This window comes from Streptomyces sp. NPDC094147 (assembly GCF_044764265.1).
In the GTDB taxonomy this organism is placed as follows: Bacteria; Actinomycetota; Actinomycetes; order Streptomycetales; family Streptomycetaceae; genus Streptomyces.
Genome location: NZ_JBIWHT010000008.1, coordinates 171221 through 270339 on the forward strand (window position 1 = coordinate 171221; position 99119 = coordinate 270339).

The 99119-nt window shown below is 70.9% G+C and carries 94 protein-coding genes, 1 tRNA gene and 6 pseudogenes (1 of these 101 cut by a window edge); 50 read left to right on the plus strand and 51 right to left on the minus strand.

What is annotated here, in order from left to right:
- From ACIQ8J_RS15475 to ACIQ8J_RS15485, 3 genes are all read left to right on the plus strand, one after another.
- Positions 1-481 carry the 3' portion of a TIGR03086 family metal-binding protein gene (locus tag ACIQ8J_RS15475; protein ID WP_403272219.1) on the plus strand. It extends 98 nt beyond the left edge of the window, so the window shows 481 of its 579 coding nt (coding positions 99-579); the start codon falls outside the window, past its left edge; the stop codon is at positions 479-481.
- A 148-nt stretch (positions 482-629) separates the two neighbouring features.
- Positions 630-1853 carry an aminotransferase class I/II-fold pyridoxal phosphate-dependent enzyme gene (locus ACIQ8J_RS15480; RefSeq protein WP_403272218.1) on the plus strand — a complete coding sequence of 408 codons (1224 nt, stop codon included), beginning with the start codon at positions 630-632 and terminating at the stop codon, positions 1851-1853.
- Positions 1854-1930: 77 nt separating this feature from the next.
- Positions 1931-2971 carry an MBL fold metallo-hydrolase gene (locus ACIQ8J_RS15485; RefSeq protein ID WP_403272217.1) on the plus strand — a complete coding sequence of 347 codons (1041 nt, stop codon included), beginning with the start codon at positions 1931-1933 and terminating at the stop codon, positions 2969-2971.
- Between the two features lie 28 nt (positions 2972-2999).
- Here ACIQ8J_RS15485 and ACIQ8J_RS15490 read toward each other — a convergent pair whose 3' ends face one another.
- Positions 3000-3137 carry a hypothetical protein gene (locus ACIQ8J_RS15490; protein WP_403272362.1) on the minus strand — a complete coding sequence of 46 codons (138 nt, stop codon included), beginning with the start codon at positions 3135-3137 and terminating at the stop codon, positions 3000-3002.
- Position 3138: 1 nt separating this feature from the next.
- Positions 3139-3234 (minus strand): annotated as a pseudogene (locus ACIQ8J_RS15495) (MBL fold metallo-hydrolase); the annotation flags it as partial.
- Between the two features lie 64 nt (positions 3235-3298).
- Here ACIQ8J_RS15495 and ACIQ8J_RS15500 point away from each other — a divergent pair.
- The 3 genes from ACIQ8J_RS15500 to ACIQ8J_RS15510 all read left to right on the plus strand — a co-directional run bounded on the left by ACIQ8J_RS15500 (position 3299) and on the right by ACIQ8J_RS15510 (position 5664).
- A complete protein-coding gene (locus ACIQ8J_RS15500; protein WP_403272216.1) occupies positions 3299-3403 on the plus strand; it encodes an NADH pyrophosphatase zinc ribbon domain-containing protein in 105 nt (34 codons plus the stop codon).
- A 46-nt stretch (positions 3404-3449) separates the two neighbouring features.
- Positions 3450-3854, plus strand: a complete 405-nt coding sequence (locus ACIQ8J_RS15505; RefSeq protein WP_403272215.1) for a hypothetical protein — start codon at positions 3450-3452, stop codon at positions 3852-3854.
- A 481-nt stretch (positions 3855-4335) separates the two neighbouring features.
- Positions 4336-5664, plus strand: a complete 1329-nt coding sequence (locus tag ACIQ8J_RS15510; RefSeq protein WP_403272214.1) for an amino acid permease — start codon at positions 4336-4338, stop codon at positions 5662-5664.
- A 60-nt stretch (positions 5665-5724) separates the two neighbouring features.
- Here the strand turns inward: ACIQ8J_RS15510 and ACIQ8J_RS15515 are convergent, their stop codons facing one another.
- A complete protein-coding gene (locus ACIQ8J_RS15515) occupies positions 5725-6624 on the minus strand; it encodes a glycoside hydrolase family 6 protein (protein WP_403272213.1) in 900 nt (299 codons plus the stop codon).
- Positions 6625-6858: 234 nt separating this feature from the next.
- Complete coding sequence (locus ACIQ8J_RS15520) at positions 6859-7512, minus strand: histone deacetylase (protein WP_403272212.1); 654 nt, start codon at positions 7510-7512, stop codon at positions 6859-6861.
- A gap of 133 nt (positions 7513-7645) precedes the next feature.
- On the opposite strand from ACIQ8J_RS15520, the gene ACIQ8J_RS15525 reads away from it, so the two are divergent.
- Complete coding sequence (locus tag ACIQ8J_RS15525; protein ID WP_403272211.1) at positions 7646-8023, plus strand: nuclear transport factor 2 family protein; 378 nt, start codon at positions 7646-7648, stop codon at positions 8021-8023.
- On the opposite strand, the gene ACIQ8J_RS15530 is transcribed toward ACIQ8J_RS15525, so the two are convergent.
- The 3 genes from ACIQ8J_RS15530 to ACIQ8J_RS15540 form a co-directional block, all read right to left on the minus strand.
- Positions 8013-8822, minus strand: coding sequence for a helix-turn-helix domain-containing protein (locus tag ACIQ8J_RS15530; protein ID WP_403272210.1), 810 nt, complete (start codon positions 8820-8822; stop codon positions 8013-8015). The two genes, ACIQ8J_RS15525 and ACIQ8J_RS15530, sit on opposite strands and share 11 nt — an antisense overlap.
- 3 nt (positions 8823-8825) lie before the next feature.
- Positions 8826-10241, minus strand: coding sequence for a glycosyltransferase 87 family protein (locus tag ACIQ8J_RS15535; RefSeq protein WP_403272209.1), 1416 nt, complete (start codon positions 10239-10241; stop codon positions 8826-8828).
- Positions 10242-10345: 104 nt separating this feature from the next.
- Positions 10346-10735: a VOC family protein gene (locus ACIQ8J_RS15540; RefSeq protein ID WP_403272208.1), complete on the minus strand. Its 390-nt coding sequence runs from the start codon at positions 10733-10735 to the stop codon at positions 10346-10348.
- Positions 10736-10949: 214 nt separating this feature from the next.
- Here ACIQ8J_RS15540 and ACIQ8J_RS15545 point away from each other — a divergent pair, with 214 nt between their 5' ends.
- Together ACIQ8J_RS15545 and ACIQ8J_RS15550 are read left to right on the plus strand one after the other, a co-directional pair.
- Positions 10950-12092: a molybdopterin-dependent oxidoreductase gene (locus ACIQ8J_RS15545; RefSeq protein WP_403272207.1), complete on the plus strand. Its 1143-nt coding sequence runs from the start codon at positions 10950-10952 to the stop codon at positions 12090-12092.
- A 35-nt stretch (positions 12093-12127) separates the two neighbouring features.
- Entirely contained in the window at positions 12128-12502 is a 375-nt protein-coding gene (locus tag ACIQ8J_RS15550) for a hypothetical protein (protein ID WP_403272206.1), read from the plus strand.
- A gap of 17 nt (positions 12503-12519) precedes the next feature.
- Here ACIQ8J_RS15550 and ACIQ8J_RS15555 read toward each other — a convergent pair whose 3' ends face one another.
- Positions 12520-13344 carry a TrmB family transcriptional regulator gene (locus ACIQ8J_RS15555; protein WP_403272205.1) on the minus strand — a complete coding sequence of 275 codons (825 nt, stop codon included), beginning with the start codon at positions 13342-13344 and terminating at the stop codon, positions 12520-12522.
- A gap of 581 nt (positions 13345-13925) precedes the next feature.
- Here ACIQ8J_RS15555 and ACIQ8J_RS15560 point away from each other — a divergent pair.
- A complete protein-coding gene (locus ACIQ8J_RS15560) occupies positions 13926-15920 on the plus strand; it encodes a putative Ig domain-containing protein (RefSeq protein WP_403272204.1) in 1995 nt (664 codons plus the stop codon).
- A gap of 82 nt (positions 15921-16002) precedes the next feature.
- Here ACIQ8J_RS15560 and ACIQ8J_RS15565 read toward each other — a convergent pair whose 3' ends face one another.
- Genes ACIQ8J_RS15565 through ACIQ8J_RS15575 form a run of 3 tightly spaced genes read right to left on the minus strand, consistent with a single transcriptional unit; the run spans position 16003 to position 18073 of the window.
- Entirely contained in the window at positions 16003-16665 is a 663-nt protein-coding gene (locus ACIQ8J_RS15565) for a class I SAM-dependent methyltransferase (RefSeq protein ID WP_403272203.1), read from the minus strand.
- On the minus strand, positions 16662-17360 hold the full coding sequence (locus ACIQ8J_RS15570) for a DUF2064 domain-containing protein (RefSeq protein WP_403272202.1): 699 nt from the start codon (positions 17358-17360) through the stop codon (positions 16662-16664). The genes ACIQ8J_RS15565 and ACIQ8J_RS15570 overlap by 4 nt, the downstream gene beginning before the upstream one ends.
- The gene (locus tag ACIQ8J_RS15575) at positions 17357-18073 is read right to left on the minus strand and encodes a glycosyltransferase family 2 protein (RefSeq protein WP_403272201.1); all 717 of its coding nucleotides are present in this window, start codon (positions 18071-18073) and stop codon (positions 17357-17359) included. The genes ACIQ8J_RS15570 and ACIQ8J_RS15575 overlap by 4 nt, the downstream gene beginning before the upstream one ends.
- Before the next feature lie 124 nt (positions 18074-18197).
- Between ACIQ8J_RS15575 and ACIQ8J_RS15580 the strand changes: the two genes are divergently transcribed.
- Together ACIQ8J_RS15580 and ACIQ8J_RS15585 are read left to right on the plus strand one after the other, a co-directional pair.
- Positions 18198-18974 (plus strand): response regulator transcription factor, encoded by a 777-nt coding sequence (locus ACIQ8J_RS15580; protein ID WP_403272200.1) that lies wholly within the window; start codon positions 18198-18200, stop codon positions 18972-18974.
- Complete coding sequence (locus tag ACIQ8J_RS15585; protein ID WP_403272199.1) at positions 18967-20079, plus strand: sensor histidine kinase; 1113 nt, start codon at positions 18967-18969, stop codon at positions 20077-20079. Before ACIQ8J_RS15580 ends, ACIQ8J_RS15585 begins: the two co-directional genes overlap by 8 nt.
- A 67-nt stretch (positions 20080-20146) precedes the next feature.
- On the opposite strand, the gene ACIQ8J_RS15590 is transcribed toward ACIQ8J_RS15585, so the two are convergent.
- Entirely contained in the window at positions 20147-21145 is a 999-nt protein-coding gene (locus tag ACIQ8J_RS15590; RefSeq protein ID WP_403272198.1) for an NAD-dependent epimerase/dehydratase family protein, read from the minus strand.
- A gap of 80 nt (positions 21146-21225) precedes the next feature.
- Between ACIQ8J_RS15590 and ACIQ8J_RS15595 the strand changes: the two genes are divergently transcribed.
- Complete coding sequence (locus tag ACIQ8J_RS15595) at positions 21226-21537, plus strand: 4a-hydroxytetrahydrobiopterin dehydratase (RefSeq protein WP_403272197.1); 312 nt, start codon at positions 21226-21228, stop codon at positions 21535-21537.
- A gap of 22 nt (positions 21538-21559) precedes the next feature.
- Complete coding sequence (locus tag ACIQ8J_RS15600) at positions 21560-22294, plus strand: class I SAM-dependent methyltransferase (RefSeq protein WP_403272196.1); 735 nt, start codon at positions 21560-21562, stop codon at positions 22292-22294.
- Positions 22295-22355: 61 nt separating this feature from the next.
- On the opposite strand, the gene ACIQ8J_RS15605 is transcribed toward ACIQ8J_RS15600, so the two are convergent.
- The gene (locus ACIQ8J_RS15605) at positions 22356-22949 is read right to left on the minus strand and encodes a TetR/AcrR family transcriptional regulator (RefSeq protein WP_403272195.1); all 594 of its coding nucleotides are present in this window, start codon (positions 22947-22949) and stop codon (positions 22356-22358) included.
- 155 nt (positions 22950-23104) lie between these two features.
- Between ACIQ8J_RS15605 and ACIQ8J_RS15610 the strand changes: the two genes are divergently transcribed.
- On the plus strand, positions 23105-24064 hold the full coding sequence (locus ACIQ8J_RS15610) for an alpha/beta hydrolase family protein (protein WP_403272194.1): 960 nt from the start codon (positions 23105-23107) through the stop codon (positions 24062-24064).
- A 232-nt stretch (positions 24065-24296) separates the two neighbouring features.
- On the opposite strand, the gene ACIQ8J_RS15615 is transcribed toward ACIQ8J_RS15610, so the two are convergent.
- On the minus strand, positions 24297-25187 hold the full coding sequence (locus tag ACIQ8J_RS15615) for an NmrA family transcriptional regulator (protein ID WP_403272193.1): 891 nt from the start codon (positions 25185-25187) through the stop codon (positions 24297-24299).
- Between the two features lie 106 nt (positions 25188-25293).
- Here ACIQ8J_RS15615 and ACIQ8J_RS15620 point away from each other — a divergent pair, with 106 nt between their 5' ends.
- The 3 genes from ACIQ8J_RS15620 (at position 25294) to ACIQ8J_RS15630 (ending at position 28570) form a co-directional block, all read left to right on the plus strand.
- Positions 25294-26238, plus strand: coding sequence for a cupin domain-containing protein (locus ACIQ8J_RS15620; protein WP_403272192.1), 945 nt, complete (start codon positions 25294-25296; stop codon positions 26236-26238).
- Between the two features lie 38 nt (positions 26239-26276).
- A complete protein-coding gene (locus tag ACIQ8J_RS15625) occupies positions 26277-27218 on the plus strand; it encodes a class I SAM-dependent methyltransferase (RefSeq protein WP_403272191.1) in 942 nt (313 codons plus the stop codon).
- A gap of 296 nt (positions 27219-27514) precedes the next feature.
- The gene (locus tag ACIQ8J_RS15630) at positions 27515-28570 is read left to right on the plus strand and encodes a S1 family peptidase (protein ID WP_403272190.1); all 1056 of its coding nucleotides are present in this window, start codon (positions 27515-27517) and stop codon (positions 28568-28570) included.
- A 100-nt stretch (positions 28571-28670) separates the two neighbouring features.
- Here the strand turns inward: ACIQ8J_RS15630 and ACIQ8J_RS15635 are convergent, their stop codons facing one another.
- The 3 genes from ACIQ8J_RS15635 to ACIQ8J_RS15645 form a co-directional block, all read right to left on the minus strand.
- Entirely contained in the window at positions 28671-29417 is a 747-nt protein-coding gene (locus ACIQ8J_RS15635; protein ID WP_403272189.1) for a hypothetical protein, read from the minus strand.
- Positions 29418-29584: 167 nt separating this feature from the next.
- Positions 29585-30967, minus strand: a complete 1383-nt coding sequence (locus tag ACIQ8J_RS15640; protein WP_403272188.1) for a S8 family serine peptidase — start codon at positions 30965-30967, stop codon at positions 29585-29587.
- 252 nt (positions 30968-31219) lie between these two features.
- The gene (locus tag ACIQ8J_RS15645; protein ID WP_403272187.1) at positions 31220-32056 is read right to left on the minus strand and encodes an aldo/keto reductase; all 837 of its coding nucleotides are present in this window, start codon (positions 32054-32056) and stop codon (positions 31220-31222) included.
- 338 nt (positions 32057-32394) lie between these two features.
- Here ACIQ8J_RS15645 and pqqA point away from each other — a divergent pair, with 338 nt between their 5' ends.
- The 7 genes and pseudogenes from pqqA to ACIQ8J_RS15680 all read left to right on the plus strand — a co-directional run bounded on the left by pqqA (position 32395) and on the right by ACIQ8J_RS15680 (position 38796).
- Positions 32395-32505, plus strand: coding sequence for a pyrroloquinoline quinone precursor peptide PqqA (gene pqqA / locus ACIQ8J_RS15650; protein WP_403272186.1), 111 nt, complete (start codon positions 32395-32397; stop codon positions 32503-32505).
- Between the two features lie 10 nt (positions 32506-32515).
- Positions 32516-33418 carry a pyrroloquinoline quinone biosynthesis protein PqqB gene (gene pqqB / locus ACIQ8J_RS15655; RefSeq protein WP_403272185.1) on the plus strand — a complete coding sequence of 301 codons (903 nt, stop codon included), beginning with the start codon at positions 32516-32518 and terminating at the stop codon, positions 33416-33418.
- Positions 33415-33942, plus strand: a pseudogene (locus ACIQ8J_RS15660) (pyrroloquinoline quinone biosynthesis protein C); the annotation flags it as partial. The gene pqqB and the pseudogene ACIQ8J_RS15660, both read left to right, overlap by 4 nt.
- A gap of 815 nt (positions 33943-34757) precedes the next feature.
- Entirely contained in the window at positions 34758-34910 is a 153-nt protein-coding gene (locus ACIQ8J_RS15665) for a hypothetical protein (RefSeq protein WP_403272184.1), read from the plus strand.
- 182 nt (positions 34911-35092) lie between these two features.
- Positions 35093-35554, plus strand: a pseudogene (locus tag ACIQ8J_RS15670) (hypothetical protein); the annotation flags it as partial.
- Positions 35555-35600: 46 nt separating this feature from the next.
- On the plus strand, positions 35601-37376 hold the full coding sequence (locus ACIQ8J_RS15675) for a PQQ-dependent sugar dehydrogenase (RefSeq protein ID WP_403272183.1): 1776 nt from the start codon (positions 35601-35603) through the stop codon (positions 37374-37376).
- Between the two features lie 238 nt (positions 37377-37614).
- Entirely contained in the window at positions 37615-38796 is a 1182-nt protein-coding gene (locus ACIQ8J_RS15680) for a serine hydrolase domain-containing protein (RefSeq protein WP_403272182.1), read from the plus strand.
- A 70-nt stretch (positions 38797-38866) separates the two neighbouring features.
- Here ACIQ8J_RS15680 and ACIQ8J_RS15685 read toward each other — a convergent pair whose 3' ends face one another.
- Positions 38867-40666, minus strand: a complete 1800-nt coding sequence (locus tag ACIQ8J_RS15685; protein WP_403272181.1) for an AMP-dependent synthetase/ligase — start codon at positions 40664-40666, stop codon at positions 38867-38869.
- Positions 40667-41138: 472 nt separating this feature from the next.
- Positions 41139-42014, minus strand: a complete 876-nt coding sequence (locus tag ACIQ8J_RS15690; protein WP_403272180.1) for a LysR substrate-binding domain-containing protein — start codon at positions 42012-42014, stop codon at positions 41139-41141.
- A gap of 182 nt (positions 42015-42196) precedes the next feature.
- On the opposite strand from ACIQ8J_RS15690, the gene ACIQ8J_RS15695 reads away from it, so the two are divergent.
- Positions 42197-43240, plus strand: coding sequence for a bile acid:sodium symporter family protein (locus ACIQ8J_RS15695; protein ID WP_403272179.1), 1044 nt, complete (start codon positions 42197-42199; stop codon positions 43238-43240).
- Positions 43241-43365: 125 nt separating this feature from the next.
- On the opposite strand, the gene ACIQ8J_RS15700 is transcribed toward ACIQ8J_RS15695, so the two are convergent.
- Positions 43366-44001 carry a PadR family transcriptional regulator gene (locus tag ACIQ8J_RS15700; RefSeq protein ID WP_403272178.1) on the minus strand — a complete coding sequence of 212 codons (636 nt, stop codon included), beginning with the start codon at positions 43999-44001 and terminating at the stop codon, positions 43366-43368.
- 131 nt (positions 44002-44132) lie between these two features.
- On the opposite strand from ACIQ8J_RS15700, the gene ACIQ8J_RS15705 reads away from it, so the two are divergent.
- Together ACIQ8J_RS15705 and ACIQ8J_RS15710 are read left to right on the plus strand one after the other, a co-directional pair.
- The gene (locus ACIQ8J_RS15705) at positions 44133-44621 is read left to right on the plus strand and encodes a hypothetical protein (RefSeq protein ID WP_403272177.1); all 489 of its coding nucleotides are present in this window, start codon (positions 44133-44135) and stop codon (positions 44619-44621) included.
- Complete coding sequence (locus ACIQ8J_RS15710) at positions 44618-45832, plus strand: FAD-dependent oxidoreductase (RefSeq protein WP_403272176.1); 1215 nt, start codon at positions 44618-44620, stop codon at positions 45830-45832. Before ACIQ8J_RS15705 ends, ACIQ8J_RS15710 begins: the two co-directional genes overlap by 4 nt.
- Positions 45833-45895: 63 nt before the next feature.
- Here the strand turns inward: ACIQ8J_RS15710 and ACIQ8J_RS15715 are convergent, their stop codons facing one another.
- The gene (locus tag ACIQ8J_RS15715) at positions 45896-46828 is read right to left on the minus strand and encodes a zinc-binding alcohol dehydrogenase family protein (RefSeq protein WP_403272175.1); all 933 of its coding nucleotides are present in this window, start codon (positions 46826-46828) and stop codon (positions 45896-45898) included.
- A gap of 105 nt (positions 46829-46933) precedes the next feature.
- Between ACIQ8J_RS15715 and ACIQ8J_RS15720 the strand changes: the two genes are divergently transcribed.
- From ACIQ8J_RS15720 to ACIQ8J_RS15730, 3 genes are all read left to right on the plus strand, one after another.
- A complete protein-coding gene (locus ACIQ8J_RS15720; protein ID WP_403272174.1) occupies positions 46934-47419 on the plus strand; it encodes a MarR family winged helix-turn-helix transcriptional regulator in 486 nt (161 codons plus the stop codon).
- A gap of 93 nt (positions 47420-47512) precedes the next feature.
- Complete coding sequence (locus tag ACIQ8J_RS15725) at positions 47513-48046, plus strand: isochorismatase family protein (RefSeq protein ID WP_403272173.1); 534 nt, start codon at positions 47513-47515, stop codon at positions 48044-48046.
- A gap of 4 nt (positions 48047-48050) precedes the next feature.
- Entirely contained in the window at positions 48051-48455 is a 405-nt protein-coding gene (locus ACIQ8J_RS15730; protein WP_403272172.1) for a (2Fe-2S) ferredoxin domain-containing protein, read from the plus strand.
- A 106-nt stretch (positions 48456-48561) separates the two neighbouring features.
- Here ACIQ8J_RS15730 and ACIQ8J_RS15735 read toward each other — a convergent pair whose 3' ends face one another.
- Together ACIQ8J_RS15735 and ACIQ8J_RS15740 are read right to left on the minus strand one after the other, a co-directional pair.
- Positions 48562-48909 carry a hypothetical protein gene (locus ACIQ8J_RS15735; protein WP_403272171.1) on the minus strand — a complete coding sequence of 116 codons (348 nt, stop codon included), beginning with the start codon at positions 48907-48909 and terminating at the stop codon, positions 48562-48564.
- Positions 48910-49118: 209 nt separating this feature from the next.
- Positions 49119-50306 carry a cytochrome P450 gene (locus ACIQ8J_RS15740; protein WP_403272170.1) on the minus strand — a complete coding sequence of 396 codons (1188 nt, stop codon included), beginning with the start codon at positions 50304-50306 and terminating at the stop codon, positions 49119-49121.
- 182 nt (positions 50307-50488) lie between these two features.
- Here ACIQ8J_RS15740 and ACIQ8J_RS15745 point away from each other — a divergent pair.
- Positions 50489-50602: pseudogene (locus tag ACIQ8J_RS15745) on the plus strand (helix-turn-helix domain-containing protein); the annotation flags it as partial.
- 174 nt (positions 50603-50776) lie between these two features.
- On the opposite strand, the gene ACIQ8J_RS15750 reads toward ACIQ8J_RS15745, so the two are convergent.
- From ACIQ8J_RS15750 to ACIQ8J_RS15765, 4 genes and pseudogenes are all read right to left on the minus strand, one after another.
- Entirely contained in the window at positions 50777-52198 is a 1422-nt protein-coding gene (locus tag ACIQ8J_RS15750; protein ID WP_403272169.1) for a CoA transferase, read from the minus strand.
- Between the two features lie 88 nt (positions 52199-52286).
- Positions 52287-53477 carry a PP2C family protein-serine/threonine phosphatase gene (locus tag ACIQ8J_RS15755; RefSeq protein WP_403272168.1) on the minus strand — a complete coding sequence of 397 codons (1191 nt, stop codon included), beginning with the start codon at positions 53475-53477 and terminating at the stop codon, positions 52287-52289.
- Positions 53478-53854: 377 nt separating this feature from the next.
- Complete coding sequence (gene fdhD / locus ACIQ8J_RS15760; protein WP_403272167.1) at positions 53855-54694, minus strand: formate dehydrogenase accessory sulfurtransferase FdhD; 840 nt, start codon at positions 54692-54694, stop codon at positions 53855-53857.
- Positions 54695-54698: 4 nt separating this feature from the next.
- Positions 54699-54849 (minus strand): annotated as a pseudogene (locus ACIQ8J_RS15765) (hypothetical protein); the annotation flags it as partial.
- A gap of 285 nt (positions 54850-55134) precedes the next feature.
- On the opposite strand from ACIQ8J_RS15765, the gene ACIQ8J_RS15770 reads away from it, so the two are divergent.
- Positions 55135-56073 (plus strand): beta-ketoacyl-ACP synthase III, encoded by a 939-nt coding sequence (locus ACIQ8J_RS15770; RefSeq protein ID WP_403272355.1) that lies wholly within the window; start codon positions 55135-55137, stop codon positions 56071-56073.
- A gap of 141 nt (positions 56074-56214) precedes the next feature.
- Here the strand turns inward: ACIQ8J_RS15770 and ACIQ8J_RS15775 are convergent, their stop codons facing one another.
- Positions 56215-57282, minus strand: coding sequence for a pentapeptide repeat-containing protein (locus tag ACIQ8J_RS15775; RefSeq protein WP_403607837.1), 1068 nt, complete (start codon positions 57280-57282; stop codon positions 56215-56217).
- Between the two features lie 424 nt (positions 57283-57706).
- Here ACIQ8J_RS15775 and ACIQ8J_RS15780 point away from each other — a divergent pair, with 424 nt between their 5' ends.
- Positions 57707-58405: a GntR family transcriptional regulator gene (locus ACIQ8J_RS15780; RefSeq protein ID WP_403272354.1), complete on the plus strand. Its 699-nt coding sequence runs from the start codon at positions 57707-57709 to the stop codon at positions 58403-58405.
- A 58-nt stretch (positions 58406-58463) separates the two neighbouring features.
- Here the strand turns inward: ACIQ8J_RS15780 and ACIQ8J_RS15785 are convergent, their stop codons facing one another.
- Both ACIQ8J_RS15785 and ACIQ8J_RS15790 read right to left on the minus strand, forming a co-directional pair.
- Positions 58464-59306, minus strand: coding sequence for an NAD(P)H-binding protein (locus ACIQ8J_RS15785; RefSeq protein ID WP_403272165.1), 843 nt, complete (start codon positions 59304-59306; stop codon positions 58464-58466).
- Entirely contained in the window at positions 59303-60499 is a 1197-nt protein-coding gene (locus ACIQ8J_RS15790) for a low temperature requirement protein A (RefSeq protein ID WP_403272164.1), read from the minus strand. The genes ACIQ8J_RS15785 and ACIQ8J_RS15790 overlap by 4 nt, the downstream gene beginning before the upstream one ends.
- A gap of 445 nt (positions 60500-60944) precedes the next feature.
- On the opposite strand from ACIQ8J_RS15790, the gene ACIQ8J_RS15795 reads away from it, so the two are divergent.
- Positions 60945-62495, plus strand: a complete 1551-nt coding sequence (locus ACIQ8J_RS15795) for an aldehyde dehydrogenase family protein (protein WP_403272163.1) — start codon at positions 60945-60947, stop codon at positions 62493-62495.
- Between the two features lie 129 nt (positions 62496-62624).
- Here the strand turns inward: ACIQ8J_RS15795 and ACIQ8J_RS15800 are convergent, their stop codons facing one another.
- Positions 62625-63935: a DUF2254 domain-containing protein gene (locus ACIQ8J_RS15800; RefSeq protein WP_403272162.1), complete on the minus strand. Its 1311-nt coding sequence runs from the start codon at positions 63933-63935 to the stop codon at positions 62625-62627.
- Between the two features lie 163 nt (positions 63936-64098).
- Here ACIQ8J_RS15800 and ACIQ8J_RS15805 point away from each other — a divergent pair, with 163 nt between their 5' ends.
- Positions 64099-64578: a hypothetical protein gene (locus ACIQ8J_RS15805; protein ID WP_403272161.1), complete on the plus strand. Its 480-nt coding sequence runs from the start codon at positions 64099-64101 to the stop codon at positions 64576-64578.
- Between the two features lie 99 nt (positions 64579-64677).
- Positions 64678-64762 (plus strand) — tRNA-Leu (locus ACIQ8J_RS15810).
- On the opposite strand, the gene ACIQ8J_RS15815 is transcribed toward ACIQ8J_RS15810, so the two are convergent.
- Positions 64727-65200 carry a hypothetical protein gene (locus tag ACIQ8J_RS15815; RefSeq protein WP_403272160.1) on the minus strand — a complete coding sequence of 158 codons (474 nt, stop codon included), beginning with the start codon at positions 65198-65200 and terminating at the stop codon, positions 64727-64729. The two genes, ACIQ8J_RS15810 and ACIQ8J_RS15815, sit on opposite strands and share 36 nt — an antisense overlap.
- 160 nt (positions 65201-65360) lie before the next feature.
- Between ACIQ8J_RS15815 and ACIQ8J_RS15820 the strand changes: the two are divergent.
- Positions 65361-66036, plus strand: a pseudogene (locus ACIQ8J_RS15820) (integrase core domain-containing protein); the annotation flags it as partial.
- A 242-nt stretch (positions 66037-66278) separates the two neighbouring features.
- Here ACIQ8J_RS15820 and ACIQ8J_RS15825 read toward each other — a convergent pair.
- The 13 genes from ACIQ8J_RS15825 to ACIQ8J_RS15885 all read right to left on the minus strand — a co-directional run bounded on the left by ACIQ8J_RS15825 (position 66279) and on the right by ACIQ8J_RS15885 (position 80437).
- On the minus strand, positions 66279-67238 hold the full coding sequence (locus tag ACIQ8J_RS15825; protein ID WP_403272159.1) for a 2-hydroxy-3-oxopropionate reductase: 960 nt from the start codon (positions 67236-67238) through the stop codon (positions 66279-66281).
- A 40-nt stretch (positions 67239-67278) separates the two neighbouring features.
- Positions 67279-68499, minus strand: a complete 1221-nt coding sequence (locus tag ACIQ8J_RS15830; RefSeq protein WP_403272158.1) for an NAD(P)/FAD-dependent oxidoreductase — start codon at positions 68497-68499, stop codon at positions 67279-67281.
- Entirely contained in the window at positions 68496-69896 is a 1401-nt protein-coding gene (locus ACIQ8J_RS15835) for an FAD-dependent oxidoreductase (RefSeq protein WP_403272157.1), read from the minus strand. The genes ACIQ8J_RS15830 and ACIQ8J_RS15835 overlap by 4 nt, the downstream gene beginning before the upstream one ends.
- Entirely contained in the window at positions 69893-71989 is a 2097-nt protein-coding gene (locus ACIQ8J_RS15840) for a molybdopterin oxidoreductase family protein (protein WP_403272156.1), read from the minus strand. The genes ACIQ8J_RS15835 and ACIQ8J_RS15840 overlap by 4 nt, the downstream gene beginning before the upstream one ends.
- Positions 71982-73361 carry an MFS transporter gene (locus ACIQ8J_RS15845; protein ID WP_403272155.1) on the minus strand — a complete coding sequence of 460 codons (1380 nt, stop codon included), beginning with the start codon at positions 73359-73361 and terminating at the stop codon, positions 71982-71984. Before ACIQ8J_RS15845 ends, ACIQ8J_RS15840 begins: the two co-directional genes overlap by 8 nt.
- Positions 73362-73469: 108 nt before the next feature.
- Complete coding sequence (locus ACIQ8J_RS15850) at positions 73470-74291, minus strand: PAS domain-containing protein (RefSeq protein ID WP_403272154.1); 822 nt, start codon at positions 74289-74291, stop codon at positions 73470-73472.
- A gap of 74 nt (positions 74292-74365) precedes the next feature.
- Positions 74366-75106, minus strand: coding sequence for an SDR family NAD(P)-dependent oxidoreductase (locus ACIQ8J_RS15855; RefSeq protein WP_403272153.1), 741 nt, complete (start codon positions 75104-75106; stop codon positions 74366-74368).
- Positions 75106-75342, minus strand: a complete 237-nt coding sequence (locus ACIQ8J_RS15860) for an acyl carrier protein (protein WP_403272152.1) — start codon at positions 75340-75342, stop codon at positions 75106-75108. The genes ACIQ8J_RS15855 and ACIQ8J_RS15860 overlap by 1 nt, the downstream gene beginning before the upstream one ends.
- A gap of 43 nt (positions 75343-75385) precedes the next feature.
- Entirely contained in the window at positions 75386-76477 is a 1092-nt protein-coding gene (locus ACIQ8J_RS15865) for a cytochrome P450 (RefSeq protein WP_403607827.1), read from the minus strand.
- A 74-nt stretch (positions 76478-76551) separates the two neighbouring features.
- Positions 76552-76983: a hypothetical protein gene (locus tag ACIQ8J_RS15870; RefSeq protein ID WP_403272150.1), complete on the minus strand. Its 432-nt coding sequence runs from the start codon at positions 76981-76983 to the stop codon at positions 76552-76554.
- Positions 76984-77073: 90 nt separating this feature from the next.
- The gene (locus ACIQ8J_RS15875) at positions 77074-78591 is read right to left on the minus strand and encodes an amino acid adenylation domain-containing protein (protein WP_403272149.1); all 1518 of its coding nucleotides are present in this window, start codon (positions 78589-78591) and stop codon (positions 77074-77076) included.
- Between the two features lie 61 nt (positions 78592-78652).
- Positions 78653-79021 carry a cupin domain-containing protein gene (locus tag ACIQ8J_RS15880; RefSeq protein ID WP_120719781.1) on the minus strand — a complete coding sequence of 123 codons (369 nt, stop codon included), beginning with the start codon at positions 79019-79021 and terminating at the stop codon, positions 78653-78655.
- 186 nt (positions 79022-79207) lie between these two features.
- Positions 79208-80437 carry an MFS transporter gene (locus tag ACIQ8J_RS15885; RefSeq protein ID WP_403272148.1) on the minus strand — a complete coding sequence of 410 codons (1230 nt, stop codon included), beginning with the start codon at positions 80435-80437 and terminating at the stop codon, positions 79208-79210.
- Positions 80438-80658: 221 nt separating this feature from the next.
- Between ACIQ8J_RS15885 and ACIQ8J_RS15890 the strand changes: the two genes are divergently transcribed.
- Positions 80659-81516 (plus strand): hypothetical protein, encoded by an 858-nt coding sequence (locus ACIQ8J_RS15890; RefSeq protein ID WP_403272147.1) that lies wholly within the window; start codon positions 80659-80661, stop codon positions 81514-81516.
- A 92-nt stretch (positions 81517-81608) separates the two neighbouring features.
- Here the strand turns inward: ACIQ8J_RS15890 and ACIQ8J_RS15895 are convergent, their stop codons facing one another.
- Entirely contained in the window at positions 81609-82385 is a 777-nt protein-coding gene (locus ACIQ8J_RS15895) for an ABC transporter ATP-binding protein (protein WP_403272146.1), read from the minus strand.
- A 38-nt stretch (positions 82386-82423) separates the two neighbouring features.
- Positions 82424-84220, minus strand: a complete 1797-nt coding sequence (gene leuA / locus ACIQ8J_RS15900) for a 2-isopropylmalate synthase (RefSeq protein WP_403272145.1) — start codon at positions 84218-84220, stop codon at positions 82424-82426.
- A gap of 189 nt (positions 84221-84409) precedes the next feature.
- Here leuA and ACIQ8J_RS15905 point away from each other — a divergent pair, with 189 nt between their 5' ends.
- The 4 genes from ACIQ8J_RS15905 to ACIQ8J_RS15920 all read left to right on the plus strand — a co-directional run bounded on the left by ACIQ8J_RS15905 (position 84410) and on the right by ACIQ8J_RS15920 (position 87286).
- Positions 84410-85099, plus strand: coding sequence for a FadR/GntR family transcriptional regulator (locus ACIQ8J_RS15905; RefSeq protein WP_403272144.1), 690 nt, complete (start codon positions 84410-84412; stop codon positions 85097-85099).
- Entirely contained in the window at positions 85089-85868 is a 780-nt protein-coding gene (locus ACIQ8J_RS15910; RefSeq protein WP_403272143.1) for a thioesterase II family protein, read from the plus strand. Before ACIQ8J_RS15905 ends, ACIQ8J_RS15910 begins: the two co-directional genes overlap by 11 nt.
- A gap of 378 nt (positions 85869-86246) precedes the next feature.
- Positions 86247-86969, plus strand: coding sequence for an AzlC family ABC transporter permease (locus tag ACIQ8J_RS15915; RefSeq protein ID WP_403272142.1), 723 nt, complete (start codon positions 86247-86249; stop codon positions 86967-86969).
- On the plus strand, positions 86966-87286 hold the full coding sequence (locus ACIQ8J_RS15920; RefSeq protein WP_403272141.1) for a branched-chain amino acid transporter permease: 321 nt from the start codon (positions 86966-86968) through the stop codon (positions 87284-87286). The genes ACIQ8J_RS15915 and ACIQ8J_RS15920 overlap by 4 nt, the downstream gene beginning before the upstream one ends.
- A gap of 59 nt (positions 87287-87345) precedes the next feature.
- Here the strand turns inward: ACIQ8J_RS15920 and ACIQ8J_RS15925 are convergent, their stop codons facing one another.
- On the minus strand, positions 87346-88092 hold the full coding sequence (locus ACIQ8J_RS15925; RefSeq protein WP_403272140.1) for a thioesterase II family protein: 747 nt from the start codon (positions 88090-88092) through the stop codon (positions 87346-87348).
- A gap of 281 nt (positions 88093-88373) precedes the next feature.
- On the opposite strand from ACIQ8J_RS15925, the gene ACIQ8J_RS15930 reads away from it, so the two are divergent.
- The 4 genes from ACIQ8J_RS15930 to pcaB all read left to right on the plus strand — a co-directional run bounded on the left by ACIQ8J_RS15930 (position 88374) and on the right by pcaB (position 94950).
- Complete coding sequence (locus tag ACIQ8J_RS15930; protein ID WP_403272139.1) at positions 88374-90143, plus strand: amino acid adenylation domain-containing protein; 1770 nt, start codon at positions 88374-88376, stop codon at positions 90141-90143.
- Positions 90140-91366 carry a cytochrome P450 gene (locus ACIQ8J_RS15935; RefSeq protein WP_403272138.1) on the plus strand — a complete coding sequence of 409 codons (1227 nt, stop codon included), beginning with the start codon at positions 90140-90142 and terminating at the stop codon, positions 91364-91366. The genes ACIQ8J_RS15930 and ACIQ8J_RS15935 overlap by 4 nt, the downstream gene beginning before the upstream one ends.
- 76 nt (positions 91367-91442) lie before the next feature.
- A complete protein-coding gene (locus tag ACIQ8J_RS15940; RefSeq protein ID WP_403272137.1) occupies positions 91443-93392 on the plus strand; it encodes an FAD/NAD(P)-binding protein in 1950 nt (649 codons plus the stop codon).
- A gap of 76 nt (positions 93393-93468) precedes the next feature.
- Positions 93469-94950, plus strand: coding sequence for a 3-carboxy-cis,cis-muconate cycloisomerase (gene pcaB, locus ACIQ8J_RS15945; protein WP_403272136.1), 1482 nt, complete (start codon positions 93469-93471; stop codon positions 94948-94950).
- Here pcaB and ACIQ8J_RS15950 read toward each other — a convergent pair.
- The gene (locus ACIQ8J_RS15950) at positions 94866-95549 is read right to left on the minus strand and encodes a zinc ribbon domain-containing protein (protein WP_403607829.1); all 684 of its coding nucleotides are present in this window, start codon (positions 95547-95549) and stop codon (positions 94866-94868) included. The two genes, pcaB and ACIQ8J_RS15950, sit on opposite strands and share 85 nt — an antisense overlap.
- A 134-nt stretch (positions 95550-95683) precedes the next feature.
- Here ACIQ8J_RS15950 and cutA point away from each other — a divergent pair, with 134 nt between their 5' ends.
- Positions 95684-96010 carry a divalent-cation tolerance protein CutA gene (gene cutA, locus ACIQ8J_RS15955; RefSeq protein ID WP_403272134.1) on the plus strand — a complete coding sequence of 109 codons (327 nt, stop codon included), beginning with the start codon at positions 95684-95686 and terminating at the stop codon, positions 96008-96010.
- A 79-nt stretch (positions 96011-96089) separates the two neighbouring features.
- Here cutA and ACIQ8J_RS15960 read toward each other — a convergent pair whose 3' ends face one another.
- A complete protein-coding gene (locus tag ACIQ8J_RS15960; RefSeq protein ID WP_403272133.1) occupies positions 96090-96446 on the minus strand; it encodes a hypothetical protein in 357 nt (118 codons plus the stop codon).
- Between the two features lie 881 nt (positions 96447-97327).
- On the opposite strand from ACIQ8J_RS15960, the gene ACIQ8J_RS15965 reads away from it, so the two are divergent.
- Positions 97328-97780, plus strand: coding sequence for a hypothetical protein (locus ACIQ8J_RS15965; protein ID WP_403272132.1), 453 nt, complete (start codon positions 97328-97330; stop codon positions 97778-97780).
- Positions 97781-97883: 103 nt separating this feature from the next.
- On the opposite strand, the gene ACIQ8J_RS15970 is transcribed toward ACIQ8J_RS15965, so the two are convergent.
- Entirely contained in the window at positions 97884-98036 is a 153-nt protein-coding gene (locus ACIQ8J_RS15970) for a hypothetical protein (RefSeq protein ID WP_403272131.1), read from the minus strand.
- Positions 98037-98820: 784 nt separating this feature from the next.
- Between ACIQ8J_RS15970 and ACIQ8J_RS15975 the strand changes: the two genes are divergently transcribed.
- A partial coding sequence (locus ACIQ8J_RS15975) for an aconitase family protein (protein ID WP_403607831.1) occupies positions 98821-99119 on the plus strand: 299 nt, incomplete at its 3' end.

Below are 99119 nucleotides of genomic sequence, written 5' to 3' on the forward strand. Positions count from 1 at the left end.
GACCCCCTGCACCGAGTGGAACGTACGGGATCTGGTCAACCACCTCGTGTCCGAGCAGCTCTGGGTGCCGCCGCTCGTCAGCGAGCAGCGCACCATCGCGGACGTCGGCGACACCTTCGACGGCGATGTGCTCGGTGAGGATCCTGTCGCCGCCTGGGACGTCGCCGCCGAAGGGGCCCGCGCGGCGTTCAAGGCGCGGGGCGCCATGGACCGTACGGTGCAGCTTTCCTACGGGCGCACGCACACAGCCGCGTACTGCGCCCAGATGATCACCGACGCCGTCGTGCACGCCTGGGACCTCTCGCGCGCGATCGGCGCCGACGAGCAACTCCCCGACGCCCTGGTCGACTTCGCGGCCCGCGAGGTCGCCCCGTACGCCGCGGGCCTCTCAAAGAGCGGCCTGTTCGCCGAGCCCGTCACCCCGCCGCCCGGCGCCGACGTACAGACGAAGCTGCTGGCCCTTCTGGGGCGGCGCGCCTGAAGCCGCCCGGTACGACCCGGAACCCGGGCGAACCGGGCGCCAGGGGCCTTCGCGGGCGGGCGCACAAGCGGCGGCACGGGCCAAACCTCCGTATAAAGGCTTGAAAGGCACGGCTCATGGTGCCGACAGGGCCCGAGGAGGGAACGGCATGCAGGGGACGGTCGCCGAAGGCCGCGGCCCGGTGCGCTACGGGCCGCCCGCACCCGGGCCCGGACTGCCCGTGCTCCCGGAACTCACCGCGCGGCTCACGGCCGGCGCGGGACGCACCGAGCCCGAGCCGCCCGGCGGCGGACCCGAACTGCGCGAGGCCGCGTGCGGCTACTGGCTGCGGCGCGGGCTGCCCACCGCACCGCAGCGGGTCGTCGCCGCCCCGGGCGCCCAGCCCCTCCTGATCGCCCTGCTCGGCGCGTACGGCGGCGACGTGCTGATGCCGCGCCCGTGCCCGGCCTGGTGGACCCCGCAGGCCCGGCTGCTCGGCCGGCCCGCCTACCACGTGCCGACCCCGGCCGAGTGCGGTGGCGTACCCGACCCGTACGCCCTGCTCGAAACCGTTCGCCGGGTACGCGCCGAGGGCGGCAGGCCCCGGCTCCTGCTGCTCTCCGTCGCCGACGACCCGACCGCGACCGTCGCGCCGCCCGAGACCGTACGCGAGGCCTGCGAGGCCGCCATCGGCGAAGGGCTGCACATCATCAGCGACGAGACCTGGCGGGACACCGTCCACCGCCCCCACGAGACGATGCTGCTCAGCCCCGCCGAGATGTGCCCCGACGACGTGACCGTCCTCGCCGACCTCGGTGGCGCGTTCACCCCGCCCGGCTGGCCCGCCGCCGTCGCCCGCTTTCCCGACACGGCGCCCAGCGCCACGCGCCGGGCGCGCACCCTGGACATCCTCACCGCGCTGGGCGCCGTCGTCGCCGCGCCGATCGCCGCGGCCGCCGCGCTCGCCCTCACCGAACCCCCGCCCGTCGCCGACCGGACCCGGCAGGCGGCGGCACTCCACGCGCGCGTCGCGGCCGCGGCCCACCACGCCGTACTCGACGCCGGGGTCATCGCCCGGCCCCCGCAGGCGGGCCGCCACCTGTACGCCGACCTCGGCCCGTTCCGCACCGGCCTCGCCGCCCGAGGCGTCACCGACTCCATGGAACTGGAGGACTACCTCACGGCCCGCCTCGCCGCCCCAGCCCCCGGCGGCCACCGCTTCGGCGACGAACTCGGCTCGCTCCGTGTCCGCCTCGCCACCGGCCCGCTGCTCGGCTCGACCCAGGAGCAGCGCCTGGAGTCCCTCGGCGCGACGGACCCGCTGCAACTGCCGCACGTACGCGAGGCGTTGAGCGCGCTCGCGGCCGCGCTGGCGGAACTGCGCGACCCGTGACGAGCGGTGAGCCGTACCGGAACGCGTCGCCCGCGCCGACACCGACCCGTGAGCCGCCACCGAACGGAGTTGCCTCGATGACGGAGCAGGTGGAACAGACGGAAGCGAGCGGCGGGGCCCTGCGTCCGCTCGCGCCGGCGCCGGACACGGTCCAGGCGCCGCGGCCGCTCGGTGAGCTCCGCCGCTGGCCCCGGTCCTTCGCCGACCGGCTCACCGCCCCGCTGCCCGGCGTGCGCGCCATGGCCCGGCTCGCCCGCGAGGGCGCCCTGCGGCCGGGGCCCGAGGGGCTGCGCGCCATCGCCGACCTCCCGTTCGCCCCGGGACCACTGCCCGCCGCCGGCCTCGACACGCTCGCCCTGACCTGGGCCGGACACGCCAGCTGGATCATCCGCATCGGCGGACTCACCGTCCTGACCGACCCCGTCTGGTCGCGGCGCATCCTCGGCACCCCGGCCCGCATCACGCCGGTCGGCGTGCGCTGGGAGGACCTGCCGCCCGTAGACGCCGTCGTCATCAGCCACAACCACTACGACCACCTCGACGCCCCCACCCTGAAACGACTCCCGCGCGACACTCCCTTCTTCGTCCCGGCCGGCCTCGGACGCTGGTTCCGGCGCCGCCGCTTCCACCACGTCACCGAGCTCGACTGGTGGGAGGCCGCGGAATACCGGGGCGTCCGCTTCGACTTCGTACCGGCCCACCACTGGTCCAAACGCCGGCTCACCGACACCTGCCGGTCCCTGTGGGGCGGCTGGATCCTGGGCGACCGCCGGCAGCGCAGGCTCTACTTCGCGGGGGACACCGGGTACGGCCACTGGTTCAAGGAGATCGGGCGCCGGTACGCCGGGATCGACCTGGCGCTGCTCCCCATCGGCGCGTACGCCCCGCGCTGGTGGCTCCAGGACGTGCACGCCGACCCCGAGGAAGCGGTGCAGGCCTTCTCGGACCTGGGCGCACGGCGGATGGCCCCGATGCACTGGGCGGCCTTCGTCCTGTCCGCCGAGCCCGTCCTGGAACCGCTCACCCGGGTCCGAGCCGCCTGGGAACGAGCCGGCTACCCGCGGGAAGACCTGTGGGACCTGCCGGTGGGGGCGTCGCAGGTGCTGGCGGAGGCCTGAGAGGGCCGGAGGGCGCGCGGGAGCGCTCTCACTGGTCCCAGCAGCCCGCTCGCCGCCCGCGCCGCATCCTGCGCAACTCCGTGGGCGCGCCGCTGATCAGCAGGGTCAGATGGTCCCGGCCCAGGCCGGGGCCCCAGCCGCCGACCGGGAGCAGCACCAGGTTCACCGGTCAGCAGCCGTACGCCGCGGTCCTCGATCGTGCGGGTGGCATGACCCCACCAGGTGATCTCCACCGGACACCGCGTAGATCGACGGGCGGAAATCTCGGCACGCGCAAAGCGCGGAAGCCGGGGTAGGCGTCCCGGCGCACCGGAAGGGAGGCGCCCCGTGACCACGCACTCGGAGCAGTGTCCGCGCTGCGGAGGAGTCCTGGCGGTGAGCCAGGACGGCTGGAAGATCTGCCACTCCTGCGGCTACTCCTCCCCGCCGTGAAGTCGGAGTAGGGTCGGCCCACGACGGCTCATACAGGGGGACGGCCATGGACGACGTACGGGTGGCGGCGATCGCCAGCCTGACCCCGCTCGAAGAACTCGATCTCGACCCCTTCCTGGTGGACACCCGCAGCCAGCACGAGATGTGCGCGCGCTGGGCCGCCGACCGGGGATACGTGGTCACCACACAGCTGCTCTTCTACGGTCTGCGTCCGGACCACGTCGGCCTCTGGACGGACGTCGACGCGGGCCTTGTCGATGTGTTCGTGGCGCCCAACGAGCGTGTCCTGGCACGGGCGTTGACGTCCGTGCCGGAGTTCTCCGCCGAGTGCGCGCGGCGCGGGGTGCGCCTGGAGACGGCCGGACTGGACGAGCCCGCCTACGACGCGACGCGCAAGGCGCACATCCACCGGCGCCTGTCGATGCCCACCGCCGGCTACGACGGCTGCTGACCCTCCGCACCACAACGCACCACCCGTGACCGTTTGCGCCCTTGTGGCAGGGTGTGGTTGCGGGGCGATGGCGGACGACGGGCAGGGCCCTGCTGCTGGTGATCGTGGTGTGGGCCGTCTCGACGCTCACCATGATGGTGCTCGCTGCGCCTGGTTGCGCTCCCGCTGATCCCCGGCGGTCGCGGCGCCGCCGAACCCGAGACCGCGGTGATCGCGGCCGCCGTGATGTCGGCGCCGAGCAGGTGCACCGGGTGGTGCGGCGCTGGCTGCGCGAAGGTCGGGGCCGCAGGTCACGGTGGGCGTGGCGGCCGGCCACGTCTCCCCGGCCGGCACGGAGAATTCCCTGTCAACACCCCAAGCGGAAGGACCTTTTCCGGTTTCTGGTGGCGCCGGACAGGACAAAACCAGCTGATTTGGTGGGGTGCCTCCCGTACCCGACCATGGTCAGGTTTGTCCCGTACGAGAGGCGCGCCACCCCACCATGACCACGCAAGAAACCCAGAGCAAGCACGCACGGCAATTCGGCCTGCCGATCGCGACCGCTCTGGTCATGGGAAACATCATCGGCGGCGGAATCTTCCTGCTCCCCGCCTCCGTCGCCCCCTTCGGGACGATCAGCCTGGTCGCGTTCGGCGTCCTCACCGCGGGCGCGATCGCGCTCGCCCTGGTCTTCGGCCGGCTCGCCGAGCGCCACCCGCAGACCGGCGGCCCCTACGTCTACGCCCGCGAGGCCTTCGGCGACTTCGCCGGGTTCCTCGCCGCCTGGTCGTACTGGATCACCACCTGGGTCTCGAACGCGGCCCTCGCGGTCGCCGCCGTCGGCTACCTCGACGTGCTCATACCCGTGCAGCACTCCAAGGCGGCGACCATCACCGCGGCCCTGCTGCTCCAGTGGCTCCCGGCCCTCGCCAACCTCGCGGGCACCCGGTACGTGGGCGTGGTCCAACTCGTCTCCACCGTGCTGAAGTTCGCCCCGCTGCTCCTGGTCGCCGTGGGCGGACTGTTCTTCTTCGACCCCGCCAACCTCGGCCCCTTCCAGACCGGCGGGCAGTCCGGGCTCGGCGCGATATCCGCCTCCGCCGCGATCCTGCTCTTCAGCTACCTCGGCGTCGAGTCCGCCGCCGTCAGCGCGGGCGAGGTCCGCGACCCGCGCCGCAACGTCGGCCGCGCCACGATCCTCGGCACCATGGGCGCCGCCGTGATCTACCTCCTGGGCACGCTCTCCGTGTTCGGTACGGTCCCGCACGACAAGCTCGTCGCCTCCACCGCCCCCTTCACCGACGCCGTGAACTCCATGTTCGGCGGCTCCTGGGGCGGTACCGCGGTCGCCCTCGCCGCCCTCGTCTCCATGGTCGGCGCCCTCAACGGCTGGACCCTGCTGAGCGCCCAGACCCCGTACGCCGCCGCCAAGGACGGCCTCTTCCCGAAGGTGTTCGCGCAGAAGAAGCGCGGCGTTCCGACGGTCGGCGTCCTGGTCACCGCGGCCCTCGCCTCGCTCCTGACCGTCTACAACTACATCGCGGGATCGAAGGGCGTCTTCGAGACCCTGGTCCTGGTGACGACCTTCACGGCGACCGTCCCCTACCTCCTGTCGACCGCCTCCCAGATCTACTTCCTGGTCTCCGGCCAGTCCGAGCGCGTGCACCGCTCCCGCCTCATCCGCGACTCGGTCCTGGCGGCAGGGGCCTTCGGCTTCTCGATGTGGCTCGTCGCGGGCTCCGGCTACGAGGCCGTCTACCAGGGCGTGCTGTTCCTCTTCGCGGGCGTCCTCGTCTACGCGTGGATGGCGGGCCGCAAGCAGCACGCGTAAGCGCGTGGCGGGCCCGGGAGCGCTCTCACGCGATGGTCGCGTGGAGCCCCGAGGGCGCTCTCACGCCTTCGCCGCGCGGGCCAGCTCCAGCGCGTACTCGGGCCACCACTCGCCCGCCGCCGGACCGCCGCGGCAGGTGCCGTCCGAAGATCCGGGGCGCTTGATCCACAGGTAGGCGTCGATCAGCGCGTCCCCGGTGCTCGCGGTGGGCGGGGTGCCGAGCGCCCGGCCGGGGGGATTGCACCAGGACTCACTGCCGGAGTAGGGGCCGTTGCCGTTGCGGCTGGTGTCCACGACGAAGTGCTTGCCGCCGAGCGCGGCCGACAGGCGGTGCCCGTACTCGGCGCTGGACGCATTCGTCTGGAACGCGGACACATTGAGCGAGAACCCGTCGGCCTCCCCGACGCCCGCCTGCCGCAGCGTTCGAGACAACTGCCCCGTGTCGGTGATCCACTCGGAGTTGCCCGCGTCCAGGTACACCTTCGTCGCGGGTCCGCGCTTCAACTGCCCGACGGCGTAGGCGAGTAGGGCCAGACGCTCGTCGGAGGGGGCCGCCGAGCAGCCGCCCAGGAGGTGTGCGATCGCGTCCGGCTCGACGATCACGACGGCCGGGCGCTCCCCGATGCCGCGCGCGAGAGACTTGACCCACTGCCGGTAGGCCGCCGCGTCCTCCGCGCCACCCTTCGAGTGGCTTCCGCAGTCGCGATGCGGAATGTTGTACGCGACGAGCACCGGTACGCGTCCGGCGAGGGAGGCGGCGTCGGTGAGGCCCCGCACCTCCTGCTCGACCCCGTCGGGGAGCAGCCACTGCGCCTGCGGCCGCAGCGAGATCCGCTCCATCAGCGCCGCGTCGGCGCTCCGTCCGGCCCGGCGCCACTGTGCGGCCTGTGCGGCGGCGGAGGTTGCGGGGTTCACCCAGTACGGGCCGGGGCCCACGTCGCCGGACAGAGACCGGGGCATGGCGCACCCGAGCGAGAGCGCGAAGGCGAGCGCCGCGACACAGCAGCGAAAACGGGGACGTGACCTGCCGGACATGGGACTCCAGGGATGCCGAACCCACCGATTCTGCGCAGATCTTGCCACCCGAGGCCTGCCGAGCGCCCGGATCAAGGGCCGTACGGGGGAACGGGCGCGCACGGGAGCCGCATGTCCCGTGCCCGGTGTCACCCCCGTACATATCGGCCCGCATCCGCGTCAGCTCTCCAGGAGGCGTGCGACGGCCCGCTCGGACCAGCGGCCCGCCGCACCCGGGCACGCCGCCAGATAGGCGGCCACCGCGGCGCCATCCCAAGTGCCCATGTCCAGCAGGCCAGTTGCCAGGTGCGTGAGATAGGCCTCCGAGGGCGCCGTCCAGACGACCTCGTGCATGCGCCAGGGGGCCGTGAAGGTGAGCAGGGGCAGACCGTCGAGCCAACCGGCCCGGACCAGGGTCTCGTACCGCCCCTCGCCGAGTACGGATCTTCCCGTGCTCAGCACCTCCCCGAGGTCGAGTTCGCCCCCGGGCTCCCGGTACATCTCCTGGGCCGCGATGTCGGAGAACTGGCCCGACGAGACGAGATGGGCGCGGGCCAGCACGCGGCCGTCCGCCAGCGGATCGTAGAAGGCCCTGCCGCCACCCCACACCGGGGAACTGGTCGCGAAGTAGAGCGCCCCGCGCAGCTCCACCGGAACGGACTCGGCGGGCAGGCGACGGTCCCGGCAGCCCGGGTACGTCCTGGCCGCCCCCGGTGGCCGCCCGCCCTCGATGTAGCAGGCGAGGCGGTCGAGGCGCATGTTGGAGCCGTAAGAGGCGTACCAGACCGGCTCGTTCGAGCCGCCCGAGCACACGGGCGGCAAGCTGTCGTCCATCGCATTACCTCCTGGGTAATCGACCCGTCTATCGCCGCCCGGCAAGGTTGAGGACATCGGGACCCGGGCGGCGCACTCCGGTCGGGTCCCGAGTTTCCGACCAGTTGCCACGTATCCCACGGAGGAGATCCTCATGTCCGAGAACCGCTACGAGACCGCCGTCGCCCGCTACTTCGAGGCCTGGAACGCCGGCTCGGCCGAGGAGATCGCCAAGGCTGTCGCCGCCGCGTGGACCGAGGACGGGTCCTACACCGACCCGCTCGCCCAGGTCGCCGGGCACGACGGCGTCGCCGCCGTGATCGCCGGGGCGCACGCCCAGTTCCCCGGCTTCGAGTTCCGCGCGGCCGGCCCTGCCGACGGGAACCACGACATCGCCCGGTTCGGCTGGGAACTGGTGTCGGTCGCCGACGGGTCGGCGCCGGTCGCCGGGTTCGACGTGATCACCCTCGCCGAGGACGGCCGGATCCGCTCCGTCGCCGGGTTCCTGGACCGCGTGCCGCCTATGGCATGAGCGACTGAAGGTACTTCGCCGTCTCCGGGTCGGCCGGCAGGAAGGTTTCGATGGCCAGCTCGGAGACGGTGACGTCCATCGGCGTGTTGAACGTGGCGATGGTCGATATGAAGGACAGCACAGTGCCGCCCACTTCGATGCGCAGCGGCAGTGCGAAGGGGAACACCGGGTGGTTTCCGGCCTCGCCCGGCTCCTCCCGGCCGGCCGCCGGCACCGGATGGGCCGCCACCTCCTCGTACAGCTCGCGCAGCGAGTCGCTGCGCAGCAGCGCGATCTGCCGTTCCATCTGTTCGAGGAGATGGCCGCGCCACTGCGGCAGATTGCGGATGCGCGGGGCGAGGCCCTCCGGGTGGAGCGTCAGCCGCATCGCGTTCACCGGCGGCGCCAGCAGATGACCCGCCACGCCTTCGAGCAGCATCTCGATGCCGCGGTTCGCGGCGAGCACCGTGTACGTCGCGTCGACCATCAGTGCCGGGTACGGATCGTAGGCCTGGAGCAGCCGCTCCATGCCCTCCCGCAGCGAGCTCATCGACGGGTCGTCGAGGGGGGTCTGCGCATAGTGCGGGGCGTAACCGGCCGCCAGGAGCAGCGCGTTGCGCTCGCGGACCGGCACCTCCAGGTGCTCGGCGAGGCGCAGCACCATGTCCTCGCTCGGGCGGGACCTGCCGGTCTCGATGAAGCTGATGTGCCGGGCCGAGGAGTCGGCGCGCAGCGCGAGTTCCAGCTGGCTGATCCGGCGCTGCTCGCGCCAGCCGCGCAGCATCGGCCCTACTCCGGTTTCGAGTGCGGCAGTTGTCATACCTCAGACACTAACCCGCTCCACTGACAACGCCCCCGGACGCCCCGAACCCTGCCCCGCCCGGCGCCGCACCGCCCAGCCCGCGATGACCGCGCAGGCGGCGACCGCGTACGCCGTCGTCGCCACGGGGAAGTCCGGCGCGGCCGGTGCCGTCACATAGGCGGCCGCGGTCGCCGCGGCGACGGTGAGCCACTCCCACCGCCCGTCGAGCGCCACCAGCGCCACCAGGAGCAGCGCGTACCAGGAATAGCCGGGGGTGAGCAGCAGAAAGGACCAGCCGAGCAGCAACAGCCCGCCGGACCAAGGGTGTTCGGCCCTCCCGCGCCGCACCACGTACCCGGTCACCCCGAGCAGCACGGCCGCCGTGACCGGCAGGGACCAGCTGTCGGGGAGCACCAGGCGCAGCAGCGCGAACCGGCCCCGCGTCGACGGGTCGTCGTACCCCTCCTCCTGGGTGTAGCCGCCGAGGTAGCCGAACACCGAGGAGTGCGAGAAGAGCGCGTACGGAAGGTAGGAGAGCGCGATCACGCCGACCGCCGCCAGGAGCACGGTCACCGGGCGCCGCCGCAGTACCGCGGGCAGGACGACGGCGGGCAGCAGCTTCACCGCGACGCCCGCACCGATCAGCGCCCCGCCGGCCGCGGCGCGCAGCCGCCCGACGGCGGAGCCGGCCCCGCCCGTCAGCACGCCGAGCCCGGCGATCGTCACCAGCACGGCCAGGACGTCGACATGGGCGTTGTTGACGGCCTCCACGGGCACGGCCGGACACCACGCCCAGTACGCGGCGGCCGAAACGGAGCCCGCCGTCCCGTCCGGACCGCGGCGCCGCAGCACGCGCAGCAACCCGAGCGTGGTGCCCACCGCGCACAGCGCACCGCCGATCTGGAGCGGCTTGAGACGGGCGGAGGGCGGCGAGACCTCGTCGACCAGCAGGAAGTACGCCTCCGCCACCGGCGGGTAAATGGTGTGCACGGAAGGCCTGTTGAGGCGGGTGCAGCCGCCGTCGATCCGAGCCCGGTCCGGCAGCGAGCACTGGGCCCGGCCGGTCGGGAACAGCCAGCTGTCGCGCAGCCGGCTCAGTGCACGGTCGCCCGGCGCATGGTCGTACGGGGAGATCCCGGCGGCCTGCACCCGGCCGTCCCAGGCGTACCGGTAGGCGTCGGTGCTGGTGCGCGGGGGAGCGAGGAGACCGGTCGCGGCGACGGCGATGCCGCCCGCGACGATCAGCGCGGCACCGTGGCGGACCGGCACCTTCCGCAGAGACCAGGCGGCCGCGGCGAACAGCAGCCAGGCCGCCGCGTACCACCACGAAAGCCCGCCCGGATCGGAGGCGTGCCGGTCGTAACGGATGGTGAACACGAGCACGGCGACGAGCGAGGCGAGCAGGGCGGCGGTGCGTACGGTACGTCCATGGGTCACCCCGCGAGCCTCGCAGCTCGGAGCCGCTCCGTACGGCAAGCCGCCCCCGCCGTCCGCGAACCGTAAGGTTCGGTGGACGACGGGGGCGGATCGAGCAGGGGTGGTTACTTCCAGCCGCCGTACGGAACGGTCAGGATTTCCATCCCGTGTCCGGACGGATCCGGGAAATAGACTCCGCGGCCGCCGTCGTTGTGATTGATCTCGTTGGGGCGCTGCTGGAACGGATCCGCCCAGTAGGGAAGATTCATCGCCTTGATCCGTCCGAATGCCGCATCGAATTCCTCCTCGGACACGAGGAATGCGTAATGCTGCGCCGTAATCGGGGTGTCCGCAGGAGCCGTCGCGAAGTCGAGCGCGACTCCGTTGCTGGTCTCGACGGGGATGAACGGTCCCCATTCCTTGCCGACCTCAAGGCCCAGAACCTCCGCCAGGAATTCGGCGGAGACCCGCTTGTCTCGGGAGTGAACGATCGTGTGATTCAACTGTACTGACACGGTGGAATGCCTCCAACAGGCATCTCACAGACACCTCCATGTCTCACCCGGCCGGTGACCGACACGCGATGCTGCCCGAAGATCCTAACCACATATCCGTGCCTCTGTCACGGTACGGATTGCGTCACGGCATTCCCGCGCCGGTCGGCGGTGTTCGCGAACCGTAAGGTGTCGGGCCCTCCTGAACCGCGGTCCGCCGGGGTGGGATGGAGCCATGAAGCCACGACTTCCCGCGCTGCGGCCGCCCGTCTTCAAGGGCAGGCTGCACGATGCGCGCACGGCGACCTCGACCGGCCGCTGGCTGGGTGTCGCGATCGCCGTCTGCTTCGGCACCGGACTGATCAGCCACTACCTCCAGCATCCGCCCGGATGGCTGGCGGACACCCTGCCCAGCAGGCCCGTATGGGGGTACCGGTTCACCCAGGGCCTGCACGTGGCGGCCGGTATCGCCGCGATTCCGCTGCTGCTCGCCAAGCTGTGGACGGTGTACCCGAAGCTGTTCGCGTGGCCGCCGCTGCGCTCGGTGCGCCACGCCCTGGAGCGGCTCTCGGTTGCCGTCCTCGTGGCAGGCGCGGTCTTCGAACTGCTCACCGGGCTCCTGAACACGGTCCAGTGGTACCCCTGGCCGTTCTCCTTCGTGCCGGTCCACTTCGCGGTGGCGTGGCTGCTCGCCGGGGCGCTGCTGGTGCACGTGGCCGTCAAGTACCCGGACATCAGGGCGCATTGGGGCAGTACATCGCCCGGCACGCTGGCGCTTCCCGTGGCCGACGGCCCCGACCGGCGCTCCTTCCTGACCGGCGTGGCGGCCGCCGCCGGCGCGGTCACCCTGACCACCGTCGGCCAGTCCTTCACCCCGCTGAAGGCCTTCGACGTGCTCGCGCCGCGCCACCCCGACCACGGGCCGCTGGGCCTCCCGGTCAACCGGACCGCGACGGCGGCCGGCGTCGGCCAAGTCGACGCCACCGCCTACCGGTTGACGGTGGCGGGGCCACGCCCGTACACCCTCACCCTCGCCGAACTGGCCGCACTCACCCAGTACGAATCCGTCCTGCCCATCGCCTGCGTCGAGGGCTGGAGCAAGTCCGCCCGCTGGACGGGCGTGCGCGTGACCGACCTGCTGCGCAGGGCCGGCGCGCCGCCCCATGCCCGGATCCGCGTGGTGTCGCTGGAGCGGTACGGCGCGTACCGGGTGACGGAGATGGGCCGCGAGTACGCGCACGACCCGCTCACCCTGCTCGCCCTGAAGCTCAACGGGCAGACCCTGAGCCCGGACCACGGCTACCCGGCCCGCATCATCGCGCCTAACCGTCCCGGAGTGCTCCAGACCAAGTGGGTCACCCGGCTGGAGGTGCTGTGATGCGAACGGTCCTTGGAGCAGGGGGAGTTGCCCTGATGGCGCTCGGGGGCCTGCTGGTCTGGCAGCAGGCCACGCACTGGGACGTCCTGGTCTGGCTGGCCGGGGCCGTCGTCCTGCACGACGGGGTGATCGCGCCGCTCGTCCTGGGGGCGGGCCTGCTGACCGGCGGCCTGAAGAACCGCGGGCTGCTGCGCGGCACCCTGCTGACCGCGGGCTGCCTCACCCTGGTCGCCCTGCCGGTGCTGCTCCGCCCGCTCCCGACGGCCAACTCGACCGTCCTGCCGCTGGATTACGTACGCGGCCTGCTGGTCTGCCTCGCGGTGGTGGCGGCCCTCGCGCTGCTGCTCGGGGCGGCGCGCCGGGCCCGGGGGTGGTGGACGACGCGCCGGCCGCGTGCTTCCAGCGACTGATGCGGGGGAGCGCGGGGTCAGTGCGCGGTGTGCGAAGCCACCCGCATCGGCGCCGCCGCCTCCCACACGCTCTGGAACGCGAGACGCAGACAGGCCGCCAGGGCCGGATGCTCGATGTACAGGGCGGTCGTGGAGCCGGTGCCCGCCACCGGATCCGGCATGTCGCACAGCACCAGCGAGGCGTCCGCGATGACCAGTTTCAGCGGAAGGCGTTCCGTGAAGCGGGCCTCCTCCCCGGCCTCGGCGAAGCGCCGCACGTTCTCCAGCACCTCCTCGTCGGCCAGCGCGTCCTGTGTGTACACCGCCCGCACCGTGCCCTTGGCGCGTCGCAGCCGCCGCGTCGCCTTGATGCCGGAGGTGTTGGCGGCCGGTGCCACGAACGGGGGCATGCAGAAGGTGAGGAGTTCGGATCCGGCCTGCTCCTGGATGTCCGCGAAGCGCTCGGCGATCTGCCGCTGATCGCGCAGCACCTCGATGTAGTCGAGCGGATCGGTGTGCGCCCGGCCGTCCGCCCACAGGGGAAGCAGCAGTGAGGTGAGACCCCCCGACAGTTTCTCCAGCCGTTCCAGGGACTCTCTTTGACGGTTCATCAGACGCGTGAGGGCGAGCTCCGGGGCGACCGCGGTGAACGTGGCGACCCGGCCCCGGTGGGCCACCGCGAGCTGGGCGCGGACCAGTCCGTCGAGCACGTCGTAGATGCGCTGCCGGGGCACCTCGGCCTCCCGTGCCACCTGCGCCGCCGTGTACGAGTCGCGTCTGACCAGGGCGAGGTAGACCCGCGCCTCGTAGCGCGAAAGACCCAGCTCCACCAGGTCGTTGACCGACCCCTCATCGGGCTCCATGCACGTCCTCCTCGGCTTGCTGCCGCCACGGTATACACGTACACCCGGCCCGGAGCAGCCCAGAGATCCTTTGGGTTTCCCGGTCGATTCAGCCGACGATCCATCCCATTTGGAGGGCAAGGCTTTGCCTGCGGCTTACCAAAGGGCTGTTGTCGCTCCCGACAGCCGTCGCTACCTTCAACCATGCCACCACTGAAGCGGGTGGCAGTCTCGCGAGGTGTCGTTGTCATGCACCGATCATGCAAGCCGTCATGTGCAGATCACGCAAGGCCGTCATGCGCCGACTGTGCGCAGCGGCATGTTCTGATCACGCAACGCCGTACGAGCTGATCGCGCCACCCCGCACCAGCTGATCGCGCAAGGCCGCACGCGCTGATCACGCACAGCCGCACGAGCTGATCGATCGCACCGCACACGTACCGCCGATCGCATCGCACAGGCACCCGCGATCGGACCGCACGTACCGCCGATCGCATCCCAACGTACTGCCGAACGCGCCGGATCCGCTCCGCCGAACACCCAGATCCCGCAACCTCCGCTCGCCCTGATCCGGCGAACCAACCCCCATGGAGGGCAGTTCCTTGTACTCGAAGAGACCCTTCGGCCTCCCCAGGCCGACCGGCCGCGTATCCACCGCGGTCCTGTCCGCCGTGGCCCTGGTCACCGGCGGACTCATCGCCGCGGCCCCGTCCGTCGCCGCCGCCACCCACACGGGCAGCCAGCCTGCCAACACCCAGCGGCTGTGCGCCCAGCCCACCAAGGCCGGGATGATGTCCTGCCTGGCCCTGGCCCGCACCGATGTGCGGCACCACCTCGGCATATCCCCGGCCGCCGCTCCCTCCGGCTACGGCCCGACCGACCTGCAGAGCGCCTACGCGCTGCCCGCGAGCGCCGGATCCGGTGCCACCGTGGCGATCGTGGACGCCAACGATGACCCCAACGCCGAGTCGGACCTGGCCACTTACCGCTCGCAGTACGGACTGCCCGCCTGCACCACCGCCAACGGCTGCTTCAAGAAGGTCGACCAGAACGGCGGCACCAGCTACCCGACCGCCGACTCGGGCTGGGCCGGCGAGATCTCGCTCGACGTCGACATGGTCAGCGCCGTCTGCCCGCAGTGCCACATCCTGCTCGTCGAGGCGACCAGCGCCTCCATGGCCGACCTCGGCACCGCCGTGAACCGCGCGGTCACCATGGGCGCCAAGTACGTCTCCAACAGCTACGGCGGCAGCGAGGACGCCACCGACCCCACCTCGGACTCCACCTACTTCAACCACCCGGGCGTCGCCATCACCGTCTCTTCCGGTGACAGCGGCTACGGCGTCGAGTACCCCGCGGCCTCCCAGTACGTGACGTCCGTCGGCGGCACCTCGCTCAGCCGCGCCAGCAACTCCCGCGGCTGGTCCGAGTCCGTATGGGGCACCAGCTCCGGCGGTCAGGGCGCCGGTTCCGGCTGCTCGGCGTATGACCCGAAGCCGTCCTGGCAGACCGACACCGGCTGCACCAACCGCACCGTCGCCGACGTCTCCGCGGTTGCCGACCCCGCCACCGGCCTTGCCGTGTACGACAGTTACCAGGCTTCCGGCTGGAACGTGTACGGCGGCACCAGTGCCTCCTCGCCGATCATCGCGAGCGTCTACGCCCTCGCCGGCACCCCCGCCGCGAACACCAACCCGGCGTCCTACCCGTACGCCCACGCGTCCTCGCTGAACGACGTCACCTCGGGCGCCAACGGCAGCTGCAGCCCGAGCTACCTGTGCACCGCGGGCCCCGGCTACGACGGCCCGACCGGCCTCGGCACCCCCAACGGCACCGCGGCCTTCACCGGCGGCACCAGCACCGGCAACAGCGTCACGGTGGCCAACCCCGGCAACCAGTCGACCCAGGTCAACACCGCGGCCTCGCTCCAGATCAAGGCCAAGGACTCGGACAGCAGCCAGTCGCTGACCTACAGCGCCACCGGGCTCCCGGCCGGCCTGTCCATCAACGCGTCGACCGGTCTGATCTCCGGCACCCCGACGGCCGCCGGATCCTCCAGCGTGACGGTCACCGCCAAGGACTCCACCAATGCCAGCGGCTCGACGTCGTTCACCTGGAACGTCACCAACCCGGGCGGCGGCTGCACCCCGACCCAGCTGCTCGGCAACCCCGGCTTCGAGACCGGCAGCGCCGCTCCCTGGACGGCGACCGCGGGCGTCATCGACAACTCCAGCGGTGAGGCGGCGCACTCCGGCTCGTGGAAGGCCTGGCTCGACGGCTACGGCTCCAGCCACACCGACACGCTCTCCCAGTCGGTGACCGTCCCGGCCGGCTGCCACGCCACCTTCAGCTTCTACCTGCACATCGACACCCAGGAGACGACCACCACCACCGCCTACGACAAGCTGACGGTGACGGCCGGTTCGACCACCCTGGCGACCTACTCCAACCTCAACGCGAACACCGGCTTCACGCAGAAGTCCTTCGACCTCTCCTCGTTCGCGGGGCAGACGGTGACCCTCAAGTTCAACGGTGTGGAGGACAGCAGCCTGGCCACGTCGTTCGTCGTGGACGACACCGCGGTCAACGTGAGCTGACCTGAGCAACAGCGGTAGCACAGCCTGAACAGGGGGAGGGCGGGGCGGGGTCGACTCCCCGCCCCGCCCTCCCGCCGCGTCGCTATCCGCGCCGCAACGCCACGAACGGGCGGCCCGCCGCGGTCCACCGCCCGGCCGGGCGCCACCCCAGGGGGCAGGCGCAGGCGAGCAGCGCGTTCGTGCCGAGCCGAGCCCAGGGGAAGTCGCCTCCCGTCGCACCCCGCGCGTCGGCGATCCGCACCAGGATCCGTTCGTCGATCTCGTACGGGGCCGCCTCGACCAGCAACAGGCCGCCGGGCGCGACGAGTTGGGCCGCTCGGGCGAACAGCGCGGCCGGGTCGCCGCCGATGCCCACATTCCCGTCCAGGAGCAGCGCGGTGTCCCACCGGCCCTCGCCGGGCAGCCGGTCGAAGACCGAACGGCACAGGGCGCTGCCGCCCAGGGCCCGGGTGCGCCGGACCGCCTCGGGGCTCACATCGACCCCGAGCGCCGCGACCCCCTCGGCGGCCAGCGCCGCCACCAGCCGGCCCGGCCCGCAGCCGATGTCGAGGACCGCGCCCCGGCAGCGCCGCAGCACCGTCCGGTCCGCCAAGTCCGGTTCCGCACACCAGCGTTCGACCTCCAGCGGAAGCAGCCAGCCGTCGGGTCTGCGCAGGAACAGCGGACCCCGCCCGGAGCGCAGCGCGTCGGTATACGGGTCGGCGTGCCAGGCCGGGGGCGCGGTGGTGGAGAGCGCTCGCATCATGGGCGGGGTCCGGGGGCCAGGGGGCCGGCTGCTGCCGCAGTCAGGGCCCCGTCCCGCAGGGAGCGGGCGAAGCGGCCGTGCGGAGCCTCGGCCGCGACCAGCCGGGCGTCCCGCGCGGTGTCCACGTCCCGCAGCAGCGCCAGCTCACGCACCGCCAGCCCCGCGTCGTACAACCGCTGCCGCTGTACGCGCCCGGTCTCGGGCACCGACATCGGAACCCCGCGCAGCAGTGACGGGTCGGGCTCGGTGAGACCCAGGGCCCAGAACCCGCCGTCCTCGGCCGGCCCGAACCACGCGTCGTCCGGACCGTGCGCCACCAGCGCGGGCGCGAGCAGTGCCGGGCTCACCTGCGGGGTGTCCATGCCGATAAGGAGCGCGGGCCCGGTACACGCCGCGAACGCGGCCGCGATCCGCTCGTCCAGCCCGCCCGCACACTGCGGCAGCACCTCGATGCCCTCCGGCAGCCACGGCCCCGGCTCGCCGTCGAGCACCAGGACCCTTCTGCGTACGGGGGTGGCGAGCACCGCGTCGAGCGTGTCGGCGAGCGAGGCCTCGGCGATCCGGGCCGCCTCCTCGGGGGTGTACGGCGGGGTGAGCCGCGTCTTGACCCGGCCGGGCACCGGGGCCTTCGCGAGGACGAGCAGCGTCGTGCCCGATGCCGCACCCCGGCCCGCTCCGGCCGTCGGCCCGCTCATCGGGCAGCCGCCGGTGCCGACGCCTGCGCGGGCGGCTCGGCAAGGACCCGACGCATGTCGTGCACCGCCTGCCAGGTGCCCCGCCACGTCCCGGTCACCTTCGACCTCCCGGTGCGCGGCCGGTAGGGCACCTCGCGCTCGGCCACCCGCCACCCCGCGTCCGCCGCGCGCACCACCATCTGGAGCGGATAGCCGCTGCGCCGGTCGGTGAGCCCGAGCCCGAGCAGCGCCTCGCGGCGCGCCGCCCGCAGCGGCCCGAGATCGTGCAGCCGCAGCCCGGTGCGCCGCCGCAGCATCCGCGCGAGCGCCAGGTTCCCGGCCCGCGCGTGCAGCGGCCAGGCGCCCATACCCTGCGGCCGCCGCCGGCCGAGCACGAGATCGGCGGCGCCGGACGCCACCTCCCGTACATAGGGGACGAGCTCGGCGGGGTCGAGGGAGGCGTCGCAGTCGCAGAAGCAGACGTACTCGGCCTCGGCGGCGAGCAGCCCGGCGTGGCAGGCCGCGCCGAACCCCCGGCGGGGTTCGTGCACGACGGTCGCGCCGAGGGCGCGGGCCACTTCGGGTGAACCGTCCGAGGAGCCGTTGTCGACCACGACCGCCCGCCAGCCGTCCGGGATCCGGGCAAGCACCCAGGGCAGCGCCTCGGCCTCGTCCAGACAGGGCAGTACGACGTCCACGGTCACCGCACACGGTGCGGAAGGGGATTCAGTCACGCCCTCACCGTACGAATCCAAACCGGGCAAAACGGATTTCCGGTTCTTACGAAACGCGGACATCGCCCACCCGTGGCCCGCCCGGCGCAGACGGACGCCCCCAGGCGGTGCGACGCTGGATGGCATGCACAGCACCGAGAGCCGCATCCTGGTCGTCGACGACGACCCGACCGTCGCCGAGGTCGTCACCGGCTACCTGGAATCCGCCGGCCACACCGTCGACCTCGCCGCCGACGGCCCCGCCGCCCTGCGCGCGGCCGCGCGGCGCCGCCCCGACCTGGTGGTCCTCGACCTGATGCTGCCCGGAATGGACGGCCTGGAGGTCTGCCGCAGGCTGCGCGCCACGGCCCCGGTGCCAGTGATCATGCTGACCGCGCGGGGTGACGAGGACGACCGCATCCTCGGCCTGGAGATCGGCGCCGACGACTACGTCACCAAGCCCTTCAGCCCGCGCGAGCTGGTGCTCCGCGTCGAATCCGTACTGCGCCGCGCCCGCACCGCCACGGCCCGTCCGGGCCCGCGCGTGTCGCGCTCCGGCATCGCGCTCGACCCGGCCGCCCGCACCGCGTCCAAGGGCGGACGCGAACTGGCCCTGACCCTGCGGGAGTTCGACCTGCTGGCCTACCTCCTCGCCCGCCCCGGCGAGGCGATCTCGCGAGAGCGGCTGATGCATGAGGTGTGGGGCTGGGAGTTCGGCGACCTGTCCACGGTGACCGTCCACGTCCGCCGTCTGCGCGGCAAGATCGAGACCGACCCGGCGAAACCCGCCCTGATCCGTACGGTGTGGGGCGTCGGCTACCGCTTCGAGTCCGAACCGGAGGGTGAGGCCGAGGCCGCCGATGCCGGGGCTGCCATGGCCCAGCCGCACACCGCCGGGCTGAACGGGGCCGACCATGGGTGACGTCCTGCTCATCGCGCTGTACGCGTTCCTCGGCGCGGCGGCCGCGGGGCTCGGCGGGGCGCTCGCTCTGCGGCTCCTGCGGCACCGCTCGCTCACCGCGTCCGTGGCCGTCGTCGCGGCCGTCGCCGTCCTCGCGATGCTCGCCGGCACGCTGGCCGTCGCCTGGGCGATGCTTCTGAACTCCCACGACCTGACGGTGGTGACCGTGGTCGTCGCCATGGCCGCGGTCGCCTCGCTCGCCACCGCGCTGCTGCTCGGCCGCCGGGTCGTCGCGAGCAGCCGCCGCCTCGCACTCGCCACCCGTTCGTTCGGCGACGGCGGCAGCTTCGACGCCCCCACCGGCCCAGCGACCGCCGAACTGGCCGCGCTCAGCCGGGAGTTGGCGGCCACCAGCGCGAAGCTCACCGAGTCGCGGGAGCGGGAGCGGGCGCTGGAAACCTCACGGCGCGAACTGGTCGCCTGGATCTCGCACGACCTGCGCACCCCGCTCGCCGGGCTCCGTGCGATGGCGGAGGCCCTCGAAGACGGCATGGCCAAGGACCCGGACCGCTACTTCCGCCAGATCAGAACCGAGGTCGAACGCCTCAACTCCATGGTCGGCGACCTCTTCGAACTCTCCCGCATCCACGCGGGAGCGCTCTCGCTCAACCCGGCCCGGATGTCCGTCCACGACCTGATCGGAGACGCACTGGCGGGCGCGGACCCGCTGGCCCGCGAACACGGAGTACGCCTCGTGGGCGAGCGCGTCGACGCGGTGCCGGTGGAGGTCGACGGCAAGGAGATGACCCGGGTGCTCGCCAACCTCCTGGTCAACGCCATCCGCCACACCCCGGCCGACGGCACTGTCGCGGTCGGCGCGCAGGACCGGGGCGGCGCGGTCACGCTCTCCGTCACCGACGGCTGCGGCGGCATCTCCGAGGACGACCTGCCCCGCGTCTTCGACACCGGCTGGCGCGGCACCGCGGCCCGCACCCCGCCCGGCGGCGCGGGCCTCGGCCTCGCCATCGTCCGAGGCATCGTGGAGGCCCACGCCGGACGCGCCGAAGTACGCAACGTGGCAGGCGGCTGCCGCTTCGAACTGACCCTCCCGGCGGCGCAGGTCTAAGAGCCCGGGGGCCGCGGCGTACGTGTCGCCGCGGCCCCCGGGCGCGATTGCGCCCCGCCCGCCGTGCCTACCCCTCCGCCGTGGCGAACTCCACCATCCCGTCCCCGAAACTGACCACCGGCTTCCACCCCAGCTCGCTCCGCAGCCGCGCCGAGTCGGCGGTGATATGCCGTACGTCGCCGAGCCGGTACTCGCCCGTCACCACCGGATCGGGCCCCCCGTGCGCCCAGGCCAGCGCCGAGGCCATCTCGCCGACCGTGTGCGGCATCCCGCTGCCCGTGTTGTACGCGGTGAGCGCGCCGGCCGGGCGACTGGAGAGCGCTTCCAGCGCCACCATGTTCGCCGCCGCCACATCGCGTACGTGCACGAAGTCCCGGCGCTGGCCGCCGTCCTCGAAGACCCGCGGGGCCTCGCCGCGGGCCAGCGCCGAGCGGAAGAACGAGGCCACCCCCGCGTAGGGCGTGTCGCGGGGCATCCCCGGTCCGTACACGTTGTGGTAGCGCAGCGACACCGCCCGCCCGCCGGTCGCCCGCGCCCAGGCCGCCGCCAGATGCTCCTGGGCCAGCTTGGTCGCCGCATACACGTTGCGCGGGTCCACGGGAGCGTCCTCCGTGACCAGACCGGGGCTCAACTCCGCTTCGCAGTAGGGGCATTGAGGCTCGAAGTGCCCGGAGTCGAGCCACTCGACCGGCCGCGGACCCGGGCGTACGACACCGTGTGTGGCGCACTCATAGCGGCCCTCCCCATAGACGACCATCGACCCCGCGAGGACCAGTTCCGCCACCCCGGCGTCCGCCATGGCCGTGAGGAGCACCGCGGTGCCGAGGTCGTTGCAGCTCACATACGCGGGCGCGTCGGCGAAGCCGGTGCCGAGACCCACCATCGCCGCCTGGTGGCAGACCGCGTCCACCCCGCGCAGCGCTCGGGCTACGGCCTCCGGATCGCAGACGTCGTCCTCCGGCCGGACCGCCCGGTCCAGGACGAGCGGCTCATGGCCGTGTGCGGCCAGTGCTGTGACAATGTGCGAGCCGATGAAGCCCGCGCCTCCCGTGACAAGTACACGCATAGAGGAGACGCTACGGATGTGGAACCCTCCAGTCACCGCTCCACTCCGTCGTGTCACCACCCCGTAAGGAGTTTCCGGAGATGCCCCTTGAGCCGCTGTCGCAGAAGGACGTCGAGGACCGGCTGCGCGAGCTTCCCGGCTGGTCACTCTCGCACGACCACGACCGGATCTCCCGCACCTACCGCCTCGCCAGCCACTTCGCCGCGACCGCCATGGTCGTCCACGTCGCCCAGATCCAGGAGGAGCTCGGCCACCACTCCGACCTCACCCTCGGCTACAACACGATCGCCCTGTCCGTGAACACCCACGCCGTGGGCGGCGCACTCACCGAGCGGGACTTCCAACTCGCCCACCGCGTCGAGGAGATCGCCCCGGGACACGGCGCCGGATGACCCCACTCGTACAGTGAGCCGCATGCTGAACTACGACGTGGAAGCGGCGCGTTACGATGCCACGCGCGGCGGCGTGCCCCGGGCCGAAGCCGCCGCCGAGGCCGTCCTCGGGCTCGTCCCCGCCGCCGCCCGCACCCTGCTCGACATCGGCTGCGGCACCGGCCTGGTCACCCAGCGTCTGAACCGCCCCGGCCTGCGCGTCTGCGGAGCCGACGCCTCGCCCGGCATGGCACGCATCGCCGCCGACCGGGTCGGCCCCCGGATCGTTCTCGCCGATGTCGTCCAACTCCCCTTCCCCGACGCATCGTTGGACGCCGTGAGCGCGGTGTGGCTGCTCCACCTGGCCCGGAACACACCACACCTCATCGTGGCCGAGGCGGCACGAGTGCTGAGGCCCGGCGGAGTGTTCATCACCACCGTCGACAAGGACGCCGCCCACGACGTCGGCTCCGACATCGACACGCTGCTCACCCCGCACCGCACCGGCACCGCCTCCGACCACGCTGGCCTCATCGAGTCGTACGCCGCCCGGCACGGCCTGGCCCCGGTGGCGGAGGCCCGCTTCCGTGGCCACGGCCAGGGTCGCACCCCGCTCGCCGCCGCCGACGCCGTCCGGCGCGGCGGATTCGCTTCCTGGCTGACCCTGACCGGCCCGCCCGCGGAGCGACTGGCCGCATCCCTGGCCGCACTGCCGGACCCGGAACGGCCCCGGGCGGACCCGGAGTACCGGTTGCTGGCGCTGCGAAAGGGGGCTTGAGAGGCCCTCGGGCTCACCGTAGACGGAAGGGGGCTTGACGCCGCTCGGCTCGCCCTCGACGTCAGGACGACTGCGGCCGCAGTCCCTGAAGGAGTAGTTCGACCAGGCGGCGGGGGTCGTAGCGGGGGTCGCTGTCGCGCCCGATGCAGAGGTTGCCGATGCCCCGCATCAGTTCGTAGGCGTGCGTACCGGGCCTGATGTCACCTGCGTCGACCGCGGCGTCGAGCAATTGCGCGCAGACGGGCACCAGGCGGTCGAGGAAGTAGGCGTGCAGCGCGTCGAAGCCGCTGCTGTCCGATTGCAGCGCGTTGGCGAGTCCGTGCTTGGTGACCAGGAAATCGACGAAGAGGTCGACCCACTGGCGGAGTGCATCGAGCGGAGAGTCGGCACCGGCCAGCAGGGTCGGGCCGGCCTCGGCGCACGCCTCCACCTGGTGGCGGTAGACGGCGACGACGAGGTCCGCCCGATTCGGGAAGTGGCGGTAGATCGTCCCCATCCCGACACCCGCTCGGGCCGCGATCTCACGGATCGGCGCGTCGACGCCGGAGGTGACGAACACCGCGGCGGCGGCATCGAGCAGGGTCTGCTGGTTGCGCAGCGCGTCGGCCCGCTTGCCGCGGGCCGGCACCTCCCCGGACTCCCTTGCAGTGGACACCACGGGCTCCTTCCGACGGCCGTTGACTAAACGGAACACTGCTCCGTATATTAAATGGAACAGCGCTCCGCTTTCAGCGTAGACGATCCTGACCGCCTCGCCCGCCGTCGGCCGCATGGGACCGGCAGCAGAGGCCCTTGAAGGGAATGCGCATCATGAGTGAATCGACGTACGCAACCGAGGCCTTCGGCCCGCCCACTCCGGTCCTCTCGGTCGGCCCGGTGGTGCTGCCGGCTCCCGGCCGAGCCGTTGACCTGGAGGTGCGGGTCTCCGCGCCGGTGACCGGGAGCGACCTGCCGGTCATCCTCCTCTCGCACGGCCAGGGCTACTCGAACAACCTCTCCTCGCTGAACGGCTACGCCCCCCTCGCCAACTTCTGGGCGGCGCACGGCTTCGTCGTGATCCAGCCCACCCACCTGAGCTCCAGGACGCTGAGCCTGGATCCGGATACCCCCGGGGCGCCGCTGTACTGGCGATCGCGGGCCGAGGACATGACGCGCATCCTCGACCGGCTCGATGCGATCGAGGCCGCCGTCCCGCAGCTCCTCGGGCGCCTGGACCGAAGCAAGGTCGCGGTGGCCGGGCACTCGATGGGCGGACACACCGCGAGCCTGCTCCTTGGCGCCCGGCTCACCGATCCGCACGACGGAACGGAAGTGAACCTGGCCGATCCCCGGATCAAGGCGGGGGTACTGCTCGCCGCGCCCGGCCGGGGCGGCGATGCCCTCACCGAGTCCGTGGCCGAGAATCTCTCCTTCTTCCTGACCACCGACTTCTCCAGGATGACGACCCCCACCCTCGTGGTCGCCGGTGGCAAGGACGCCTCCACCCACCTGACGGTTCGGGGCCCCGACTGGCACGCTGATCCGTACTTCCTCTCCCCGGGCCCCAAGTCCCTGCTCACCCTGTTCGACGCGGAGCACGGGCTCGGCGGAGTCGCTGGATACGACGTCGCCGAGACCACGGACGAGAACCCCGAGCGAGTGCGGGCCGTCCAGCGACTCACCTGGGCCTACCTCCGCACCGAGCTCCACCCCGGGGACTCCGCCTGGCAGACGGCACGTGACGCCCTTGCGGCCGGGCCCGATCCGCTCGGGCGGGTCGAATCCAAGTAGGCCCATGCCCTGAGCCGGCAGCTCTGCGGCGGCGGAGGTGCTCGCCCCGCATGGCTGCGGGCCCAACTCGCCTGCACGGTACGGAGATTGGCGGCCGGTGCGGCGAGTGAGTGACGGCAAGGTGTGGCCGGGGCGGACAGACCCCCGTCCAGTCCGTCCCGCCCCGCGAAGGAAGCGGGTCCTCGCCCGTCCCGCTCGGAAGCGGTTCTCGCCGCCCGGCGCGCCGGCGGTCTCACACGTGCCAGTCGCCCGCCGCGGCCGCGTCCCTCGCGAAGTCAGCGAAGTCGCGGGGCTCGCGGCCCAGGATCTGTTTCACCCCGTCCGTCGTGGACGCGTTGTGGCCGTCGAGGAGCGCGGTGAACAGCCCGGCCAGCCACGCGGCATCCGGCTCGGGCATTCCGTACTGCGTGAGCGACTCCGCGTACTGCGCACCCGACACCGGCACGTAGCGGATCTCGCGGCCGGTCGCGCGGGAGAGTTCCGCCACCACCTCCGCGAAGGTGAGCAGGCGCGGCCCCGTCAGCTCGTACGTCTGCCCGGCGTGGCCGTTCTCGGTGAGGGCGGCGACCACGACGTCCGCCAAGTCGTCGGCGTCGACCCACGGTTCGGCGGTGTCGCCGGCCGGGAAGGCCACCGTCCCCGCCAGCACGCCCTCGGTCATCGCGCCCTCGCTGAAGTTCTGCGCGAAGAACGAGGCGCGGACCACGGTGAGGTCCGGGTACGCCTCGCGCAGAGCGCTCTCGGCCAGCACCGCCTCCGGCTCGCCCCGCCCGGAGAGCAGGACGACCCGGCGCACCCCGCCCGCCGCCGCGATCCGGCCGAACCGGCGCAGCGCGTCCTGCGCGCCCGGTGCCGCGAGGTCGGGGTAGTACGCGACGTACGCGGCATACGTGCCGCGCAGCGCGGCGTCCCACGTCGAGTCGTCCGCCCAGTCGAAGCGGACCTTGCCGGAGCGCGACCCCGACCGGACCGGCACCCCCCGGGCGGCAAGCCGCTCGACCACCCGGTGGCCGGTCTTGCCCGTGCCGCTCGTCACCAACACGGTCCGCCGGGCCGAGCCGTCCGCCTCCTGCACGTCGTCCGTACGCCTGAGCTGTTCGAGGTCTTGCGTCGTGTTCGTCATGGGTCCAGCGTCGTCGGGCGGCGCTGGACTCTCCATGCGCCAGGAGCCAATCCCCATGCGCGTTCGTCCACGCCGCGCGCCGCCCGGCCCGTTCTACGCTGACCCCATGGACGCACTCGCCGGACTGCTCGACGGACCGCGGGCCAGAGGGGCCTTCCTGCTGCGCATGGTGATGGAACCCCCGTGGTCCGTGCGGATCGAGGACCGCGCGCCGATCTGCCTGATGTCGATGGCCGCGGGCGAGGCCTGGATCGTGCCCGACAAGGGTGATGCCGTGCACATCGCTCCCGGCGACATCGTCATCGTGCGCGGCCCCGACCCGTACACCGTCACCCACTCACCGGAGCTCGCGCCGTTCGCCCGGATCGGCCCCGGCGGGACCTGCACCACCCTGCGCGGGGAGGCGCTGTCGGACTCGATGGACCTGGGGGTACGCACCTGGGGCAACGCGCCGGACGGCTCGGCCACCATGTTCGTGGGAACGTATCTGATGGAGGGTGAGATCAGCGGACGGCTTCTCGACGCGCTGCCGCCGCTGGTGCTGCTCACGGCCGAGGAGTGGAACTGCTCGCTGATGCCGCTGCTCGGCGACGAGATCTCCCGCGACGAGCCGGGCCAGAGCGTCGTGCTCGACCGGCTGCTCGATCTGCTGCTCATCGCGGTGCTGCGCTCCTGGTTCTCGCGGCCCGGCGCGGACGCGCCCGCCGGGTACCGGGCGATGGGCGACCCGGTGGTCGGGCCGGCGCTGCGATTGATGCAGAACGGTCCCGAGCACCCGTGGACGGTGGCCTCGCTCGCAGCGAAGTGCGGGGTCTCGCGGGCGGGATTCGCGCGGCGGTTCGCGGAGTTGGTGGGGGAGCCGCCGATGGCGTACCTGACGGGGTGGCGCCTCGCGCTCGCCGCCGACCGGCTGCGGGAAACAGACGCGACGGTCGAGGCGATCGCCCGGCAGGTCGGATACAGCGGGGCGTTCGCACTGAGCGCGGCCTTCAAGCGGGTCCGCGGCATCAGCCCACAGGAACACCGGACTCTTTGCGGAAGCGGCAAATGAGCTTCCGGTTTCGGCGACGGCTGAGTGAGTCTGGGCGGATGAAGCGCTCTCAGGACCACCATCACCAGGACCCCGCGGCTCCGCAGGCCTCCCGCAATGTCCACGCTCCGCACCACGAGCACGCTCACGGCACCCCGGATCTCGACTGGGACAGCATCGCGCCCTTCCTTGAGAACGAGGCCGAGGCGCTCGCGTCCGTGTACCAGCAGGCGGCGGCGCGCGTCGCCGAGCTGCGGCCGGCTGCCGGGATCCGGCGCATCCTCGACATCGGCAGCGGGCCCGGAGTCGTGAGCTGCCTGCTGGCCGAGGCCTTCCCGGAGGCGGAGGTCGTGGCCGTCGATTCGACGCCCGCGCTCCTGGAGCGCACCCGAGAGCGCGCCCAACGCCTCGGCGTGGCCGGGCGCGTCCGCACCCTGAAGGCCGAAGTGCCGGGCCAGATCGATGAGTTGGGGCAGGCCGACCTGATCTGGATGGGCAACTCGCTGCACCACATCGGCGACCAGCGCGCGGCCCTGGCCGCACTCGCGGGGCTGCTGCGCCCCGGTGGCGCGCTGCTGCTGGTCGAGGGCGGCCTTCGGGCCCGTCATCTTCCGCGCGATTTCGGCATCGGCCGGACCGGCTTGGAGGCCCGGCTGGAGGCCGTGACCGAGGAGTGGTTCGCGGACATGCGTGCTTCGCTGCCGGGCGCGAAGGAAGAGATCGAGGACTGGGCCCAGCTGTTCACCGACGCGGGCCTTGAGCCCGTCGGCACCCGTTCCTATCTGGCCGACCACCCCGCGCCGATCGGCGCGTCCGTACGGGAGTTGGCGATCGCGGGGTTCGCGCGGCGCCGGGATTCCATGGCCGACCGGTTGTCGCGGGAGGATCTGGCCACCCTCGACCGGCTGCTCGACCCGGCCGACCCGCAGGGGCTCGCGAACCGCCCCGATGTGTTCATGCTGACGGCCAGGTCGGTGCACATCGGCCTCGCGAAGCCGTAGCGCCCGGCTCAACTCCCGTAGGGGGTCGCCTCAGTTCCCTCACGCATGTCCGGAACTCCTCCGCATGGTGCCCCATCCTTCCCGCGTATGCCGCCAACCCCCTTGCATATCAAGCGAGTTCGTTGCTTGCGCAGAACTGCAAGGGTGGGGATACTCGACGCGGCGAGTTGGCATGGACGCGATAAGTGTCGGGGACCCCGGCCGGCGCGTCCGGGCCATCGCGCCGATCGGGCCCGGCGAACACCCGCGTCCGGGCTCAACCCCCCACAGGAGGTTTCGAGTTGAAGCAGCGATGGATGTCCGGCCGACGCGCGGCCACCGCCGCGGCGGGAGCCCTGGCGCTCGGCGCGACCCTGACGATGCAGAACGCCACCGCGGCCCCCGCACCGACTGCCGACACGCAGTCCGCCGTCTCGGCGGGCCAGTTGGCGCACCGGATCGACACCACCCTCACGGGCCGCACGGCAGGCTCGTACTACGACGCCCAGAGCAAGAAGCTCGTGGTGAACGTGGTCGACGCCGCCACCGCCGACAGCGTTCGCAAGGCGGGTGCCCAACCTCGTACCGTCAGGCACTCGATGGCACAACTCAACGCCTCGCGCCAGGAGTTGAAGGCGAAGGCTTCCATTCCGGGAACCTCGTGGTCGATGGACCCGGTCAGCAACAAGCTGGTCGTCAAGGCCGACCGCACCGTCACCGGTGACCGACTCGCCAAGCTCAACAAGGTGGTCCGAAGCCTCGGCGACACGGTCACCCTGAAGAGAACGGCCGGACGCTTCCAGCCGCTCATCGCGGGCGGCGACGCGATCTGGGGCAGCGGTGCCCGCTGCTCCCTCGGGTTCAACGTCACCGTGGGCGGCCAGCCGTACTTCCTGACCGCCGGGCACTGCGGCAACGCGGTCTCCAGCTGGTCGGACCAGCAGGGCGGTTCGGAGATCGCGGTAACCGAGGCCTCCACCTTCCCCGGCCACGACTACGCCCTGGTCCGCTACACCAGCGGCATCGACCACCCGAGCGCGGTGGACCTGTACAACGGTTCCTCGCAGCAGATCAGCGGCGCCGCGAACGCCACCGTCGGCGAGCAGGTCCAGCGCAGCGGCTCCACCACCGGTGTCAACGGCGGCCAGGTCACCGGCCTCAACGCCACCGTGACGTACCAGGAAGGCCAGGTGGACGGCCTGATCGACACCACCGTCTGCGCGGAGCCCGGCGACAGCGGGGGCTCGCTCTTCGACGGCAGCACGGCCCTGGGCCTGACCTCCGGCGGCAGCGGCGACTGCACCTCGGGCGGCGAGACCTTCTTCCAGCCCGTGCCGGACGCGCTCCAGGCGTACGGCGCGCAGATCGGCTGACCCGGTAGGCAGAACCCCGGTCCGACACCCCATGCCGCTCGCCGCCGAGCGGCATGGGGTGCGCCGCGTTCATTTCACCCTGAGCGATGCTGCTCGTTGTTCAGGAGGCGTCACCGGGCAGCAGATGCTGCGGCATCGAGCGGAACGTCCAGGTGCCGGACCGGCGCGTCAACAGCCATACCAGGTCGAAGCGGTCGGGCCAGACCTTCGGCACCCCAGTGGCCTGCGAGGCGCCCAGCGCTTCGACGATGGGCGGGATCCGGGAGTGCTCCCAGCAGATGAGCACGGGGGCGGTCGCCGCGAGTGCGGCGGCGGCCAGGTCCTTCTCCTTGCCCTCGGCGAAGTCGGTGTTCACCGGGAGGTGGAGGGCCTCGCCGAGCGGCGTCACCGTCTGCCGCATCCGGTGGGCACCAGCCTGCGGGCCATGGTCCGCCGCGGCGTAGACGGTCGCGGGGCGGGGGAGCAGCGCCGATCCGGAACTGCCGGGCGAGCCGCCCCCGTTGGCCGAGGCGCCCGCGGAGGGCGTTGCGCTCGCGGCGCCGGTCGGGGCGGCGCCCGCGTCGGGGAGGAAGAGCCGGGGCAGTGCGTGAGCGCGATCCCAGCCCCGCCGCGTCAGCGACTTCTTGTCCTGCTTCCCGGCCTCGTCGAACCCGGGATCACCGGAGGCCGGCTTCTCCCCATGCCGGATGATCATGATCGTGGTGTCGTGTCCGGGGTCGTGCGCCGCCGGGCTCTTCGACGCGGAACTCTTGTCGTGGCCCCCGCCACAACCCGCCGCCACGACCGGTGCGGCCAGTGCCAGCCCCACCAGCACCGCCCGCCGGGACGGTCCGCTCCTCTGAGTCACTCTCGTACCTCTTCTCCCGGCGCGGCCCACACGGCCGTGCCAACCCGCTTGATGCTGGTTTCGTCCCCGGGGTTCCACCGGGGGAGAGCGCCTCGCGAAGCGGCGCGCCAAGACGCCGCCGCCCGGAGAGCCGGGCGGCGGCGTCGTCATGCGAGGGTGCGGGACCGTCAGTGGTGACGGCTCTCGCGGGCCAGCGCGGTCACGAAGTGGGCCGCGTCGACGGTGCCGATGCCGGTCGCCATGTCGTAGCCGTTCACCGCGGTGTAGCCGGTGACGCCCTGGTAGCTGTTGTTCGTACCGTCGTTGACGTCGACGAGGCCGGAGCTCGGCTTGTACCCCTGGTGCTTGTAGAGCGAGTACATCGCGTCGTGGATGTCACCGAGGCGGTGCCCGGCGGCCTGGTCGGCGAGGGCGACGATGCCGGAGAACAGCGGGCTCGCCTCGCTGGTGCCGCCGGAGACGTCCCAGCCCACGGCGGTCGGGTCGTAGCTGGAGTACACCCAGGCACCGCCGTTGACCGCGGCGGCCATCGAGATGTCCGGGGTGCCGCGGCGGTTGCCGACGACCGAACGGACGCCGTTCTGGAACGAGGGACGCTCGAAGACGTGCGACTGCCCGCCGCCGCCCGCCCCGTTGTCGTTGTACACGCTCTCGGGGCTGAGCCGGTTGCCCTTGTCGTCCAGGTGCAGCTGGGTGCCGCCGACCGAGGTGACCAGCGGGTCGGAGGACGGCCAGGAGTTGACGCGCTCCTTGTAGTAGCCGCTGCCGTCCGCGGTGTTGTCGGTGGCGCCGCCGTCACCGGAGGAGGCGAGCACGGTCACGCCGTGGGCCGCCGCGTCCTTGAACGCATACCGCAGGTTCTTGATGCTGGAGAAGTCGCCCTTGTCGAAGCCGGGGAACGTGTTCTCCGTGGCGCCGAAGCTCTGCGTGATGACGTCGCCGACCCCGTGGTCGATCATGTACTTCTCGGCGTCCATCATCTCGGGCAGGCCGGTGACGCCCTCGGTCTCCGCGACCGCGGTCTCGACCAGGACGATCTTCGCGTCCGGCGCGACGGCGTGCGCCATCTCGACGTCGAGCGTGGACTCGCCGGCCCAGCCGGTCATGTCCTTGTTCTTCGGGTCCCACGTGGGCACGTTGCCCCACTTGACCACGTCGACCTTGCTACTGGGAATGCCGTACTGCTTGCTGTACACGTCCAGGTCGTGCTGGATCGTCGGCGAGCCGAAGGAGTCCACGATCACGATCGTGCGGCCCTTGCCGGTGATGCCCGCCTTGTAGAGCGGGTTCAGGTTGTACGCCTGGCGGTACTGGAGCGGGCCGTAGCAGGCGATCTTCCACTTGGCCTGGCACTGCTCGGTGGTGAGCGGGCCGCCGGTCGAGTGGGCGAGCTGGTGCCCGGCGATCGCCGGTACGGGCTTGACCTGCGGCACAGCGGGTGCGGCAGTGGCGGACCCGGACAGCGGGGTGGCTATCACCGCGGCGGCGGCGAGGGCGGTGGCCCCAACTGTCGCGGCTGCGGTACGAGTCCGGGGGCGGGCTATGCGCATGAATGCTCCCTGAGTGGGGTGAAGCCGCGCGAGGCGGTCTTCGCGATCCCATCGGGAAGGTCATGTGCAGAACAAGTGAATTTATCGCTTGATGTCGAACGCTTTGCCTGAGCGTCGCACTTGAATGAACATTCTTGGTTGTGCCCTGACCAACCTGTGGTCGAAAGCGACAAAAGGGTGCCGCCCGATCAGGCCGGGCGGCACCCTTTCACGCGGTCGCGACGGACGCGGTGATCACGACGTACGTGGCGCTCAGGCCCCGAGGTTGAACTCCGCCGGGTTCGGCCCCAGGCGCTTGCCCTCGTCCAGCGCGGCGAGCGCGGCCAGGTCGTCCGCGTCGAGCTCGAAGCCGAAGACGTCGATGTTCTCCTTGATCCGCGACGGCGTCACGGACTTCGGGATCACCACGTTGCCGAGCTGGAGGTGCCAGCGCAGCACCACCTGGGCCGGGGTGCGGCCGTGCTTCTGTGCGATCGCAACTACCGTCGGTACCTCAAGCAGGCCCCGGCCCTGGCCGAGCGGCGACCAGGCCTCGGTCGCGATGGAGTGCTTGGCGTGCAGGGCGCGCGACTCGGCCTGGGCGAGCTGCGGGTGCAACTCGATCTGGTTGACGGCTGGGACCACCGAGGTCTCCCCGAGCAGCCGCTCCAGGTGCACCGGCTGGAAGTTGGAGACGCCGATCGCCTTGGCACGGCCCTCCGCGTAGATCTTCTCGAATGCCTTGTACGTGTCGACGTACGCGTCCTTGGCCGGCACCGGCCAGTGGATCAGGTACAGGTCGACGTAGTCGAGGCCGAGCTTGTCGAGCGAGGCGTCGAAGGCCCGCAGGGTGGAGTCGTAGCCCTGCTCGGAGTTCCAGAGCTTCGTCGTGACGAAGAGCTCCTCGCGGGCGACCCCCGAGGCGGCGACGGCCTTGCCGGTGCCCGTCTCGTTCTCGTAGATCGCGGCGGTGTCGATGCTCCGGTACCCGGACTCGATGGCCGTCGTGACCGCCTTGGCGGCCTCGTCGTCCGGCACCTGCCAGACGCCGAAACCGAGCTGCGGCATCTCGACGCCGTTGTTGAGAGTGATGGAGGGGACCTTGCTCACGAGCGGTCGATCCTTACGTCGTCGGTTGGTACTCCCATGGTCAACGAACGAGCGGAGCAACGCATTCCCAACGGCCGCTCCTGACCTGCGGTTCGGCGCCGCTCCTGACTGGGCGTTCAACAATCCGTGCCCCTTCGTGCAACAAGGATGGCCCATACAGCTCCGACCTTCTCGGTCTGAACCATTGACCGCGCCACGACAAGACGCGACTCTATGGCACATAGCTGAACTCCGGACACTCTTGTGAACAATGCGTTCGGTCCTGCTCATGTATGTGCCACACACCGTTCACTCCTGAACCCCACCTCTCAGGAAGGCAGGTGCATCCCTTGAAGGACATGCAGGAAACATCGGAGGAAACGGTGAAGGCCGCGGTCTGGGAGACGCCCGAGTACACGGTCGTGGAGACCGCGCTGGAGGTCACCGGCTACTTCCACGCCGACCGGTAGGGGCACCGCCATGCTGCTGCAGGTGCTCGGCACCGCGGCGGGTGGCGGAGTCCCGCAGTGGAACTGCGCGTGTCCCGGCTGTGCCGGGGCGCGCGCCCACCCGCGGCGCCGCCGCCGGCACGCCTCCCTCGCTGTCAGGTCGGGCGGCCCCGGAACCCGCTGGCACATCGTCAACGCCGGTCCCGACATCACGGACCGGATCGAATCCGCCCCCGCCCTGCGACCGGGGCCCGGACCGCGCGAGACCCCGGTCGCCGGAGTGATCCTCACGGACGCCGAACTCGACCACACCCTCGGCATCGCCCGCCTCCGCGAGGCGGACGGCCTCACCGTCCGGGCCACCGCGACCGTGCGGGCCGCCCTCCTCGACCGGCTCCGGCTCGGCGAGGTGCTCGGCCCGTACGCCGCCCTGGAATGGCGCGAGCTCGCCGAGAAGCCGGAAGCGCTCTCGGCGCCCGGCGGCATCGAGATCAGCGCCGTACCCGTCTCCGCCAAGCGCCCCCGGTACGCGGCCAGTTGTGGCCCCGACGACCCCACCTGGTCGGTGGCGCTGCGGCTGTACGAACCCGCCACCGGCGCCTCGGCCGTCTACGCCCCGGCCATCGCCACCTGGTCCGACGCACTCCAGGACGCCGTGCGGAGCGCCGATGTCGTCCTCGCCGACGGCACCTTCTGGGACGACGACGAGCCGGTACGCAGCGGAATCTCGCCCCGCACCGCGACCGCGACGGGGCATCTGCCCATCGTCGGGCCGCACGGCACCGCCCACCGGCTGGCCGCACTCCCCGGCCGCTGCCTCTACACCCACCTCAACAACACCAACCCCCTCAACGACCCCGCGGCCGCCCAGCACGCACGGCTCGCCGAGCACGGCCTGGCAGTCGCCGCCGAGCGGATGGTGATCGAACTGTGAGCGATGACCCCCAACACCCCTGGAATCAAGCCGAGTTCGAGCAGCGGCTCCGCACCGTCGTGGAGCAGCGCTACCACGACCGGCACCCCTTCAACCTCCGTATACACAAGGGCGAACTCCAACGCGACGAACTCCGGCGGTGGATCGTGAACCGCTTCCACTACCAGCGCAGCATTCCGGTCAAGGACGCCCACATCCTCGCCAAGTTCGACGATCCGCAGCTGCGCCGGATGTGGCTGCGCCGCATCCAGGACCACGACGGGCCCGCCCGGGGCACGGGCGGCATCGAGCGCTGGCTCCGGCTCGGCGAAGCCGCGGGAATCACCCGCGAGCGCATGTGGTCCGGCACCGAGGTGCTGCCCGGAGTGCGCCTCGCCGTCGAGGGATACGTCAACTTCTGCCGGCTCGGCCCGGCACTGGACGCCGTCGCCGCCTCCCTCACCGAACTCTCCGCGCCCGGCATCATGCGCACCCGCATCGACGCCTTCCAGGACCACTACGGCTGGATCGAGCCCGCTGGACTACGCGCTCGACCGGTCCGTCCAACAGAAGACACGCCGGTCATGGACATGATCTGCGCGACTTGGCGGGCGGACTTGTCCAGCTCGCGCTTGCGGCGGACGATGCGGTCGACGCCCCAGGCGACACCGCGGCACCGAACCACCCGGGGCGCCGACGGGGCAGGGACGCGGCGCGCTCTTTCCTGGCGCCCCGCGCTCTCGCGCTCCGTGCTGCTCTGGGAGTCCTTGCACGGCGTCGAGGGCGGCGGCTACATGTACGGGGGCCTCAAACCCGGGCTCTGGAACGACGGCGCCCAGGGCGTCACCACGATCAGCAAGACCGACCCCGGCCTCCAGTACATCCGCGTCGTCACCCTGCCCAGCACCCCGACGCTCAAGCTGCGCGACAACGGCTACCGGATCACCGGGGTGACCAACCTCCGTACCGGCCGGGCGATTTCGTACGCCCAGTCCGGCGGCACGCTCACCCTGACGGGCCTGTCCGGCTGGGACCCGTACGACACCGTCTTCAAGGTCACCACGAACGGGCGCACCGGAATCATCGCCCCGTCCACCTACACGATGAGCGCGTCGGCATCGGCGAGCGGCCATGGTCTGCAGGCCGTCGCTGACTCGGACTACCTCACCTACTGGGACAGCGACAAGACCCTCCCGGTGCGGCTCGACTTCAACCTGGGTGCCGCGAGGACCGTCCGCTACCTCGGCATCAACCAGCGCGAGGACTCGGTGAGTTACGCCCGTTCGAGCACCGAGCAGTCGGCGCGGATCAAGGGCTACAACGTGTACGTCAGCGCCGATGGCAGCCACTGGGGAGTCCGGTGAAGTCCGGCACGCTGCCGAGCGCGCGCGGAGTCGCCTTCATCGACATCCCGGCCGTCTCCACCAGCCACGTCCGTCTGGAGGTGACGAGCACGTACGCCGCCGAGACCGACACCGCCCGCTACCAGCGGCTACGGATCGACGAGGCATGACTCGGAAGCGCCTACGCGTAGACCAGCAACCCGTCACCCCCTCCCCGCACCTCCCCACACCCCCCACGAAGGGAACTCCCATGCTCGCTGCCGCACCCCCGCGCCGTCTCGTCGCGGCCCTTGCCGGTCTCAGCTGTCTGCTCCTGCCGCTGATGGTGTCGGTGCCGAAGGCCGGCGCGGCCAGTGCCCCGCACGCCAATGCCCCGGCCGCGTCCGCCGCGATGGCGGCCGCGCCGTACGAGTACCTCGGCTGGGGCAACCCGCAGAAGCCCACCGATGTGATGGCGGCGACCGGCGTCACCTGGTTCACGCTGGCCTTCGTCCTCTCCGACGGCGGCTGCAACCCGAAGTTAGGCCTGAAGACGGCGGTGAAGAGCGCCTACGGGTACAGCGACGACGCCGCCTACCGGCACATAGGTGTCTCCTCCATGAACGGCAAGACCGACGAGGCCGACGAGACCGTCTCCACCGGCGACTTCCGGGCCGTCCTCGGCTATGCCGGCCGGCACCACCTCGCGCGCTTCACCTTCTGGGCGGTCAACCGCGACCGGCAGTGCTCCTCGGGCGGCGCCGGGGACTCGTGCGGCGGGGTCAGCCAGTCACCGTACGCCTTCACCAAAATCGTCGCCCAGTACGCGGGCTGAGGGGGGCAGACATGGCAACCCGTGAAGGTAGGAACCAGCAACCACTGTGCTTCACACGGTTTCTGATGATGAATCACCTGCGCGGCCGGACTCGGAAGGCGGCCGCGACCGCCGTGCTGCTGCTCTGCGTGGGCCTGGTGCAGGCGGTGCCGCAGTCGGCGTCCGCCGCGCCCAGCAACAGGATCCGCCTCACGTCGACCACCGCCGGCGGTCTCGCCAACATCGACTACGTCGACTTCAGCGGGGCATCGGGCGGCGACACCCAGCCGCCCACCCGCCCGGCGCCCCCAGCTGTTCGGCGATCACCGAAAGCACTCTCACGCTGCGCTGGGGTGCCTCCACCGACAACGTGGGTGTCGCGATGTACGACATCTACGAGCACGGCAACAAGATCAATCAGGTGGCGGGCGATCTCACCTCCGACCACCTCACCGGGCTCGTCCCCAACACCACCTACAACCTGACGGTGCTCGCACGTGACGCGGCCGGGAATGTCTCGCAGGCCAGCCCCGCCGTCGACTGCACCACCCTGCCCAGCACCGACACCACACCGCCGACCAGGCCCGGCAGCCTCACCGCGGCCAACGTCACCGCGAGCAGCGCGGACCTCAAGTGGGGCGCGTCGACGGACGACAGGGGTGTCACCTCCTACGAGGTGCGCAGCGGCGACACCGTGTACAAGACCGTCACCGGCAACCCGCCCGGCACCAGTACCACCGTGACCGGTCTCGCCTGCAACAGTCCGTACTCCCTGACGGTCGTCGCCAAGGACGCGGGCGGCAATGCCTCACCGGCCGGCAACGCGGTCTCCTTCACCACCGGAGCCTGCCGGACCGATGGCGGAGTGCCCTCGTCCATCACCACGATCTCCAGCAACTGGACCATTCCGTGGGGGACTTACTGGATGCCCGACGGCTCCAGCGTGCTGGTCACCGAGCGGGACGGCTTCAAGGTGTACAAGGTGGCACGGGACGGGACCCGGACGCAGGTGGGAAGCGTTCCCAACGCGGTCACCACCGGCGGAGAGGGCGGTCTGCTCGGTGTCGCGGTCGACCCCAAGTGGGCCGCGAACCACTACGTGTACTTCATGCACACCGCCGCGGAGGGCAACCGGGTCGTGCGGATGACGTATGACGGGAGCGCTCTCGGCAACTACACCGTCCTGCTCCAGGGGATCAAGAAGAACAGGTACCACAACGGCGGACGCCTGGCCTTCGGGCCCGACGGCTATCTGTACGCCTCGACCGGCGAGGCCCAGACCCCCGACCTCGCCCAGGACAAGAACTCCCTCAACGGCAAGATCCTGCGCATGACCACGGACGGCAAGCCGGCCCCCGGCAACCCATTCAGCAACTACGTCTACAGCTACGGACACCGCAACCCGCAGGGACTCGCCTTCGACCGCAACGGCCGTCTGTGGGAAGCCGAGTTCGGCGACAGCAAGAAGGACGAGCTCAACCTCATCAAGCCGGGCGCCAACTACGGGTGGCCGATATGTGAAGGCCCGTGCAACGTTGCCGGGATGACCAACCCGAAGGCGAGTTGGCCCACCGGCCAGGCCTCGCCCAGCGGCATCGCCATCGTCCGCAACACCGTCTACATGGCGGCCCTCAGGGGCGAGCGGCTGTGGCGCATCCCGATCAACAGCGACACGGAGAACGTGGGCACCCCCACCGCGTACTACGTGGGCTCCTACGGCCGGCTGCGTACGGTCACCAAGGTGCCCGGCGAGGACGCGCTCTGGCTCTCGACCACCAACGGCGACAACAACGGAACCGGAGGACCCGGCTCGGACAAGATATTCAAGGTTCTGATCAAGTAGGCGCGGGCGCAAGCCGGTTGGGCACAGCGGTCGGCGCCGCGGACGGGCGGGAAGTCGCTGCCGTCCGCGGCGCCTGTGTGCGGCTGGGGGTGACCTGGAGGAATCGGCCGGTCCGGACGCTGGTGCTGGCCATACCCGGAGACCGGGGGGTAGCAGGCTCCCGCCGCGCGGCCGTCCCCGGAGATGCTGGGCCCGGCGCAGCAGCGCCAACCTCCCGGCAAACCACAGGAGTTGTCTCGTGTACGAGCATGCATCGGGCCGGTCCCGTCCCTCGCGGCAGCCGGGTGTCCGGCGCGCGACGGCGTCGGCCGCGCTCGCCGTGGCCACCGGCGTCCTCGCGGCAGGCGTCCTGGCAGCGTCCCCGGCGGTCGCCGCCCCCAGGCCCGATGCGGTCCAGCAGAGCCTGAACGCGTTGGTGCGCGACGACGGCGTGCCCGCCGCGCTGGGCGGCGTCAGGGGCCGCGACGGCAGGACCCATACCTACACCGCGGGCGTCGGCGATCTCGCCACCAAGGCGAAGGTGCCCATGGACGGGCAGGTGCGGATCGGCAGCAGCACCAAGACGTTCACCGCGGTGGTCGCGCTCCAGCTCGTCGGCGAGCAGAAGATCGGCCTGGACGCCACGGTCGACACCTATCTGCCCGGCCTGCTGCGAGGGGACGGGATCGACGGACGCCGCATCACCGTCCGCCAACTCCTCCAGCACACCAGCGGACTTCCCGACTACATGGCCTCCCCGGAGCTGGCGGACTTCACCGCCGTCCAGTACCGGTACTTCGAACCCCGCGACCTCATCGACATGGCCCTGGCGCAGCAGGCCGAGTTCTCCCCGGGCGCGAAATGGGAGTACAGCAACACGAATTACCTGGTGGCCGGCCTGATCATTCAGAAGGTCACGGGGCGCCCCGTCGGCGAGGAGATCACCCGGCGTGTGATCGACCGCATCGGACTGCGCCACACCTACTTCCCCACACCCGGAGACATCACCGTCCACGAGGCCCACCCCAACGGCTATTTCAGGAAGCCGGCCGACGGGTCCCTGCACGACTTCACCGAGATGGACTCGTCCATGGCCTGGGCGACGGGTGCCATCGTCTCGACCAACACCGACCTCAACCGGTTCTACACCGCGCTCCTCGGCGGCCGCCTCCTCGCCCCCGCGCAGCTCGCCCAGATGCGCACCACCGTCCCCGCCGACGAGCTGGGACCCGGTGTCCGCTACGGCCTCGGCCTGCAGAGCAAACCACTGTCGTGCGGCGGCGTGTACTGGGGGCACGGCGGCACCACTCAGGGATACCGGACCCGCGGAGGCGTCACCGACGACGGCCGCGCCGCCAGCATCACGGTGACCGTGTTCCCCCCGAGCACCGCCGCCGCGCAACACCTGGAGGCGGCGGTGGATACCGCCCTGTGCCGGTGAACCATGCGCTCCGGCACCATGTGGCCCGCCGGACCACCACACCCGAACACCACGGGGCCTGAGCACCCCCTCACCGGTACAGCGCGTCGACCTCGACCGCGTACGCCTCCTCGATCGCGCGGCGCTTCAGCTTCAGCGAGGGGGTGAGGAGGCCGTGCTCCTCGGTGAACTGGTGGGCCAGTATCCGGAAGGTGCGGATCGATTCGGCCTGGGAGACCAGGGTGTTGGCGGCGACCACGGCTCGTCGCACCTCGGTCTCCAGGTCCGGGTCGCGGACCAGCTCGGACGGGGTGAGCGAGGGCTTGCCGCGCATCGCGAGCCAGTGGTCGACGCCCTCCTGGTCGAGGGTGACGAGAGCCGCGATGTACGGGCGGTCGTTGCCGACCACGATGCACTGCGCGACCAGCGGATGCGCCCGCACCCGTTCCTCCAGGGCCACCGGTGACACACTCTTGCCGCCCGAGGTCACCAGGATCTCCTTCTTGCGCCCGGTGATGGTCAGATAGCCGTCCTCGTCCAGCGCCCCGATGTCCCCGGTGGCCAGCCAGCCGTCCCTGAGAACCGCCTCGGTGGCCTTGGGCTCGTTGAGGTAGCCGGAGAAAACCTGCCCGCCGTGGATCCACACCTCGCCGTCGTCGGCGATGTGCACCGTGGTGCCGGGAATGGGCTGTCCGACCGTGCCGTACCGGGTGCGTTCGGGAGGGTTGGCGGTCGCGGCGGCGGTCGACTCGGTCAGCCCGTACCCCTCGTAGACCGTGACGCCCGCGCCCTCGAAGAACAGGCCGAGCTGCCGGCCCATGCTGGAGCCGCCCGACATGGCGTGCCGCACCCGGCCGCCCATCGCGTCGCGGACCTTGCCGTACACGGTCTTCTCGAAGAACTGGTGCTGCATCCGCAGCGCCGCCGAAGGGCCGGGGCCGAGGCCGAAGGCCTTCTGCTCGACGGCCTCCGCGTACTTGACCGCGATGTCCACGGCCTTGTCGAACGGCCCGGTCTTGCCCTGGGACTCGGCCTTGCGGCGGGCCGCGTTGAAGACCTTCTCGAAGATGTACGGCACCGCGAGGATGAAGGTCGGCCGGAACGACTGGAGATCGGGCAGCAGGGCGGAGGCCGAGAGGGCCGGCTGATGGCCGAGCTTCACCCGCCCTCGGATCGCCGCGACCTCCACCATCCGCCCGAACACGTGGGCCAGCGGCAGGAACAGCAGGGTGGCCGCCTCGTCGCCGGGCCGGGAGTGGAACACCGGCTCCCAGCGGGAGATCAGCATGTCCGTCTCGAACATGAAGTTGGCGTGTGTGATCACACAGCCCTTGGGGCGCCCCGTGGTGCCCGAGGTGTAGATGACGGTCGCCACCGACTCCGGTGTCACCGCCCGGCGGTGCCGGTTCACCACCTCGTCGTCAATGGAGTCACCGGCCTCCAGGAGCGCGTCGAGCGCCCCGACGTCCAGCTGCCACAGGCGTTTGAGGTGCGGGAGGCGGTCGACCACCGAGCCGATCGTCATCGCGTGGTCCTCGTGCTCCACCACACACGCGGTGACCTCGGAGTCGTGCAGCATCCAGAAGACCTGCTCGGCGGAGGACGTCGGGTAGATCGGCACCGGCTGGGCGCCGATGGTCCACAGCGCGAAGTCGAACAGGGTCCACTCGTACCGGGTGCGCGCCATGATGGCGACCCGGTCCCCGAATCGCACCCCGTCCGCGATCAGCCCCTTGGCCAGCGCGAACACCTGGTCCCGGAATCCCGCGGCGGTCACATCCCGCCAGCGGCCCGCCTCGTCCTTGCGGCACAGGGCCACGCGCTGAGGGTCGTCCAGGGCCTGGTCGAAGACGACATCCGCCAGCCCGCCGACCTGAGGCGCCGTCGCCATGGGTGGGACCGAGAACTCGCGCAATGACCTGCCTCCCTCCGGGGTGGCCACCCCCGGTGGCGCTCCGCACAGCGCGGTGACCGTACCCCACGGCGACTTCCGGTGGCAGGGGTCTTCCCCAAGTCGAGACGTACGCCGTCTTCACAGGTCAGCGCCTTAAAGGGGGCCACATGGGGACCGCTCGGGCGCATTGCTGACTCAAAGACAAGCCCTGCGGAAAGCAATCTCCACGGAATCTGTACGCTCCGGTCACCGCCGCCCCACGGCGGCACGGGGTTTGGTCCCGACCCTGAATCCACCACACCTCCTAGGGGGTGTCCGCCGGATCATGGCCGGGGTCGCGACGCCTGGCACGGCACCTCGCCGCGTTGCCGAACCGCCCCGATAGCTCCGCTATCGAAACGCTCCGGCGCCTTGCGATGCACCGCACCAGCCGCCGCGCCCTAACCGACCCTGATCCGGCGGACACCCCCTAGTCGCTCCGGCGTCCCGGGTGGAGACGGTCGCCGCCCGCCAGGATCGCGGACGCCAGTGCGCCGGCCGCCTCCTGGGCCGCCGAACCACGCCGGTTGTGCAGCAGTACGAAGTCGACGCCGCCCAGTTCCGGCAGGCCCGCGCGGGCCGGGAGCAAGGCGAGGCCGGGCGGGATCAGACCACGGGAGTGCGCCATCACGCCGAGCCCGGCGCGGGCCGCCGCGATCAGGCCGCTCAGGCTCCCGCTCGTACAGGCGATGCGCCAGGAACGCCCGTGCTCCTCAAGGACTTCGAGCGCCCGCGCCCGGGTGATGCCGGGCGGCGGGAACAGGATCAGCGGAACCGGCCGCTCCGGATCGAGCCGCAGGCCGGGTGCCCCGATCCAGCACAGCTCGTCCGTCCACACCAGCTCGCCGTGGCTGTCGCCGGGCCGCCGCTTGGCGAGCACCAGGTCGAGCCGGCCCGCTTCGAGGCGCCGGTGCAGGGTCCCGGAGAGCTCGACCGTCAGCTCCAGGTCGACCTCGGGGTGGTCGCGGCGGAACGACTGGAGGATCTCCGGCAGCCGGGTCAGGACGAAGTCCTCGGAGGCGCCGAAGCGCAGCCGGCCGCGCAGCCGCGTCCCGGTGAAGTAGTTGGCGGCCCGCTCGTGCGCGGCCAGGATCGTCCGGGCGAAGCCGAGCATGGCCTCGCCGTCCTCGGTCAGCCGCACGCTGTGCGTGTCCCGGCTGAACAGCAGCCGCCCGGCCGCGTCCTCCAGCCGCCGCACGTGCTGGCTCACCGTGGACTGCCGCAGCCCGAGGCGCCGAGCGGCCTGCGTGAAGTTCAGGGTCTGGGCGACGGCGAGGAACGTCCGCAATTGGTTCGCGTCGTACATGCCGTCCACGGTAGCGCCGCCCATCGTGAAACGTGATGACAGTGAGAGCGGTGTACGGGATTCCCGATCACGGCGGGGTGGGGGACCATCGGGAGGGCGCGATCCGGGACCGGCGCGCAGGAGCCGCCGAGCACACCACCGGAAGCCACATCTGGAAGCCGCCGAACACGTAAGTGGAGCACATGAGCCGCCGCACCCCGAAGCTGCCGTCCTGGCTGCCGGTCGACCCGTACATCCTGGCGCTGATCGGCACCGTGGCGCTCGCCGCGCTGCTCCCGGCGTCCGGTCCGGCCGCGAAGGTGGCGGGCGGTGCCTCGACCGGGGCCGTCGCGCTGCTCTTCTTCCTGTACGGGGCCCGGCTCTCGACCAGCGAGGCGATGGACGGGCTGCGCCACTGGCGGCTCCATGTCACCGTCCTGGCCTGCACGTTCGTGGCCTTCCCGGTGCTCGGTCTGGCGGCGAAGGGCCTGGTCCCCATCGTGCTGACGCCCGACCTCTACAACGGTCTGCTCTTCCTCTGCCTGGTGCCGTCCACGATCCAGTCGTCGATCGCCTTCACCTCGATCGCCCGCGGGAATGTGCCCGCCGCGATCTGCGCGGGCTCCTTCTCCAGCATCGCGGGGATCGTGTTCACGCCGCTGCTCGCGGCGGGGCTGCTCGGCAACAGCGGGGGCGGCTTCTCCGTCGACTCGCTCCTGAAGATCGTGCTCCAGCTGCTTGTGCCGTTCCTGGCCGGGCAGTTCCTGCGGCGCTGGGTGGGCGGCTTCCTCACCCGGAACAAGAAGGTCCTGGGCTACGTTGACCGGGGGTCGATCCTGCTCGTCGTCTACAGCGCGTTCAGCGAGGGCATGGTCCGCGGCATCTGGCACCAGGTGAGCGCGGCCAGGCTCGGTGCCCTGCTCGCCGTCGAGGCCGTACTGCTGGCCGCGATGCTCGCGGTGACCTGGTACGGGGCGAAGCGGCTCGGCTTCGGCCGGGGTGACCGGATCGCGATCCAGTTCGCCGGGTCGAAGAAGAGCCTGGCCTCCGGACTCCCCATGGCGAGCGTGCTGTTCGGCGCGCAGGCCTCACTCGCGGTGCTGCCGCTGATGCTCTTCCACCAGATGCAGCTGATGGTCTGCGCGGTGATCGCAAAGCGCCGGGCCCGCGACCCGCTGCCCGCGTCCGAGCCCGGCCCGGATCGCGAGGACGCCGAGCACGACGGGGCCGTACGGGCCGGTCGGTAGGCGCTCGGCGGTCTCCGGACCGGGCCGACCACTGATCCAGGGCCGCCGGCTCCTCCGGCTGCTCACTCGCCGACGCCCGGACCTGCCGAAGACTCGCCTTCGCGCCCGGCACCCGTCCCAACCCGTCAGGCGTCGTCCTTCCGGGCCGCCGTCCCGCCCTCCTGCTGCGCCGCGAACGCCATCAGGTCCTCCGCGGACCAGCGCAGCCGCCCCTCGCGCAGGTCGTCGGTGACCGCGCGCAGCCACTTCGCTTCGGCGGCCGTGACCGCCCGCTGGTACTCGCTCTCCAGCGAGGCGATCCGGGGCAGGCCGGATCCGGACTCCGCGGCGAGCCCCGCGTCGAGGCTCTTCAGCGTCGCGCCGACCGAGGTCAGCCGCCGCTCCAGCGCGTCGAGGAGTTCGCCCGGGGCCAGCATCAATGCGTGTGACAGCGCCGCCGGGAACTGCGGGAACTCCGCCTTCGGCACCGCCAGCATCTCGTCGAGCCAGCTCCGGGTGACCTCGCGCCCCGCATCGGTCACCTCGTACACGGTCCGCTCGGGGTACTGCTGGTCGCGCTCCGTCTCGCGGACGGCGATCAGGCCCGCGTCCAGCAGGCGCTCGATCGTCCGGTAGAGGCTCGCGCGCTGGCCGACGTTCACCACCTGCCCCTTCCCCCAGTCCTTGATCAGCCGCTGGATCCCGTACGGGTGCAGCGGCTTGTAGTGGAGCAGGGCCAGGACGGTCAGGGCGAGCGGGGAGCTGCGGGGGAGGGACGTCATGATCCGGATAATACTCCCGATAGAACTAGTTGACGTGAGACTAGTTGCAGTGCAACTATCAAAGCGTCGGAACGGGGGCCCGCCCCTCGGAACGAGGACCCACGCGAATCCACCGGAAGAAGGCCACGGTCATGACCACCACCTCCATCACCGAGGAACGCACCGAAGAACGCACCAAGGACCCCGCACCCACCCGGCGCATCCACGCCGACCACAGGGCCGTGAAGCACATGGGTGACTGGACCACCGCCGGCCGCTTCGAGATCCGCGCCCGGTCCGGCCTCGCCGTCCTGGACCTCCGCTCCGAAGGGCTCCCCGAGGAGATCGAGATCCGCCTCGACCTGCGCCGCGCGACGGTCAGGCTGCTCGTGGACGACGACGCCGTCATCGAGCACTGGGACCTGAACTGGAGCGGCCGGGGCAAGGTCAAGGACGCCCAGGGCCCAGCCCGTTCGCAGGGCGCGACCGCCAACCGCCGCATCACGCTGGTCGGTTGTGTCGACACCGGCGAGATCAGGGTCAACCGCGGCGGCATCGCGATCCTGGCCGCGATGACCGACCGCGCCCACCTCCAGGAGATGCGCCGCACCCACGACGCCATGAAGGGGCGGCGCTCATGACCACCGCCACCCGCATCCGCAGCGCCCTCGTCATCGGCGGGGGCATCGCGGGGCCGGTCGCCGCGATGGCCCTGCGCCGGGCCGGCATCGAGGCCGATGTGTACGAGGCGTACGACAGCAGGTCGGACGGCGTCGGCGCGGGCATGAGCATCGCCCCCAACGGCATCGCCGCACTCGACGCGATCGGCGCCGGTGATGTGGTCCGGTCCGTCGGCGCCCCCGTGCACGCGATCGTCGTCCACAGCTGGAACGGCAGGCGGCTCGCCGAGTTCGGCACCCCCGCCGGTGCGCGGCCCAGCCAGTTCGTGTGGCGCGCCGAGCTCTACGCCTCGCTGTACGACGAGGCCGCCCGGCGCGGCGTGCGCGTCCACCACGGCAAGCGGCTCGTCGGCGCCGAGGAGTCCGGCGACTCGGTCACCGCGCACTTCGCCGACGGCTCCACCGCCACCGCCGACATCCTCGTCGGCGCCGACGGCATCCGCTCCACCGTCCGCACTCTGATCGACCCGGCCGCCCCCGGGCCCACCTATGCGGGCCTGATCGGCATCGGAGCCGGTGTGAAGGACACCGGACTGCCGTCCAGCGGCGGCAAGATGCACATGACGTACGGCCGCCGGGTGTTCTTCGGCTACCAGGTCTTCGACGACTCCTCGGGCGGCTGGTTCGTCAATCTCCCCAGCCAGGAGCCGGTCTCCGCGGCCCGCGCGGCGGAGCTCGGCGCCGAGAAGTGGCTCAGTGAACTCAGCGCCCTCGTGGCCGGTGACCGCACGCCGGCCAAGGAGTTGCTGGCCCGCACCGACCCCGCGGACCTCGCGCTCACCGGCCCCGTCGAGGCGATGCTCAAGGTGCCGCACTGGAGCCGGGGCCGGATGGTGCTGATCGGGGACGCGGCGCACGCCGCCTCGCCCAGCTCCGGCCAGGGCGCCTCGCTCGCGGCCGAGAGTGCGGTCCAACTCGCCCGTTGCCTGAGGGACTTGCCGCACCGGGAGGCCTTCACGGCGTACGAGGAGCTGCGTCGCCCGCGCGTCGAGCGGATCATCGCCGAGACGGCCCGCATCAACAACGACAAGGCGGCCGGACCGGTCGGCCGGGTGCTGCGGGACCTGCTGATGCCGCCGATGATGAAGCTGCTCAAGCCCGAGAAGCGGATGGATTGGCAGTACTCCTACCGGATCGACTGGGACGAGCCGGTTGTCGGGGCCGGTGTCTGAACCCCGCCCGGGGCCGTGCGGCCCGGCGCAGGCGCGCAGGACCGGTGTCCGCACACCCCCCGGTCAGCGACGCCCGGTGACCAGCACCACCTTGCCGAGGTTGCGGCGGGACTCGATCAGCTCGTGAGCCCTGGCCGCTTCGTCCAGCGGCAGCTCCGCGGCGACGGAGGTCCGCAGCTTTCCGGCGGCGTGCAGCTGCCACAGCTCCTCGCGCCAACGGGCGTACAGCGCGGGCTTGTTGCGGGCGATCAGGCCCATCTGGAAGCCGATGACGGACTTGCCGCCCACGAGCAGGTCGTACGCCTCGATGGTGCCGCCGCCCGAACTGAACGCGACGAGGCGTCCGCCGGGTGCGAGCGCCCGCACGGCCGGGGTGAGGAGCTCGCCGCCGACCGCGTCGATGATCACGTCGACCGGCTCGCCCCACGACTCGTCCCCGTACCGGACGACCTCGTCGGCCCCCAGCTCCCGGACGAAGTCGGCCTTGTCGGCGGAGCTGACGGCGGCGACGACCCTCCGCGCGCCGCCCGCTTTCGCGAACTGGAGCGCCAGTGTGCCGATCGCGCTCGCGGCGGCCGTGACCAGGACGGATTCGCCTGGCTCGGGCCGGCCGGCCGCGTAGGCGCCGCGCGCCACCAAGCCGCTGCGGACCAGTGCGATGGCGTCCACGGCGGTGGCATGGGAGGGGATGTGCGAGGCCATCGCCGAGTGGACGACGGCCAGTTCGGCGTAGCCGTGGGTGAAGCAGAGCCCGGTCACCCGGTCGCCGGCCGCGAATCCGGTGACGCCCTCGCCGAGCGCGGCCACCGTGCCGGCGACCTCGCCGCCGAGCGGTATCGGCTCGCTGCCCTCGCGGACCTTGCGGACGGCCGGCAGGGTCACCCCGATCGCCTCGGTGCGGATGAGCAGCTCACCCGGACCGGGCTCGGGCGCGGCGACGTCCTCGGTGAACAGGACTTCGGGGCCGCCGTTGACCTCATAGCGGACGCGACGCATGGCACCCTCCGATTCAGGAAGTCGTTGGGAGTTCCAACGACTGGGAAGGCTTACGGTAGAGAAGAATCGTTGGGAAGTCCAATGGTTTCGGGTTAGGCTGCGGGCATGACTGAGCACGCTCCCCACAAGGCCGCGACTCGCGAAGGAACCGAGGGGGGCGCTCAGCTCCCCGCTCTCCAGCGCATCCAGGCGCTGCCGAGCTGGCTGATCGGCCGGGTCGCCGCGCGCGGCCGGGGTCTGGTCGCCGAGGCGCTGGCGGGCGAGGGCGTCAAGATGCTGCACCACGCGGTGCTCGCGGCGGTCTGCGAACTCGGGCCGGTCGCCCAGGCCGATCTGGGCCGCAGGCTCTCCATCGACCCGAAGGACCTGGTCGGCATCCTCAACGACCTCCAGGCCGACGGCCTCACCGTCCGCGAACCGGACCCCAGGGACCGCCGCAAGAACGCGGTGACCGTGACCCCCCAAGGCCAGGACCTCCTGGAACGCTGCGCGACGGTGGCCGAAGCGGCGAACGCACAGCTCCTCGCCCCTCTCGCCCCTGCCGAGGCACGGCAGTTGATCGCGCTCCTCACACGCCTGCACGAGGCGTAGCGGACCCGCGCCGGGCCCGCCCCGGCGCCGCGCATGGCCCGAACCGGTCCCCGGCGTACGGTCTGGATCATGGGGGCCGGTACGGTGCCAGGCATGACCGCACTCGAAGGCGTGCCCGCCACCCTCGACCCCGCGCGCAGCGCGCTCGTCCTCGTCGATCTGATGGACCGGATCGCGGCGCTGCCGCTCGCACCCCGCTCGGGCGAGCAAGTCGTCGCCACATCAAGGGAGTTGGCGGCAGCATTCCGTGCGGCGGGCGCGACGGTGGTGCTGGTACGGGTCGAACGCCCCGGCGTGGACACCCAGCCGCCCGGCAGCGCTCTTGTCGAGGGGCTCGCGGCCGACGGCGATCTGATCGTGGTGAAGCGCGCCATCGGCGGCTTCCACCGGACCGGCCTGCACGAACTCCTCACCGGACGCGGCATCGACACCCTCGTGTTCGGTGGCATCGCCACCAACCTCGGCGTCGAGTCGACGGCCCGCGCCGCCGCCGACCACGGCTACGAGCTGCTGTTCGCCGAGGACGCGATGGCCGCGCTCACCGAGGACGAACACCGGGCGGCGGTCGGTCTGAACTTCCCGCGCCTCGGCACGGTCGTCACCGCATCTGCCATCGGGTTCGGCTGAGCACATGCCCAAGTTCACGATATCCGCGGCCGGTTCACGTCCCTGCACCCTCGTCGTCTGCCGCGGCTGCTGCTGCGGGGACGCCCTCAAGAACCCCGGCACCGACCACGCCGGCCAGCTGGCCCGGCTGCGGGAGGCGGCCGCCGCGTCGGACGGCCGGATCGCCGTGCGCACCACCGACTGCCTCGGGCCCTGCGGCCAGGCCAATGTGATGGTGGTCCAGCCCTCGGGCCGGGCCCGCGCCCGGGGTGCCCGTGCGGCCTGGATCGGCTGGGTCCTGGACGACGACGCCACGGATGACATCGTGGCGTGGGCCGAACAGGGCGGTCCCGGCCTCGCCGACCCCCCGGCCACGCTCGCCCTCCAGATGATCCCCCCACCGTCCGAGGCGCGCAGGCGGGCCCGCTGAGCGCCCCGCGGGGAGTGCGTTCGTCGGCTGCGGGCCGGCCGTGGTCGGTCGCGCAGTTCCTAGCGCACCGGACCGTTTGAAAGACGGCCCGTTGTCCCCGTGTTGGCTACGGTACGAGGACCACGGAGTTGATCGGCGTCATGTCGTACGGAGCGAACTCGCCCGTGGCACGGTCCACATCGGAGCAGTTGACGCCGTCGTACCCGAAGCAGAGCTGGAAGCCCGCGCCGCCGGTCTGGCTGTTGACCAGCACGCGCTCGCCGGTGACGTTCGACAGGTTGTGGGAGCCGTAGCTGTAGAAGATGTTCTGGTTCAGGATGCTGCCGTCCGTCTCACGGATGCAGAACGCTCCGGATGGGCAGGGCGTCGCCGCAGCGGCGTTGGGCGCTGCGGCGAGTCCGAGCGTCACCACGGCGAGGGCCAGCCCTGCGGCGGTCGTCGCGATCTTGCGCATACTTCTCCCCCTTGCGCTGAGGCCCCGGTACGGAGCACCTTGCACTCGAAGGTAGTCCGACGGGGACAGGAGAGCAGCAGGAGATCAGGCCGGCCGAGTAGGGCGAGATCCTCGCGGCGGATGCCGTGGAAATCGGGCCATCGCCTACCGGGCGGGACCGCAGCGGTGGCGGGCGGCCGTACGCGAACTCACCCGTCACCGGTGGCAAGTTACACGTCCCAGGTGACCGGCAGGCTCTTCACCCCGTAGATGTCCGCGGTCTCCGGACGCAGGCCAACTTCTTCGGCCGGTACGGCAAGACGCAGCGTGGGGAAGCGGTTGAACAGCGCGGGGAACGCGACCCGCATCTCGATGCGGGCCAACTGCTGACCCAGGCACTGGTGGACGCCGTGGCCGAAGGCCAGGTGCCCGCCCTGCTGCCGCCGGATGTCGAGCACGTGGGGATCGGCGAAGCGCTCGGGGTCGCGGTTGGCGGTGTTGTACGACAGGACCACCGTGGTACCGGCCGCTATGGTCTGGCCGCCCAACTCGACGTCCACCAGCGCCGTCCTCATGAACGACTTGGCGACGGTCAGATACCGCATCAACTCCTCCACCGCCGGGTCGGCGAGCGCGGGATCGGCGCGCAGCGCGGCCAGTTGCGCCGGGTTCTGCAGCAGCGCGAAGGTGCCCAGCGCCAGCATGTTCGCGGTGGTGTCGAGCCCGGCCGCCAGCAGAATCAGGCTGATCCCCTTCAGTTCCTCATCGGTGAGATCGCTGTCGGTGAGTTCGCTGAGCACGTCGTCGGTGGGGTTCGCGCGCTTGGCGGCCACCAGCTGCGCGAGGTAGTCCTGGGTCGCGGTGTAGGCCGCCAACAGCTCCTCGTCGCTCGTCTCCCCGCTGTGGAACGAGTCGATCTGCTCCTGGAAGGAGGCCCGGTCCTGGTACGGGACCCCCAGCAGCTCGCAGATGATGATGGCGGGGATGGGCTTGGCGAACGCGGTCACCAGGTCCGCCGACGGCCCGGCCTTCTCCATGGCTTCCAGGCACTCGGCGGTGATCTGCTCGACGCGCTCGGTGAGCAGTCGCATCCGCCGCACGGTGAACTTGCCCATCAGCGGCTTCCGGTAGCGCCGGTGCTCCGGGTCGTCCATGAGGAGGAACTCGCCGGGCGGTGCCGGAGGAATCTCGAAGTCGACCACGTTCAGGAGCTCTTTGCGCGAGCTGAACCGCGAGTCGGCCAGGACCGACCTGACCAGGTCGTAACCGGTGATCAGCCAGCCGGGTTTTCCACCGGGGTGGGTGTAGCGGCTGATGGGGCCGTGCCGGTGGGCGTCGATGAACTCTGCCGGCGGGTCGAAGGGGCAGCCGGGCTGACGCGCCGTCGGCGGCGTGACGGTGTGGACGGATTCACCCATGACCATTCCTCATCTCGCGATAGTGCGCGTTTTGCACAACTCGAAAGCTACGTTGCATTCATGGATGTCGTCAATCGGTCGAAGGGGTTTTCCAAGGTGTATGGCGGCAAATTGATGCAATGGGTTGAGATCGAATGCAACGCTGCGTTGCAATGACTGACGACGAAGGCAATAGTGGCGGCATGCCGGGAGGACGATTGAGCCGGCCGGGCCGCCAGCGCATCGCGGCCGGACTCGGCGACGGGTACTCCTGCGCCGAGATCGCCAGGCGCCTCGACCGGCCGACCTCGACGATCAGCCGGGAGGCCGCACGCACGGCGGCCCCGCGACTACCGGCCCCGGCAGTCGCGCGGCGTGGCACACCGGCACCACCACGCGCGGACGGACCGCCGGGTGCGATGGGAGGGGCGATCATCGAGCCGGCGGTCAGGGCGGGAATGCCGCCGTTCAGGGCCGCTGCCGCCGCGAGCCTACGGTGCTGTTGGCTGGTGTCGGGCGCTGGCCCACTGAGGTGTGTCGGTTCCCCAAAGACCCGGTGGGCGCGACCAGTTCACCGGGCCTCCCGCGTAGGAGATGGGTGGCAGGGCGTGCCGCAGGCGGCCCACCGCGCTGTCGGTCTCCGTGAGCCACTTCTCCTGGCCGTAGGTTCCTTCGGTCGGGGCGGGCTGCTGCTCGGCCGCAGGGATGCCGTTGGTGAGCCAGGCCGCGGTCTGGGCCAGCGCCAGTCGGATCAGCCGTGCGCCGCCCGTCCGGTGCTGCTCGGTGAGGGCGCGCAGCACCGCGGCGGCCAGCAGATATCCGGTGCCGTGGTCGAGGGCCTGAGCGGGCAGTGCGCCCGGTTCGTCGGGGGAGCCTTCGAGTGCGGCGATTCCGGTGGCCACCTGCACCAGGCTGTCGAAGCCGCGCCGCTCGTGCCACGGCCCGTACCGGCCCCATGCGGACAGCTGGGCGATCACGAGGTCCGGCCGGCGCCCGGCGAGTGCCTCCGGCGTCAGCCCGTGCCGCTCCAGGGCCCCCGGGCGGTATCCGGTGACGACCACATCGGCTCCGTCGAGCAGCTCGTCGAAGACCCGGCGGTCCGCCGCACGGCCCAGGTCGAGCACCGTCGAACGCTTCCCCAAGCCCGTGTCGTTGTGGGCCTCCTGACTCTCCGTCAGCTGAGGTGCGTCGATCCGCAGGACATCGGCGCCGAGCAGAGCGAGTGTGCGGGTGGCGACGGGACCCGCGAGAACCCGAGTGAGGTCCAGGACCCGCAACCCCGCGGCAGGCGGCGGGATTTCACCACGGGACGCGGGGAGGCCGCGCGGCGCCCGGCCAGCGAGCCGCTCCGTCGTCAACAAGGGCTGGGCGGCGGCCAGTTCCCCCTGCTCGTGTGCCGCCCACTGTGCCGGGGTGCGCAACACGACGGCCAGACCGCCCGCCGCGTACACGGTCGCCTCGACGTCCGCTGCCGTGCGGCCGGCGATCGCGTCCGCCACGGAGGGCACCTCCGCGTCGGCGGGCAGGCCGAGTGCGGAGAGCAAACGGGCGCGGTGGTGGGGGTAGTTGGCGTGCGTACGGACCCAGCCGTCAGCGGCGCGCCAGAAGCGGGAGAGCGGCGCGAAGGTGGTCGGCGCCATCCCGTCGACGCGCACCAGCCGGTCGCTGAGGAACGCCGTCGTCACCGCGCCGTCGTCAACCCGCACGGCGGGCACCGGGCGGCCGGTGCGTACGCCGGTGAGCTCGGCCGCAGCCAAAGCGCAGACCGCCACGGTGGAGCGGGCCAGCTCCATGACGGGCAGCCGCGAGGGCAGCGCCCCGACGCCCTCGAAGGTGACATGGCGCAGGAGTTCAGGGTCGCCGTCAAGTGCCGCCCAGGCCTGTGCCGTACCCAACTGGTGTGAGTGATCCATGCCCGCACTATGGCACTGAGTGACACCATCGTAGGAGGGGAGCCGGCGGATGCCCTGCCGTGCGGAGGCTTCGGCGTCTTTGCGGTTGTCAGCTCGGGACACCGGTCGGCGGCCGGCCGGTGGGTCCGGGCGCTCGGCCCGGCTGCTCGGCCTCGAAGGAGCCGTTGCGGCGCACGACGAGGATGGCGGCGTCGTCGCTCTGCCGGTCGCCGGTGTGCCGCACGAGGTCGAGCCCCAACTGCTCCACGAGTTCGGGCGAGGGCAGCTCGGCCCATGTGCTGAGGCGGTCGACCAGTGGGTAGAAGACCCCCTCGGCATCGCGGGCCTCGGTCACCCCGTCGGTGCACAGAACCATCCGGTCCCCGGCCGCGAAGGGGCAGTGCTGCGCCGTGCGCGCCTGCCCCGCCAAATCGCCGAGTCCAAGGGGAAGTCCGGGGTCGTCGAGCCATATCTCCGCTGCTCTGCCACCGCTGAGTCTGAACGGGGTGGTGTGTCCGCACCCGACGATCTCCGCCCGGCCGTCCGGCTCCAGTTGCAGCACCAACGCGGTGACGAACCGCTCGCCGTCCCCCGTGTCCCGCGCGTAGTGGTTGTGCCGCAGCAGCGCCTCTTCCATCTGGGTGCACACGCCGAGCACCGAGGGCTGGTGGTAGGCGCCTTCGCGGAAGGAGGTCAGCACGGCGGCCCCGGCATGGATCGCGGGGAGCCCTTTGCCTCGTACGTCCCCGATGAGCACCCGGGTTCCGTACGGCGTGGGCAGGACCTCGTAGATGTCACCGCCGATCAGCGCGTCCCGGGCGGAGGACACGTACAGTCCGTCGACCACCGCGTCGTCGGTGTGGAGCGGCAGTTCGCGCAGCAAGGTCCGCTGGGCGGCCTCGGCCGTGAACCGGACCCGGGCCAGCAGATCTTCCCGTTCCCATCGCGACTGGCAGAGCAGTACACAGGCGATGCCGGCCACGACCGACCCGCCGATCGAGGCGATCATGGTGGGGGCTCCTGAAGGGCCCAGCTCATCGGTGTAAACGACAACCACCGCGGCGGTGTAGAACATCCCCACCAGCACGACCTGCCCGGTGGTGCAGAGCATCGCCGCTATGAGCGCCGCCAGTCCGGACACCTGAATGGTCTGGGACCCGTCGCCGGTCGCAAGGTCGACGATGGCCACCAGGACGACCAGCGCGCACAGAATCGCCGTGGTCGGCTGCCTTCTGCTGTTGGACAGCCGCTCGTCCCAGCTCGGCCGGTCGCTGCGACCGCCATGGATTCGGGATGCCATGGGGACTCCTTGCTGGTGCATGTGGCCACGCGCCCATGGCCCGCGGCCCGGCTCCTGGCGTTGGTAGCGGTGAAGGGTGCGGTGTTCGGAGGGAGTTGATGCTCTGTGGGCGTAGCAGCCCCGCCGCAAGGTTGCAGGGCTGCGGAAGCCGCATCGCCGGGCGGTGCGGTTCCCACGATTTCCACGGTACGCCGATTGACTCGGCAGCCCGCCTCTACTCGAACGTGTATTCGTATGTGCTGGATGTGGGGTGCTGCGGGGAAGTGCGGGCCCGTCCTTCGGGAGGGGTTTCGCGCGGGTGCGAGGGCGGGGCGGTGTCACGGAGGGCCGGTCGGCGCAGGGGTGCCCCCGCCGACCGGGTCGGTTCCGGGCCGGGGTCAGACGCCCGAGTGCAGGGCGATGCGCTCGTCACCCGCGTACACGTTCATGGAGTTGCCGCGCAGGAAGCCGACCAGCGTGAGACCCGATTCGACGGCCAGGTCGACGGCGAGCGAGGACGGCGCGGAGACCGCCGCGAGGACCGGGATGCCCGCCATGACCGCCTTCTGCGCGAGCTCGAAGGAGGCCCGCCCCGACACCAGCAGGATGCAGCGCGAAAGCGGCAGCCGGTCGTCCTGGAGAGCCAGTCCGACCAGCTTGTCCACCGCGTTGTGGCGGCCCACGTCCTCGCGTATGTCCAGGAGTTCGCCCCCGGGCGAGAACAGCGCCGCCGCGTGCAGACCCCCGGTCCGGTCGAAGACCCGCTGCGCCGAGCGCAGCCGGTCGGGGAGGGCCGCGAGCAGTTCGGGCTCCATCAGGAGCGGGGGAGTGTCGGCGATCGGGAAGCGGGCCTGCGTCCGGACGGCGTCCAGGCTGGCCTTGCCGCACAGGCCGCACGAGGACGTCGTGTACACGTTCCTTTCGAGGGTGATGTCGGGCACCGCGACGCCCGGCGCCAGCCGCACGTCGACCACGTTGTACGTGTTGGAGCCGTCGGCCGTCGCGCCCGCGCAGTACACGATCGACTGGAGATCGGACGCGGCGCCGAGCACCCCCTCGCTGACCAGGAACCCGGCCGCGAGCGCGAAGTCGTCGCCCGGTGTGCGCATCGTGATCGCGAGCGGTTTGCCGTTGAGCCGGATCTCCAGGGGCTCCTCGGCGACCAGCGTGTCCGGGCGGGCCGACACCACCCCGTCCCGGATGCGGATGACGCGGCGGCGCTCGGTGACCCGTCCCATGCTCTCAGTCCCTCAGTCGCTGTGCTCGGTCTCGGTTCTGTACGTGCTGGAAGCCGAAGCGTTTCCTTGATGCACAGGTTGCCGTGGGTCACCGGGTTGTCATGCGGTGAGGTGACCTTGACGGTCTCATTGTCCTGCACATGGAGGGTGAGGTTGAGCGGGGCGTCGTGCTCGGCCGAGTGGTCGGCGGTCGGGCAACCGAGGAGGGCAGGCCATCGTCGACAAAATATTGTCTACAGTATGCCTTTCTCGGCGGTCGAGGTGCCGAACGGGCTCCGCAAGCACTCCGCAGGGGCGAAACGCTGACACAAGGCTCCAAAGGTGCGGCAGTGAATCCTGTTGGATCTCGCGCCCTTGTACCCATCAGTAGCCACGAAGACTGGATGGCTCCGGATGTCAGCAGTGAAATGCTCGTACCGAGGGGATCCGTCATGACCGGCATGCGAGGCTCGCGCGTAGTCGCAGTCGGGCACTACCAGCCCGCCAGGGTGCTCACCAACGGCGACCTCGCCGAGCTGGTCGACACCAGCGACGAGTGGATCAGCAGCCGCGTCGGCATCCGCACCCGCCATGTCGCGGGCCCCGACGAGCACGTGGACGAACTGGCCGCGCACGCGGGAGCGAAGGCTCTCGCCGGTGCCGGGCTGACCCCCGCCGACATCGATCTGGTCGTGGTCGCCACCTCCACCGCGACCCACCGCTCACCGAACACCGCGGCCAGGGTCGCCGCCCGCCTCGGCATGGGCTCGCCCGCGGTCCTCGACCTCAACGTCGTCTGCGCCGGGTTCACCCACGCCCTGGCCACCGCCGACAGCCTGGTACGCACCGGCACGGCCAGCCGCGCCCTGGTCATCGGCGCGGACAAGATGACCGAGGTGACCGACTGGACCGACCGCACCACCTGCGTCCTGGTCGGCGACGGTGCCGGCGCCGCGGTGGTCGAGGCGAGCGAACAGGCGCTGATCGGCCCGGTGTTGTGGGGCTCGGTGCCCGAGATGGGCCATGCGGTACGCATCGAAGGCACCCCGCCGGTGTTCGCGCAGGAGGGCCAGTCCGTCTACCGCTGGGCCACCACCCAGCTGCCGCCCATCGCCCGCCAGGTGTGCGAGCGCGCCGGGCTCACCCCCGAGGACCTCGCCGCGGTCGTGCTGCACCAGGCGAATCTGCGGATCATCGAACCCGTCGCGCGCAAGATCGGGGCCGTCAACGCGGTGATCGCCCGCGATGTCGTCGAATCCGGGAACACCTCGGCGGCCAGCATCCCGCTGGCCCTGTCCAAGCTGGTCGAACGCGGCGAGATCACCACCGGCGACCCGGTCCTGCTCTTCGGCTTCGGCGGCAATCTCTCGTACGCGGGCCAAGTCATCCGCTGCCCTTGACCGACCCCGCCCGAACTGCCGGACAGGGACCGCAAGTTCATCACCACGACGAAGCCGGGCACCCGCCGCACTGGCACAGGCGGCGCTCTCGCCGGCCTCGTTCGACCTGGACGCCGCGCAGTACCCGGACCTGCTGCTTGGTCATGGCATGGAGCGCAGCCGGGGGACTTGCGCCGTTATCCCCGGCGGCTGGAGCAGAGGTGTGGGTTCGGGGCCGGGGTCCTCGGTGACGACGACGCCGGCGGCCTCGTGGTCGAAGCCGGCGGGCCAGCGGGTGTGCTCGCTGGCCAGGGCGTCGGCCAGGCGTGCCTGGAGAAGGTCGGCCGTGCTCAGGTCGGCGCCGCGCAGGTCGGCCAGTCGCAGGTCGGCCCGGCGGAAGACCGCACCTCGGGCGTCGGCCTTGCGCAGGTTCGCCTCGCGCAGGTCGGCCTCGCTGAAGTCGGCGTCCCGCAGGTCCGTCTCGGCCAGCCGCGCGCCGCGCAGGTCGGCCAGAGCGCAGCGGGTCCGGCGGAGAACGGCGGTCTTGAGGTCGGCGTGCCGCAGGTTGACGGAGACCAGGGACGCCTGGGTCAGGTTGGCGTGGTACAGGCCCGCCGCCTCCAGGCAGGAGCGGTCGAGGTTGACCTCGGGCAGCCAGAGCCCGTCGCAGTCGGCGCGGCGCAGGTCGGTGGCGCTGAGATTGACCCAGGACTGCTCCCGGCTTCGGCACAGCACGCCGAGGCCGGTCAGCGCCACCTGTGAGTCGGCGGCGCGGGCCTCCAGCGGTGCGATGTAGTTGATGGGCGCGTCCGCCGCCGGCGCCTCCGGCCCGGTGGGCGGCCAGGGCAGGTGCGTCCGCAGATACGCGGCCTGGATGGAGATGACGGCCTCGCGGTCACGGGCGGACTGCTCCGCGACCCGCCACAGCGCGTGGAGCCCACCGACGCGCACATCCAGCTTGTCGCTGCCGAGCTGATCGACCGCCCGGCTGAACCGGTCGGTGACGTAGCCCTCCTGGGTAGCGCGCAAGCCGTCCTGGCTGACCCGGAGTTGCCGCCACGTGGCGTACGCGCCGAAGAGCACGACCATGCCGCCGACCGCCTGCAGAAGAGTCGTCCGGACATCGTTCACGGCCTTCAGCCGATCCTGCGGCGCGACGGCGGCACCGGCGAGATCGTGGTCGACCACCACACCCGGCAGCACGACGAACACCGCTCCCAGAACGGCCAGTCCCACCGCCCCGGCCAGCAGCACCCCGACCGCACGACGACCCACCGGCCGCCCGCGCCACGACCGCCGACCGCGGTCCGGTTCCCCCGTCTCCATGGGTACGGGAGCCTAGACGCACCTCAGAAAACGATCAAGATGCGCCAAGTGGGGAGCGGTACGGGGGAGTTCTGTGCCCCACGAACGGCCAACCACACCGATCAGCACGCGATCGACTTCCATGGATCGGCAGCGTGGAACGATCGCCGCCATGTCAGGTCAAGTCTGGGCGTCACTCATATCGTTGGGCGGCGTTGCGCTCGGTGGCGTGCTGTCCTTCCTCGTCCACGGACGAGGGGCGCCCAGGGCATGGCGATCGGTAGACTGTAGACGACAACCAACCTCCATGACCGGCTCGACGCCCGTGGTGCAGCAGGAGGGGGAACCGATGGTGTCCGCAGGACTGCCGCAGGGAACCGTGCCCAAGCTGGAGCGGCCCGGACCGCTCCGCGAGCGCGTGTACGAGGCTCTCCTGGAGCTGATCACCACCCGGGCGCTGCGCCCCGGCCGCCATCTGGTGGAGAGCGAACTCGCCGGGCACCTCGGGGTGTCCCGGCAGCCGGTGCGCGAGGCGCTCCAGCGGCTCAACACCGAGGGCTGGGTCGATCTGCGGCCCGCGCAGGGCGCGTTCGTCCACGAGCCCACCGAGGCGGAGGCCGACCAACTCCTTTCGGTGCGTACGCTGTTGGAGGCCGAGGCGGCCCGGCTCGCGGCCGCCAACTCCGGCTCGGCCGGGATCGCCGCGTTGGAGCAGCTGTGCGCCAGGGGCGAGCAGGCGGTCGCCGATGACGACGTGGACCTGGCGGTGTCCACCAACGCCGCGTTCCACGCCAAGGTGATTGAACTCGCCGGGAACGTGGTGCTCGCGGAGCTCGCCGCTCAGGTCGACCGGCGGGTGCGCTGGTACTACACGCCCGTCGCCCGCCTACGCGGCAAGCAGTCCTGGATCGAGCACCGGGATCTCATCGCCGCGATCTCGGCGCGCGACGAGCAGCGGGCGACGGAGGTCATGCGCGCCCACACCGAGCACACGCGCACGACCCACCACGAGCGGTCCGAGTGGTCCGAACGGTCCGAGCGGGGCTGACTCCGCTCGGGGCCATCGTGATCGGCCCGAGGTGCCCGGGGCCGCCCCCCCCTGATTCCTACCGGAACGCGTCAGCGTGCGCCTCGGCCCACGCCCGGAACGTGCGCGGCTCCCGCCCGGTCACCTCCCGCACGGTGGTCACCACGCCCGACTCGTCGAGCGTGCCGTCCACGTAGAAGCTGAAGAACGCGTCGACGTACGGCACGGGCATCCGCGCCGACATCTCCTTGTACGCCTCGTCGTCGGGAATGCCCTCGCAGGAGAGCTCGCGGCCCAGCACCTCTCCGAGGACGCGCACTCGGTCGGCGGGGAGGAGGGAATCGGGGCCGGAGAGCGGGTAGATCTGGCCCTCGTGGTCGTCGCCGGTCAGCGCCGCGGCCGCGCACGCCGCGATGTCGTACGGGTCGATCACCGCGGCCCGTACGTCCGCGAAGGGCGCCCGCACCACATCGCCCCGGCTCAACTGCTCAGCCCATTCAAGGGTGTTGGACATGAACATCCGCGGACGCAGGAACGTCCAGGGCAGTCCCGACTCCCGTACCGCGGTCTCGGATTCGATGATGTAGCGGGAGACCGCGTTGGTGAGGTCGCTGGCGCCCGCCGAGCCGCCGGAGAGCAGTACGACCCGTTCCGCCGCGCCCGCGCGGGCGGCGGCGAGTGTCGCGGCCATGTTGTCGTAGCCGGGCATCAGGAACACCGCGCGGGCCTCGGCGAGCGAGGCGGCGAAGGTCTCCGGCCGGTTGAGGTCACCGGCCACCGCCCGCGCGTTGGCGGGCAGGCCCGCCGGATTGCCGGACCGGCTCAGCGCATGCACCTCCTCGCCCGTGCCGTCGAGCAACTCGCCCAGAATCCGCACCAGTTCGGACCCGACATTCCCCGTCGCCCCGGTCACCAGGATCATGCGCTTCCCCTCTCGTCCCGTGTGCAAGGTGCCCATCGTGCTTCAGAGAGCAGCATCGCGACCAGTACGAGCACCAGGGCGAACAGCTCGGCGAGGGAGGAGACATGCGTGCCGAGCGGCACGGTGGCGAGCGCGGCCACCGCGCCGCCCACGCGGAACCGCAGCGGGTTGATGCGCAGCACCGCGCGGAAGGCGACGTTCCCCGCGAGGAAGAGCGCCACCCCGCCGGCCAGCGCGACGGCGGGCGCGGCCGGCAGGTGCTCGGGCAGCTGCCCGATGGACTTCTTCACCCCGGCCGCGAGCACCGCGACACCGAGCAGCATCGGCACGAAGCTGTAGTAGTAAGCGAGCATCGTCAGCCGGAACCGGGACAGCCCGGACGCCGCCCGCAGCGCCGCCTCGGCCGCCTCCTCGTCCCGGATGAAGTACGTCCACCACAGCGCCGTCGCCAGGGCGAGCGCGAGGACAACCCCGCCGAACAGCCCCCAGTCCAGCCTGAGTTCGCCGGATTCGGAGCCGGAGCCGACGCCGATCGCGATCACGGATTCGCCGAACGCGACGATCAGGAGGAGTCCGTGCCGCTCCACGAAGTGCGCCGGGTCGAGCGCGCCGACGCGGCCCGTGACCGGCACCCGCTCGCCGTCGATGTCGGAGGTGATGCGGCTGGAGAGGATGGGCGTGACGTTCTGCAGCAGCAGCGCGGCCAGCCACAGCCCTTCGGCGGCCCGGCCACTGACCGTGCCGGCCGCCGTCACACACAGCGCGGCGAGCACATTGGTCAGCGCGAAGCTGAGGACGTACCGCCCGTGCAGCAGCGCGTACAGCGCGCTGTGCACGATGGTGACCAGGAGGAAGCCGAGTCCGAACGCGACGCCGTTCGTGGTGAACACACCGGGGATGGCCAGGGCGCAGGTCAAGAAGCCGCACATGCCGAGGATCAGCGGGATGCGGCGGGCGTTGGTCTCCGGGGGCACCTGGTTGGTGAGGTAGGCGTAGGCCCCGTACATCCAGAACAGGACGGCGAAGATGAGCAGTACCCGCCCGGCCTGTGCGAAGGAGAGGTCGTGGGTGAGCAGCACGGTCAGCTGTGTGATCGTGAAGACGAAGACGAGGTCGAAGAAGAGCTCCAAGGTGGAGACCCGGCGCTCGGCGGCGCCCTCGGCCCCCGCCGTCATGCCGTCGACGGCAGACATACGTTCCCCCAGCAGGCATGTCGTTCGGATATGCGGCCGACACCCTAGCCCAGCGAGGGGGCGCCGCCCCGGACCGTCCCGGCTCGCGGGCGCCGCTGAGCACAGGTGGGCTCACACCACGTCTATGGTTCACACCACCTCTATATGGGCTTACACCATGGGCTCACACCACCTCCCGGCTGATCGGCCGGGGGCTCGGCGCGATGTCCCGGACCCGGACCCCGGGTCCGGGACATCGCCACCACCCGCCGGCCCGAGGCCGACCCGCCCACCCCGGCAAAGCCCGCCGCAGGCGTCCCGCACCCTGCCTCCACCCCCGCGATCACGTGACGTCACTCATACTTCACGCCGCGTGCGTGCCAACTCCCGCCGCACCTCACTACCGTCCGGTAACAGCGCCATCGCACACCCCGCCCGACCGTGCACCGAGAGCGGAGATCCAGACATGGCACTCACCCCCGCCCCCCTCACTCTCAAGCCCGGCACCGCCTGGTCCGATGCCTGGCAGCGCAGCCTCGCCGCCGCCCCCGAGGCCTTCAGGGACGACCGAGTCCTGAACCTCTGGGCCGACCAGTGGCACGCCGACGGCCGCGCTCTCCCCGCCACCAGCCCCCTCGACGCCGGCCCCATCGCGGGCCCGCCCCGACTGGACGGCCCCGCCGCCCAACAGGCCGTACGGGCCGCCCTCGACCAGCACCGCGCCTGGCGGCACGTCCCGATCGCCGAGCGCCGCGCCCGCGTTGACGCCGCGCTCGACGCACTGACCGAACACCGCGATCTGCTCGCCCTCCTCCTCGTATGGGAGATCGGCAAGCCCTGGCGACTGGCCCGCGCGGACGTCGACCGCGCCATCGACGGAGTCCGCTGGTACGCCGAGAACATCGACACGATGCTGGAGGGCCGGACGCCCCTCCCCGGCCCGGTGTCCAACATCGCGAGCTGGAACTACCCGATGTCGGTACTCGTTCACGCGATGCTGGTTCAGGCCCTCACGGGCAACGCCGTGATCGCCAAGACCCCCACCGACGGCGGCGTCGCCTGCCTCACCCTGGCCGCCGCGCTCGCCGTGCGCGAGGGCATCCCGATCACCCTGGTGAGCGGCAGCGGGGGCGAACTCTCCGAGGCCCTGGTCCGCTCCCCGGAGATCGGCTGCGTCTCCTTCGTCGGCGGCCGCGACACCGGAGCGCGCATCGCCACCGCGGTGGCCGACCTCGGCAAGCCGCACATCCTGGAACAGGAAGGCCTGAACACCTGGGGCATCTGGAATTTCAGCGACTGGGACGGACTCTCCTCCGTCATCCCCAAACTCTTCGACTACGGCAAGCAACGCTGCACCGCCTACCCGCGGTTCGTCGTCCAGCGCACCCTGTTCGACCAGTTCCTGGCCGCCTATCTGCCGGGTGTGCGCTCGGTACGGACCGGGCACCCCCTGGCCGTCGTACACCCCGAAGACGCCCTGCCGGAACTGGACTTCGGCCCGCTCATCAACGCGGCGAAGGCCAAGGAGCTCAGCGACCAGGTGACCGAGGCCATCGACCGGGGTGCCGTCCCCCTGCACCGCGCCTCCCTGGCCGACGGCCGCTTCCTGCCCGGCCAGGACACCAGCGCCTATCTGCCGTCGGTCACCCTGCTCAATCCGCCCCCGTCCTCACCGCTGTTCCACGCGGAACCGTTCGGTCCGGTCGACACGATCGTCCTGGTCGACACCGAGGCGGAACTGCTCGCCGCGATGAACGCCTCCAACGGAGCCCTGGTCGCCACCCTGTCGACCGACGACCCGGACACGTACGACCGACTGGCCCCGCAGATACGGGCGTTCAAGGTGGGCCGGGGCAAACCCCGCTCCCGGGGCGACCGAGAGGAACTGTTCGGCGGCTACGGCGCGTCGTGGCGCGGCGCCTTCGTCGGCGGCGAACTCCTGGTACGGGCCGTGACCGAGGGCCCGGCGGGGGAGCGGGCTCCGGGCAACTTCCCGGACTACCAGCTGATTCCGTAACGCCGGACCACCGACTACCGGCTGATTCCGTAATGGGGGAGTCCCGCCCGGCTCATTCCGCAAGGAGAGGGGGGACGGCAGGGCCGCCCCCTTGTCTGCAATGACCCCCGAGCCACCGACAGGGCAATGTCACCCGATGCCCTGCCGGTCCGGCTCCAGCGCGAAAGTACGCTCCGCCGCCTCCGGCACCGCGAGCGCGACGGCCTGCGCGAGCAACTCCCGGTGCCGGAGCAGCGGCTCGCGCCGGGCTTCGGGCGCAAGCTGCAGCAGATCGTTGAGCCCGGCCACGATCCGTCGAGTGACCTGGGGACTTCCCACCGCGTAGAGCCGAATCTCGGCGAAGCTGAGATCCACGAGATCGGCCCAGTCCGGTACGTCCTGGACGAGCCGCACCTCGTCCCTGCCGTCCCGGTGTGCCACCGCCCCGAGCGGCCGGTCCGCCAGAGCAGTCAGGAGCTGGACGATCCGGTCCAGGCACTGCACGGCGGTGGTCGGGTCGTTGACGGCGGGCGAGAGCGCCCGCAGCGCGATGTCGGAGAGCTGCCGCAGCCCGAACCCCAGATCCTGGTGGAACGTACGCTCCACACCCACCGACACGGTGTACCGCAGCGAGGCGCGGGACGGCGCCTTCGCTCCGCCGTGCACCGCGAGCAGCGGAGTGCCCGGCACCACGAAGTCCCCGATCCTGGGAATCAGCCGGAGCACCACGCCATGACGCCGGGCCGCCCGCACGAGCCGGGCGATGTTCACGTCCCGCAGCACCCCACCGTGCCCGCTGTACCCGATCCGCCCGGTCTCCGGGCCGAAGGACAGCCCGCCGACGTCCCCGCGCGGCATCTTGTCCACCACGCGCAAGGCCTCCCAGGTGATCCGGTCCACCACGTGCCCGACGCGCATGAGCCGCAGCGTGGAGCTCACGTACGCGATGAAGAGAAACAGGCTCAGCGTGACCATGAGGAGCGTGAGGCCGCTCTGCAGAAACGGAACGGTGGTCACGAGGCGGGGGTCGGTCTCGCTGTCGAACGAGGTGAGCACGAGCAGCGACAGGGTGAAGGCGGCCAGGAAGACGGCGAAGGTCAGCTTGGTGATGCGTGACCGCACGAAGATCCGTACGACGCGGGGCGTGAACTGCCCGCTGGCCATCTGGACCGCGACCAGCGAAATGCTGAACACGACACCGATGAAGGTCATCATCGCCGAGCTGACCGTGGTGATCACGGTCTTGGCCTCGTCGACGAGCCGGATCAGCTCGGTGACCTCGGCGTAGTTCTCGTCGTCCTGGAGCATCCGCATGATGGCGGCGTCGGCCTCGTACGCGCCGACCCACAGCCCGAAGGTCAGCACCATGGCCGCGGTGGGCGCGAACCAGAAGGTGTCGCGCAGATGCTCCCGCAGCGGCGACAACGCACGCGGCCGCCGGTATCCCTCGCCTCTGCTCACCCGGCGAAGGCTAGGCCCGGGGCCGGGCACCCCGAGACTCCGCGCCGCCGTGTGGTCCCACAGTCGTACACACATTGGTCCTCACGGAGTACGAAGTCGCGGCCCGGGACCCGAAGAATGGAAAGCGCCCCGCCGCACGATGACCTTGAACCCAGGAGGGCTCATGTCCGCCACCCGCACCAGGACCAAGTCCCGAACCCGGACGATCGTCATCGCCGTCGCCTCGGTCGCCGTGGCGCTGGGCTTCGCCGCCGTCGTCGCCGTACCGGCCGCGAAGGACTGGTACCAGAACCGCCACGACGAGGCGTCCTCCTACCGCTCCGGCAAGGAGGCGAAGGGCGACCGGGTCTCCGTACCGCGCTGGCTTCCCGACGAGGCGAGGCGCATCGAGTACGCGATGAGGACTACCGGCGGCGACCGCCTCCTGAAGGCCACCCTCCCGTCGGCCGACCTCCCCGCCACCTGCAAGCCCCACAAGCCGGCCACGCCCCCTCAGCCGCCGGCCATCACGTCGACCTGGTTCCCGAAGAACGCCGAGGCCCGCACCACCGCCCGATGCGACCTGTACTACGCGTACATGGACGGAAACACTCTGTACGCCTGGCAGGCGCACGACGACTGGATCGCCGCGAACAGGGTCTGACGCTCGCCTGACCACGCAATATGCAGGTGAACGGCACCTCAAACCCCTGGTAGAGTTCTCTATGTCGCCGCGGGGAACACCCCGCGAAGACAACACCTTGTCCGGGTGGCGGAATGGCAGACGCGCTAGCTTGAGGTGCTAGTGCCCTTTATCGGGCGTGGGGGTTCAAGTCCCCCCTCGGACACTGGCTATACGCACATAGAAGAGCGGGTTGTGACTCTACGGTCACGACTCGCTCTTTTGCATAGTAGGTGAGTTTCAGCCCGAGAGCTTCGTACAGGGCCCGTACGTCGTCCGGGGCGGCGGCTGCCAGGGCGCTCGGGATGTTGCCGAGCTGGGTGACGAGCTCGTGGATCTGGGTCTGGGTGAGCACGGCGCGCTGTGCCTTGTCCGTCTCGTTGAACTGTCGTTGTGCGGCTGCTTTCTCTGCCTGTGTCTGGTTGATCCATCCGGTGACGAGTTCGGGGTCGGTGCCGCGGTCGAGGGCTGCTCGGTAGTCGGCGATGCGCCGGTCGCAGTCTGCGTCCGTAGTCGTCGCTGTAGCGGCAGCGGTAGTGTTCGCGGCCGTTGTTGAAGCTTCCCTGCATCTTGCGTCGGCAGTCTGAGCAGTGGATCCGTCCACGCAGTACGTAGGTGTGGATGATCGTCCGTGGAGGGCGGGGATGATCCCGCCGTCGGCTTCGTGAACTTCGTTCGTGTGCCGCTCGAAAAGTCATCGCCGCAGGTCATGACGGTGTTCGTGGGGTGGTGGCAGGATTCGCGGGTGATCGTTTCGTTGTTGTGCCGCGCTGAAGAAGCTGGTGCTGCGCCTGGCAGGCGAGAATCCGCAGTGGGGGCACCACAGAATCCAAGGTGAGCCCGCGCGGCTGGGGCATCCGATCGCCCGTCCACGGTGTGGGAGATCCTGAACACCGCTGGCATCGATCCGGCTCCGCGCCGCTGCGGACCGAGTTGGCGCGACTTCCTCACCGCGCAGGCCGAAGGGATCATCGCGGCGGACTTCTTCCATGTCGATACGGTGCTGGGCACGCGCCTGTACACGATGGCTTCCTGGAGCACGGCACCCGCAAGCTGCACATCACCGGGGTCACCCGGCATCCGATCGGCCAGTGGGCGACCCAGCAGGCCCGCAACCTCGCCGTCTTCGAGGCTGCGGAGCTGGAGGTGCTGCTCAGTGCCCCGCGGGTGCCTCGGATGAACGCGCATTGCGAGCGGGTGATCGGCACGGTCCGCCGCGAAGTGCTGGATCACATCCTGGTCCTGAACGAGGCCCACGCGCGCCGGGTCCTGACCGAGTATCAAGCTCACTGCAACAGGCACCGGCCTCACCAGGCCCGGGAGCAGCGACCGCCCGAAGCCGTCAAGGAACCCACCACCATCGAGGGCCACCGCGGCCGCAGACCCCTGCGCACCCTCATCCTCGGCGGCACCATCAACGAATACCGCTATGCCGCTTGACCTGCAACGATGACTTTTCGAGCGGCACAAGGTCGTCGGCCCCACCGGCTGGGTTGTCGGCATCCAGGGCGCACTCGGCTTCGCCGGCGGGCAGTTCGGCGACGGACCCTGGGGCTTCCTGCACAAACTTATCAACGTCCCGGCGCCCGGCTACCTGGCGCTCGCCATACTCGGCGCGACGCTGGCGGTGTGGGCCGAGACCGGCCACAAGCAGGCCGCACGAAACGAAACCTGACGGTATGTCAGCCTTCCTTCCGTACGCCCGTTACGGGGGCGTACCCGGTGTGAGATACCAACTGGCCGTATCCGCTGAGGAGTTCCACGCCGCGGAGCAGGGCGGAGTGGTCGAGATGCGCGTCCCCGCGGGCCACCGAGGAGGCGAGGAGTTGTGCGGCGGTGCTGCTGAGCGGGAGGACGGCGCCGATGGTGCGGGCGGTGTCGGTGACGATGCCCATGTCCTTGTGGTGCAGGCCCATCGTGAAGCTGGGTGTGTAGTCGCGTTCCACGAAGTTGGCCTTCTTGCGGGTGAGGACGTGGGAACCGGCGAGCCCGCCGCTGAGGACGTCGAGGGCGCTTGCGAGGTCCACGCCCGACTTCTCGAGGAAGACCACGGCTTCGGCGCAGGCCTGCATGTTGATCGCGACGATCAGCTGGTTGGCGGCTTTCACGGTCTGGCCGATGCCGTGCCCACCGCAGTGCACGATCGTCCTTCCCATGGCTTCGAAGACGGGCCTGGCCGCCTCGAAGTCGGCCGCCTCGCCGCCGGCCATGATCGACAGGATGCCCTCGATCGCGCCCACTTCACCGCCCGCGACCGGGGCGTCGAGCACGTGGACGCCGTGCTCGCCGGCCCGCTCGGCCAGGGCTATGGAGGTCTGCGGGGCGACGGTGGACATGTCGATGAGCAGCGTTCCGGGCCTGGCGTGGGCCAGGATCCCTTCGGGGCCGTAGGCGACCTCCTCGACCTGGGGGGAGTCGGGCAGCATCGTGATGACCACGTCCGCGTCGCGGACCGCATCACCGATCGACGCGGCGGCGGTGCCGCCCGCCTCCAGCAGGGGCTGCTGCCGGCCGTCCGTCCGGTTCCAGCCGTGCACGGTGTACCCGTACTTGACGAGGTTGACCGCCATGGGGCTGCCCATGGTGCCCAGGCCGATGAAGCCGATCGTCTTCAACGCAAACTCCTTTGATGCGGTGTTCAAGGGGTGTTCAAGAGTGTTTCGAGGGGTGTGGAAGGGGCCTTCAAGGAAGAAAAGGGAGCTGGGGAACGAGGAGTTGTTCCAGGTCCGGGGGTGGCTGGCGGCCGATGAAGGACGCGAGGGTGAGGGGGGAGGCGGTGCCTCCGGCGAGGATTCCGCCGAGGAGGGCCCCGCTGTTCTGTCGCAGGAAGAACTTGGCGTACCGGGTGGTGCCCTCGGCGAAGACGACTTCGAGTGCCTCACCCTCCGCGGGGCGGGTGGCGCCGAAGGAGGCGACGTTCACGCCGAGGAGTTTCAGCGTGGTGGCGGTGTCCGAGCCGTCGAAGGGCTCGGTGTCGTGGCCCATCAGCTGGTGCGCCACGTTGTCCGCCATGCGGTAGCCGGGGGCGACCAGACCGTGGCAGCGCCCCTCGACGGCGGCGCATTCACCGATCGCCCAGACGCGCCCGTCGTGCGTACGGCAGCGGTCGTCGACGGCGATGCCGCCGCGCTCCCCGAGCGCCAGACCCGCGGGGGCGGCCAGCTCGTCGCGGGGGCGGATTCCGGCGGCGAAGACCACCAGGCCGGTCTCCAGGACGGTGCCGTCGGAGAGGCGCACCGCGTGCACCGTGCCGTCGGGGTGGGCTTCGACCGACGCGGTGGCGGTGGCGCAGTGCAGCTGGAGGCCGAGGTCGGTCGCCTGCTGGTGGAGTACGTGCGCCGCGCCCGGGTCGAGCTGGGCCGGCATCAGGTGCGGCGCCGTCTCCACGATGTGCGGGCGCATCCCCAGCAGGCGCAGGGCGTTGGCCGCCTCCAGACCGAGGAGCCCGCCGCCGATCACCACGCCGGGGCGGCCGGCGCGCGCGGCCGCGCGGATGGCATCGAGGTCGTCGAAGGTGCGGTAGACGAAGCACCCCGTCAGGTCGTGCCCCGGGACCGGGGGGACGAACGGGCGAGAGCCGCAGGCCAGGACCAGGGCGTCGTACGCGATGTCGTTGCCGTCGGCGGTCCGGACCGTACGGGTCGTACGGTCGACGGACACCGCCGGGCACGCGAGGCGCACGTCCACCCGGGCGTCGTGCAGGAGGTCCGGTCCCGCGAGGGTGAGGTCGTCCTTGCTCTTGCCGTCCAGGTAGGAGGAGAGGGCGACGCGGTCGTAGGCGAGGTGGCGTTCCTCGCCCAGGACGACGATGCGCCAAGTGCGTTCGGTGTCCAAGGACCGTAGCCGGTCCACGAGTTGGTGCCCGACCATGCCGTGGCCGACGACGACGAGTGTCCGCGTCACGCTGCTTCCCTCAGTCCGGTACGGGGCCCAGGTGCCCATGCCTTGCACAGTTCCCGTACGCGCTCGCCGCAGCCGCCGCACCCCGTGGTGGCCCGGGTCGCCGTGGCGAGTGCCGGGACCGTGCGGGCGCCCTCCTGCCAGGCCTGGCGCAGGGACTTCTCCGTGACGCTGTTGCAGAGGCACACCAGCGCCTCCGCGCCCGGCTCGACGGCGTCCGATGGGGGTCTGGGCGGCCATCCGAGGAGCAACCCCAATACGTCGGAGGGGAGTTGCTGTCCGAGCCGGTGGCAGCGGCTGATCGAGGCGATGGCCTGCGGGAGGCCGAACAGGACGGCGCCGACGACGCGTTCGTCCCGCAGTGCGAGCCTGGCGTACCGTCGGTCCACCTTGTCGGTGAGGGTGACGAGGCGGGTGTCCGGGCCTTCGAAGTCGCTCGGCGATCCGATGCAGCACACGTCCGCCGCGCGGGTGCGCAGCCGGAGCACGGGCGGGGCGGCCCGGTAGGCACCGTCCCGGCCGGTGAGGGTCCGCGCGAGGGCGTCGGCCTGCTCCAGGGCGGCACCGGAGCCCGCCGTCGCCCGGCCGTCGTGTTCGACGCCGACGCCGATGGCGTGGACGCGGGGGTCACTGGTGCGCAGCTGTGCGTCGACGACGACCCCGCCGCCGTCGGCCAACAGGCCTGCTGTGAAGGCGAGTTGGATGTCGGGGGTGGCGCCGGTGCACAGCAGGAGGGTGTCGGCTCGAAGGACGGTCCCGTCGTCCAGGTGCAGTCGACCCGGGGTACGCCGCACGGCGGTGCGGCCGCCGAGCACGGTGACCCCGGCCCGCTCCAGCTGTTCGGTGAGCAGGGCGGCGCAGGTCGCGCCCAGGCGCTCGTCCAAGGGGTGGGGGCGGTCGCACACCAGCGTGGTCCTGGTGCCGCGGGCGGCCAGCGCGCTCGCGGCCTCCACCGCCTGCGGCCCGCCGCCGAGCACGACGGCGCTCTCGCCGCTGATCCGGTCGCGGTCGGCCGCGGTCCGCGGGACGACGATACCGGGGGCGAGGCGCCCGTCGGGGGCGGTGATGCCGGGAAGGCCGGGGACCGTGGGGCGTGCCTCCAGGGCGAGGACCAGCGTGTCGTACGGGAAGAGGGTCTCGGTCCCGTCGACCAGCGCCCGCACCCGGCGCTGTGCGCGGTCGATGCCGGTCACCCGGGTGTCGGTGTGGACGCCGAGGCCGGGCGGGGGCGGCAGGCGCAGGTCCGCGGGGGCGAGCAGGGCGTCGAGGAACGGCTGGTGGTGGGTGGGGCCGGGTTCGGTCCCCAGGAGGGTGAGGGGCTCCTCGTGGCCGTGGTGGCGGAGCCGGTCCGCGAAGTGATGGGCCGTCGGGCCGTTGCCGAGGACGAGGACACGGTTCACGGCGCGACTCCTGACAGGGGCTCGATCCGCACGGCGCACACTTTGAACGCGGGCATGCCGCTGCGGGGGTCCAGAGCCGGGTGGGTGAACAGGTTGGCCCGGCCGTCGCCGGGAAAGTGGAAGGGCGCGAAAACGGTGTCCAGGCGCATCGTCGGATCCACCCGGACCCGGGCCGTCATGCTGCCGCGCGCGGAGACGACCCGGGCGAGGCCCGCGTCGGCCACCCCGGAACGGAGCGCGGTGTCGGGGTGGATCTCGATGAAGGGCCCGGGGACGGCGTCGTTGAGTTCGGCCACGCGGCGGGTCTGCGCCCCCGACTGGTAGTGCGCCAGGACTCTGCCGGTCGTCGCGTGCAGGGGGTAGCGGGGGCTGAGGTCCTCCGCCGGGCCCTGGTGGTCCACCGCGGTGAACCGCGCCCTGCCGTCGGGGTGTTCGAACCGGTCGAGGAAGAGCCGGGGCGTGCCCGGGTGCGGGCCGTGCGCGTCCGGGCACGGCCAGTGCAGGCTCTCCCCGGAGTCGAGGCGCTCGTACGAGATGCCGGAGTAGTCGGCCCTGCCGCCCCGGGAGGCGGCGCGCAGTTCGTCGAAGACCTCCTGCGGGACCGTCGGGTACCGGTCGGCGGGCTCGCCGAGGCGCACCGCGAGATCGTGCAGGACCTGGAGGTCGCTGCGTACCTGCCCCGGCGGCGAAAGCAGCGCACGGCGGCGCAGCACCCGGCCCTCCAGGCTCGTCAGGGTGCCCTCCTCCTCGGCCCACTGGGTGACGGGCAGTACGACGTCGGCCATGCGGGCGGTCTCGGACGGCACGAAGTCGGCCACCACGAGCAGGTCGAGGGAGGCGAGGCGCTCGGCCACGCGCGCGGAGTGGGGGGCCGAGACGGCCGGGTTCGACCCGAACACCAGGAGTCCCCGGGGGCCGTGGCCGCTGCCCAGCGCGTCCAGGAGCTCGTAGGCGCTGCGCCCGGGACCCGGCAGCTCCTCCGGTGCCACGCCCCAGACGCCGGCGACATGGGCCCGCGCCGCCGGATCGGTGATGGACCGGTAGCCGGGCAGCTGGTCGGCCTTCTGCCCGTGTTCGCGGCCGCCCTGGCCGTTGCCCTGCCCGGTCAGACACCCGTATCCGCTGCCCGTGCGCCCCGGCAGGCCGAGGGCGAGGGCGAGGTTGATGAAGCCCGCCACGGTGTCGGTTCCCGTGCTGTGCTGCTCCACCCCGCGGCCCGTCAGCACATAGGCGCTACGCGCCTCGGCGAGCATCCGGACGGCGGTGCGCTGGGCGCTCGCGGGAACGCCGGTGACGGCCTCCACCCGCTCCGGCCACCAGCCCATCGCCCGCCGCAGTGCGGCATCGAAGCCCTGGGTGCGGTCCTGGATGTAGTCCCGGTCGAGCAGCCCGTCCACGGCGGCGATGTGCAACAGGCCGAGCGCGAGAGCCAGATCGGTGCCGGGCGCGGGCTGCAGGTGCAGCGCGGCCCGCTGGGCGGTGGCGGTCCGGCGCGGATCCATGACGATCAGCTCGGCCCCGTCGAGGTGCTGCATCAGAGGCGGCATCGTCTCGGCGACGTTCGCCCCGGCCAGCAGGACCGTCTGCGCGCCCCTGAGGTCGGTGACCGGGAACGGCAGCCCCCGGTCCACGCCGAAGGCCGCGTTGCCCGCCGCGGCCGCGGACGACATGCAGAACCGGCCGTTGTAGTCGATCTGGCTGGTCCCCAGGGCGAGTCGGGCGAACTTGCCCAGCAGGTACGCCTTCTCGTTGGTGAGCCCGCCCCCGCCGAAGACCGCTGCTCCGTCCGGGCCGTGCTCGGCGCGGATCCGGCGCAGGCCCTTGGCCACCGTGTCCAGCGCGACGTCCCAGGACGCCTCGGCGAGCCGGCCGTCGGGGCGGCGGATCAGCGGCCGGGTCAACCGGTCAGTGGTGGACAGGACTTCGGGGGCGGTCCACCCCTTCTGGCACAGCCGGCCCATGTTGACCGGGAAGTCGGCGGGCCGCACCGCCACGCCGGCCTCCCGGTCACCGCCCAGCCGCGTACCGCACTGCAGGGCGCAGTACGGGCAGTGGGTCGCCACCTCCCTGAGCGGCGGGGGCAGTTCAGACACGGCTGACTTCCTTGGCGCTCTCGGTGGCGTCCTTGCCGCCCGCGGGCGCGCGGCGCAGGTAGACGACCCGGATGACCGTCACGCACAGCGCGTAGTAGGCGAGGAAGACCACGAAGGCCGGGGCGCCGGAGCCGGAGCCGTCCGAGTACGACAGCTTGAAGGCGAGGTTGATGGCGGCACCGCCGAGCGCGCCGACCGCACCGGCGATCGCGATGACCGCGCCGGACAGCCGACGGGCCCTGGCGAAGGCCCCGCTCGCGTCGTGGCCGGAGGTGATCTCGTCCTCGGCCTTCTTGGCGAACACCGCCGGGATCATCTTGTACGTCGACCCGTTGCCGAGGCCGCTGAGCACGAACAGCGCGGTGAACCCTCCGACGAACAGGGCGAAGGAATGCAGGTTCGTGGCGACGACGAGCACGACGGTGCCGGCGCCCATGCCGAGGAAGTTCCAGAACGAGACCCGCGCGCCGCCCTTGCGGTCGGCCAGCCAGCCGCCCAGCGGGCGCGAGAGGGACCCGAGCAGCGGGCCGAGGAAGGTGTAGCCGACCGCCTGCAGCGGGGTGGAGCCGAACTCGTTCTGCAGGACGAGGCCGAAGGCGAAGCCGTAGCCGATGAACGAGCCGAACGTGCCGATGTACAGGAGGGAGATCCACCAGGTGTCACGGTGCCGGGCCGCTTCGCGCTGCGCGCCGGGGTCGGTCCGTACGGCGTCGACGTTGTCCATCTTCCACGCGGCGAGCAGCGCGACGGCCACGACCAGGGGCAGGTAGACGGCCGCGACGTAGGAGGGGTGGGTGTTGCCCGCGAGGGAGATGACCGTGAGCCCGACGAGCTGGACCGCCGCCACGCCGAGGTTGCCGCCGCCCGCGTTGAGCCCGAGGGCCCAGCCCTGGTGGCGCTGCGGGTAGAACGCGGTGATGTTCGTCATCGACGAGGCGAAGTTGCCGCCGCCGACGCCGGCTATGGCGCCGATCGCCAGGAACACCCACAGGGGGGTGCCGGGGCGCTGGACGAAGTACAGGGCGAGCAGGGCGGGGACGAGCAGGATCGCCGTGGCGAATATCGTCCAGTTGCGCCCGCCGAACCGGGTCACCGCGTAGCTGTACGGCAGCCGCAGCAGCGCGCCGACGACCGTCGGGGTGGCCACCAGGAGGAACTTCTCACCGGGGTTGAAGCCGAGGCCGATGGCGGGGGACATGAACAGGACGAGCACGGACCACAGGGTCCACACCGAGAATCCGATGTGCTCGGACAGGACGGACAGGATCAGGTTGCGGCGGGCGATGCGGTGGCCGCCCTGGTGCCAGGCGTCCTCGTCCTCGGGATCCCAGCCGGTCAGCCAGCGGCCCTGCCTGGCGGTGGCGTCAGCCATGGTGCGCTCCAGATGAGTGAAGGGGTCCGGGGCAGGGCCGGGCCCCGGCGAGGAGTGCTCGCCGGGGCCCGGCCTGCGCGGAGAACAGCGGAAGTGGTGCGCTCCGGCTCAGAAGTTGAGGTCCAGCGCCTTGACCTTGTCCCGCTTGCGGTCCGGGTGGCTGTCCGGGAAGACGAAGCAGCGGGTGTTCTTGAGCTTGTTGTCCTCGACCTTGGCGGTGGAGAAGATCACCACGGGCACCCGCTCGCCCTTGTTGAGGAAGTCCGCGCGGAAGTCGATGATCGGAGCGTCCTCGCCCCAGCGGCCCAGGAAGTCCTCCACGACCTCCTGGTCGGCGTAGATGTGGCGGATGTGGTGACCGACGTAGGTGTCCGGCTGCTCGCTGGCACCGACGATCGCGATGTCCTTCCAGTTGGCGTGGGCGACGGTGCCGTCCTCCTCGATGAGGTGGATGGCGACGGGGCAGTTGTCGTAGTACGCCTGGATGAACTTGACGGCGTCCTCGCCCACCGGGGCGTACGCCGCGCTGGCCCGGTCTACCTGGCTGATCCATGCCTGTGCGGTGGAGTTGCCCTCACCGGCCTGCGAGGAGGGGGTCGGGTGGGTGGTGACGGGGCGCAGGGCCCAGAAGCCGTAGGTGCTGCCCTCGACCTCGCCGAAACCGACATTGGCGTAACCGGACGTGAAGTCGGCGTTGACGAAGGTGGCGTCCAGGTTCTCCACCGGCTCACCGGCCGCGAGGAGGCCGGTGTAGCCGTCGATGCCCAGGGCGTCGGCGAGCTTGGTGCCGGCGGCGGCCCGGTCCGAGAGGAGCTCCGCGGCGGCCTTGTTCGCCAGGACGACGAGACCGTCGGCGTCGGTCACCAGCATGGCGGGCGAGGCCCAGTTGAAGAGGTCGAGGAGCTGCTCGGACGAAGGGTAGTTGGACATGGTGGTACGCCTTTCTCGGCTACTTGCGGAAAATTGGTTTCCCGGGTGGGAAGAACTCGGGTGAAAAGAGCTGGTCACAGCACCTTGCGGCTGTAGTTGAAGACCTGGCCCGTGGGCCCGTTCGACGGGAACTCGGCGATGGAGACGATCCATTCGGCCACGGTGCGCGGCGCCTTGAGCCAGTCCGTGCCGAAGCCCTCGTTGATGGCGCGGATGACCTGGTCGCTCACCTCGCCGTCAAGTCCGGCCAGGGTCATGGCAGTTGCGACCGGGCCGGGGCGCACCTCGTTCGCCACGACGCCGTCGTCGGCGAACTCGACCGAGCAGGACCGCATCAGGGCGGTCATCGCGGTCTTGCTGGCCGCGTAGGCCCACCGGTCGGGCTGGAAGCCGTTGGCCAGGCTCGCCCCGACGAAGGTGAGCGAGCCGTCGCCGCCCCGTGTGAGCAGGGGGGCCGTCGCCTGGATGAGACTCAGGGCGGTGTGCACATTGTTCTCGTACGCATCGGCCGCCACCTGCCAGTCGAGCTTGCGGAGGTCGACCGGGTCCGGCGAGACACCGGAGTTGAGCACCACGGCCCGCACACCGCCGGCCGTCGTACCCGACACCGAGTCGAGCGCCGACCGTACGGCTGCGTCGTCCCGCAGATCGGCCACGCAGTCGACGTAGCCCTTCTCCTGCGCGAGCGCGGGGTTCCCCCGCCGGGACAGACCGACGACGGTGTAGTCCCGGCTCAGGAACTCCGCCGCGACGGCCGCACCGATCCCGGACGAGGTCCCGGAGACCACTGCGACACGGGAGTTGTCCGAGGCCATCAGGCAGCCTGGAACACGGTCGTGTTGATGGCGTCGAGCGTGCGCATGGACTCGATGTTGATGACGCCCGGGTCCAGCTTCTGTCCGTGCAGGCGCTCGATCTCGATCACCATCTGGACGAACTGGAGGCTGGTCACCACGCCCGACTCGACGAGGTCCGTGTCGTCCTGGATGCGGACCGGCTCCTCGTGCAGGTCGCCGAGCCATTCACGGAGCAGCGCGATCTTGCTTTCCACGGCTTCCTCTTTCTGTTGCTTGTTTCTCTTGCTTGGCTTGCGCTTACTTGGCCTTGAACTCAACGGAGAAGTCGGCCGGGTGGGCGAACGACTGGCTCTCCATGGCCAGTTGGTCCCGGGTGATGACCACCTCCGAGCAGCGCTCGACGAGCCTCTCGATGAGCAGCGAGAACTCCGCCTTGGCGAGCATCGCTCCCGGGCAGGCGTGCGCCCCGACCGCGAAGGGGATCGAGCCCTTCAGGCTCCTGCCGGTCCGGAACCGGTCGGGGTTGTCGAACACCCGCGGATCCCGGTTGGCTGCGGCGATCGAGGCGAGTACCGCCGAGTGCCGTGGGATGTGGACGCCTTGGACCGTCACGTCGTCGGCCGCGAACCGGACGATCGTCTGCACCGGCGGATACAGCCGCAGGACCTCTTCGATGAACTCGTCCCGGGCCGCCTCGTCACGGAGTTCGTCCAGGCCGAAGATGGAGCGGCCCATGCAGTACACCAGCGAGGTGATGAACGCGCTGCTGGTCTCGGTGCCGGCCAGGAAGAACAGCAGGGCCGTCGAGCGGACTTCGCTGTCCGTGAGGGTGATGCCCTTGCGGTCGCGGGTGCGTTCGATGGTCTCCAGGAGGGACCGTGAATCGGCCGCCCCCAGGGCCCGCTGCCCCTCGATCAGCCGCAGCAGCTCGGTGACGTTGGCGTGGGTCTGGGCGGTCTCCTCGGTGGGGTAGTCCAGGAGCCGGGCCAGCGGGCGGGTCAGCTCGTGGAAGCGGTCCTCCAGGGCCGGGTCGATGCCGAGGATGGTGCACACGATGCCGTAAGGGACCTTGTGTGCAAAGGAGTTGTAGAAGTCGTCCGTCTCGGTCCCGGCGATGCCGTCCACCAGCGCGTCGATGAGCCGGGGCATCAGCGTCTGCTTGTACTCCGCAATCCGCCCGGCGGACAGGACGGGAGCGAGCAGGGCGCGGAAGGCCTTGTGGGCGGGGCCGTCGGCGTCGAGCACATTGGGCCCGAAGGCCCGCGCGCTGGCCTTGAGCGGGTGCTCGGCCACGATCCCGGGGTGGGTGAGCACCTCGTGCACGGCGGCGTTCCCGGTGACGGTGAACAGGCCCTTGTCGAGCCGGTGCACATCGGTCCCCGGGGGCAACTCCCGGTACCAGTACGGTTTTTCCAGCAGGCTCGCGGGGTTCTCCGTCGGCCTCGTGGGACTTTCTGCGGTGCTTATTCCGGGCACGTGACATGTCCTCCGACGCCCAGGCCGCTGATACCGGCCAGCAGACGCATCGCGTCGAGCCATTCGGAATCGGTAAGACCCATGGAACCGGGGGCGGTGTAGAACGCGGTGAGCGTTCCCGTACGCCCCTCGGCGCCGACGATATCGCAGTGGAACTCGGTCTTGCCGCTACGCCCCCCCTCGGGGTCTTTTCCATCGGTTGCGAGGGTGAGGCCACCGAATGAGACGGAAATGTCTTCGGTGAAATTACGGCGGATGAGTTCGAAGGCGAGGCGCAGGCGCTCTTCGGGGTCGGGCTGCTTAGCGTATCTGTCGAGGAGGGCGTTCGCCGCTTCCATGACCCGCTCGATCCGGCGCTTGCTCTGTATGGATTCCAGCGCCAGGGAAAATTTCTCTTCCGCGCGGCTTTGCGTACTCAAAACGGGAGTCCTTGCCTGTATGCAGGATCGCCAAATGACGTGGGAAAGGAGGTGGGGAAAAGGGAGGGACGGCGTTGATGAGAGACGGCTTCAGGAGACGTAGCCGAAACGCGCCGAGAGTTCGCGCTTGTTGATCTTCGTGTTCTCCAACAGCGGCATGGCGGAGACGAAGTGGACCTTGGCGGGCACCATGTAGGCGGGCAGCAGCGTCCTGAGTCGGCCCTGCATGTCCTGTTCCGTCATGGCGACGTCGGGCGTCTCGGCGAACAGGATGATGCGCGGGGTCCCGCTGCGGTCGGGGATCGGCATCAGGACCGACCGCCTGCTGCCCAGCGAGCGGGCCGCCGACTCGATCTCCGCGGGCTCGATCCGGTGCCCGGCGACCTTGAGTTGGGCGTCCTTGCGGCCGGCGAAGCGCAGGTTGCCGGACTCGTCGATCCAGCCCTGGTCGCCGGTCAGGTACACCCGGCGCTCGTGCCCGTCGACCAGCACGTTCCTGAAGGCGGCCGCGGTCTGCTCGGGGGCGTCCAGGTAGCCGAGAGCGAGCCCGGTGCCGCCGATGGCGATCTCGCCGGTCTCGCCGCGGGGTGCCAGGGAGCCGTCCCGTACGACATGGAGATCCGTGCTGGGCACGGGCCGGCCGGCCGGAATGCCGCCCGCCGCCGCGGTGTCGGCCTGTGTGATGCGGTGGGTGGTGGCGAACACGCACGATTCGACGGGGCCGTACCCGTTGTACAGCTCGATGCCGGGATGGGCCTCGAAGAGCCTGCGGCAGCTGGCGGGCGTCGGCTTGTCTCCGCCGAGGAGTACGGCGCGCAGCCCGGCGAGGCAGTCGATGTCGCCGCCCGCGATCACATCGAAGAGCGACGGAGTGAGGAAGAGGTGGGTCGCGCCGAAGTCGCTGATGTACGCGCGGATCGCCGGCGGCAGCAGCAGGTCGCCCTCGTGGACGACCGCGGTGCCGCCGGTGAGCAGCATGCCCCACAGCTCCAGGGTGAAGGCGTCCCAGGCCACCGCCGCCGCGTGGATCATCACCGGTGCCTCGCCGAAGTCCATGAAGGGCTCGGGAGTGAACAGCCGGGTGGTTGCCCGGTGCGGGGAGAGCACCGCCTTCGGGGTGCCGGTGCTTCCGGAGGTCCAGAAGACCGTGGCGCACGCGTCGGGTTCGACCTTGGGCAGCGGCCGGGACGGGGCGCTCTGGAGCGCGGTCGGGTTCCGCAGCTCGCCGAAGGTGAAGTGGCCGATCGACGCCTGTTCGAGGCCGGCGGATCCCGCGGTGTCCGCCAGGACGACCTGGGCGCCCATGGTGTGCAGGAACTGGGCGATGCGCGCGGCCGGCCACCGCACGTCGAGGATTCCGTAGGCGCCGCCGGCCATCAGGATGCCGAGGATGACCGCGGTCAACTCCGTTGACCTGCGGGCCACGACGGGGACGACGCTGCCGGGCCGGATTCCGAGGCCGATCAGGTGGTCGGCGATGCGGCGGGCCTCGGCGGCCAGCTCCGCGTACGTCGTCGCGCCGGCGGCCGAGACGACGGCCGTGCGATCGGGGAACTGCCGGGCGACACGCGTGAACGCGTCATGGATGGTCGCCTCTTCGTTGGTCAAGCCGTACATGCTGCTCATGATCGATACCCCCGTTCGATGCAGTTGCTGGCCGTTGCCCGGCTCAGTCGAACTTCATCGACGACGGAACGATCGAGCCGGGGGCGAGGTCGAGCCGCGGCGGGGCGGAGAATTCCAGGAGAACGGCTCCCTCTTCGCCGACGAAGGTGGCCGTGTGCCGCGAACGCGCGGGGATGTAGGCCACGTCACCGGAATTGAGTTCGTACTCGGTCCCCTCGCAGACGAAACGAATGGAGCCCTCGGTGACCACGACCCACTGCTCGTTCTCGTGCCAGTGCGGCGGGAGGTTCAGGTCACCGGACTGGTCGGCCACCACCTTGAGGCAGGACATCTCCTGGCCGAATGCGAAGCGCCGGGCCAGCGCGATTCCTTCGGCCTTCAGTTCCTCGTGGTCGTCCCAGTTAATCTTCATCGGTTCCCCTGTGATTGAAATGCACAATTGACGGCACGGGAGAGTCCTGCGCCTGCCGTGGAGTTCTTTCGGCGGCATTTCCCGAAGCCGTTTCGACCGTACGTGGAACTTCCAGCCATCCTCAACGTCATTTCAAATGCTGGACAGTTGAGGGTGGCGGGAGGCGCAGGGAGCGAGAAGTTCCCCTTATACGTTGCGGGAAAACTCCGAGCTGTCGGCCGACTTGGGCGACGGGGGCTCGGGCGCGGCGGCCGCGTGGTCCGGGAGCCGGAGCGCCAGGACGACCGGGGCGACGAAGACGGCGAGCAGCGCGTAGAACGTGGCGCCCAGGCCGGCCGAGTCGGCCAGCCAGCCGAACATGGGGGAGCACAGGCCGCCTGCTGCCATCGCGAGGCCCAGGGTCAGTCCGCTGGCCGTGCCCGGACGGTTGGGCAAGTAGTCCTGGGCGAGCGTCACTTGCGCGGCGAACGGCAGGAACATCGCGGCACCGAACACCACCGTGCTCAGCACCAGGACGGGGAACACGGGAGCCCAGGCGATGCCCAACAGGGCGGGCAGGGCCACGAGATAGCCGATCCGGACCGAGGTCATCCGGCCGTACCGGTCGCCGACCCAGCCGCCGAGCAGTGTGCCGACCGCCCCTGCCGCGGTGTAGCAGGTGAGCACGGCGGCGCCCGCCCCGGTGGACTGCCCCAGGTCGCGCTGGGCGTGCAGGGACACCAGCGAGGTGACCGTGACGAACGGGATCGACCAGCCGACGATGACGACCACCAGGCGCGTGAAGGAACGCCAGTCGTCCGCGCGGCCGCCGTCCTGTGCGCCGGCCCCGGTCGACGCTCCGGTGACCAGCGGCGCCGCCGGTGTGTACCCGCGCCACCGCATCCACGGCCCTCGCAGCACCCAGAGCACCGCCATGACCAGGGCGGGGATCGCCAGGAGGTAACTGCTTGAGAACCCCAGGGAGCCTATGACCAGGGTGACGAGCGCGGGTGCGAGGGAGCCGCCGACCGTGCCGCCGACGGAGAAGACGCTCATCGCCTTCTGCGAGGAGCCGCCGGCCGCACGGGCCTGGCTGGTGGCCGGCGGGTGGTAGGCCGCTATGCCGATGCCCGCCAGTGCGACGCACAGCCAGGTGACGAGGTAATTTCCGGCAAGACCGGCCGCCACCACGCCGAACGCCGCCGTTCCGAACCCGACGGGTACCAGCCAGGACCGCGGCTTGCGGTCGGACAGCAGCCCGAACAGCGGCTGGAACAGACTGGACACGCCGCTGGCGGCGAACGCGAGACCGGAGACCGCGGCGTAGCTGTAGTGCCGTTGGGACATCAGGAGCGGCAGCATCGCGGGGATCGCGCCCTGATACAGGTCGTTGACCACGTGCGTACCGGCCAAGAAGCCGAGTTGCCCTTTTTTCATCCTGAACCGTTCATCCCGTCCGTAGTAGTGCCGTTCGTTGACCTCAGGTCCTCAGGTCCTCAGAGGTGTTACCTTAGCGAGCGACGTGCGCGGCGGCAAAGTGCGTGCTGACCAGGTGAGTTGGTCCCTGCAGCAAGGCCGCATCATTCCTGCCCGCGGGCCCATCGCGGCGCTGCGCGCCTCTCCCCGTCGGATGCAGCTACCCCTGTGGAGGAACTTCGATGAGCATCAAGACAGGTGTCCGTGCGTCAGAGGGCTTGGCGTCGCTGGACGCCGAACCCACGCGGCTCGCCGAGACGCTGGACCACATCTGCGCGCGGTGGGCCGGGAACACCGGAGCCGCGGCGGTGACGGTGCCACCGCTGCTGCCGGTCGCCGACCTCGCCGGACTCGACGTCTACCAGAACTTCCCCCAACTCGCCCTCGTCTCCACGGCCCTGGACGTCCCGGCCGCCGGGGCGGACCGGATCGGGCAGGCGGCCGCCTCGGGCTACTTCGGCCCCGACGCCCTCCGCCCGGCCGGACTCGCCCTGCCCTCCAGCGCCTGCTACGGCGTCTACCTCCACTACCGGAACCGGGAGGTGCCGGAGCAGGGCGAGCTGGTGACCCTGCTCGGGCAGTGCTTCCGCAACGAGGACCACTTCGACGGACTCCGCCGCCTCAAGGCCTTCCGGATGCGCGAGGTCGTGGCGCTCGGGACCCCGGAGCAGGTGGCGGCCCACCTTGAGCGGTCCGGGCGCTTCGTCGGCGCCTTGGCGGACGAGATCGGCCTGCCGCTGGAGCGCCGCGCGGCCTCCGACCCCTTCTACGACCAGAGCGGAGACCGCGCCACCTTCCAGCAGGTCGTCCCGGTCAAGCACGAGTACATCTACCAAGGCATGGCCATCGCGTCGGTCAACACCCACTTCACGTTCTTCGGCGAGCGCTGCTCCATCGCGCTGCCGGACGGCGCTGCGGCCTCCACGAGTTGTGTCGGCTTCGGCGTCGAGCGGTGGCTGCATGCTCTGGCCGACCACTTCGACGGGGACTGGGACCTGGCCCAGAACGCCCTCGAACGGGCCGAGAAGGCGCTGTTCTGACGGCATGACGGCGGCAACGGCGCGATGACGTACGGGTGTTGCCGGTGGTGCGCCGGGTCGGCGCACCACCGGCAACCCGCCCGCGGCCGGGGTTACGGCATGGACGGACGGCGGGCCCGCACACTCCACCGGCCGTCGGCGCGGGTGAGGTGTATCGGGTGGTCGAAACACTTGCTGACCTGATCGCTGGTCAGGACGCCGGCCACCGGCCCGGAGGCCAGGCAGCGTCCGTCCCGCAGCAGCATGGCGTGAGTCGTGCCCGGAGGAAGCTCCTCCAAGTGGTGGGTGACCAGCACCGACGACAGCTCGGGATGGGTCTGCTGGAGCGTGTCGACCCGTTCGATGAGCTGTTCCCGTCCCGCGACGTCCAGACCGGTCGCGGGCTCATCCAGCAACAGCAGCCGCGGACTTGGCATCAGCGCTCGGGCGATCAGGGCCCTGCCCCGCTCGCCCTGGGACAGGGTGGGCCAGCGCGCGGCGCGCCGTTCGCCCAGGCCGAGCAGGTCGATGAGGCGGTCGGCCGTGGCGGCCTGCTCGGGCGTCGGGTTCCAGCGGGGCACGCGTTCGACGGTGTTGGTCAGCCCGGTCAGCACGACGTCCCGGACCTGCAGGGGTGTGCGCAGTCCGTGGCGCGGGTCCACATGGCCGACGTACGAGCGGAGCTGGCGCAGGTCGACCCGGCCCAACTGGTGGCCCAGGACTTCGACGGTGCCCCGGGTCGGGTGGGTGAGTGCGCCCAGGAGGCCGAGCAGGGTGCTCTTGCCGGCGCCGTTGGCCCCGAGCAACGCCCAGTGTTCGCCGGGCCGTACGGTCAGGGAGACGTCGTGGAGGATGTGATTGCCGTCGCGGACGAGGTCGACAGCGTCCACGCGCAGGACGGGGGGAGCGGTGGAAGCGCGGGAGTCGGTCACCGTCCGGCCTGTCCGGCCCGGTTGACGGCGGCAAGCACCGCCTGCACCGACGCGGCGAGGATGGACGTGTCCCAGCCGGCGCCCCAGAAAGTGGTCCCGTCCACCCGGCACTCGGCGTAGGCGACGGCGGGGCTGCCGGGCCCAACGCTGGTGGCGTGCTCGGCGTAGTTGAGGATGTCGACGGTGATGCCGGCGCTACCGAGGGCCTGGGTGAGAGCGGACAGTGGCCCGTTGCCGGTGCCCTGGCAGGGGCGTTCCTGCCCGTTCGTGCTCAGGACGCAGCTGAACCGGTGCTCACCGGGCCCGGTTTCGGCGGTGCTCCACGAGCTCAGGGTGACCGGACCGTCCTGGGCCGGGGTGATGTAGCGCGTGCGGAACAGGTCCCACAGGTCCTTGTGCGAGAGCTCCTGCCCGCTGGCGTCGGTGGCCCGCTGCACCGCGCCGGAGAAGTCCGGGCGCATCCCCTTGGGCAGGTCCAGGCCGTGGTGGGTGTGCAGCAGATGGGCGATGCCGCCCTTGCCGGACTGGGAGTTGATGCGGATGACTTCCTCGTACGTACGCCCGATGTCGCCCGGGTCGATCGGCAGGTACGGAACCTCCCAGGGCGCCTCCTCGGGGGCGATGCCCTGCTCCGCGGCCCGCTTGGCGTGGTGGGCCATGCCCTTGGAGATGGCGTCCTGGTGGGTCCCGGAGAAGGCCGTGTGGACGAGCTCGCCGACATAGGGGTGGCGCGGGTGGATGGGCAGCCGGTTGCAGTGCTCCACCACCTCGCGCACGGCGTCGATGTCGGAGAAGTCGACCATCGGGTTCACGCCCTGCGCGTACAGGTTCAGCGCCAGTGTGACCAGGTCGACGTTGCCGGTCCGCTCGCCGTTGCCGAACAGGCAGCCCTCCACCCGCTGCGCCCCTGCCAGCACGGCGAGTTCGGCACAGGCGACGCCGGTGCCGCGGTCGTTGTGGGGGTGCACGGAGAGGATCACCGCGTCGCGCCGCGCCAGGTGGCGGTCCATGTACTCGATCTGGTCCGCGTACACATTGGGGGTGGCGATCTCCACCGTGGCCGGGAGGTTGTGGATCACCGGCCGGTCCGGGGAGGCGTCCCACAGCTCGGTGACGCTGTTGCAGACCTCCAGGACGAAGTCCGGTTCGGTGAGGTTGAAGACCTCCGGGGAGAACTCGAACCGGATGTCGGCCCCCGACTGCTCCTCGGCGCGCCGCATCAGATAGGTGGCGGCATCCAGGATCATCCCGTGGAGCTCGGTGCGGGAGCGGCCCAGGACCACGTCGCGCCACGTCGGCGCGGTGGCGGTGTAGAGGTGCACGACAGTGCGGGGGAGACCCTCGATGGAGGCGATGGTGCGGTCGATCAGGTCGTTGCGGGCGGCGGTGAAGACGGAGATGGTCACGTCCTCGGGCACGGCGCCGCTGGTGGCCAGGTGGCGTACGAAGTCGAAGTCGGTCTGGCTGGCGGAGGGGTAGCCGACCTCGATCTCCTTGTAGCCCATGGTGACCATCAGGTCGAACATCCGGCGCTTGCGCTCGGTGTCCATGGGCTCGGCCAGCGCCTGGTTGCCGTCGCGCAGATCGACCGGCACCCACAGCGGGGCCCGCTCCAGCCGGCGCGACGGCCAGGTCCGGTCCGTCAGCGGCAGCGCGACCCGCTCGTGCGCGGGCCGGTACCGCTCGTGGGGCATCGAGCTCGGCCGCTGCGGGTTCCACGCCGGAGCGGCCGCGGGAACGGGTCCGGACGGGGTGCGCAGCGTGGTGAAAGCCTGGATCTGGGATGAAGCCATGAGACAGAACTTCTTTCAGTCAGCCATCTGGTGACCGGCACGTCCCGATACCCGCTGCGGGGTGCCGGTCAGATCAGGCCCCGCAGCGGCAACCGAGAAGAAGAAGCTCGCACAGCGACATGCCGGGTACAGTAACCACAACCGAACACCTCAGACAACCCGAGAAGTGAAAGTGAAGGTGAACGTCGGATGCCACTGGGCGCACTGCGGCCAACTCCCTTGGTCGAGCAGGCCACTGAGCGGCTGCGCGAGCAGATCATCAAGGGCGAGTGGACCGTCGGAACGAAACTCCCCGGTGAGAACTCGCTCGCCCAGATCCTCGGCGTAGGGCGCTCGACCGTACGCGAGGCCCTGCGCGCACTGGCCGGCGCGGGCCTCGTGCAGGCGCGCCAGGGTGCCGGGGTCTTCGTCATCGCCAGCAAGCCCCAGGAGGACTGGCCCACCCGGCTGCGGCGCGCGGCCGTCACCGACGTGTACGAAGTCCGCATGCTCATCGAGGTCGAAGCCGCACAGATGGCCGCGCAGCGCCGCACCGATGACGACCTCGTCGCCCTCAACGAGGCGCTGGCCAAGCGCCGCGACGCCGCGGAGGCGGGCAACGCCGAGTTCGTGGATGCCGACATCGCCCTGCACTCGGCCATGGTCGCCGCGGCACACAACCCCGTACTCACCGGCCTGTTCGCCGAGTTCGTACCCGTACTGCGCCAGGGGCTGATCGACCTGGTGGAGCTGCTCAACCTGCGGTCCGGGGACCCGAACCACGGCGACGACGGTCACGCCCTCCTGGTGGCGGCCATCGCCCGCGCGGACGCCGAAACCGCCGGGCGCACCCTGCGCGAAGAGCTGAAGCAGACTCTCGAACGCCTCCATGCGATCTGACGCCGTGTCCGGCTTCGCGCCGCACATCCGCCCCTTCCCCACCACGGCGTCCGCCGACGGGTCCCCGCAGGTGCTGTTCTTCCCGCACTCGGGGAGCTCGGCGGACTCCTACCAGGGCCTCGCCGGCCGGATTGCCGACACCGCGCGGCCGGCCTGCGTGCAGTACCCGGGCCGGGCGGACCGCCGGTCGAGCCCGCCCTTCACCGATGTGCACGCCCTCGCCGAGGAGTTGGCCGAGGCGTTCGCCGCGTGGCACGAGGGCGGGCCCGTCGTCCTGTTCGGGCACAGCCTGGGAGCCGCGGTGGCCTACGAGGTCATCCGCAGGACGGCCGATCAGCGGCAGATGGTCCTGGTGGCCTCCGGGCACCCGGCGCCGTCCCGGCTCAGCCTGCCGTCCATCGCCCCGTCCGGCGACGGCATCGGGGATCCGGACGAGCCGCTGGTCGAACTGCTCAGGTCGCTGGGCGACGACTCCCGGCTCCTGGACCACCCCGTCCTGCGCGGTCTCTTCCTGCCCGTCATCCGCGGTGACCTGGCCGCGCACGGCCGCTACCGGCCGGAACCCGGAGCCAGCGTCGACTGTCCCGTCGTCGCGCTCATGGGGGACTCGGACCCCCTCACCAACCCCGCCGACGTCCAGGCGTGGGAGCGGCACACGACCGCCACGCTCCGGGTCCACACGTTCCGCGGCGGCCACTTCTTCACCAACGAGCGCGCCGGAGAGGTGGCGGACGTCCTGCGCGGCCTGTGGGCCGGGGCGGCCCGCTGATGGCTGTGCGGCCCGGTTTCGCCCGGACGGGAAACGCGTCGCACCGCCCCGCCGGAACGACTTCATCCCGGCGCCACAGTGAATTCGCCCACACGCCGAAGCGGATGTGCGGGGCGCCTGCCCAACTTGCCGATGGTGTTTGACAGTTCGAACAACGATGTGATCGTGTAAAAGGGCGGCGGGTCGGTGCCGCGTGTGAGCCAGGACGATCTCCGGGCATACGGGCCGACGACATCCACGCCAGCGCGACGGGCCACCGTTTCCCGCGCCAATTCCTGTATCAGGCAGCGCCCTTGTGGTTTCCCGGTGTCCGCCGGGGAGACCTTCAGGGGGATGGGGGATATACGAGACGTGACCGATACCTACGAATCGGCACACGTGGCAGATGCAGAAGGGCCGGAGCGCACCGTGCGTCTGGCGCTGCGCGACACGGTGCCGGTGGCCATGGGATATCTACCGCTCGGAGCGGCCTACGGGCTGCTCCTGGTGGACGCCGGAATCGACTGGTACTGGGCACCGCTTTCGAGCGTCTTCGTGTTCGCGGGCGCCATGCAGTTCCTCTCCGTGCCGTTGCTCGCGGCGGGCATTCCGCTGCTCCAGCTCGCTACGACAACGCTCGTCATCAACTTCCGGCACGTCTTCTACGGCCTCTCCTTCCCGCTGCGCGAACTCGACGGCAAAGCGCGCCGCGCCTATGGAGTGTTCGCGCTCACCGACGAGACCTACTCACTGGTCGCCGCGAAGGCAGGGGAGTCTCTGTCGGGCCGGCGCATCCAGTTCATCCAACTGTTCAGCCACGCCTGGTGGATCATCGGATCCACCCTCGGCGCGGTTGCCTCGATGGCCCTGCCCAGCGGGATCAAGGGCATCGAATTCGCCCTCACCGCGCTCTTCGTCGTGCTGGCCCAGGAGCACTTCTACCAGCGGACCAACGCCCGCCCCATGCTGTACGGAGTGGTGGCGGGCACGGTGGGTATCTTCGCCGGAAGCAAGCAGTTCCTCACCGTGGCCATGGCGGTCTTCCTCGTCATGGTGGCCGCCGAGGCCGTACGCGGCCGACGGCGCGTCCGGGACGCGGCCCAGGAGGTGGCCGCGCCGTGAACACCTACCTGGTGGAGGCCGTCGCGGTCATGGGGGCCGTGACCCTCGGCCTGCGCGCCGCTCCCTTCGTGGTGCTGCAGCGCCTGGCGGACTCGCCGGTCATGCGGACCCTCGGGGTGCTGATGCCTCCCGGCGTCATGGTGATCCTGGTGCTGTACAGCGTCACCACCATGCAGGTCACGGGGGTTTCGGGGTACCTCCCCGCGGTCTGCGGCATCGCCGTGACGGCCGCCGCCTACCACTGGAAGCGCAACGCCCTGCTCGGCATCGTCGCCGGGACCGCGGCCTACATGGCCCTGCTGCACTTCCTCGGCTGAAACCGCCGCGGGCGCGGGGCGGTGCCCGGCGCCCGCGGCGGCCCGTCGGCCGAGCGGGGTCAGGCAGCGCTCCCGATCAGCTCACCCAGGGCCCGTACGGGCTCCGGCCGCTCATAGACGTAGAAATGTCCGCCGGGAAATCCCCGGAAACCGATCGGGTCGACCGATGAATCCTGCCACGACCGGAGTTCGTTCTCGACCAGAGTGGCATCCTCCGTGCCGTACCAGACCTCCATCGGTATCCGCTCCGCCCGGCCGGCGTCGGAGAACGTGTCGGCCAAATGCAGGTCGTATCCCATCAGGCTGACCGCGTAATCCACGAATTCCTGATCCTCGAACATTTCAGGGGGGCACCCGCCGAAGGCGTGCAAAGCGGCAAGCAGCTGCTCGCGGTCGCGCACCATGAAGGGTTTTGGCGGCAGGGGAGCGGAATGCGCGGTGGCCACTGCCGACCGGGACGAAGAGAGGACGACCCGGTGCACCAGAGCGCGCTTCTCCGGGCCCAGGGCGCGCACCGCAGCATGCGCGAAAAGCGCACCGAGACTGTGCCCCACGATGACGACGGGCCGGTCGACGAGCGCCTCCACATCCGGTAGCAGCCGCTCCACGGCCTCTTTGAAACTGCCGGCCCGCAGGGCCTCATCGCCGGGCTCGCGTCCGGCGAGTTCAAAGAGAATGCTTTCGCAGGATTCCTGCAATGTCTGGGCCACCGGAAGAAAAGAAGATGCGGAGCCCCCGGCGTGGTGGAAGGCCAGAAACCGCACCGGTGCACCGCTGTTTCCCGTGCGTATATAAGTCTCGGACATTGATGACCTTTCTGACGTGTGTCGACGTACTTCCTAGCCGATTGCACCAGGGTAATCAAGAGGGATTCTCGACACGTTGTCTCAGATTTCGGTACGGACTTGTTGCCCGCTCACTGATTCGCTTAACGTTCTTTCCGTCGCCGCCAACCGGGCCCTAATTCTCGGTTTCCGGCCCCTTTTCTTTACGTTTCTTTCCGTCGGGCGGGGTGGCCAAAGCGAACCCCGCCGACTGCGGTGCATTTGTGTGCGAACTCTGCTGACCCATGGCGAGGAGCCTCATCGTGACTCTGTTGGAAATCTTCCGGGACGCCGTGCGCGGCCGTCCGGAGAGCGTGGCGGTCCGCGACGAGACCACCGCTCTCACCTACGCGGACCTCGACGCCCGCTCCGACTCGTTCGCCCAGGCGCTGCGCGAGCGGGGCATCGGCCGCGAGGACCGGGTCGCCTACTGCCTCGATCGCGGAGTGCCGGTCTACGTGGTGCTCCTGGGCATCCTCAAGGCGGGCGCCGCATACGTCCCGGTCGACACCCGTTACCCCGACGCCCGCCGGGACCTGATGGTCACGGAGAGCAGCCCCGCACTCGTGGTCACCGAGCAGGGCTGGGCGCCGCGGTTCGCCGCCCTCCAGGATGCCGACGGCGACCTGGACATCCTTGAGTTCGCCCTCGACGACCACACCAAGCCGCCGCGCGACCCGCTCCCCGAGGTGGCCGGTGCGGACGCCGCCGCCGTCCTGTTCACCTCCGGCTCCTCGGGCCGGCCCAAGGCGGTCGTCCTGGAACACCGCAACCTGGTCCACTTCGCCCTCAACTCCGCGCTTCCCGCGCTCAGTTCGCACGACCGGGTCGGAGCCGTCTCCAGCCTCTCCTTCGACGCCTTCCACTGGGAGACCTGGTGCGGCTTCGCGGGCGGCGCGGAGATCGTCGTCCTGCCGACCATGCCCGATCTGCTGACCCGTGACATCAAGCGCGAGCTGCGCCGGCGCCGGATCACGGCGATGCTCGTACCGACGATGGCCGTCAACCACGTGGTGCGCGAGGACCGCGAGGCCTTCGCCGACCTGCGCGTCCTGTGCACCGGCGGCGACGTCGTACTGGCCTCCGCCTGCCGGGAGTTGCTCGCCGGCAGCTTCTCCGGCGCGCTCTACAACCTTTACGGCCCGACCGAGGGCACGACCGCCTGCACCGCGCACCACGTCGCCGAAGTGGCCGCCGACGCGGACTCGGTGCCCATCGGACGGGCGCTGGCCGGCAGCCCCCTGCACATCCTGGACGCCGACCGCGCACCGGTGCCGGACGGCGAGCCCGGCGAGCTGTTCATCGCAGGCCCCGGCGTGGCCCGCGGCTACCTGGGCCGCCCGGACCTGACCGAGGAGAAGTTCCACCCGGACCCGTTCACCGACGGCGCCGGACGCATGTACGCCACCGGCGACGTCGTGCGCCGCGACGCCGACGGCGTCATCTCCTACCTCGGGCGCGCCGACGACCAGGTGAAGATCCGCGGATACCGCGTCGAACCCCGCGAGGTCGAGCGCGTCCTCACCCGCTGCGCCGGCGTCCGGGACGTCGCCGTGCTCGCGGTCGGCACCGGCGGCGACAAGCACCTGGTCGCCCTCGTGGTCAACGACGACGCGCTGCCCCTGAACCAGCTCCGCGCGTACGCGGAGCGGGAACTGCCGGACTTCATGGTCCCCAGCTCCATCAGCCGAGTCGCCGAGATCCCGGCCAACTCGCACGGCAAACGCGACCTGGACCGACTGCGCGACCTCGCCGAGAAGACGCTGCGGCGCCGCGCCGGTCATGTGGCGCCGCGCGACGAGACCGAGCGCTACCTCGCCGATCTGTGGGCCGAGCTCCTCACGGTCGAGCAGGTCGGCGCCACCGACGAGTTCTTCGCCCTCGGCGGCAACTCGCTGCTGTCCTTCCGGATGCTGCGCCGCCTCACCCGGGAGCTCGCCGTCGCCATCACCTCCCGTGAGGTCCTCGCCACCCGCCGCCTCGAAGACCTCGCCCGGCTGATCAAGGACCGTAAGGAGTCACAGTCCGCATGACCTCCCCCGCCGCACTCCGGATCGATCTGACCGACCCGGACCAGTTCGTCGCCCAGCGCCACTACGAGATGTTCTCCTGGCTCAGGGAGAACGACCCGGTGCACTGGCATCCCACCGAGGACGGCTCCGGCTTCTGGGCGCTCACCACGTACGAGGACGTCGCCGCCGCCTATCTCGACCACACCGACCTCAGCTCGGAGGCCGGGCCCATGCTGGGCGGCTCCCTCTACAGCGACGCCGACCCCTCGGCCGGGCAGATGCTGGTGGCCACCGACCCGCCGCGCCACCGGATGCTCCGCCAGCAGCTGCACCAGACCTTCGCCCAGCACATCGTCAAGCAGGTCGCCCGCCAGGTCGAGGAGCTGGTGGACACCGCGGTCGAGCGGGCCCTGGCCGACGGCGGCTGCGACTTCTCCACCGACATCGCGGAGGAACTCCCCGCCGGGGCACTGATGGTGATGCTGGGGATCTCCCACACCCAGGCCCATGAGCTGATCGACCTCACCCGCAGCATGATCGGCTACCGGGACCCGCTGCTCGCCCCGGACACGGAGGATGACGAGCGGCTGCGGTTGGCCGTCATCCAGGCCGACATCTTCGACTTCTGCGCCGACCTCCTGCGCGACAAGCGCCGCAATCCGGGCGACGACCTCATCAGCAACCTGCTGCGGGCCGAGCTCAACGGCCGCCCCTGGACCGAGAACGAGATCCTGTTCAACTGCATGAACGTTGCCGTCGGCGGCAACGAGACCTCCTCGTACACGGCCTGCGCCGGTGTCGTCGCCCTCGACGAACACCCCGAGCAGCTCGCACGGCTGCGGTCCGAGCCGCCGCTCCTCGACAGCGCGCTCAACGAGATCCTGCGCTGGAACTCGACCAACCTTTATGTGCACCGGGTGGCGCTGCGCGACACGGTGATCCGCGACAGGGAGATCCGCCGGGGGGACTCGGTGACGCTGTGGAACGTCTCCGCGAACCGCGACCCCGCCCAGTTCCGGGACCCCGAGGTCTTCGACATCACCCGCAGCCCCAACAAGCACATGTCGTACGGCATCGGGATCCACCGGTGCATCGGCGCGATGCTCGCACACACCGAACTGACCGTGCTCTTCCGGCGGTTGCTCGACTCCGACCTGCGCCTGTCCGTCGCAGGACCGGCGCGCCGGCTCCGGTCCAACTTCATCCAGGGAATCAGCAGGCTCCCGGTCACCCTGACCCGCTGATCCACCCGGGCGGACCGGCGCACACCGCGGTCCCCGCACCCGCCACCCGAACCAAGTCGCAGCAAGGACAGAGGACATGACTGCCAATCAGCACACCGTTTGCCTCGTCGGCGCGGGACCCCGGGGCCTCGCGGTGCTTGAGCGGCTCTGTGCCAACGCACGGTCCGCGGCCCCGGCCACCGCCGTCCGCGTGCACGTGGTCGATCCGTACGCCCCGGGAGCCGGTCAGGTGTGGCGCACCGACCAGTCCCGGCAGCTCCTCATGAACACCGTGGCAGGCCAGATATCGGTGTTCACCGACGAGAGCGTCGACCTGGCGGGCCCCCTGGAGCCGGGCCCCAGCCTGCACGCGTGGGCCCGGATGCTGACCGCCGGGGAGATCGACGGCGACCACCCCGGCGAAACCCTCGCCGAGGCCCGCGAGTTGGGCCCGGACAGCTACCCCACCCGCGCCTTCTACGGCCACTACCTGCGGTGGGTCCACGAGCGGGTCGTGGCCGGCGCCCCCGCCTCCGTAACGGTGACCGTCCACCGCGGCCGGGCCGTCGCCCTGCACGACGAGCAGGCCACGAACCCCCCGCGACAGACCGTCGTACTGGAGGACGGCACCCGCCTGGAACACCTCGACGCGGTGGTCCTGTCCCAGGGGCACCTGCCGGCCCGGCCCTCCCGCACCACCAGCCGGCTGACCGAGGCGGCCGAGCGGCACGGACTGCGCCACATCGTCCCGGCCAATCCGGCGGACGTCGACCTGAGCGGGATCCGCCCCGGCGAGAACGTGATCCTGCGCGGGCTCGGGCTGAACTTCTTCGACTACATGACGCTGCTCACCTCCGGCCGGGGCGGCGCCTTCACCCGGGTCGCGGGCCGCCTCCTCTACCGGGCATCGGGGCGCGAGCCGCGGCTGTACGCGGGCTCCCGGCGCGGCATTCCCTACCAGGCGCGCGGCGAGAACGAGAAGGGCCCGCACGGCCGCCACGACCCGCTGCTGCTGACCCCGGAGCGCATCGCCGCGCTGCGGGAACCCGCCGCGGCCCGGCCCGGCCTGGACTTCCGCCGCGACCTGTGGCCCCTGATCGCCAAGGAGGTCGAGACCGTCTACTACCGCACCCTGCTCGTCTCCCGCGGCCGCGCGCCGCAGGCACCGCGCTTCCAGGACGAATACCTGGCCGTGGCCCGGGGGGACGACGCGGAGCGTCACATCCTCGACGCGTACGGCATAGACGACAAGGAGCGCTGGGACTGGGACCTGCTCGCCCGGCCGCACCGCGACGAGGAGTTCGCAGGACCCGACTCCTTCCACACCTGGCTCCTGGACCGGCTGCGCCAGGACGTGGCGGAGGCTCGGGCCGGAAACGTCAGCGGCCCCCTCAAGGCCGCCCTGGACGTCCTGCGCGACCTGCGCAACGAGATCCGGCTCCTGGTCGATCACGCCGGGCTGCACGGCGACTCCCACCGCAACGACCTCGACCGCTGGTACACCCCGCTCAACGCGTTCCTCTCGATCGGCCCGCCGGCCCGCCGTACCGAGGAGATGAGCGCCCTGATCGAGGCAGGTGTCCTGCACGTCATCGGCCCGGACCTGATCGCCGACATCGACACCGCCGACGGCGTGTTCACCGCCCACTCGCCCCTCGTGCCGGGCTCCGGGGTACGCGCCGACGTCCTGATCGAGGCCCGGCTGCCCGAGATCACCCTGCGCGACACGGGCGATTCGCTGCTGCGTAGTCTGCTCGCTGCCGGACACTGCGCGCCGCACCGGATCAGAACCACTGACGGAGGCTGGTACGAGACCGACGGCCTTGCCGTGACCGCACGCCCGTTCCGCGTCCTGGACGCGCAGGGCCGGCCGCACCCGCGGCGCTTCGCCTTCGGGGTGCCCACCGAGTCCGTGCACTGGGTGACCGCCGCCGGCATCCGGCCCGGCGTCAACTCCGTGACCCTCACGGACGCCGACGCCATCGCCCGTGCGGCACTCGCCCGCACCGGCGGCGCCCCGGGCGGCGCGGCGGAAGCGGCCGCCTGAGCGGCAGCCGGCAGTCGAGGGCGTCCGGCCCTCACCGGAACAGGAGGCCCCTGGCCTCACGAGGGAAGGACCCCAGATGACCACCGGTACCGACATGGCCTCCGAGAGCCGCAGCGGCCGCGCCGCGCCGCCCGACCAGCTCGACGCCGGCCTGCTCTCCCCGGTGCGCGCCGGCACCGCCGTCGAGGCCGCGGTGTCCGACCACGCCTGGCTGCGCGCGATGGTGGCGGCGGAGACCGCCCTCACCCGGGCCCAGGCCCGCCTGGGCACCGTTCCCGAGGACGCGGCACGGGCGGTCACCGCCGCCGCGGACGCCGACCGGCTCGACCTCCCGGCGCTGGCCCGGACGGCGCGCGAGACCGCCAACCCGGTGGTCGGCTTCGTCACGGCGCTGACCGCGCTGGTCGCCGAACAGGACGCGGCGGCCGCCGAGTACGTCCACCGGGGCTCCACCAGCCAGGACATCCTCGACACCGCCGCGATGCTGGTCACGCGGCAGGCCCTGGAACTGACCGCAGCAGACCTCGACCGGTGCGTCACGGCGCTGGAGGCCCACGCCCGCGCCCACCGCTCCACCCCCATGGCGGGCCGCACCCTCACCCTGCACGCCGTGCCCACCACCTTCGGGCTCAAGGCCGCCGGCTGGCTCGAACTCGTACGGGACGCACGAGGCCGCATAGGGGCCCTGGCCGACGCGTTGCCGGTCCAACTCGGGGGTGCCGCAGGCACGTTGGCCGGATATCTGGAGTACGCCGGCTACGGCCACGGCGGTGACCGGACCCCGGCCGCCGCGGGTGACTACGCCGAGCGTCTTGTGGCGGCGTACGCGCACGAGACGGGCCTGGCCCGACCGACGCTGCCCTGGCACGTCCTGCGCACCCCGATAGTGGACACCGGCGCGGTCTGCGCCTTCCTCACCGGCGCCCTCGGGAAGATCGCGGTCGATGTGCAGTCCCTGGCCAGGACCGAGGTCGCCGAGGTCACCGAGCCCACGGCCGGCGGACGCGGCGCCTCGTCGGCCATGCCGCACAAGCGCAACCCGGTCCTCGCCACCCTGATCCGCTCCGCGGCCGTCCAGGTGCCCCAGCTCGGTGCGGGCCTGTACGCGACGATGCTCGCCGAGGACGAACGTTCCGGCGGCGCCTGGCACGCCGAGTGGCAGCCCCTGCGCGAGTGCCTGCGTCTTGCCGGAGGTGCTGCGGCCGCCGCGGCCGAACTCCTCGAAGGGCTGACCGTGCACCCCGACCGCATGCGCGCCAACCTGGATCTGACAGGTGGTCAGATCGTCTCCGAGCGCATCGCCGCCGTACTCACCCCGCTCGTCGGCAAGGCCGGCGCCAAGGAACTGCTCACCCGCACCTCCCACGAGGCCGCCCGCCGCGCCTGCGTCCTGGGTGACGTGCTCGCCGCCACCCCCGAAGTGACCCGCCACCTCGACGAGGCGGCCCTGGCCGCACTCCTCGACCCGGCCCACTACCTGGGAGCGGCGGCCCAGCTGACCGACCGGGCATTGGGAGCGTCAGGTGGCCTCTGTGAGGGGCCGGAGGTGGTTGCGTAGCCTGTCGTCGCGTCGGTGAGCACGGTGCGCTGCGCTTGGCCGGTTTCGCTGAGCCGGCGCTCGACGGCTGCTTTCTCGGCTTGGGTCTGGTTGATCCAGCCGCTGACGAGTTCGGGGTCGGTGGCGCGGTCGAGGGCTGCGCGGTGGTGGGCGATGCGGCGGTCGCAGTCGGCGATGGTGATGCGGGCGACTTCGAGTTCGGGAGCGGTGGCGAGTGTGCGTTCCTGGCTGCGTTGGAGTTCGTGGAGGGTACGAGCGAGGCGGCCGGGTTCGAAGATCTTAGCGATCCAGGCGTCGAGTGACGGCACTACGGCGTCTTCACGGATGTACAGGGTCGGCAGGTGGTCCAGGGCGGCGGTGCGTGCGTATTCCTGTGTGTAGCGGCATCGGTAGTTCGAGTGGCCGTTGTTGAAGCTGCCTTGCATGGTGCGGCGGCAGATCGAGCAGCGCATCCGCCCGCCAAGCTGATATGGGCGGTGGGTGCGGCGGAATGACGGGCGCAGACACAGGATCGGGTACGAGACGGCGTGGGCGAGGATGTGGAGGCCCCGTACCGACACGGCGCGATGTATGTCCGCATTCAGACTCGCCGCCTTCACTCCCTCACTGAACGGCTCGACCGCCCCACGAGGGACGCCCTCTGATGGAGTATTCGCATTGCAGGCAGCCTTCGAGGACCTTCACGCGACTCGGGATTAGGGTCCGTGGTACATCGACCAGGAGAGGGCGTTGCATGGCAAGCGAGATCGTGATTGCGCAGACGACCATCGACAACGAGGACCAGGCGAAGGCGCTGGCGCGTGGCGCGGTTGAGCGCCGACTGGCGGCCTGCGCCCACATCGACCAGCCGTTCACCGCGGTCTATCGATGGAAGGACACCATCGAAACCGCCCAGGAATGGCGCATCTCGTACAAGACGACCACGGACCGGCTTTCGGAACTTGAAGCTTGGGTCGCCCAAGAACACAACTATGAGGTTCCGGAGTGGATTACTCTCCCGGTCACGGGCGGATCTGAGGCTTACCTGTCGTGGGTGGTCGAGGAGTCGGCAGCTCAGTAGGCCTGAGGGGAGCGCCCGGCCAGCTTGTGAATCGGACGCTCACAAGCGGCAGTCCCGCGGACTCAGGCGGCGAACTGCCTTAGATGTCAGGCAAGTTCGCGCTCGCTGTCAGGGAGCAGCCGGGCAGCGATGGCCTGGGCGCGCTCCCTGCCATGGTGTTCGGCCGCGCTTCGGCTGCAGCCGCGAACTGGCGTGAGGCATAGACGCCTTGGTCCATATCGCCACCTCGCAACAGCGCGGCGGCGAGGTCCCCCAGGGCGACGACACCTGGGTCCGGTAGGGCCCCGCCCACTCGACTGACCGCGGTTTCTGCCGTTTCGGTCAACTCCTTGCGCCTGAGCTGTCCATACACCGACAGCGCCAGCGAGCCGACACGGTACGGGGTTACGAAGCGCACCCATGCCTGTTCAATGGCGTGATCGGCAAATTCGTACACGACCCGGGGGCGGTCCAGGGCGCGCAGAGCACCCTCGCTGTCTCGGCATTCGCCGCTTCCTCCGCGTACCGGCCGTGCACCCGGGCGGCGGTGGCATTCCCGTGCCCCCGCACATCCTTGGCCGCCTGTGCCAGAAGTTCCACCGCCTTCTCAGGCGTAGCGGCTCCGTAGCTGGCGTAGGCCAGAGCCAATGCCCGCAGCGGTGGGTGCCCGGCAGACTCTGCGCAGTCCTTCGTGACGTCGCAATAGGCGCGAGCGATGTCGTAGTCGCCCAAGTCCCATGCCACCCATCCGGCCAAGGCAGCTGTTTCTCCGGCAGCGATCGTCAGGGCACGCTCGTACGTGCCGACGCGCGGTAGCACGGCAGTGATCGCGTCAAGGTGCGACTCGACCATGCCCTGAAGCTGGTGAGCCGCGAGGTGGTGTTCGCTCACGTGGAGAGCGCTAGCCCGGTCAATGAGGGTGCCGGCTGCGATCGAATCAATCTTGGATCCCTTGCTGAGGGCACTAGCAAGGCGGCCCCACGGTTCGGTAACTGAGGCCGCGCCGAGTAGCGAGCGCCGTTTCACGTCGTCCAGGTCCTCCCCTACACGGCGGCCCGCCTTCTTCCGCCGGGCACGGGCGACTGCTGCCTTCCGCCGAAGTTCTTCCAGGGGGAAGCCGCTGGCCACCGCGATGTGCGCAAGCGTGTGGTTGGTGGGGCATGCGGACAACGACGCACCGAATCCGTCCATGCAGTCCTTCCACCCCAAGCCCGCGGGGGCTCGCCTTTACGCGGACACCCTGGAACAGGCGCTCCAGGGCAAATGACCGGTAACTGATCCTGGGGCCTGAGTATTCGTACTCAGGCCCCAGGCCATCGACTGGGGAAAGCTCCAGGCATGAACGCCCTCCACACAGAGGCACGGTCCGTCATACTGCGCGTGTCCGGCTCGGCTGTCGCCGGTGCGATCCTGGCCTACGGTGCCGTGCGCTTCTTCTCCTCGGTCAAGCACCACAACGCCCAGGCCTGCGAGACGACCGACGGCCTCTGCTGGACCTGGTGGGACTGGGCAGCCATTCCCCTCACCATCACGATCACCTTGCTCGTCCTGATCGTCGTCTACAAGCGGCTGGACATCGGGCCACGGCTCGCAGTCATCCCCCCGACCATTCTGCTGGCGCCCCTTCCTCTCGTCGCCGCACAGACGACCGCAGGCTGGTGGGCTGCCACCATCACAGGCGGAGCGTGGTCATGCGCTATCGCCCTGGGCACGTGGAGCCGCTACCGGGTCTTCGGAACCACAGTTTCAGCCACGCTTCTGCTCGCCTCCCTCGTCGTTCTCTACCGCTGAGACGGATCGCGAGGGCGCCACGGTGTTCTGACGTGACGGCATCCCTGCCGCGAAGCCCCGGGCCGTGAACCTGTTCAGGTTCGCGGCCCATGGCATGCATTCTTCAGTCGAGGAGGCCACGACTGCGTGGCTTGTGCAGAGGCTCCGGCTCGTACAGCGCGAGGAGCACCGCCTCGGCGCGGTCCGGTGATTTCATCCCGCGGGCCTTCATCGCCTTCTTCGACTCGATCTGGGTGGAGCCGCTCGTCGTCGACATGAGCTTCGGGGGTGCCCCTATGTGTTTGGTCAAGGTCGAAGATCAATAGGTTCGTGTGGTCGAGGGCGGGGGCCGAGCCGGAGGGGTGTGCATGAGAAGGCTTCCGCTTTTCGAACATGACCGTTTGGTTCGACGTGGGTGGGCGTGAACTCCGCTTGTGGACAAAAGAGTTGAGGTGGTTGGTCTGCTCGTCTCGTCCGTGGAGGTGGCTGTGCCGTCGGTGCTTGGCTTGCTGGAGGTGCGGGAGAAGAGGGTCGGCGAGGAGGTGGCCCGGCTGCGGGAGGAAGCCGACCGGGTGCAGGCCGCGCTCGTGGCGGCGGAAGACGCCCTGGCGAAGCTGGCCGGCACGCGGGAAACAGTGGCCGAGGTTCTTGGTGAACAGCCAGATCGGGGCGCCGGGTTGACCCGTCGTGCGGTAGCGGGCTCGACCGTTCCGCCACGACGACCCGATGTACGCCCGCCGCATGAGCTGCGCGTAAGGATTCTTTCGCCGTGCGCAATTCCCAGCACTCACGTCGGTGATGTGAGACGGCTCAGGACCGCCAGCACTCCTGGCTCACTCCCTCACCAGTGCGGCTGTTGACGTACAGGTCCGGCTCCTATTTGGCCGGGAGCCCCGCAGAGCCTGCCCGCAGACCTCTCACCCTCCCCGGATCGACGAGGCGGACAGCACGCTGTGGAGCGAGTTCTCGCCGCCGTGGCGAGGACGGATCAAGGACGGTGCGGGGAATGGTCCGCCTAGCTTCGCCGGTGACGGGACCGATTTTCGGCTGGAGGATGACCGATGGGTAGGACACTGGCGGAGAAGGTCTGGGACGATCATGTCGTCAGGCGTGCCGAGGGCGAGCCCGATCTTCTCTTCATCGATCTGCACCTGTTGCACGAGGTGACCAGCCCGCAGGCGTTCGACGGGCTGCGCAAGAACGGCCGCCGGGTGCGCAGGCTGGACCTGACCATCGCCACCGAGGACCACAACACCCCGACCCTCGACATTGACAAGCCGATCGCGGATCCGGTGTCGCGGGTGCAGCTGGAGACGCTGCGCAAGAACTGTGCCGAGTTCGGTGTGCGGCTGCATCCGCT

Excerpts from the sequence above, each read along its gene's own strand:
- ACIQ8J_RS15750 (WP_403272169.1), bottom strand. The coding sequence starts at position 52,198 with ATGGATCACTCACACCAGTTGGGTACGGCACAGGCCTGGGCGGCACTT.
- ACIQ8J_RS15740 (WP_403272170.1), bottom strand. The coding sequence starts at position 50,306 with ATGGGTGAATCCGTCCACACCGTCACGCCGCCGACGGCGCGTCAGCCC.
- ACIQ8J_RS15590 (WP_403272198.1), bottom strand. The coding sequence starts at position 21,145 with ATGCGTGTACTTGTCACGGGAGGCGCGGGCTTCATCGGCTCGCACATT.
- ACIQ8J_RS15555 (WP_403272205.1), bottom strand. The coding sequence starts at position 13,344 with ATGGAGCCCGATGAGGGGTCGGTCAACGACCTGGTGGAGCTGGGTCTT.
- ACIQ8J_RS15845 (WP_403272155.1), bottom strand. The coding sequence starts at position 73,361 with ATGGCTGACGCCACCGCCAGGCAGGGCCGCTGGCTGACCGGCTGGGAT.
- ACIQ8J_RS15725 (WP_403272173.1), top strand. The coding sequence starts at position 47,513 with ATGACCGCACTCGAAGGCGTGCCCGCCACCCTCGACCCCGCGCGCAGC.
- ACIQ8J_RS15755 (WP_403272168.1), bottom strand. The coding sequence starts at position 53,477 with ATGGCATCCCGAATCCATGGCGGTCGCAGCGACCGGCCGAGCTGGGAC.
- ACIQ8J_RS15710 (WP_403272176.1), top strand. The coding sequence starts at position 44,618 with ATGACCACCGCCACCCGCATCCGCAGCGCCCTCGTCATCGGCGGGGGC.
- ACIQ8J_RS15925 (WP_403272140.1), bottom strand. The coding sequence starts at position 88,092 with ATGTCCGAGACTTATATACGCACGGGAAACAGCGGTGCACCGGTGCGG.
- ACIQ8J_RS15530 (WP_403272210.1), bottom strand. The coding sequence starts at position 8,822 with ATGACAACTGCCGCACTCGAAACCGGAGTAGGGCCGATGCTGCGCGGC.
- ACIQ8J_RS15785 (WP_403272165.1), bottom strand. The coding sequence starts at position 59,306 with ATGATCCTGGTGACCGGGGCGACGGGGAATGTCGGGTCCGAACTGGTG.
- ACIQ8J_RS15700 (WP_403272178.1), bottom strand. The coding sequence starts at position 44,001 with ATGACGTCCCTCCCCCGCAGCTCCCCGCTCGCCCTGACCGTCCTGGCC.
- ACIQ8J_RS15565 (WP_403272203.1), bottom strand. The coding sequence starts at position 16,665 with ATGATGCGAGCGCTCTCCACCACCGCGCCCCCGGCCTGGCACGCCGAC.
- ACIQ8J_RS15730 (WP_403272172.1), top strand. The coding sequence starts at position 48,051 with ATGCCCAAGTTCACGATATCCGCGGCCGGTTCACGTCCCTGCACCCTC.
- fdhD (WP_403272167.1), bottom strand. The coding sequence starts at position 54,694 with ATGGGACGGGTCACCGAGCGCCGCCGCGTCATCCGCATCCGGGACGGG.
- ACIQ8J_RS15855 (WP_403272153.1), bottom strand. The coding sequence starts at position 75,106 with ATGGCCTCGGACAACTCCCGTGTCGCAGTGGTCTCCGGGACCTCGTCC.
- ACIQ8J_RS15525 (WP_403272211.1), top strand. The coding sequence starts at position 7,646 with ATGTCCGAGAACCGCTACGAGACCGCCGTCGCCCGCTACTTCGAGGCC.
- ACIQ8J_RS15770 (WP_403272355.1), top strand. The coding sequence starts at position 55,135 with ATGCGAGGCTCGCGCGTAGTCGCAGTCGGGCACTACCAGCCCGCCAGG.
- ACIQ8J_RS15905 (WP_403272144.1), top strand. The coding sequence starts at position 84,410 with ATGCCACTGGGCGCACTGCGGCCAACTCCCTTGGTCGAGCAGGCCACT.
- ACIQ8J_RS15715 (WP_403272175.1), bottom strand. The coding sequence starts at position 46,828 with ATGCGTCGCGTCCGCTATGAGGTCAACGGCGGCCCCGAAGTCCTGTTC.
- ACIQ8J_RS15790 (WP_403272164.1), bottom strand. The coding sequence starts at position 60,499 with ATGTCTGCCGTCGACGGCATGACGGCGGGGGCCGAGGGCGCCGCCGAG.
- ACIQ8J_RS15520 (WP_403272212.1), bottom strand. The coding sequence starts at position 7,512 with ATGGACGACAGCTTGCCGCCCGTGTGCTCGGGCGGCTCGAACGAGCCG.
- ACIQ8J_RS15735 (WP_403272171.1), bottom strand. The coding sequence starts at position 48,909 with ATGCGCAAGATCGCGACGACCGCCGCAGGGCTGGCCCTCGCCGTGGTG.
- ACIQ8J_RS15780 (WP_403272354.1), top strand. The coding sequence starts at position 57,707 with ATGGTGTCCGCAGGACTGCCGCAGGGAACCGTGCCCAAGCTGGAGCGG.
- ACIQ8J_RS15585 (WP_403272199.1), top strand. The coding sequence starts at position 18,967 with ATGGGTGACGTCCTGCTCATCGCGCTGTACGCGTTCCTCGGCGCGGCG.
- ACIQ8J_RS15910 (WP_403272143.1), top strand. The coding sequence starts at position 85,089 with ATGCGATCTGACGCCGTGTCCGGCTTCGCGCCGCACATCCGCCCCTTC.
- ACIQ8J_RS15690 (WP_403272180.1), bottom strand. The coding sequence starts at position 42,014 with ATGTACGACGCGAACCAATTGCGGACGTTCCTCGCCGTCGCCCAGACC.
- ACIQ8J_RS15510 (WP_403272214.1), top strand. The coding sequence starts at position 4,336 with ATGACCACGCAAGAAACCCAGAGCAAGCACGCACGGCAATTCGGCCTG.
- ACIQ8J_RS15570 (WP_403272202.1), bottom strand. The coding sequence starts at position 17,360 with ATGAGCGGGCCGACGGCCGGAGCGGGCCGGGGTGCGGCATCGGGCACG.
- ACIQ8J_RS15515 (WP_403272213.1), bottom strand. The coding sequence starts at position 6,624 with ATGCCCCGGTCTCTGTCCGGCGACGTGGGCCCCGGCCCGTACTGGGTG.
- ACIQ8J_RS15795 (WP_403272163.1), top strand. The coding sequence starts at position 60,945 with ATGGCACTCACCCCCGCCCCCCTCACTCTCAAGCCCGGCACCGCCTGG.
- ACIQ8J_RS15970 (WP_403272131.1), bottom strand. The coding sequence starts at position 98,036 with ATGTCGACGACGAGCGGCTCCACCCAGATCGAGTCGAAGAAGGCGATG.
- ACIQ8J_RS15705 (WP_403272177.1), top strand. The coding sequence starts at position 44,133 with ATGACCACCACCTCCATCACCGAGGAACGCACCGAAGAACGCACCAAG.
- ACIQ8J_RS15965 (WP_403272132.1), top strand. The coding sequence starts at position 97,328 with ATGAACGCCCTCCACACAGAGGCACGGTCCGTCATACTGCGCGTGTCC.
- ACIQ8J_RS15620 (WP_403272192.1), top strand. The coding sequence starts at position 25,294 with ATGGACGCACTCGCCGGACTGCTCGACGGACCGCGGGCCAGAGGGGCC.
- pcaB (WP_403272136.1), top strand. The coding sequence starts at position 93,469 with ATGACCACCGGTACCGACATGGCCTCCGAGAGCCGCAGCGGCCGCGCC.
- ACIQ8J_RS15640 (WP_403272188.1), bottom strand. The coding sequence starts at position 30,967 with ATGCGCATAGCCCGCCCCCGGACTCGTACCGCAGCCGCGACAGTTGGG.
- ACIQ8J_RS15545 (WP_403272207.1), top strand. The coding sequence starts at position 10,950 with ATGAAGCCACGACTTCCCGCGCTGCGGCCGCCCGTCTTCAAGGGCAGG.
- ACIQ8J_RS15625 (WP_403272191.1), top strand. The coding sequence starts at position 26,277 with ATGAAGCGCTCTCAGGACCACCATCACCAGGACCCCGCGGCTCCGCAG.
- ACIQ8J_RS15615 (WP_403272193.1), bottom strand. The coding sequence starts at position 25,187 with ATGACGAACACGACGCAAGACCTCGAACAGCTCAGGCGTACGGACGAC.
- leuA (WP_403272145.1), bottom strand. The coding sequence starts at position 84,220 with ATGGCTTCATCCCAGATCCAGGCTTTCACCACGCTGCGCACCCCGTCC.
- ACIQ8J_RS15595 (WP_403272197.1), top strand. The coding sequence starts at position 21,226 with ATGCCCCTTGAGCCGCTGTCGCAGAAGGACGTCGAGGACCGGCTGCGC.
- ACIQ8J_RS15940 (WP_403272137.1), top strand. The coding sequence starts at position 91,443 with ATGACTGCCAATCAGCACACCGTTTGCCTCGTCGGCGCGGGACCCCGG.
- ACIQ8J_RS15580 (WP_403272200.1), top strand. The coding sequence starts at position 18,198 with ATGCACAGCACCGAGAGCCGCATCCTGGTCGTCGACGACGACCCGACC.
- ACIQ8J_RS15885 (WP_403272148.1), bottom strand. The coding sequence starts at position 80,437 with ATGAAAAAAGGGCAACTCGGCTTCTTGGCCGGTACGCACGTGGTCAAC.
- ACIQ8J_RS15610 (WP_403272194.1), top strand. The coding sequence starts at position 23,105 with ATGAGTGAATCGACGTACGCAACCGAGGCCTTCGGCCCGCCCACTCCG.
- cutA (WP_403272134.1), top strand. The coding sequence starts at position 95,684 with ATGGCAAGCGAGATCGTGATTGCGCAGACGACCATCGACAACGAGGAC.
- ACIQ8J_RS15480 (WP_403272218.1), top strand. The coding sequence starts at position 630 with ATGCAGGGGACGGTCGCCGAAGGCCGCGGCCCGGTGCGCTACGGGCCG.
- ACIQ8J_RS15630 (WP_403272190.1), top strand. The coding sequence starts at position 27,515 with ATGTCCGGCCGACGCGCGGCCACCGCCGCGGCGGGAGCCCTGGCGCTC.
- pqqB (WP_403272185.1), top strand. The coding sequence starts at position 32,516 with ATGCTGCTGCAGGTGCTCGGCACCGCGGCGGGTGGCGGAGTCCCGCAG.
- ACIQ8J_RS15505 (WP_403272215.1), top strand. The coding sequence starts at position 3,450 with ATGGACGACGTACGGGTGGCGGCGATCGCCAGCCTGACCCCGCTCGAA.
- ACIQ8J_RS15695 (WP_403272179.1), top strand. The coding sequence starts at position 42,197 with ATGAGCCGCCGCACCCCGAAGCTGCCGTCCTGGCTGCCGGTCGACCCG.
- ACIQ8J_RS15485 (WP_403272217.1), top strand. The coding sequence starts at position 1,931 with ATGACGGAGCAGGTGGAACAGACGGAAGCGAGCGGCGGGGCCCTGCGT.
- ACIQ8J_RS15720 (WP_403272174.1), top strand. The coding sequence starts at position 46,934 with ATGACTGAGCACGCTCCCCACAAGGCCGCGACTCGCGAAGGAACCGAG.
- ACIQ8J_RS15935 (WP_403272138.1), top strand. The coding sequence starts at position 90,140 with ATGACCTCCCCCGCCGCACTCCGGATCGATCTGACCGACCCGGACCAG.
- ACIQ8J_RS15880 (WP_120719781.1), bottom strand. The coding sequence starts at position 79,021 with ATGAAGATTAACTGGGACGACCACGAGGAACTGAAGGCCGAAGGAATC.
- pqqA (WP_403272186.1), top strand. The coding sequence starts at position 32,395 with ATGCAGGAAACATCGGAGGAAACGGTGAAGGCCGCGGTCTGGGAGACG.
- ACIQ8J_RS15550 (WP_403272206.1), top strand. The coding sequence starts at position 12,128 with ATGGCGCTCGGGGGCCTGCTGGTCTGGCAGCAGGCCACGCACTGGGAC.
- ACIQ8J_RS15850 (WP_403272154.1), bottom strand. The coding sequence starts at position 74,291 with ATGTCCAACTACCCTTCGTCCGAGCAGCTCCTCGACCTCTTCAACTGG.
- ACIQ8J_RS15685 (WP_403272181.1), bottom strand. The coding sequence starts at position 40,666 with ATGGCGACGGCGCCTCAGGTCGGCGGGCTGGCGGATGTCGTCTTCGAC.
- ACIQ8J_RS15600 (WP_403272196.1), top strand. The coding sequence starts at position 21,560 with ATGCTGAACTACGACGTGGAAGCGGCGCGTTACGATGCCACGCGCGGC.
- ACIQ8J_RS15890 (WP_403272147.1), top strand. The coding sequence starts at position 80,659 with ATGAGCATCAAGACAGGTGTCCGTGCGTCAGAGGGCTTGGCGTCGCTG.
- ACIQ8J_RS15805 (WP_403272161.1), top strand. The coding sequence starts at position 64,099 with ATGTCCGCCACCCGCACCAGGACCAAGTCCCGAACCCGGACGATCGTC.